Source organism: Gordonibacter faecis, from assembly GCF_030077735.1.
GTDB classification, from domain to species: Bacteria; Actinomycetota; Coriobacteriia; order Coriobacteriales; family Eggerthellaceae; genus Gordonibacter; species Gordonibacter faecis.
Window position 1 is genome coordinate 115,343 of record NZ_JASJEU010000024.1, and the last position, 113,115, is coordinate 228,457.

The 113,115-nt window shown below is 57.5% G+C and carries 117 protein-coding genes, 2 tRNA genes and 1 pseudogene (1 of these 120 running past the window's edge); 10 read left to right on the top strand and 110 right to left on the bottom strand.

Going from position 1 to position 113,115, the window contains the following annotated elements; genetic code table 11:
• Positions 1-1,019: the 3' portion of a DUF5692 family protein gene (locus tag QNJ86_RS12355; RefSeq protein WP_283832945.1), read on the top strand. The gene continues 16 nt to the left of window position 1, outside the view; the window shows 1,019 of its 1,035 coding nt (coding positions 17-1,035); the start codon falls outside the window, past its left edge; the stop codon is at positions 1,017-1,019.
• A gap of 257 nt (positions 1,020-1,276) precedes the next feature.
• Here the strand turns inward: QNJ86_RS12355 and QNJ86_RS12360 are convergent, their stop codons facing one another.
• From QNJ86_RS12360 to QNJ86_RS12435, 16 genes are all read right to left on the bottom strand, one after another.
• Entirely contained in the window at positions 1,277-2,497 is a 1,221-nt protein-coding gene (locus tag QNJ86_RS12360) for an MFS transporter (RefSeq protein WP_283832946.1), read from the bottom strand.
• A 164-nt stretch (positions 2,498-2,661) separates the two neighbouring features.
• On the bottom strand, positions 2,662-3,009 hold the full coding sequence (locus QNJ86_RS12365) for a 4Fe-4S dicluster domain-containing protein (protein ID WP_283832947.1): 348 nt from the start codon (positions 3,007-3,009) through the stop codon (positions 2,662-2,664).
• A 2-nt stretch (positions 3,010-3,011) separates the two neighbouring features.
• Positions 3,012-5,267: a molybdopterin-dependent oxidoreductase gene (locus QNJ86_RS12370; protein ID WP_283832948.1), complete on the bottom strand. Its 2,256-nt coding sequence runs from the start codon at positions 5,265-5,267 to the stop codon at positions 3,012-3,014.
• A 627-nt stretch (positions 5,268-5,894) separates the two neighbouring features.
• Positions 5,895-7,445 carry a PucR family transcriptional regulator gene (locus QNJ86_RS12375; RefSeq protein WP_283832949.1) on the bottom strand — a complete coding sequence of 517 codons (1,551 nt, stop codon included), beginning with the start codon at positions 7,443-7,445 and terminating at the stop codon, positions 5,895-5,897.
• A 782-nt stretch (positions 7,446-8,227) separates the two neighbouring features.
• Positions 8,228-10,966, bottom strand: a complete 2,739-nt coding sequence (gene ppdK, locus QNJ86_RS12380) for a pyruvate, phosphate dikinase (RefSeq protein ID WP_283832950.1) — start codon at positions 10,964-10,966, stop codon at positions 8,228-8,230.
• A gap of 62 nt (positions 10,967-11,028) precedes the next feature.
• The gene (locus QNJ86_RS12385; protein ID WP_283832951.1) at positions 11,029-11,913 is read right to left on the bottom strand and encodes a pyruvate, water dikinase regulatory protein; all 885 of its coding nucleotides are present in this window, start codon (positions 11,911-11,913) and stop codon (positions 11,029-11,031) included.
• Positions 11,914-11,917: 4 nt separating this feature from the next.
• Positions 11,918-14,005 (bottom strand): glycine--tRNA ligase subunit beta, encoded by a 2,088-nt coding sequence (glyS, locus tag QNJ86_RS12390; RefSeq protein WP_283832952.1) that lies wholly within the window; start codon positions 14,003-14,005, stop codon positions 11,918-11,920.
• Positions 13,998-14,999: a glycine--tRNA ligase subunit alpha gene (locus QNJ86_RS12395; RefSeq protein ID WP_283832953.1), complete on the bottom strand. Its 1,002-nt coding sequence runs from the start codon at positions 14,997-14,999 to the stop codon at positions 13,998-14,000. Before QNJ86_RS12395 ends, glyS begins: the two co-directional genes overlap by 8 nt.
• 101 nt (positions 15,000-15,100) lie before the next feature.
• Complete coding sequence (lepB, locus tag QNJ86_RS12400) at positions 15,101-15,673, bottom strand: signal peptidase I (RefSeq protein WP_283832954.1); 573 nt, start codon at positions 15,671-15,673, stop codon at positions 15,101-15,103.
• A 75-nt stretch (positions 15,674-15,748) separates the two neighbouring features.
• Complete coding sequence (gene trmD / locus QNJ86_RS12405) at positions 15,749-16,486, bottom strand: tRNA (guanosine(37)-N1)-methyltransferase TrmD (RefSeq protein WP_283832955.1); 738 nt, start codon at positions 16,484-16,486, stop codon at positions 15,749-15,751.
• Between the two features lie 21 nt (positions 16,487-16,507).
• Positions 16,508-17,026, bottom strand: a complete 519-nt coding sequence (locus QNJ86_RS12410) for a ribosome maturation factor RimM (protein WP_283832956.1) — start codon at positions 17,024-17,026, stop codon at positions 16,508-16,510.
• A gap of 45 nt (positions 17,027-17,071) precedes the next feature.
• Positions 17,072-17,326 (bottom strand): KH domain-containing protein, encoded by a 255-nt coding sequence (locus QNJ86_RS12415; protein ID WP_283832957.1) that lies wholly within the window; start codon positions 17,324-17,326, stop codon positions 17,072-17,074.
• Between the two features lie 5 nt (positions 17,327-17,331).
• Positions 17,332-17,577: a 30S ribosomal protein S16 gene (gene rpsP / locus QNJ86_RS12420; RefSeq protein ID WP_283832958.1), complete on the bottom strand. Its 246-nt coding sequence runs from the start codon at positions 17,575-17,577 to the stop codon at positions 17,332-17,334.
• Between the two features lie 224 nt (positions 17,578-17,801).
• The gene (locus tag QNJ86_RS12425) at positions 17,802-18,308 is read right to left on the bottom strand and encodes a GNAT family N-acetyltransferase (RefSeq protein ID WP_283832959.1); all 507 of its coding nucleotides are present in this window, start codon (positions 18,306-18,308) and stop codon (positions 17,802-17,804) included.
• An 86-nt stretch (positions 18,309-18,394) separates the two neighbouring features.
• Positions 18,395-20,824, bottom strand: a complete 2,430-nt coding sequence (locus tag QNJ86_RS12430) for an ABC transporter permease (RefSeq protein ID WP_283832960.1) — start codon at positions 20,822-20,824, stop codon at positions 18,395-18,397.
• Between the two features lie 12 nt (positions 20,825-20,836).
• Positions 20,837-21,610, bottom strand: coding sequence for an ABC transporter ATP-binding protein (locus tag QNJ86_RS12435; protein WP_283832961.1), 774 nt, complete (start codon positions 21,608-21,610; stop codon positions 20,837-20,839).
• 309 nt (positions 21,611-21,919) lie between these two features.
• Between QNJ86_RS12435 and QNJ86_RS12440 the strand changes: the two genes are divergently transcribed.
• Positions 21,920-22,156 (top strand): hypothetical protein, encoded by a 237-nt coding sequence (locus QNJ86_RS12440; protein WP_283832962.1) that lies wholly within the window; start codon positions 21,920-21,922, stop codon positions 22,154-22,156.
• 86 nt (positions 22,157-22,242) lie between these two features.
• On the opposite strand, the gene QNJ86_RS12445 is transcribed toward QNJ86_RS12440, so the two are convergent.
• The 50 genes from QNJ86_RS12445 to QNJ86_RS12680 all read right to left on the bottom strand — a co-directional run bounded on the left by QNJ86_RS12445 (position 22,243) and on the right by QNJ86_RS12680 (position 57,602).
• A complete protein-coding gene (locus QNJ86_RS12445; RefSeq protein ID WP_283832963.1) occupies positions 22,243-23,034 on the bottom strand; it encodes an endolysin-like domain-containing protein in 792 nt (263 codons plus the stop codon).
• A 2-nt stretch (positions 23,035-23,036) separates the two neighbouring features.
• Positions 23,037-23,300 (bottom strand): Gp49 family protein, encoded by a 264-nt coding sequence (locus QNJ86_RS12450; RefSeq protein ID WP_283832964.1) that lies wholly within the window; start codon positions 23,298-23,300, stop codon positions 23,037-23,039.
• 2 nt (positions 23,301-23,302) lie between these two features.
• On the bottom strand, positions 23,303-23,536 hold the full coding sequence (locus QNJ86_RS12455; protein ID WP_283832965.1) for a holin: 234 nt from the start codon (positions 23,534-23,536) through the stop codon (positions 23,303-23,305).
• 9 nt (positions 23,537-23,545) lie between these two features.
• Positions 23,546-23,860 (bottom strand): hypothetical protein, encoded by a 315-nt coding sequence (locus tag QNJ86_RS12460; protein ID WP_283832966.1) that lies wholly within the window; start codon positions 23,858-23,860, stop codon positions 23,546-23,548.
• Positions 23,861-23,939: 79 nt separating this feature from the next.
• Entirely contained in the window at positions 23,940-24,365 is a 426-nt protein-coding gene (locus tag QNJ86_RS12465) for a carbohydrate-binding protein (RefSeq protein WP_283832967.1), read from the bottom strand.
• A gap of 15 nt (positions 24,366-24,380) precedes the next feature.
• On the bottom strand, positions 24,381-24,731 hold the full coding sequence (locus QNJ86_RS12470) for a hypothetical protein (protein ID WP_283832968.1): 351 nt from the start codon (positions 24,729-24,731) through the stop codon (positions 24,381-24,383).
• 3 nt (positions 24,732-24,734) lie between these two features.
• Positions 24,735-27,128 carry a hypothetical protein gene (locus QNJ86_RS12475; RefSeq protein WP_283832969.1) on the bottom strand — a complete coding sequence of 798 codons (2,394 nt, stop codon included), beginning with the start codon at positions 27,126-27,128 and terminating at the stop codon, positions 24,735-24,737.
• A 12-nt stretch (positions 27,129-27,140) separates the two neighbouring features.
• Entirely contained in the window at positions 27,141-28,424 is a 1,284-nt protein-coding gene (locus QNJ86_RS12480) for a phage tail spike protein (protein ID WP_283832970.1), read from the bottom strand.
• Entirely contained in the window at positions 28,421-29,140 is a 720-nt protein-coding gene (locus QNJ86_RS12485; RefSeq protein WP_283832971.1) for a distal tail protein Dit, read from the bottom strand. Before QNJ86_RS12485 ends, QNJ86_RS12480 begins: the two co-directional genes overlap by 4 nt.
• The gene (locus tag QNJ86_RS12490) at positions 29,137-33,747 is read right to left on the bottom strand and encodes a tape measure protein (protein WP_283832972.1); all 4,611 of its coding nucleotides are present in this window, start codon (positions 33,745-33,747) and stop codon (positions 29,137-29,139) included. The genes QNJ86_RS12485 and QNJ86_RS12490 overlap by 4 nt, the downstream gene beginning before the upstream one ends.
• A 336-nt stretch (positions 33,748-34,083) precedes the next feature.
• Positions 34,084-34,416 (bottom strand): hypothetical protein, encoded by a 333-nt coding sequence (locus tag QNJ86_RS12495; protein WP_283832973.1) that lies wholly within the window; start codon positions 34,414-34,416, stop codon positions 34,084-34,086.
• Between the two features lie 3 nt (positions 34,417-34,419).
• Positions 34,420-34,995 carry a phage tail tube protein gene (locus QNJ86_RS12500; RefSeq protein WP_283832974.1) on the bottom strand — a complete coding sequence of 192 codons (576 nt, stop codon included), beginning with the start codon at positions 34,993-34,995 and terminating at the stop codon, positions 34,420-34,422.
• A gap of 36 nt (positions 34,996-35,031) precedes the next feature.
• Positions 35,032-35,376, bottom strand: coding sequence for a hypothetical protein (locus QNJ86_RS12505; protein ID WP_283832975.1), 345 nt, complete (start codon positions 35,374-35,376; stop codon positions 35,032-35,034).
• Between the two features lie 13 nt (positions 35,377-35,389).
• Complete coding sequence (locus tag QNJ86_RS12510; protein WP_283832976.1) at positions 35,390-35,647, bottom strand: hypothetical protein; 258 nt, start codon at positions 35,645-35,647, stop codon at positions 35,390-35,392.
• Positions 35,640-35,972, bottom strand: a complete 333-nt coding sequence (locus tag QNJ86_RS12515) for a hypothetical protein (RefSeq protein ID WP_283832977.1) — start codon at positions 35,970-35,972, stop codon at positions 35,640-35,642. The genes QNJ86_RS12510 and QNJ86_RS12515 overlap by 8 nt, the downstream gene beginning before the upstream one ends.
• Positions 35,969-36,361, bottom strand: coding sequence for a Gp19/Gp15/Gp42 family protein (locus tag QNJ86_RS12520; RefSeq protein ID WP_283832978.1), 393 nt, complete (start codon positions 36,359-36,361; stop codon positions 35,969-35,971). Before QNJ86_RS12520 ends, QNJ86_RS12515 begins: the two co-directional genes overlap by 4 nt.
• A gap of 14 nt (positions 36,362-36,375) precedes the next feature.
• Positions 36,376-36,540, bottom strand: coding sequence for a hypothetical protein (locus tag QNJ86_RS12525; protein ID WP_283832979.1), 165 nt, complete (start codon positions 36,538-36,540; stop codon positions 36,376-36,378).
• A gap of 59 nt (positions 36,541-36,599) precedes the next feature.
• Positions 36,600-37,499: a phage major capsid family protein gene (locus tag QNJ86_RS12530; RefSeq protein WP_283832980.1), complete on the bottom strand. Its 900-nt coding sequence runs from the start codon at positions 37,497-37,499 to the stop codon at positions 36,600-36,602.
• A gap of 13 nt (positions 37,500-37,512) precedes the next feature.
• Entirely contained in the window at positions 37,513-37,995 is a 483-nt protein-coding gene (locus QNJ86_RS12535) for a hypothetical protein (protein ID WP_283832981.1), read from the bottom strand.
• A gap of 115 nt (positions 37,996-38,110) precedes the next feature.
• Positions 38,111-38,184 (bottom strand) — tRNA-Gln (locus tag QNJ86_RS12540).
• 3 nt (positions 38,185-38,187) lie between these two features.
• A tRNA-Trp gene (locus QNJ86_RS12545) sits at positions 38,188-38,261 on the bottom strand.
• 66 nt (positions 38,262-38,327) lie between these two features.
• A complete protein-coding gene (locus QNJ86_RS12550) occupies positions 38,328-39,503 on the bottom strand; it encodes a VG15 protein (RefSeq protein ID WP_283832982.1) in 1,176 nt (391 codons plus the stop codon).
• A complete protein-coding gene (locus tag QNJ86_RS12555; RefSeq protein WP_283832983.1) occupies positions 39,481-40,902 on the bottom strand; it encodes a phage portal protein in 1,422 nt (473 codons plus the stop codon). Before QNJ86_RS12555 ends, QNJ86_RS12550 begins: the two co-directional genes overlap by 23 nt.
• Positions 40,899-42,353, bottom strand: a complete 1,455-nt coding sequence (locus QNJ86_RS12560) for a hypothetical protein (RefSeq protein WP_283832984.1) — start codon at positions 42,351-42,353, stop codon at positions 40,899-40,901. The genes QNJ86_RS12555 and QNJ86_RS12560 overlap by 4 nt, the downstream gene beginning before the upstream one ends.
• Complete coding sequence (locus tag QNJ86_RS12565) at positions 42,304-42,579, bottom strand: hypothetical protein (protein WP_283832985.1); 276 nt, start codon at positions 42,577-42,579, stop codon at positions 42,304-42,306. The genes QNJ86_RS12560 and QNJ86_RS12565 overlap by 50 nt, the downstream gene beginning before the upstream one ends.
• A 101-nt stretch (positions 42,580-42,680) precedes the next feature.
• Positions 42,681-42,881, bottom strand: a complete 201-nt coding sequence (locus tag QNJ86_RS12570; protein WP_283832986.1) for a hypothetical protein — start codon at positions 42,879-42,881, stop codon at positions 42,681-42,683.
• 2 nt (positions 42,882-42,883) lie between these two features.
• Positions 42,884-43,186: an HNH endonuclease gene (locus QNJ86_RS13950; protein WP_420052737.1), complete on the bottom strand. Its 303-nt coding sequence runs from the start codon at positions 43,184-43,186 to the stop codon at positions 42,884-42,886.
• 99 nt (positions 43,187-43,285) lie between these two features.
• Positions 43,286-43,771 carry a hypothetical protein gene (locus tag QNJ86_RS12575; RefSeq protein WP_283832987.1) on the bottom strand — a complete coding sequence of 162 codons (486 nt, stop codon included), beginning with the start codon at positions 43,769-43,771 and terminating at the stop codon, positions 43,286-43,288.
• Positions 43,761-44,051, bottom strand: a complete 291-nt coding sequence (locus QNJ86_RS12580; protein WP_283832988.1) for a hypothetical protein — start codon at positions 44,049-44,051, stop codon at positions 43,761-43,763. The genes QNJ86_RS12575 and QNJ86_RS12580 overlap by 11 nt, the downstream gene beginning before the upstream one ends.
• Positions 44,052-44,169: 118 nt before the next feature.
• Positions 44,170-44,631: a type II toxin-antitoxin system HicB family antitoxin gene (locus QNJ86_RS12585; RefSeq protein ID WP_283832989.1), complete on the bottom strand. Its 462-nt coding sequence runs from the start codon at positions 44,629-44,631 to the stop codon at positions 44,170-44,172.
• A 36-nt stretch (positions 44,632-44,667) separates the two neighbouring features.
• Complete coding sequence (locus tag QNJ86_RS12590) at positions 44,668-44,862, bottom strand: type II toxin-antitoxin system HicA family toxin (protein ID WP_283832990.1); 195 nt, start codon at positions 44,860-44,862, stop codon at positions 44,668-44,670.
• A gap of 1,104 nt (positions 44,863-45,966) precedes the next feature.
• On the bottom strand, positions 45,967-46,269 hold the full coding sequence (locus QNJ86_RS12595; RefSeq protein WP_283832991.1) for a hypothetical protein: 303 nt from the start codon (positions 46,267-46,269) through the stop codon (positions 45,967-45,969).
• Between the two features lie 826 nt (positions 46,270-47,095).
• Entirely contained in the window at positions 47,096-47,305 is a 210-nt protein-coding gene (locus QNJ86_RS12600; RefSeq protein ID WP_283832992.1) for a hypothetical protein, read from the bottom strand.
• 68 nt (positions 47,306-47,373) lie between these two features.
• On the bottom strand, positions 47,374-47,676 hold the full coding sequence (locus tag QNJ86_RS12605; RefSeq protein ID WP_283832993.1) for a hypothetical protein: 303 nt from the start codon (positions 47,674-47,676) through the stop codon (positions 47,374-47,376).
• Positions 47,673-48,026 (bottom strand): hypothetical protein, encoded by a 354-nt coding sequence (locus tag QNJ86_RS12610; RefSeq protein WP_283832994.1) that lies wholly within the window; start codon positions 48,024-48,026, stop codon positions 47,673-47,675. The genes QNJ86_RS12605 and QNJ86_RS12610 overlap by 4 nt, the downstream gene beginning before the upstream one ends.
• Positions 48,027-48,186: 160 nt before the next feature.
• Positions 48,187-49,596: a hypothetical protein gene (locus QNJ86_RS12615; RefSeq protein WP_283832995.1), complete on the bottom strand. Its 1,410-nt coding sequence runs from the start codon at positions 49,594-49,596 to the stop codon at positions 48,187-48,189.
• 246 nt (positions 49,597-49,842) lie between these two features.
• Positions 49,843-50,100 (bottom strand): hypothetical protein, encoded by a 258-nt coding sequence (locus QNJ86_RS12620; protein ID WP_283832996.1) that lies wholly within the window; start codon positions 50,098-50,100, stop codon positions 49,843-49,845.
• Between the two features lie 35 nt (positions 50,101-50,135).
• Positions 50,136-50,483 carry a hypothetical protein gene (locus QNJ86_RS12625; RefSeq protein WP_283832997.1) on the bottom strand — a complete coding sequence of 116 codons (348 nt, stop codon included), beginning with the start codon at positions 50,481-50,483 and terminating at the stop codon, positions 50,136-50,138.
• Between the two features lie 122 nt (positions 50,484-50,605).
• Positions 50,606-50,920, bottom strand: a complete 315-nt coding sequence (locus QNJ86_RS13955) for a DUF4406 domain-containing protein (protein ID WP_365993881.1) — start codon at positions 50,918-50,920, stop codon at positions 50,606-50,608.
• A 490-nt stretch (positions 50,921-51,410) separates the two neighbouring features.
• Positions 51,411-52,097: a Lin1244/Lin1753 domain-containing protein gene (locus tag QNJ86_RS12630; RefSeq protein ID WP_283832998.1), complete on the bottom strand. Its 687-nt coding sequence runs from the start codon at positions 52,095-52,097 to the stop codon at positions 51,411-51,413.
• Positions 52,075-52,479, bottom strand: a complete 405-nt coding sequence (locus tag QNJ86_RS12635) for a single-stranded DNA-binding protein (protein WP_283832999.1) — start codon at positions 52,477-52,479, stop codon at positions 52,075-52,077. The genes QNJ86_RS12630 and QNJ86_RS12635 overlap by 23 nt, the downstream gene beginning before the upstream one ends.
• Positions 52,480-53,409, bottom strand: coding sequence for a recombinase RecT (locus tag QNJ86_RS12640; RefSeq protein WP_283833000.1), 930 nt, complete (start codon positions 53,407-53,409; stop codon positions 52,480-52,482).
• Positions 53,410-54,372, bottom strand: a complete 963-nt coding sequence (locus QNJ86_RS12645) for a YqaJ viral recombinase family nuclease (RefSeq protein WP_283833001.1) — start codon at positions 54,370-54,372, stop codon at positions 53,410-53,412. It lies immediately after the preceding gene.
• A gap of 2 nt (positions 54,373-54,374) precedes the next feature.
• Entirely contained in the window at positions 54,375-54,683 is a 309-nt protein-coding gene (locus QNJ86_RS12650) for a hypothetical protein (protein ID WP_283833002.1), read from the bottom strand.
• A 14-nt stretch (positions 54,684-54,697) separates the two neighbouring features.
• Entirely contained in the window at positions 54,698-55,123 is a 426-nt protein-coding gene (locus QNJ86_RS12655) for a RusA family crossover junction endodeoxyribonuclease (RefSeq protein ID WP_283833003.1), read from the bottom strand.
• Complete coding sequence (locus tag QNJ86_RS12660) at positions 55,120-55,533, bottom strand: hypothetical protein (RefSeq protein WP_283833004.1); 414 nt, start codon at positions 55,531-55,533, stop codon at positions 55,120-55,122. Before QNJ86_RS12660 ends, QNJ86_RS12655 begins: the two co-directional genes overlap by 4 nt.
• A 216-nt stretch (positions 55,534-55,749) precedes the next feature.
• Positions 55,750-56,016: a MerR family transcriptional regulator gene (locus QNJ86_RS12665; protein WP_283833005.1), complete on the bottom strand. Its 267-nt coding sequence runs from the start codon at positions 56,014-56,016 to the stop codon at positions 55,750-55,752.
• A 158-nt stretch (positions 56,017-56,174) separates the two neighbouring features.
• Positions 56,175-56,987: a prohibitin family protein gene (locus QNJ86_RS12670; protein WP_283833006.1), complete on the bottom strand. Its 813-nt coding sequence runs from the start codon at positions 56,985-56,987 to the stop codon at positions 56,175-56,177.
• A gap of 189 nt (positions 56,988-57,176) precedes the next feature.
• Positions 57,177-57,359 carry a hypothetical protein gene (locus tag QNJ86_RS12675; protein WP_283833007.1) on the bottom strand — a complete coding sequence of 61 codons (183 nt, stop codon included), beginning with the start codon at positions 57,357-57,359 and terminating at the stop codon, positions 57,177-57,179.
• A 45-nt stretch (positions 57,360-57,404) separates the two neighbouring features.
• On the bottom strand, positions 57,405-57,602 hold the full coding sequence (locus QNJ86_RS12680; RefSeq protein ID WP_283833008.1) for a helix-turn-helix transcriptional regulator: 198 nt from the start codon (positions 57,600-57,602) through the stop codon (positions 57,405-57,407).
• 99 nt (positions 57,603-57,701) lie between these two features.
• On the opposite strand from QNJ86_RS12680, the gene QNJ86_RS12685 reads away from it, so the two are divergent.
• From QNJ86_RS12685 to QNJ86_RS12700, 4 genes are all read left to right on the top strand, one after another.
• Positions 57,702-58,385, top strand: a complete 684-nt coding sequence (locus tag QNJ86_RS12685; protein WP_283833009.1) for a LexA family protein — start codon at positions 57,702-57,704, stop codon at positions 58,383-58,385.
• Positions 58,382-58,897, top strand: coding sequence for a Pycsar system effector family protein (locus QNJ86_RS12690; protein WP_283833011.1), 516 nt, complete (start codon positions 58,382-58,384; stop codon positions 58,895-58,897). The genes QNJ86_RS12685 and QNJ86_RS12690 overlap by 4 nt, the downstream gene beginning before the upstream one ends.
• A 2-nt stretch (positions 58,898-58,899) precedes the next feature.
• The gene (locus QNJ86_RS12695) at positions 58,900-59,643 is read left to right on the top strand and encodes an adenylate/guanylate cyclase domain-containing protein (RefSeq protein ID WP_283833012.1); all 744 of its coding nucleotides are present in this window, start codon (positions 58,900-58,902) and stop codon (positions 59,641-59,643) included.
• A 335-nt stretch (positions 59,644-59,978) separates the two neighbouring features.
• Positions 59,979-60,887 carry a hypothetical protein gene (locus QNJ86_RS12700; protein WP_283833013.1) on the top strand — a complete coding sequence of 303 codons (909 nt, stop codon included), beginning with the start codon at positions 59,979-59,981 and terminating at the stop codon, positions 60,885-60,887.
• 61 nt (positions 60,888-60,948) lie between these two features.
• Here the strand turns inward: QNJ86_RS12700 and QNJ86_RS12705 are convergent, their stop codons facing one another.
• From QNJ86_RS12705 to QNJ86_RS12760, 12 genes are all read right to left on the bottom strand, one after another.
• Positions 60,949-62,121: a HAMP domain-containing sensor histidine kinase gene (locus tag QNJ86_RS12705; RefSeq protein WP_283833014.1), complete on the bottom strand. Its 1,173-nt coding sequence runs from the start codon at positions 62,119-62,121 to the stop codon at positions 60,949-60,951.
• Complete coding sequence (locus QNJ86_RS12710; RefSeq protein WP_283833016.1) at positions 62,118-62,816, bottom strand: response regulator transcription factor; 699 nt, start codon at positions 62,814-62,816, stop codon at positions 62,118-62,120. The genes QNJ86_RS12705 and QNJ86_RS12710 overlap by 4 nt, the downstream gene beginning before the upstream one ends.
• 33 nt (positions 62,817-62,849) lie before the next feature.
• On the bottom strand, positions 62,850-63,362 hold the full coding sequence (locus QNJ86_RS12715; protein ID WP_283833017.1) for a ClbS/DfsB family four-helix bundle protein: 513 nt from the start codon (positions 63,360-63,362) through the stop codon (positions 62,850-62,852).
• Positions 63,363-63,445: 83 nt separating this feature from the next.
• Positions 63,446-64,087: an ABC transporter ATP-binding protein gene (locus tag QNJ86_RS12720; RefSeq protein ID WP_283833019.1), complete on the bottom strand. Its 642-nt coding sequence runs from the start codon at positions 64,085-64,087 to the stop codon at positions 63,446-63,448.
• Positions 64,088-64,168: 81 nt separating this feature from the next.
• Positions 64,169-65,584: a signal recognition particle protein gene (ffh, locus tag QNJ86_RS12725; protein ID WP_283833020.1), complete on the bottom strand. Its 1,416-nt coding sequence runs from the start codon at positions 65,582-65,584 to the stop codon at positions 64,169-64,171.
• Positions 65,585-65,740: 156 nt separating this feature from the next.
• On the bottom strand, positions 65,741-67,084 hold the full coding sequence (locus tag QNJ86_RS12730; protein WP_283833021.1) for a helix-turn-helix domain-containing protein: 1,344 nt from the start codon (positions 67,082-67,084) through the stop codon (positions 65,741-65,743).
• 122 nt (positions 67,085-67,206) lie between these two features.
• Positions 67,207-68,505 carry a sensor domain-containing diguanylate cyclase gene (locus tag QNJ86_RS12735; RefSeq protein ID WP_283833022.1) on the bottom strand — a complete coding sequence of 433 codons (1,299 nt, stop codon included), beginning with the start codon at positions 68,503-68,505 and terminating at the stop codon, positions 67,207-67,209.
• A 265-nt stretch (positions 68,506-68,770) separates the two neighbouring features.
• The gene (gene ftsY / locus QNJ86_RS12740; RefSeq protein ID WP_283833023.1) at positions 68,771-69,691 is read right to left on the bottom strand and encodes a signal recognition particle-docking protein FtsY; all 921 of its coding nucleotides are present in this window, start codon (positions 69,689-69,691) and stop codon (positions 68,771-68,773) included.
• 36 nt (positions 69,692-69,727) lie between these two features.
• Positions 69,728-71,416: an AlwI family type II restriction endonuclease gene (locus QNJ86_RS12745; protein ID WP_283833024.1), complete on the bottom strand. Its 1,689-nt coding sequence runs from the start codon at positions 71,414-71,416 to the stop codon at positions 69,728-69,730.
• Positions 71,417-71,418: 2 nt separating this feature from the next.
• A complete protein-coding gene (locus QNJ86_RS12750; protein WP_283833025.1) occupies positions 71,419-72,291 on the bottom strand; it encodes a DNA adenine methylase in 873 nt (290 codons plus the stop codon).
• Positions 72,292-72,651: 360 nt separating this feature from the next.
• Positions 72,652-73,182 carry a DUF2812 domain-containing protein gene (locus QNJ86_RS12755; protein WP_283833026.1) on the bottom strand — a complete coding sequence of 177 codons (531 nt, stop codon included), beginning with the start codon at positions 73,180-73,182 and terminating at the stop codon, positions 72,652-72,654.
• Complete coding sequence (locus QNJ86_RS12760) at positions 73,169-73,543, bottom strand: PadR family transcriptional regulator (RefSeq protein WP_283833027.1); 375 nt, start codon at positions 73,541-73,543, stop codon at positions 73,169-73,171. The genes QNJ86_RS12755 and QNJ86_RS12760 overlap by 14 nt, the downstream gene beginning before the upstream one ends.
• Positions 73,544-73,672: 129 nt before the next feature.
• Here QNJ86_RS12760 and QNJ86_RS12765 point away from each other — a divergent pair, with 129 nt between their 5' ends.
• The gene (locus tag QNJ86_RS12765; protein WP_283833028.1) at positions 73,673-73,993 is read left to right on the top strand and encodes a hypothetical protein; all 321 of its coding nucleotides are present in this window, start codon (positions 73,673-73,675) and stop codon (positions 73,991-73,993) included.
• Between the two features lie 70 nt (positions 73,994-74,063).
• Here the strand turns inward: QNJ86_RS12765 and smc are convergent, their stop codons facing one another.
• The 16 genes from smc to QNJ86_RS12845 all read right to left on the bottom strand — a co-directional run bounded on the left by smc (position 74,064) and on the right by QNJ86_RS12845 (position 92,847).
• Positions 74,064-77,618 carry a chromosome segregation protein SMC gene (gene smc / locus QNJ86_RS12770; RefSeq protein ID WP_283833029.1) on the bottom strand — a complete coding sequence of 1,185 codons (3,555 nt, stop codon included), beginning with the start codon at positions 77,616-77,618 and terminating at the stop codon, positions 74,064-74,066.
• 4 nt (positions 77,619-77,622) lie between these two features.
• Entirely contained in the window at positions 77,623-78,468 is an 846-nt protein-coding gene (gene rnc / locus QNJ86_RS12775) for a ribonuclease III (RefSeq protein WP_283833030.1), read from the bottom strand.
• Positions 78,469-78,613: 145 nt separating this feature from the next.
• Positions 78,614-79,627, bottom strand: a complete 1,014-nt coding sequence (gene plsX, locus QNJ86_RS12780) for a phosphate acyltransferase PlsX (protein WP_283833031.1) — start codon at positions 79,625-79,627, stop codon at positions 78,614-78,616.
• A 134-nt stretch (positions 79,628-79,761) separates the two neighbouring features.
• The gene (gene rpmF / locus QNJ86_RS12785; protein ID WP_283833032.1) at positions 79,762-79,941 is read right to left on the bottom strand and encodes a 50S ribosomal protein L32; all 180 of its coding nucleotides are present in this window, start codon (positions 79,939-79,941) and stop codon (positions 79,762-79,764) included.
• A 337-nt stretch (positions 79,942-80,278) separates the two neighbouring features.
• Entirely contained in the window at positions 80,279-82,174 is a 1,896-nt protein-coding gene (locus tag QNJ86_RS12790; RefSeq protein WP_283833033.1) for an ABC transporter ATP-binding protein, read from the bottom strand.
• 5 nt (positions 82,175-82,179) lie between these two features.
• Positions 82,180-83,478, bottom strand: a complete 1,299-nt coding sequence (locus QNJ86_RS12795) for a chloride channel protein (RefSeq protein ID WP_283833034.1) — start codon at positions 83,476-83,478, stop codon at positions 82,180-82,182.
• An 80-nt stretch (positions 83,479-83,558) separates the two neighbouring features.
• On the bottom strand, positions 83,559-84,269 hold the full coding sequence (locus tag QNJ86_RS12800; protein ID WP_283833035.1) for a hypothetical protein: 711 nt from the start codon (positions 84,267-84,269) through the stop codon (positions 83,559-83,561).
• Positions 84,269-85,135 (bottom strand): ATP-binding cassette domain-containing protein, encoded by an 867-nt coding sequence (locus QNJ86_RS12805; protein WP_283833036.1) that lies wholly within the window; start codon positions 85,133-85,135, stop codon positions 84,269-84,271. The genes QNJ86_RS12800 and QNJ86_RS12805 overlap by 1 nt, the downstream gene beginning before the upstream one ends.
• Complete coding sequence (locus QNJ86_RS12810) at positions 85,128-85,499, bottom strand: GntR family transcriptional regulator (RefSeq protein ID WP_283833037.1); 372 nt, start codon at positions 85,497-85,499, stop codon at positions 85,128-85,130. Before QNJ86_RS12810 ends, QNJ86_RS12805 begins: the two co-directional genes overlap by 8 nt.
• Before the next feature lie 537 nt (positions 85,500-86,036).
• On the bottom strand, positions 86,037-86,588 hold the full coding sequence (locus QNJ86_RS12815; protein WP_283833038.1) for a YceD family protein: 552 nt from the start codon (positions 86,586-86,588) through the stop codon (positions 86,037-86,039).
• Positions 86,588-87,061 (bottom strand): ATP synthase subunit B family protein, encoded by a 474-nt coding sequence (locus QNJ86_RS12820; RefSeq protein WP_283833039.1) that lies wholly within the window; start codon positions 87,059-87,061, stop codon positions 86,588-86,590. Before QNJ86_RS12820 ends, QNJ86_RS12815 begins: the two co-directional genes overlap by 1 nt.
• 344 nt (positions 87,062-87,405) lie before the next feature.
• Complete coding sequence (gene coaD / locus QNJ86_RS12825) at positions 87,406-87,885, bottom strand: pantetheine-phosphate adenylyltransferase (RefSeq protein ID WP_283833040.1); 480 nt, start codon at positions 87,883-87,885, stop codon at positions 87,406-87,408.
• A 24-nt stretch (positions 87,886-87,909) separates the two neighbouring features.
• A complete protein-coding gene (gene rsmD / locus QNJ86_RS12830; RefSeq protein ID WP_283833041.1) occupies positions 87,910-88,503 on the bottom strand; it encodes a 16S rRNA (guanine(966)-N(2))-methyltransferase RsmD in 594 nt (197 codons plus the stop codon).
• A 1-nt stretch (position 88,504) separates the two neighbouring features.
• Positions 88,505-90,709, bottom strand: a complete 2,205-nt coding sequence (locus tag QNJ86_RS12835; RefSeq protein WP_283833042.1) for an ATP-dependent DNA helicase RecG — start codon at positions 90,707-90,709, stop codon at positions 88,505-88,507.
• A gap of 54 nt (positions 90,710-90,763) precedes the next feature.
• Entirely contained in the window at positions 90,764-92,398 is a 1,635-nt protein-coding gene (locus tag QNJ86_RS12840) for a DAK2 domain-containing protein (protein ID WP_283833043.1), read from the bottom strand.
• A 101-nt stretch (positions 92,399-92,499) separates the two neighbouring features.
• The gene (locus QNJ86_RS12845) at positions 92,500-92,847 is read right to left on the bottom strand and encodes an Asp23/Gls24 family envelope stress response protein (protein ID WP_283833044.1); all 348 of its coding nucleotides are present in this window, start codon (positions 92,845-92,847) and stop codon (positions 92,500-92,502) included.
• Positions 92,848-93,075: 228 nt separating this feature from the next.
• Here QNJ86_RS12845 and rpmB point away from each other — a divergent pair, with 228 nt between their 5' ends.
• On the top strand, positions 93,076-93,267 hold the full coding sequence (gene rpmB / locus QNJ86_RS12850) for a 50S ribosomal protein L28 (protein ID WP_080145143.1): 192 nt from the start codon (positions 93,076-93,078) through the stop codon (positions 93,265-93,267).
• Between the two features lie 260 nt (positions 93,268-93,527).
• Here rpmB and queD read toward each other — a convergent pair whose 3' ends face one another.
• The 6 genes from queD to rpe all read right to left on the bottom strand — a co-directional run bounded on the left by queD (position 93,528) and on the right by rpe (position 98,561).
• Positions 93,528-93,968, bottom strand: coding sequence for a 6-carboxytetrahydropterin synthase QueD (queD, locus tag QNJ86_RS12855; protein ID WP_283833045.1), 441 nt, complete (start codon positions 93,966-93,968; stop codon positions 93,528-93,530).
• Positions 93,969-94,688, bottom strand: a complete 720-nt coding sequence (locus tag QNJ86_RS12860; RefSeq protein ID WP_283833046.1) for a zinc ribbon domain-containing protein — start codon at positions 94,686-94,688, stop codon at positions 93,969-93,971. It lies immediately after the preceding gene.
• 50 nt (positions 94,689-94,738) lie between these two features.
• Complete coding sequence (locus QNJ86_RS12865; protein ID WP_283833047.1) at positions 94,739-95,629, bottom strand: Nif3-like dinuclear metal center hexameric protein; 891 nt, start codon at positions 95,627-95,629, stop codon at positions 94,739-94,741.
• Positions 95,630-95,825: 196 nt separating this feature from the next.
• Positions 95,826-96,635, bottom strand: coding sequence for a histidinol-phosphatase HisJ family protein (locus QNJ86_RS12870; protein ID WP_283833048.1), 810 nt, complete (start codon positions 96,633-96,635; stop codon positions 95,826-95,828).
• 5 nt (positions 96,636-96,640) lie between these two features.
• Positions 96,641-97,849: a cysteine desulfurase family protein gene (locus QNJ86_RS12875; RefSeq protein ID WP_283833049.1), complete on the bottom strand. Its 1,209-nt coding sequence runs from the start codon at positions 97,847-97,849 to the stop codon at positions 96,641-96,643.
• Between the two features lies 1 nt (position 97,850).
• Entirely contained in the window at positions 97,851-98,561 is a 711-nt protein-coding gene (rpe, locus tag QNJ86_RS12880) for a ribulose-phosphate 3-epimerase (protein WP_283833050.1), read from the bottom strand.
• Between the two features lie 193 nt (positions 98,562-98,754).
• Between rpe and QNJ86_RS12885 the strand changes: the two genes are divergently transcribed.
• Entirely contained in the window at positions 98,755-99,243 is a 489-nt protein-coding gene (locus QNJ86_RS12885; protein WP_283833051.1) for a methylated-DNA--[protein]-cysteine S-methyltransferase, read from the top strand.
• A gap of 137 nt (positions 99,244-99,380) precedes the next feature.
• Positions 99,381-101,444, top strand: a complete 2,064-nt coding sequence (locus QNJ86_RS12890; protein WP_283833052.1) for an NAD(P)H-hydrate epimerase — start codon at positions 99,381-99,383, stop codon at positions 101,442-101,444.
• Here the strand turns inward: QNJ86_RS12890 and QNJ86_RS12895 are convergent.
• The 10 genes and pseudogenes from QNJ86_RS12895 to QNJ86_RS13960 all read right to left on the bottom strand — a co-directional run.
• A complete protein-coding gene (locus QNJ86_RS12895) occupies positions 101,441-101,866 on the bottom strand; it encodes a hypothetical protein (RefSeq protein ID WP_283833053.1) in 426 nt (141 codons plus the stop codon). The two genes, QNJ86_RS12890 and QNJ86_RS12895, sit on opposite strands and share 4 nt — an antisense overlap.
• Before the next feature lie 422 nt (positions 101,867-102,288).
• On the bottom strand, positions 102,289-102,657 hold the full coding sequence (locus tag QNJ86_RS12900; RefSeq protein WP_283833054.1) for a demethoxyubiquinone hydroxylase family protein: 369 nt from the start codon (positions 102,655-102,657) through the stop codon (positions 102,289-102,291).
• A gap of 153 nt (positions 102,658-102,810) precedes the next feature.
• Positions 102,811-103,815, bottom strand: coding sequence for an NAD(P)H-dependent glycerol-3-phosphate dehydrogenase (locus tag QNJ86_RS12905; RefSeq protein WP_283833055.1), 1,005 nt, complete (start codon positions 103,813-103,815; stop codon positions 102,811-102,813).
• A 256-nt stretch (positions 103,816-104,071) separates the two neighbouring features.
• Positions 104,072-104,725, bottom strand: coding sequence for a glycerol-3-phosphate 1-O-acyltransferase PlsY (plsY, locus tag QNJ86_RS12910; protein WP_283833056.1), 654 nt, complete (start codon positions 104,723-104,725; stop codon positions 104,072-104,074).
• A gap of 9 nt (positions 104,726-104,734) precedes the next feature.
• Positions 104,735-106,051, bottom strand: a complete 1,317-nt coding sequence (gene der / locus QNJ86_RS12915) for a ribosome biogenesis GTPase Der (protein WP_283833057.1) — start codon at positions 106,049-106,051, stop codon at positions 104,735-104,737.
• Between the two features lie 39 nt (positions 106,052-106,090).
• The gene (locus QNJ86_RS12920; protein WP_420052739.1) at positions 106,091-107,548 is read right to left on the bottom strand and encodes a DUF512 domain-containing protein; all 1,458 of its coding nucleotides are present in this window, start codon (positions 107,546-107,548) and stop codon (positions 106,091-106,093) included.
• Positions 107,549-107,856: 308 nt separating this feature from the next.
• Positions 107,857-108,246, bottom strand: coding sequence for a CdiA C-terminal domain-containing protein (locus QNJ86_RS12925; protein ID WP_283833059.1), 390 nt, complete (start codon positions 108,244-108,246; stop codon positions 107,857-107,859).
• A 380-nt stretch (positions 108,247-108,626) separates the two neighbouring features.
• Positions 108,627-109,508 carry an InlB B-repeat-containing protein gene (locus tag QNJ86_RS12930; protein ID WP_283833060.1) on the bottom strand — a complete coding sequence of 294 codons (882 nt, stop codon included), beginning with the start codon at positions 109,506-109,508 and terminating at the stop codon, positions 108,627-108,629.
• A gap of 115 nt (positions 109,509-109,623) precedes the next feature.
• Complete coding sequence (locus QNJ86_RS12935; protein ID WP_283833085.1) at positions 109,624-112,293, bottom strand: leucine-rich repeat protein; 2,670 nt, start codon at positions 112,291-112,293, stop codon at positions 109,624-109,626.
• Between the two features lie 33 nt (positions 112,294-112,326).
• A pseudogene (locus QNJ86_RS13960) lies at positions 112,327-112,488 on the bottom strand (hypothetical protein); the annotation flags it as partial.
• Positions 112,489-113,115: the final 627 nt, after the last annotated feature.

Sequence of the window (113,115 nt, forward strand, 5' to 3'; positions counted from 1 at the left end):
ACGGGGAGAACGCCCTGTACCAGTGGATAGGCTGGATTGTGGTGTTCATCGGACTCATCCTGGTGAACGAGATTGCGCGCCGCACCAAGGTGGGCGGGGTGTGCTGCTTTATCGTGCTGCCGGCCGTGCTCACGGTGTACTTCATCGCCATTTCGGTAGGCGCGGGCATGGGGGCCGACTGGGCGCTCAACAACCCCACGCACGTGCACATGAACAGCTGGTTCCACTACGCGAAGCTCTACGCCGCCACCATCGGCTGCATCGGCTTCATGGCACTGAAGTACAAGTGGGGCAAGCTGGGGAAAGCCGAGTGGTTCAAGTGCTTCCCGTTTGTCATTGTGGCCATTAACATCCTCATTGCCGTGGTGAGCGACTTCGAAAGCGCCTTCCGCGCGTGGGGCACCACCTGGGTGTCCTCCGAGGGCGTCACACTCTACGGCGGCTGGCACAACGTGTTCAACGGCGTGGCGGGCATCATCAACATTGCGTGCATGACCGGCTGGTTCGGCATCTATGTGTCGAAGAAGAAGCAGGACATGCTCTGGCCTGACATGACCTGGGTGTTCATCATTGCCTACGACCTCTGGAACTTCTGCTACACCTACAACTGCCTGCCCACGCACTCCTGGTACTGCGGTCTGGCCCTGCTTCTGGCTCCCACCGTGGCAGCGATGCTCTGGAACAAGGGCGGCTGGATTCAGAACCGCGCGTTCACGCTGGCTATTTGGTGCATGTTTGCGCAGGTGTTCCCCATGTTCCAAGATTACAGTGTGTTCAGCACGCAGTCGGTGAACGACCCGAACGTGAACCTGGTAGTGTCGGTGCTGGCGCTCGGCGCGAACATTGCGGCCTTCGCCTACATCATGTACCGCGCACGCAAGCTTAAGGTGAACCCGTATCTGCACGAGGTGTTCGTGGGCACGCGCGACTACGACCGCGCCATGGCGCGCCGCGAGGATGCCCCCGCCCTGCCGGCTGACAAGCCCAACTTCGACGGCGAAGCTCCCCAGGGCGCCTAGCGCGCGCAACAAGCCCCCTCTCAGAAGGCCCGCCCCGCGCGGGCCTTCTGGTTGTTCGGAGCTATAGCAAAGCCCTCTCCCGCTGCGCAAAAGTGCGACGCGCTATCGCGCTAACGAATGCGCCACGAGGTTACCCGTTATCCCTTACCTTACGACGCGGGCTGACTGACCTGTAGGCGAGATTTTGCAAGAAGCATAACCTCCGTAGGGGGCTGTAACAAAAGTCCTCTTGTGTTTTTGTATCATGCGGAACATTATCAGGACTGTTCCTGCGAATTGAAGGCCTGAAAATCCGATTCGCAACTTTTTGCTTTCAATGAGCGTATGGCAAGTATTATCGAGATAACTGCGGCCACGGCGCCGGCAAGGGCAAGGATTGAAAATGTTTCACGGACAGTGTCGACACGCATGATGACAAGCAACGCCGTCACCACGAATGAGGAGAGCATGCTCCCAACGGCGATGGCGGCATTGTTGATGCCGATCACCGCGGCATTCTTCGATTCGGGGGCTATGACAGAGCATTGCATCGGGTAGTACGCGAGCGCATTGCTGTTTGCGAAGCCGAGCAGCGCAGACCCGATTAAGGCAACAGGCACGCTCGGAAACGCAAACATGATGAAAAGGGAGACTGCCGCGAAGATGAAGCTGACGGCGATTGAAGCCCGGGAAATCTTGCCGTAGACCATGCCGAAGATTATGCTGGCAACGAGCCCGCCAAACGTTGCGACAGTGGTGAGCGTACCCGTAAAGGCTGAATCACCAATGCCCGTTTGTTCAACGTACACGCCGCTCAGGTAAAGGAAAGCGTTGTACAAAATGAGAAACACTACGGAGCTAGCGCAGATAGCCATGAGCTTTAGCCAGTCGATACCTCCGTCATCGGCTTCATCTCCTTCATCCCCCTTCCATTTTATGCTTACGCTAGGCACGAAGAGTATAATCATAACGAACACTGGCACGGAGAGCCAATAGATGCCGAATACGTTTCGCCACGAGCTTAGCGCCAAAAATCCAGCAGCCATGCCGAAAACCATGCCGTAAACGGTCATAGCGCCATTGAAGACGCCCATCATCGTCGAACGCTGCTTTTCGGATTTGAATATGTCGGCAATAAGCGAGAAGCACGTCACCATCGAAGTGCCCATGGTGAATCCGATTACGATTCGGCACGCAATGATCCATGCGATATCGTAGAATGCCACTGTGGAGATGGAGGCGAGAGCGAACAGCAACATGGATCCTGCGAGAATCCATTTCTTGCTGATCAAGCGGCAGAGCGAACCAACGACAACTGACCCGATAGCCATCATGAGCAACGGGCCGGTAGTCGCGACGTTCACCATGTTCCCGTCGAAGTCCCCATACCAAACAGGAAAGATTGGAATCACCACAAAGTCGGCCATTGGTATGAGCGCCGAAAGCATTATGGTGACAACAAACAAGATCTTGCGACCTTTCGAAAGTTCAACATCCATTTTGAACACCCTCCTTCGAACAACGGTCTCCCGTAAGGAAAAGCAGCGCCCCTTCGTTCAATCCGCGCTGCCTTTCCTTGCGAACAGGATAATGGTTGAGCAGCTCTTGCGCTTTCGCGCCAACACTCACAAAACCACTCGCTTGTCTTGTAGTCCGCCCAGTGTCAGTTCACGGGAGCAAACAGCGCCTGTTTACCCTTCTCCCCCATCTGCTTGACAAGCTCCTCCACTGGGCCGTAGGTCATGATAGCGGCCTGGCAATGTTTCACGCACGTGGGCATCTTTCCTTTTTCGACGCGCTCGGCGCACAGGTCACATTGGTCGGTGAAGCCGGTGTAGTAGCCGAATTGCCACTTTTCCTCGCCGTCTCCCCCGTAGGAATAGGGACCGACCTCAAAGACCTTGATTCCACATTGACCCACGGGTAGGTTGTTCTCGGCTTGGCAGGCGATTTCGCATACATGGCAGCCCGTGCAATACTCGTAGTCAATCAGGATTCCGTTCCGGCTCATGATTACTTACCCTCCTCAACTTTGTAGATCTTGCAGAGCAGCGATTTAGCGTTGGTGCCGAAACCGGTTTTGCCGCACTTGTTCTGCATAAGCTGGTTGATGTTGACGTCCCATACGCCAAAGTTGTTAGGGGAAGCGCCATCCTGCTCGGGGAACCACCAACCGTGATCGGTCATCACCATCCACTCGGGAACCATCTCGGTGACTTTCACCTTACGCTTTGCGCGGCCGCGCGGGTTCTCTATCCACACCCAATCCCCATCGGCCAGGCCGTATCTCACAGCCGTTTCAGGATTCACTTGCACTTCGGGCCATTTCTTCAAGGCGCGCAGGCGGGGAACCTGGCGATGCTCGGAATGGAACGACATCCAATCACGGGCGCCGGTGCTAAGGATGAGAGGATACTCCTCGTAAAGGTCGGGGGTTCCCACCGGACTCATCGAAGGCTCCTCGAAGTAAGGCAGTGGATCGAGCCCGAAGTCGGCGAACATGAGCGAGTAGAGCTCCACGCGGCCCGTGCGCGTGGGGAAGCCGAACTGACCATCTGTGCGGAAGGTACCCTTCTCATACTTCTTGTATTCAACCGTCTTGTAGACGGGAGCCTGCTGCTGAAGATCCTGGAACGTCTGGCCTTTGAGGAACGAGCCCTGGACGAAGTTCGTGAACATGTCGCGCACGTCCTCCCACGGCCAAGCCTCAGGATTCCACCGGTGGCCGAGCTCCATGTTAATCTGCATGTCGGACTTGCACTCGCCCACCTGACAGCACTTGTTGATAGTGGCGCCGAATTGTGGGCCGTCATTGGTGCGCAGTCCGTAACGTTCGGGAAAACAAGCGGCCGGCAGAACGATATCGGCACAAGCGGACGCGGTGGGGGTCATGAACAGGTCAACGACGACCACGTAGTCCATATTGTCGAGGGCCTGCCTGAACTCAGCTGGGTCCATGCCGCAACACGCGAGCAGGTTGGTTGTTTGCAGCCAAGCGCCCTTGATGGGGTAAGGATCACCTGTAATCATTTGCTTAACGGTCATGTCAGGCTGGGCGAGGTTCAGGATTGAGCCGACGAGCGGGTATTCCTTGATTCCAATGCGCTTCTCGGCTTGCTCAGGGCTCAAGTGTTCGATTCCCCAGCCGTAAGCTTCGGATACCATCTGGTGAGGCGGAAGCATGCCGCCGGGCACGTCCAGGTTACCGGTGATCGACCAGAGGTCGATGATGGCCATCGCTTGGGGGAACGCCTCCTCGTTGTTCATGTCGATGGCGAGGCCCCACTGGACGGTGCCGTTTTCCGCTTTGGCGAACATGCGGGCGGCAGCAAGGATTTTGTCTTTCGGGATCCAAGTGATTTCGGAGACACGCTCCACGGAAAACTGCGCAGCACGATCGGCCAGTTCGTCAAAGCCGTAGCACCAGTTCTCAACGAACTCGTGGTCGTAGAGGTCTTCTTGGATGATGATATTGATCATGCCGAGCGCGAGGGCCGCATCAGTGCCGTTGCGCACCTGTAGGTGGATTTCCGCCTTGCTGGCCAGCCAGGTCACACGCGGATCGATTACGATGAGTTTCGTGCCGCGCCGCATAAGGTCGACCACCCAATGACCGTAGAAGCCGTCAGGACCGGATTCCAGCGGATTGTTTCCCCACACGAGCATGACTTCGGGAATCTTGTACTCGGGATTGTCGTAGCGGTCGATGAAGTTCTGGGAGCAGTCGGCCACCCAGAACGAGCCCGTGATGGCGAAGCATGCCGTAATGCGGGGGTCGTAGCACGCGGAGCCGGACAGGAAGTACACAGGGTTGGGGCTGTCGAAACTCCAAGCGAGGCGCGTGTTGTAGGCAACTATATCGCGACCCGTACCCTCAGCGAAGACCACTGCCTCGGCGCCGTAGCGTTCTTTGATCTTCGTGAACTCCCTCACGATGGCATCGTATGCCTCGTCCCAGCTGATGCGCTCCCATTTGTTCTCGCCGCGGGCACCTACGCGCTTCATGGGATACTGCAGTCGGTCGGGGTGATTGACTACTTCGGGCAAGTCCAAGCAACGCGAGCACAGTCGGCCCTGGTTGTACGGAGCTTCTTCGTCGCCTTCGACTTTGACGAGTTTACCTTCCTCGTTGGTATACAGGAGTACCATGCAGCCATTATGGCAGCCGGGACCAGACCAGGCCGTGCTGCGCGTAACCGTCAGATCTCCCTCTTTCCAGCTGATGGGACGGTTGATCCCAAGCGGAATCCACTTGTCTTTCTCTGACATCTTTCTTCTCCTTGATCTCTTGTCTCAGATTGTATGCGCAGCTTTGTTGTATTCCTTGCACCTCCTCCCGCCGTTTCTTGTCGAACACTTGTAACGAAAGGTTTGCAGGCGCCCTACGCTTTCGGGGGCCCCGGGATCCTTGGAGTGCCGGGTATGGATGGAGCTCCGGGAGGCTTGGGAGCGGCGGGCATGGAAGGAGCTCCCGAGGGAACGCCCTCAAGGGGAAGCTCGGCTCCACACTCAGAACATATGATTTCAAGCGATGGGTTTTCCGTGCCGCAGTTGGGGCATTTCTTCGTGGCGCTGGCAGTAGGTGGTCTAAAACACATGTCTCCTCCTCGTTCCCTCGATTCGTCCTGTTTGTAGGACTTCAGGTCGGGTTCATCATAGGAGCGGAGAGGTTTCGCGTATATTCGACAGGTTTCAGATTCAGAAAGCGATGTCTAACGCATGTTGACAAAGGCGCGGCTCTTGCGCCGTGCCCTATTGAAAAAAATATCGAAAAAAGTGGTGCACTTTCGCGAAAAATAGCGACGGGACCGTGCTTCGAACCGCGGAGCGACTTGTCGGGCAGAAGCGGGTGTCGACGCGCACAACTACCTGTTGCCGAAAGCGCCGGGTCGAGACCTACGAGGCGGAACTATAGAGTCCGTCAATGAGCATGAACACGCACTGCAAGAACAACCGATCATCGACGGTTTGCAGGTCGAGATCGCAGAGCATTTCCTCGAGACGTTTTATGCGGTAACGCATGGTCCCCCCGTGAACGCACATGCAGCCCGCCGTAGCCGACACGTTTAGGTTCTCCTTCAAGTATGTCTTCAATGTGTCGTAGTATTCCGTACCGTGCTGACTGTCATAGTCGATGACGGCTTGCAGGCTTGCAGGAATGATAGCCACAGAGGGCAACTCGTAAAGCCCGTTTGTGAGCACGAAAGCTAGCCGATATTTCTCGAAGGAGTACACGCCGTAGGTTTGCGCCTCGTGCTCGACAGCCATGAACGCAGTTGCGCGCGCCTGACGGAAGAAAACCGGTGCCTGGCTAAAGTCATCGAACACGGTGCTCGTCCCTGCAACAAAGCAGTGCTCTTGGGATAGTTCGTCCAGTTGATCCAGCACGGCATTCCGCCCGCTTTGTTGCCCCGAGAGGTTGACCAACAGGAATATCTCGCTCCCCTCAAGCATGGCAACGCTGGACCATATTTCTTTCTCAAGCTCAAGGCATTGGTAATACAGCGCGTTGATGGCCACGGAGGAAAAATCAGGCACGATACAGATTGCCTGATAGGGATCACAGGTTCCCCATCCCAAGCGATTGATGGCGGAAACGGCAGTCTTCTTTACTCCGTCAGACTGATCCGAGGAGAAAAAGAAACGCTGGAGGGCTTTCTTGAACGAGGACTGCAAACCGAACACAGAGACCTGGTTGATGAGAAGGTACTGTTTCACGATGTCGGCAAGCACAATGAGGGGATATAGATCGCCCTCGTCGCAGTCACGATCTATGAAGGGAATCACCAGTCGGGCGACGAACTTTCCCCGCTTTCGGATATTAAAAAACGCTGATTCTAAAGATAAGTCTACATGTGGACCCTCTAAATCATGGGAGCGTGCGAACGCTTCGTTGTGACCGAAACGGTCCATGAGATCGCGCGCCATAAAGCCCGTCTCCTTGTCATAGTTGCAATCAGGTATAAAATGAGCCTCCGTTTGGCCACGGCCCAGCACCTGAAACTTCTCGCCGAAAAGTTCAATGGGATTGCCGAAGATGGGAACCGCTCGGGAGAGCAACCTGTCCAGGCTCGCCGACTCCGACACCAGTTCGAGGAGCATGCCCTGCTGCCAATCGTTAAACAGGGCGAACAGATCCTCGACTTGTTGAAGCACGGTCGACAGATCGCGAAGAGGTCGCACGATTACGATGTCGAAGTGTTCGTTCTCGATCAGTTCGGCCGGAGGTGGTCCGATGGACACGATACTGTACGAACCTTCGGTGGGAGACGGAGCGATCCGCGCAAGGTCCTCTCCAACAGCAACATATAGGCAGGACTCTGCGAGAAGACGGCTTTCGGTCAATGGAGCTGCAAAGGACAGCCGAGCCTCCAAGCTGTCGCTGCGAAGATACGAGTCCGTTACCCCTTGAAGCTTCGATGCAACCACGTAGGCATTGAGAAACATCCCCCGTCTCCCCCTTTTGACTATCTGCACCTTGGGAGCAAATCCTACCACAACAGCATTCCTCTGAACACCGTTCAACGGCCTCTTACGGCATAGTCGGGGTCCTTGCGAGCTTTGGTCTTTTCCCTGCGCAAGATGCAATTACAGCCTCTTGAATAGGATTTTTTCGGATTCAAGCCAACATGCAAAATCCGGCTAGATGACTAGCCTTTGCAACTCTAATTCTTTCTCTGATCGAAGGGCTGGAACAACCTCATCGGTTACTCGCCCGCTAAGGAATTATCACTATGCTCTTTTTGAGATTTCTTCTCTATACTGAAAAGTAAGTCTGTAATTCAAAACCTACAAGACTTTTCGGCAGAGCAATAGATTTAAAAAAGAGAGGATCAGGTTTTCCTGGTGTTCTCTTTTTGGTTGGGACTTTTGTTACATCCCCATTCGAGCGAAGCGCGAAAACGCAGTTCAAAAGCGATTTTATGTCTTCAATCCTATCAGGTAAGGTTACCTCTCGTAGGGGCAGATCGAGGTTGGGTTCTCCGCCTTCGGCGGAGAGGGCATCGTGAAGCGCCCCTACGATGGTTACCTTTCTAGTGAGGTTTATGGCGCATGAAAAAGCCCTCGTCATAGTGGTAGGGAGGGCAACCACGCCGTGGCGTATTAGCCAGCGCGAAGCGCGTCACACTTTTGCGAAGCGGGCAACCTGGCAGGTGAAAAGCGCTGGACAACAAAAGAACCCGCGGCTCGCGTCGCGGGTTCTTTTTGAAGGTATTATTTACCTGCGCTTACTTGTCGCGGGCGTCGCCCATCTTTTCGGCGAGGGCAGCTTGTCCGGCCGCAAGGCGCGCGAGCGGCACGCGGTAGGGCGAGCAGCTCACGTACGTGAGGCCAATCTTGTGGAACGTCTTCACGGAATCCGGATCACCGCCGTGCTCGCCGCACACGCCCAGCTGGATGTCCGGATTCGTGGAGCGGCCCTTCTCGCAGCCCATCTGCACGAGCGTGGCCACGCCGGAGTCCACCGTCTCAAACGGGTTGCACGGCAGGATGCGACGCTCCAGGTAGCGCGGGATAAACTTGGCTTCCACGTCGTCGCGGCTGAAGCCGAACGTCGTCTGCGTGAGGTCGTTCGTACCGAAGCTGAAGAAGTCGGCCTGCGTCGCAATCTCGTCAGCGGTGACGGCGGCACGCGGCAACTCAATCATCGTGCCGATGGGGATGTTCAGCTCAACACCCTCGGCCTCGCACACCTCGGCGATAACCGCTTCACACTCGCCGCGCAGCGTCTCCAGCTCGGGCAGCACGCTCACCAGCGGAATCATGATCTCGGGCTCGGGGTTCAGGCCTTCCTTCTTCAGGCGTGCCATGGCGCGAGCGATGGCGCGCACCTGCATGGCCGGCAACTCCGGATAGAGGATGGCCAGACGGCAGCCGCGCAGACCCAGCATCGGGTTCGCCTCAGCCATGGCGTCCACCTGCTCCATGAGCTTGCGCTTTGCCGCGATGTCGGCAGCTGGCGCGCCCGTGGCCTCCATGCGCGCAATTTCCACATCCAGCGTGCGCGGGCTCTCCAGGAACTCGTGCAGCGGCGGATCGAGCAGACGCACGATAACCGGCAGCCCGTCCATGGCCTTGAACATGCCATAGAAGTCACCCGTCTGCGCCTCCAGCAAATCGTCGAGCGCCTTTTCGCGCACCGCCGGGTCGTCGGTGAGGATGAAGGACTGGATGATCTGCTTGCGATCGCCCAGGAACATGTGCTCGGTACGGCAGAGGCCAATGCCCTCAGCGCCGAAGCCGCGCGACAGCTCCGCGTCCTCGGGGTTGTCAGCGTTGGCACGCACGCCCATGGTGCGGAACTCGTCGGCCCACTCAAGGATGGTGTCCAAGTCGCCCGTGAGCTCGGGAAGCACGAGGTTCACGGCACCCAGCACCACGGAGCCCGTCGTGCCGTCGATGGAGATCATGTCACCTTCGCGGATGACGATATCGGTGCCCGCCACCTCGGCCTGCTTCTTCTCGGCGTCAATCTTGAGCGCTTCCACGCCGCACACACACGGGGCGCCCATGCCACGGGCGATAACGGCCGCGTGCGAGGTCTTACCACCATGTGAGGTGAGGATACCCTCGGCGGCAATCATGCCCGCGAGGTCGTCCGGGTTCGTCTCCCAACGCACCAGCACGCACTTGCGGCCGGCCTCGGTCACCGCCACGGCATCGGCGGCGGAGAACACGGCCTCGCCCACCGCAGCGCCCGGGCTTGCGTTCAGGCCCTTGGCAATCACGTCGTAGTGAGCGTTCTTGTCGAACTGCGGGTGCAGCAGCTGGTCAAGCTGCTCCGGGTCCACGCGCATGACGGCCTCTTCCTTCGTGATGAGGCCTTCCTTCTCCATCTCGATGGCGATGTGCAGCGCGGCGGCGGCGGTACGCTTGCCCACGCGGGTCTGCAGCATCCAGAGCTTGCCCTGCTCGATGGTGAATTCGATATCGCACATATCGCGGAAGTGGTTCTCCAGCGTGACGAACACTTCCTCAAGCTCGCGGCCCGCCTCTTCGAGGCCTTCCACGTTCTTGAGGTCGGCGATGGGGCTCGTGTTGCGGATGCCCGCCACCACGTCTTCGCCCTGGGCGTTCACCAGGTAGTCGCCGTAGAATTCCTTCTCGCCGTTGGCGGGGTTGCGCGTAAACGCCACACCCGTGGCGGAGGTGTTGCCCTTGTTGCCGAACACCATGGACTGCACGTTCACGGCCGTGCCCAGGTCATCGGCAATCTTGTTCTGCTTGCGGTAGAGCACCGCGCGCGGGTTGTTCCAGCTGCCGAACACAGCCTCAATGGCCAGCTGCAGCTGCACGCTCGGGTCCTGCGGGAACTGCACGCGGCCGTCCACCACGAGCGACGGGTACGCCGCGGCGTCCACGTTCTCGGAGAAGATTTGCTTGAACTCGCTCACCAGCTCCTGCAAGTCCTCGGCCGACAGATCGGTGTCGGAAGCAGCGCCGCGGGCGTTCTTCATGGCCGTGATAGCGTTTTCGAACAAGTCACCGTCAAGCCCCATAACCACGTTGGAAAACATCTGGATGAAGCGGCGGTAAGAGTCCCAGGCGAAGCGGGGGTTCTCGGTCTGGGCGATGAGGCCCTTGATGGACTCGTCGTTCAAGCCCAGGTTCAGCACCGTGTCCATCATGCCCGGCATGGACATGGGCGCGCCGGAGCGCACGGACACAAGCAGCGGGTCGGCCGCGTCGCCGATCTTCTTGCCCATGCGGGCCTCAAGATCTTCGCGGTAGGCCTGAATGGTGTCAAGCGCGCCTTCGGGCCACGTGTTGTCGGCATTGGCGTACTCCATGCACGTCTGGCACGTGATGGTGAAACCCGGAGGCACGGGAAGCCCAATATTGGCCATCTCAGCAAGGTTCGCACCTTTGCCGCCGAGCTGCGCCTTCATGTGCGTGTTGCCCTCGGTTACGTTGTTGCCCTGCGCGTCTTTGCCGAACGCGTAGACTCGTTTGACTTCTTCGGTCACCTTATTCTCCTTAAACGCGACGTATCTAACCGTTCAGAGCCGGGCCCCCTGGGTCCGCAGGTCTAGCCCATCATATCAGCGGAGGGGGGGTGGGCGCGCTCATAGTAACGCAAAATTTCCTGAGCCGTTTCCTCAACGGCCCTATTTTCGGTGTGAACGACAATACAGCCGAGTTTGCGCATAAGCGCGCGGGCAGACTCGAGGTCTTGATAGACATACTCGGGGTCCGCATAGCTCTTTGCCACCACACCCGCGTTGCCGAGGCGCCGCTGGCGAATGCCCACCAGCACCTCAGGCGTGGTCATGAGGCCGAAGAGGCGCGTGCGGTCGACGTCGGCCAACTCGCGCGGCGGCTCGGTGTGCATATCAAGCGGAATGTTCGACACCTTATAGCCCTGTTGGGCCAGGTAGATGGACGTGGGCGTCTTCGATGAGCGCGACACGCCCAAAAGCACGATATCGGCAAGCGCAAGTTCCTGGGGGTTGCGCCCGTCGTCGTGGGCGATGCTGAATTCGATGGCCTCGATGCGCTTGAAGTAGTACTGGTCGGCCACGTGCAGCCCGCCCGGCTTGGTGGAGGGCTTGAAGCCCGTCATGTCGGCGATGGCGGCAATGGCATCGGTCATGAGGTCGACGGCCACGATGTCGTCACGCTCGGCCGCGTACGCCGCCAGTTTGTGCGAGAGGTCGCGGTCAACCAGCGTGTAGAACAACAGCATGCGCCCGTCGCCGGTGTTGCGCTTGTGGAAGGCGCTGTGCTCGTCGATGAAGGTTTTGATTTCCTCGAACGAGCGCACCTTCGGCAGCACCTCAATGGCGGGGTTCGTCACGCCGAACTGGGCGGCGGCCGCGCGGGCCACCGCCTGGGCGGTAAGCCCCACCGAGTCGCTGATCACGTGTATGGTGGGCAGGTCGGTGGAGCTTCCGTACGCGATGCATTCCGCCATGGCGCTACTTGCCCTTGGCCATCTTGCCGAAGTCGGCAACGTGGGCGAACACGCCCACAAAGCGGTTGAGCAGGCGCAAGCGGTTCTCGCGCACCGCCGTATCCTCATCCATGATAAGCACGTCGGCGAAGAACGTGTCGATGGGTGCGCGCAGGGCGGCCAGCGCGGCGAGAGCGGCGGCGTAGTCGTCCGCCGCGAGCGCTTCTTCCACGCGCGCGTTAACCTCTTTGGCAGCCGTGGCAAGCGCCGTTTCGGCCGGGCCCATGAGCACCTCGTTCACCTCGGCGCCAAGCGCGGCGTCACGCAGGTTGTTCGCGCGAGCGTAGGCCGTGGCCAGGTCGTCGAACGTTTCGGGCTCGTTCACACGAGCGGCCTCCAGGGCGCGCACGCGGGCGATGATTTCAGCCGGCTCTTCCACGCCTGCCGCCAGCACAGCATCGATGGCATCCGGCGACGCGCCGGAATCGCGCAGCATCACCTTGGTACGCGTAACGAAAAAGTCAGCCACCTCGGCGCGCACGGCCTCGCGGTCAAACGCAATGCCCGCATTCGCATACGTGGCAAGCGAGGCATCCACGGCCTTCATAAGCGACACGGGCAGGCCCGCTTCCAGCATGGCAATAATGCCAATGGCGCTGCGGCGCAGGGCGAAGGGGTCGGACGAGCCCGTGGGGCCCTGCCCCACCGCGAACAGGCCGCAGATGGTGTCCAGCTTGTCGGCCGCGGCCACAATCTTACCCACGTCGGACGCAGGCGGTTCATCGCCTGAGAACCGCGGGCGGTAGTGGTCGGCGATGGCTTGTGCCACCTGGGCATTTTCGCCCGATGCCTCGGCGTAGTAGGAGCCCATGACGCCTTGCACACTGGTGAACTCCACCACCGCGTTGGTCACGAGGTCGGCCTTGGCCAGCTGCGCGGCGCGCACGGCATCGGCCGCGTCAGCCTGGCCGAGCTGCGCGTCGGCGGCCAAGTGCTCGGCCAGCGCCACAATGCGGTCGGTCTTGTCCTTCATGGTACCAAGCGTCTCCTGGAATACCACTTCATCCAGGCGCTCCACGTACGCCTCAAGCGGACGCTTCAAGTCTTCCTCGTAGAAGAATTTCGCGTCGGCCAAGCGGGCGCGCACCACGCGCTCGTTGCCACCCGTAATAATGTCGGCGCAGGCCGGATCACCGTTCGTCACCACAATGAAGCGGTTCGTCAGCGCGCCTTCGGCGTCATACAGCGGGAAGTAACGCTGATGCATGAGCATGGCATCCACGATGATTTCCTCGGGAACGCGCAGGAATTCTTCCTCGAACGTACCCACGAGCACCGTGGGCTGCTCGGAGAGGTTCACCACTTCCAGAAGCGTCTTCTCGGGAAGCTCCGCCGTGAAGCCCGTCTCGGCCTCGACGCGCGCCACTCCTGCGCGAATGGCCTCTTCACGGCCCTGTTCGCTCGTGACCACATGGGCGGCTTCCACCACCGAAAGCAAATCGGAGGCCGTCGGCACCGTGTGCGGGCCGGGAGCCAGGAAGCGGTGGCCGCGCGTGGTGTTGCCGGCTGTGAGACCTGCGAACTCCACGGGGATCACACGCTCGTCAAGCAGCGCCACGAGCCAGCGCACCGGACGCGAGAAGTACTCGCGACGCGTGCCCCAGCGGCACGACTTCGGCCACGAGATGTCCTCGATAACGCCCTTCAGCACGCCGGGCAGAAGCTCCGCCACGTTTTGAGCAGGCACACTGCGGGTGGCAAACACATACTCAGTGCCGTTTTCCTCGCGGCGCTCAAGCGCGTCCACGTCCACGCCCTTGCCGCGCGCGAAGCCCGCCGCCGCCTTGGTCGGGTTGCCGTCGGCATCAAAGGCAATCTTCGCCGACGGACCGCGGAATACCTCTTCCAAGGCTTCCGTAGTCTCAGCCACGTCCTCCACCAGCACAATAAGGCGTCGAGGGGTGGTATGGATCGACACCGCGCCGTGCGGGATGCGTACCGCATCAAGCGACGCAGGCACCAGCTTCTCCAGCTGAAGCATGGCTTTGTGCAGGTCAAACGCCGGAATTTCCTCGGTGCCAATCTCGAAAGCGAGCGTGTGCAAACTACTCATGACGCTCCCCCTTCCCCGCCTCGGACGCGGGCGCTGCAGCATCGCTGGCCTCCGTGTCATCGGTGGCCGGCGCAATGCCCACCACGTGCTCCATATAACTTGCGCAGCACGCCTTCGCCAACGTGCGTACGCGCAGAATGTAGGCCATGCGCTCGGTGGCAGAAATCACGCCACGGGCATCTAGCAGGTTAAACGTGTGGCAGCACTTGAGCACGCTGTCGTACGCCGGCAGCGGCAACCCCGCCTCAAGCGTGCGCAGGCACTCCGCCTCGCGGTCGTTGAATTCCTGGAACAAAAACTCAGTGTCGGCCACTTCGAAGTTGAACTTCGAGTACTCGCGCTCGTTTTCCAGATACACGTCGCCGTAGGTGAACGTCACGCCGTCGTCGCCGCGCGCCCACACGATGTCGAACATGGAATCCACGCCCTGAATGTACATGGTCAAGCGCTCAAGGCCGTAAGCAATCTCCACGGGCACCGGGTCGCACTCAAAACCGCCGACCTGCTGGAAGTAGGTGAACTGCGTCACTTCCATGCCGTCAATCCACACTTCCCAGCCAAGGCCCCACGCGCCCAGCGTCGGGCTTTCCCAGTCGTCCTCGACAAAGCGCACGTCATGCGCGTCCACGTCGATGCCGATGGCGCGCAAACTGCCCAGGTAGAGGTCCTGGATGTTGTCCGGCGAGGGCTTCATAAGCACCTGGAACTGGAAGTAGTGCTGCGTGCGGTTCGGGTTCTCGCCGTAGCGACCGTCGGTAGGACGGCGGCAGCCCTGCACGTACGCGGTGCGCCACGTGTCGGGGCCGAGCGAGCGCAGCGTGGTGGCCGGGGCGTTCGTGCCGGCGCCCACCTCGTTGTCGTAGGGCTGTAAGATGACACAGCCAACGCTTGCCCAGTAGCGCTGGAGGTTCATGATGACGTCTTGGAACGTCGGGGGCAGCTGCTCTGCGGCCTGCCCCTCCGCTCGCATCGCGGAGTCAGTTTCGGTTGACATGGCTCTTTTTGTCCTTCCCTCTTGTACACGCCCGCGCACACGCACCGCGGTACACTCTGCCCGTATGCGAGTCTTCCGGCCCGCTTCCCCTGCTTATTCGCTTAACCCAAAAGGCCGATGTTGTTCAGCGGCCAGTAAATCAGCATGCCTCGCCCTGTTACGGTGCTTTCGTCAATGGCGCCGAAATAGCGCGAGTCCTGCGAGTTCGTGCGATTGTCGCCCATCATCCACAAGTGCCCCTCGGGCACGGTGTAGGGATACGTAATAGTGGTGCCCAGCGCGGGCGTCAGCGGCTCGGAAGGCAGGCCGCGCGTGTAGGGTTCATCCTGCACGACGCCGTCCACTACCACCTTGCCGTCCTGGAGATCGACCGTCTGCCCGCCCACGGCGATGCAGCGCTTGATGAGTACGCGCCCGGGAATTTCCGGGTCTTGGAACGTGACGATGTCACCCGGCTCAGGGTCGCGCATATAGTAGCTGACTTTTTCCGAAAACACCATGTCACCGGTCATGATGGTGGTTTCCATCGACCCGGAGGGTATCTCGTAGGGTTGGAAGACGAACGTGCGTAGTGCCCATGACAGCCCGAAGATGAAGGCCACCGCCACGAGCAGGTTCACGAACGTTCTGAAGATGCCCGGCTTTCGAGGCTCGGCGTGTTGCCCGGAATCCATGAAGGTAGTCTATCCTTTCCGCACGGGCGCAGGCGCCCGGATGAGGTCGTGAGCGTATATGATAGCGCTTCGCGCCTACACGCCCTCGCCGTTCGATAAACTCTTCAGAAATTCCCGATCAGCGGCCGAAAGATCCGCGTGATCTAGCAGGTCGGGGCGCATACGGGCCGTACGCGCAAGGCTCTGCTCGCGCCGCCAGCGCGCCACCTTGCCGTGATCACCCGACAGAAGCACGGCCGGAACTTCCTCGCCGCGAAATACCGCAGGGCGCGTGTACTGGGGGTACTCCAAAAGCCCGTCGGCGAAACTTTCATTCTCGGCGCCGGTTTCGGCACCCAGCACGCCGGGAAGTTTGCGCACCACCGCATCAATCACCACCATGCTGGCCAGCTCGCCGCTGGTGAGCACGTAGTCACCAAGCGAGATAATGCGATCGGCCAGCTGATACGTGCGCTCGTCAATGCCTTCGTAGTGCCCGCAGATGAACAGCAACCTCTCTTCGCGAGCCAGTTCACAGGCGAGCGCATCGTTGAAGGGCTCGCCGTGGGGGGCAAGGAAGATAGTGTACGGGGGGACGGGCAGATGGTCGGTAAGGGAATCGAACGCTTCGAAGATGGGTTCACACTTCATTACGAGGCCGTCGCCGCCGCCGTAGGGGTCGTCGTCGGTGGTGCGGTGACGGTCGTGCGTCCAGTCGCGCAGGTCGTGCGCCTTGAAGGTGATGATGCCTTTATCCTGGGCGCGGCGCATCATGGAAGAGCCCATGACGGAGGTATACATATCGGGGAAGGTCGAGAGCGTCTCGATAAGCACGAGGGTATCCTTTCGGCGGCTTTATAACTCCAGCAGGCCGGAGGGCACGTCCACATCGATGCGGCACTCGTCCTCGTCCATGGAAACGATAAACTCATCCACAAGTGGAATAAGAATCGTACGCGCGGGAGCACCTGACGCAGCGCCAGTTCCCTCGCCTGCCGCAGACTCGGCCTCAGGTGCCACCTCCAGCAGCGTTTGACCTGGTAGTTCCACCATGCCCAGCACGTTTCCCACGAACCCGGTGCTTGCGTCAAACACGCGCCAGCCTTCCCAGGCGTCAGGGCGCACGTCAAGCGCATCGGCGGGAAGTTCAGCACGGCGTACCAAGCAGTGGCACCTCACCAGCGCCTCAGCCACGTCGATGTCTTCCACCGCATCAAACGTGACTGCGAAAGAATGATCATCCAGCGGCACCGCCGACGTTACGTGCGCGCGGCGCGGCGCGTCCAGCACCGGCGGCACAAAGGCCACTTCCTGGCCCTCAGACAGCAAAAAGGGAAGGCCCGCCGCGCTCTGTGCGACGAACCCTCCCTGCAAGCTTCTCGTTTTCGCCAAGACGGCGACGTCAGCCCACGTGCGCATCTAGTCGATGAGCTCCACTTCCACATGAGTGGCCGTGCGCGAGGCAGCCGCGCGGGCCAGCGTGCGAACAGCCTTGATGACCCGACCCTGACGGCCAATCACCTTGCCGGCGTCCTCCTCGTTCACATGAACTTCCACAAGGATGGAGCCGTCTTCAGCTTCGCTTGCCTCAATGCGCAGATCATCTGGGAACTCGATGAGCGGGCGCACAACGGCATCGACGAGGCCGACGATGTCTTCCGTCTGCTCGGCCATAGGTGCTACGCGTTCTCGCGAGCCTGCTTGAGCAAGCGGGCGACGGTGTCGGTCGGCTGGGCGCCGTTCTTGACCCACTGGTCGACCTTTTCCATGTCAAACGACACCATGGAGGGGTTGACGCAGGGGTTGTAACGACCCACTTCCTCGATGAACTTACCGTCACGCGGGCAGCGCGAGTCGGCAACGACGATGCGGTAGTACGGGCGCTTCTTCGCACCATGACGGGCGAGGCGAATTTTGACTGCCATGAAGGTGAACTCCTTTTTGCTTCTTATCTTCGATTCGATGCTCAACGCCGAGCGGCTGCGCGGCGTAGCGAAAACAGCAATTGCTTATGATACGGCGTAAACGACCGTTTGACAAGCGGATTACTTGCCCAAATTGTACCGAACCACGCACATTCAGCCAATGCCAACCGCCCGCATCCTCGAAAATCCCATGTTTACTGCACCCGACCGGGCGCCTGTCAGCCTCAACAACCTCGGCGAGCATCAAGGCAACTCTTATAGTAAATATGTATGTCCTCGAAAGCACCCATGCCGTTGCAGAAGCCACCGGGAATGGTGCCTACCCGCGTAAAGCCCACATCCTCGTACAGATGGATAGCCGCCTCGTTCGAGGCCACCACTGCGTTGAACTGGAGGCCGCGAAAGCCGGCACGGGCAGCCTGTTCAAGGGAGTTTTTCACCAGTTCGCGGCCAAGACCCAAACCGCGGGAACCCGACGCCACCGCATAGCTTGCATTGGCCACATGCGCACAGCGACCCACGTTGTTCGGATGCAGGATGTACAACCCGAACAGCTTCTCGTCCACCACCGCCACCACAGTAAGCGTCTGTGCGGCAAAAAACTCGCGCGCCGTCTCTTCAGTGAGGGGCTCAACCTGCGGAAACGCATTACCCGCTTCCACCACTTCATTCCATACCCGCACCATACCCGCAAGATCTTCCTCACGATACGCCCGAATCTCAAGCGCCATAACGCCTCCTTCCACCAACGCCGAGCGCAGTATAGCACTGCGCAAAGACCCGGGCATCACCCCTCGGCAACGCCTTCTCCACCTGGCTAGTCTGCCACGAGTTCGCGTACGTCGACGTGTTTAATCTTTCGCGCGCCTGCGTAGGCGGCCACGAAGAACACCAGAGCGAAGCCGAGCGTGAGGGCGCTCACCACAAGAGGGTCTGAGGCGAGGTTGAACTTTGTGACGCCGAACAGGCCAAACAACTGACCCATGAGGTTTCCGCCGCCGAGTGTGGCCGTGATCGCTCCCAGCACACATCCCACGAGCGCCACCAGGAAGAAGCGCAGGGCGAACTGGCGGCGCAGGCGACTTGCGGTGAACCCGAGCGCGCGGTACACGCCGAGGTCCTGACGTTCAGCGGTGAACATGCGGCTGGTGATAAGGCCCACGGCAAGGAACGCGAGCGCCGCTGCAACCGCCGCCATGAGGTAGGCCATAGTCATGAACAGCGTCTGGATGAGCGAAATGAGGTCGCTTGTGTCAGCAAAGAGACCGGTCGGTCGCACGTCGACGGCATCACCGAACCGCTCTTCCAGTGCGTGGCGTACCTCGTCGGCCGCCTCAGGGTAAGCCAGGGTATACTGTCGGGCGACGCTCGCATCGTCCACGTCTGTGCCGAACACGCTACAGAAGGCATCATAGGTGAGCACGCAACCGTACCCAGCATTGAGCATACCCGACAGCAACCCACTCACCATGAGCGTGCGCGGCTCGCCTGCCACCTCAAGCTCAAGTTCGTCGCCTACCGCAAGTCCAAGCGTACGTGCAAGGTTCGGGCCGATAATCACCTCGTTGTCGTAACGCGGCTCGCGACCTTCCGCCACTTCCGAGACAAGCGTTAGGTCGGTCAACCCCACAAAAGCGCGGCTCTCGCCTCCCAGGTTCACCATCGCGAAGCGCTCTTTCCACGAGTTCTCGATGGGACTCACCTCTTCGATAGCCTGTTCCACCTCGGCGAAGGGTACGTCGTCGGACGGCACACGCACCGACACATCGCTGGTCCACATGCCGAATGCGGCATACGCCGCGCCCGGCGCGCCCAACGTGCCGCCGATGCCAAACACAAGCACGATGAATGCGCTCAGCAAAAACGAGCAGGTCAGAAGGCCGATATAGCGGCGCTTCGCCGACACCACCGCGCGCATCGCCAGCTGCGCGTTAAGCAGTCGACCCGTAACAGGACGCGCAAGCCGACTTGCAAAACGTACGTCGCGAGCGCCACCACGAAACGCCACAAGCGGCGAGATGCGCGAAAGCTTGCGCGCCTTAAGCGCCACCACACCCACAACAAGCGCCGTGAGCAGGACAACGCACGCCACCGAGAGCAGCGCCATGCCATGACTCGACGCAAGCACACCCGTAATCGGTGTGAAGAGCGGCAAGACCGCAGGAACAAGCCCGAGGGAGAGAACCAGACCCACGAGCAGCCCCAACAAACTCGCGCCGCCGTATTCAAGCACGAGCACTCGCGACAGCGTGCCGCAGGACACGCCGAGCGCCTTCAAGGTGCCAAAGTCGGCGTAGTCCTGCTCGATGGATGTCGAAACCGCATGCGTGCAGATGACAAGCGCAATGATGAACAGCAGCAACGCAAACACCGCGCACACAGCCGTCCCAACAATAACCACCATCATGGCGTAACCCGTCAGTGTTGCCGCGCTGAATAAGCCCGAGGTGGTTTTACCCCACAAGGTTTCCTCCGCAATAATGCGCGTGAGATCGTTCGAGGTCAGCCCCGCAGCCTGCGCTTCGGCGGAGAGATCCGCGTTCATTTGAACCACACGAAATGCTTGCTGCGTTGCCGTGAATATATCAAACTGCGCACCCGACTCGGCCAGAGCTTCATCGACTGCCGCGCCAACCTTCTCAAAGTCATCCGGCGCGAGCAGGCAGCGCTTCACTTCCATGAACATGGTTCCCACCTGCGGGTCTTCGAAAAACGCTGCGATGGTAAACGGATGCACCTCATCACCAACAAGCAGCTCCACCGTATCGCCCACCTCAACGCCCGGTGACAGGCTCCACGAGGCAGGCACGTACAGCTCACCTGCGCGCGGCGCCTGCGCGTCTTCCACGAACGCTGTACCATCCTGCGTGAGTACCTGGTAGCGCAAACCCTCACCCCACGCTTCAAACATGTTCGATAACGTGGGGGTTTTGTCACTCTCTTCGCCCGCATGGCTAAACCTTGCGGGAATGCTCAGCCCGGAATACGCCCGTACCTCCCCCACCTCGTCAAGGCTGCGCAGTTCCTCCACCACCTCGTCAGTGAGGTTCTGCGGCACGTCGTAGGCAAATATGTCACCCGCGCCGGCCTGCGCCAACGCCTCAGCTTGCCGCGCGTTGAGGTCGGTGTACAGACCGATGGTGAAGCAGAGCGTCGTCGACGTAAGCGCCATGAGGAAAAACAGGCCCGCGAAGGTGGCTTTCCCGCGCTTGAGGCCGGCTCGCGCGAGTGTACTTATGAGTGCCATAGGTGCCGCCCCCTACCACGAAAGCGACGAGAGCCAGGCGTTCACCTGGGCCTCGCGCGCTTTCACGAGGGCCGCATCGGCGTCGGAGGGCCACGTGGGCAGCTCCAACTCACCGACGATGGCGCCGTCCTCCAGGTAGAGGATGCGGTTTGCACGCACGGCGCAGAACACGTCGTGCGTCACCATGCAGATGGTTTGCCCGCGCTCGTTCAGTTCCACAAGCAGCGCCAGCACCTCAAGCGTATTCGCGCGGTTGAGGGCGCCCGTGGGTTCATCGGCGAACACGAGGGCGGGGTCATTCACCACGCTGCGCGCCACGGCGCAGCGCTGCTGCTGACCGCCGGAGGTCTGACTAGGGAGATGGCGCGCATCGGGAGCGAGGCCCATGCGCTCGATGAGCGCCTGCGCCACCGCACGCGTCTCGGCGGACGTGCGACCCGCTTTCAGATAGCCAGGTACGGCGACGTTTTCGAACAGCGTGAGGTTCGACACGAGATGCGCCTGTTGGAATACGAAGCCAAAATGCTGCGCGCGCACTTCAGCCATATCGCGCTCTCGCAGCCCCGCGATGGACGAGCCGCGAAACCGCACGTCACCCGCCGTGGGCGTATCCATACCCGAAAGACAATAGAGCAACGTAGACTTACCGGAGCCCGACGGCCCCATAATAACGGTGAAGTCACCGTCATAAAGCGCCAGGTCAATATTGGAAAGCACATGCGTCTGCACCCCATCAGCCGCATAGTTCTTCGAAAGCCGCTCAGTTTGAATAACAGGTTGTTTCATGATCACCTTCCGGATTGATGTATTCCTGAAAGGCATCGTAGGCGCGGCAACATTAAGAAGTCCTTAAGCAGCTTAACATTTTTTAACTCCGACAACTCTGTGACCTGCGTCTTTAGCAATGCCAAGTCTAAAAAGCTCATGAAAAACGGTAACTTAGGATATTGAAAGGATATGAAATGCACGTTTTAGCGTCATCACAAAACTCAGCAAGGGGGCCTCCGAAAACAGCAGTAAATGCAAAAGAGCCCCCGCAATCCTTGGACAGACACGCGAAGGCTCACCCCAAAACGAGGCAAGGAGCATCATACCATGAACAATATCGAAGACTGTGCACTACTCAGCTACCGCATGTACGGCGAACCCATGCAGCGTGTCGTACCCTGTATATATGACGCGAGATGCCGCATCAAGGCATCACAATCCTGCTGTATCGAGTTGGCAAGCAATTTGAGTGACGATAAGGACGCACTGCGCGGTGTAGCAGCCATCCTTGGTGAGGTCGAAGACATGTTATACGAGGTGTCCGAGGTGGTCAAAAGCCGCTAAGAAGTCTGAGGCTGCAAAACAAAACAGGGAGCACCGCGCGATGCGATGCCCCCTGTTTTTTGCCATCACTTACATGAGTATACCGGCTATAACTTTCGCAAGTACGTTTCCCCGCCGTCAGACGTGCCGATGGCGATGTATCGCACGGCCCCGCTGTAGGACGTGTAGCGGCCCCACAGGTAGCCGTCTGCCTCCTTACTCCAATCATCGAGCACAACCGTCTCACCATGCGTATAGGATGCTACCACACTGCCTGCGAGGCTTGGGGCGCCTCGCACGTTGAGGATATCGACAACGCACTCATAGCTACCACCCGAGACGTTAGGAACTGGCGTGTGGCCCCCCTGTACTGCACTATCCGCTTTGCCGTTATAGGCGAGAATGCCATCCCAGGGAAAGTCGTAGTATTCACGCACAACGCTCTCATAACCCGTCTGGTCACCTACCGCTCCGCCCGTGATAGTGCCATGCTCGTTACTCAAAAATTCGCTCAGCATATCGGGCTCTGCCGACTGACACATGGCCGTGTGGTTGGCCTCGTTTAGATAGATATCCCCGCGCTGCGCGACATAGCCGTCGCCCATAGGGTGCCACTCGAACAGCCCCGAGCCAACGAACACCGAGCGCATGTTGCCGGTGTATGTCGCCGTGTCCAGCGCGCCCTCGTAGGGCGTGCCTTCAAGCGCGACTTTCCAGCACTCAACAACCGTGCTAGAGCAGTCTCCATCACCCTGCTGGAGATGGTACGTGCGTCCGTCCACCTCCACGGGGCACGTACCCTCGCCGTCGCCCCAGCGCCCAGGCCCCTGGGTATAGCCGTGCCAGGGATGAGTACACTTGTGATGATGCAGCGTCGCCGCGACGTTCGCGCACCCCATGGCTACTCCACATCGGCGTTGCGACGCATCTTGTGGTAGCCCTCAAGTTCCCACACTTTGTTTCGCACGCGCTCCATGCAGATTTCCTCGCCGATCTTTCGGTCATAATTCGCCGAGTCAATACACGCCGACGTTTCGGTAATGATGAAACCGCACGACAGCTTCGCGTGCACGACAGTCATGCAGCCGAAACGGTCTTCTACGGTCACCTCAGCCGCGTTCATGATTGCGTCGATTTGTTCCGGCATAACTCGGTTATCGTTCATGGTTATTCTCCTTTCGCCAGCTTGGCTACGCTGGCACCGTCTTCCACCTCGGGAATACCTGCCACACTCGTTAGGACGGACAGGATGCCAGCACAGAGTGCCGTGGAACCAACCAGCGCCCAGAGAACGTCACCCATCGCCGCAGAAACCGGAATCATGGTGGCAGCTGTCTGAGCGGCAGTCTTGATGGCACGCACAGCGGCAGCCCTTGCCCACTTTTTGATCTTGGTATTCATGTTTTCTCCCTACTCTGCTTTATCTTTGATTTCATCAATGCGCATCCATTGAGTTCTCGATGTTTCTTCCAATTTGATGATGCGGCGCTCGTGGTCGCCGATTGTGTTTCGGACAGATCGCAATTCGGCCTTGATATCCGCCACGTCTGCGCGCGTTTCACGCGAGTTCTCGTCAATGCGAACGATGCGCTCGACGTCCGCAGAATCTGACCTTTTGTCATCCCTACTCGAACGCCACACGTTGATGACCAGACCAAGCGCCGCAACAACAAGCGCGCTCATGGTCACGATGTCGCCTCCGGTGAGTCTCATTTCTTCCAACATGTTTCCTCACCTCCTTTTGCAACTAAAAAGCCCCAGGGCCATGCCCCAGGGCTTCACTCACATCAGTTGTTTTGTTGGCTTAGGCTGGCTGCTCCGTCCAACCGTGCAAGCCCGGCTCCCAGACATTGCCGTCAATATCAGATACCCAGCGTTTGCCCCCGTGGAGCACTACAGCTCCTGCAGCGTAGGCATCATGCGCGCCGCTGGGCTGTGTCCACATCTCCGTGCCATCCTCGGCAATGCTGATAGGCGACCACAGCGACGCTGCTGCATCCGGTGTCCAGTCAGCCTGGGAGGTATGGGCCTGCGCACAGCGGTAGAGGTTATTGTTGTGGTTAACTACGGCACCTACCGCGTAAGCAACACCATCGCCCCATGCAGGGTATATGGTGTTGATTTTCATGGCCTCTTCGTCAGTGAGGTCAACATCCCTTACGGCGTACTGCATGGCCGTATGCATCTGGCCAAGCATGGCAATCCTGGCATCGAGTTCTGCTTTTTCCATAGTTCACGTGCCTCCTTAGTTTGCACCGGTGAGGGCGTCGAGTTGGGCCTGGATATCGGCCAGGGTTGCTTGTTCCTCTTTGGCCTGAGCCTCCGCTTCGGCGGCTTTGCGGTCGACCTCTGCCTGGGCTTCGTTAAGCAAACGGGCCGCATCATCTCCCGTCGTACCATCATCAACTGGAATTCCAAGATCAGCTTTTGCCTCGGAAAGTGTTTTGAAGCTTGTCATGCGCCCATCGCTATTCAGGACAATCACGCACTCATCTTCAAACAACGGAGCAAAGAAAGGCCGCTCTCGAAGCTCTTCAGCAGTAAGAGTTTTCCCGATCACCGTCTTTACCGTTTGGCCCTTATAGAATTCATACATTGGTTAAACTCCTTTCGGTGTCATGAATGTGAGGTAACTTCCCCTGAGGGTGTCTGTATATTGATAGGTCGGAAACACGCATACGTCGCCGTTGCTCCACGCAGCTCTATTTCTCTCACACGAGCTGATTGCGGTGCCATTCGGCTCAATAGCTGTATCGCCACTCAGCACCATCTTCATGGTGCTCATATCAAGCATGCCGACACCCTTCCTTGGTGTGCTGGCTGCGTCTGAGTATTTGAACAAGATCACATTTCCGATTTTGCCCGAGTACAAACTATCTATCGTGGCAACCTCAGGAGCATTAAATAAGACCTCAGCTTTATAAACGGGCTCTGTTATTTTTCCGAATGCTTCACCATCAGTTCTATAGCGGGAAACCGTCGTGCCCTCTATAGTGAAAGCCTCTCCCTCGGCAAACCATGCTCTTTTATCCCCATCAGCCTTAGCAAGTTCGTATAAATACTTTCCATTGTCACGGTCATACGAAACATTGCCCGTAACCCCTGTCACATTGTTAAAAAACGTATAAGCCATGCTAGATACATAACCAGTCGAAGTAGATGCCCAAGAAACATCCCCCAGCGGAAATATTGATTCTTGATCGGCTTCCGGTAGAGTTTCATTTGCGAGCGTCATCGTTTGCAGATCGAGTTTTTTGCTTGTGTAAGTAGACGAAGACGAGTTTCTGCGAGCAAACTTCATATGAGCGATGTTGATGTCCTTATCGAGGGAGTCACTCGCCTTTATACTTGCATAAGCAGGAATAAGCCAGCAGCAGTGTTGGTCCTTCAGGTTGTACAAGGACATATAAACACCAGGATTTAATGTTTTGCTTGTATAGGTGAGGGTTTCTCGGTCGATATCGTAGACAACCAGATAACAATCACCAGAAAAGTAGTCTTTTATATAACCACCAGGTACAACCGCAGCCACAAGGTAAAGGTGTCCATGACTTGGATAAACGGTTACATAGTTACATGATTGTTGTGTATTCATGTAAGTGTTACTTTTCACAAACTTGGTAATGCCTGTGTCAAGCTCGATCTGCCGCACCACGCCTTCCGGAGACGCAACAGACAAGATCACTACCAGCTTCTCAGAGGTTGTTGAAAACGCCGCTCTTGCATAGAAGACGGGCAAACCATCAGATGTTTCAAAATGACTAAAGTACCAGTTGTCAGGTACCTTAACGTACGAGTAGTTCAGCCCGGAAAACATACGTTTAAATGGCCCTGTATTGGTGAGGTCTAAATACCCCGCTCCGTCAAGAGCTTTGCCGTAGTCAAATTCTGTGAATACTCTTTCGTCGATTTTTTCCGGCGTTACCGACCTCGGGGACAGCTTTGCGGCTGTCACCGCGCCGTCGGACAGCTTTGCGGTGCTCACTGCGCCGCTTGCGATCTTGCCTGCCGTCACGGCGTTGGTTGCTAGTTTGGCCTCCGTCACGGCGGTGTCCGCCAACTTGCCGGTGGTTACGGACTTTTCGGCCAACTTACTGGCGCTAACTCCGCCGTTGGCGATAGAGAGGCTAGTGCCTGATTTGTGTAGGGTCGATTCGTCGGCTACTACCATTTCTTGCAGGTACTTGTCGTAGCCTACAAGTCCACCTTCGACGTTCTTTTGGTCGTCAATCCAGCCCTTAAAAAGCGGGTCAAGTTCTCCGGTTACCGCATCCTCCACACGCTTTGCGGCGTTGTTTGCGCGCGTCACTGCCGCCTCGCTTACCGTCTGACGGGCAGCTTCGGCAACATCATAGGCCTCTTGGCGCGCAGATTCCGATGCGGTGAATTGCTTTTCGCAATCCTCGAGCGCGGCGTTAAACGCATCCGTTCGCGCCTCTTGGGCGGCGATAAAATCAGCTGCACGCGCCCGCTGAGCAGCTGCGAATTCTTCGGCGCGGGCTGCTTGTTCCGCTTCAAACGCAGCCCTCTGTCGGGCTCGCTCGGCCTCCCAAGCGGCGATGACCGCTTCGGCCTCGGCTACAAGCTTGTCAACCTGGTCAGAATACGGCCCAAGGTGAGCCTCGGCAGTTGCACTGACGTCCAAGTCAACCATGAACCGCTGTGTTGATTCGTGATAACCCACATCATCGTTTTTGCGCACAACGAAGTAACACAGCTTGCACAAGCCGTCCGACGCCGTAGCTTCCACGGGAAGCGTGGCATCCCACACATTGCCATCGTGTTGCACGACATTCTCGCGCAAATGCACCCATGCGCCATCGGGTCGCACGAGTGCAAGTTCGAGGTACTTGCCACTTACGAAGTCATACGGTTCGCCGTCGTTTAGGATTGTTGCGCGTACGATGGTCGCCGTGTCGCCCTGGCGGCCTTCGATTTTCTCGATGCATTCCTGCGGTTTTGTCACGTCAAGCGTAATTTCGACAATTGCCAAAGTTTATCCCTCCTAACTTATTTTCGTATTATTGAAGTACAGCCCGTCCGCCTTAACCGTGAGCGTGCCGGTGGCACCACCATCTGACAGCACCACCGTTTTAGTGGTGACCGTCTGGGTGTTAACCTCGCGGCCAATCTGCTCCAATGTCTCGGCGGCTGACGCTATCGCCTTTCCTGATGTATCCATAAGCGCGTTTGCTGTTGTGATAGCACGCTGCGATTGCTGATAGGTGCGCGTCAGCACATCGGGCAATATCGATACGACGGTACCGAACGTTGCACTTGTCACCACGTCATTAAGTAGGTCGCGGGTTAGTGCGCCAATACGGGCTTGTAATCGCAACTCAGGGGTAAAATCGAGGTCAATCACCTGCACGGTGTCGCCCAGCCCTGAGTGGATTAGTCCATCAAAAATGCGCTGCACGGTATAGCTGACCGCCGGGGCCGAATGCTCTGCATGATAGGCTCGCGTTTCATCAAGAAGTTGCTGCTTGTCCTCGCATTCGCTGTTAACGTAGCAGCCGAACGAATGGATAAGCTGACCGCCTGGGCCAATAACGCCCCACCGTTGTATTGCCTCGGGGTCTTCGGCCTCAACGTAGGGCACGCCGCCGTTGATGCTCGCGAAAGTGAGGCGGTCAGTTACGCCGTCGGTGTTGCTTTCGAGGTTCTTCCCAAAGCCGTACACTGCGGTATACACGTCGTCCGCGAGTATGTTTTTGGTAACGCCCTCCATATTATGCGAGTACTCGAAACGGGCGCCGTAGAACCCGCCCATTGTTCTAACCAGGTTCACCCGGCGCGTCGTGACGCCGCGCGCATCAACAGCTATCGACGGATAAAACTCACCACCAAACACCCCGGCAATTTCGTGCAGCGCCTCCCATCCGGTCATGTCGCTAAGTACCACTTGGGCCGCCCCGAAGTCGTCAACTTCGCCAACTTCCCAGGCCGTTTGCTCCAGCATGATTGCCAGCGCCTCGCTCGCGGCAACGTCAGTCATTACGCACACGTCGATATAGGCGCGTCGAAGATCTACCTGCATACTACTTTCAAGTGTGTACTCGTGCGTTTCGCCCAGTGTGTGGGTTTGCCCCGTCTCATTTACAACGTGCTCGTGCCAGTCCTCGCCAGTACTCCACAGCACCCGATCATATTTAGCGAGGATGGTATCCGTGGTAGTTAGCGCCAGGGTGTCTTCGCCGTTAATCTCCTGGTTGTGCTCAGCCGTTTCAATATCCACCAATTCGCCGAGATACTCGCCGAAGTTGCTATACACAATTGCGCGCATCATAGCCACCTTTCCCGCCATGACACGGCGAAGGGGTGGCTGCATTCGATCGTGTGCACGCCTGGCTCCCACTCGGGCCAGTCGCTCATGATGCTCACCGGCACTACAATCTGGCCCTTGCTTGCAACGTGAGCCAAGGCGTCGATTATCAGCGGGTCGGCACTCGAAAAGTTGCCAAGGGTGCTAAATTCCACGCCGTCGAACTTAACGGTGACCTCTGCCGATTCCGCAAGCACCGCAACCGTTGGCATGGTGGTATAAGTGCCGCCTACGTTACAGCGGATGATGCCGCCGCTTTTCGCCTCCTTAAATCGCTCACTGCCGTAGGCTACCGGGTCGGCACAACGAAAAGATATCTCAGTGCCCCGGGTATACCCGAGGCGTTCCAATTCGCTTTCATCAGCCAGTACCGCCATCAAAAACACGTCCGGAGCGTCCGGCAGGACGAGGCGGCAGGGTTCTTTTCGGTACAGTCGGTAGGCGACCTTGCGGCGCATATCTTCTAACTGTCTGATCTGGTCTTTCTCGGTCTTTTCATCCGATACCAGATGGGCCAACACTCGCACCGTCATAGGGAGCAGACGCGCCCGCTTAACAGGCGCGCCATCGCTTCCCACCTCCGCCGTGGTAACTTCCATCGGCGGCACGAGCGGGCGAATAACATTTTCGACCATAAGTAAGCTGCTCAGGTCGTAGCCGTCGTACGTTAAGCCTTTCATGCCATACCACCCGCCCTCATAGTCCTCATGTTTAGCGCGTTCAGCTTCATACCCACCTTGCGGGCGAAGCTGTCCGTAATCTTGTCAATATCCGTTACGTTTCTAACCTCCGCTTTTTCCACCTTTAGCGTGATTTCGTTATGGATGGCACGCCCAACGCCCACCGGGTTGGTACGCTTTCCCTCCACATCAATTGCGCCTTGGATGTTGCGAATTTTGCGCATGGGCACATCCACCAAATCGCACAGCGCCTTGGCCACCGTTTCACGGGTGCGGTCAATACCACGCGCCGCGCCCAGGCCAAGCATCTGGCCCACGGTTTTATCCATCACCGTTGAGGGTGAGTGGATACCGGCCTCCGCCCGAGCAGCTTCAATAGCTGACCTCACCGCTGCCGCAGCCGAAGCTGCGATGGCCGAAATTTTAGACTCAACGCCCTGGGCAATTCCACCGGCCAAGTTCTGCCCGGTTTCGAACCACTGTGGAACTGTCGCGGCAGCCGCATTGGCTGCATCGACAGCCGTCTGCCCAACCACCTCAATAAGCGCGATACTGTCATCCTGCATGCCGAGCACTGCGGCTTGCAGCATTTCAGCGCCGGGGGACAACGCTTTGAACTGGTTGATGGCGTTTTGGTTCGCGGCGGCGACACTGTCGTTAAACAGCTTAATGGCCGCTGCTACCTCGTCCGATGATGCCTTGGCGAGGTCACTGACCACCATGCCCCACTTTTCAAAACCGCCCTCATAAATGGCCTTGCGGAACGCCTCGGAATCTATTGAGGGGTCAATGTTCGCGAACACCTTTTCGAGGTCATCAGCGTATTGCTGCGATTCCGCGATATTTAACTTTAGGTTGCGGCTCCACTCGGTCAGGCCGGTTAGCCCGTGCTTGGTTAGCTGATTAAAGCCATCGCTCACCTTGCTCACGTAATCGGCAACACCACTGGCGAACGCGTCCATGGACACATCAAGCCCCTGCAAGTCCGCCGCGAAGTCCACCACCTCGGTAGCGGTGGCCTTAAATGCAGCCATCAGGCCATCATTGCCGTTTAGCGCCTCTTTGACATCCAAGCAGATAGAGCGGAATTCAAGCATCCACTCTTTCGGCTTTTTCATTTTTAAGTTCTGCTGCGAGTTCACGTAGAGGCTGCGCTGGGCCAGTTCCTGCTCTTTCTCAGCCAACGCTAGAGCGTCGAACTGGTCAACAACCGCCTGAATTTCCTCGGCCGAACCGTCCGCAATCTGGTTCAGGGCCACCAGAAAATCGGCCCCGCCCTCGGCCACGCGATCAACGAAGTTCTGGCTGTAAACAACTCCGGCCTTGTTCGTGAGTTTGTCCCACGTATCAGACCAGGTGGTAGCAGCGTCCAACCCCGTGAGCAGGGAATCCTTCATTTTGTACATGGATTGCCATTTGCCCATGTCCTCATACGACGCCGTAAGGCGGCCGGTTAGGGCCATCCAGTTATCGTATTCGGATTGAAACTTCGCGAAGCTTTCTTTGGTGGCGTCGGTGACTTTTTCCGTGGACAGCTTTCTGTCCCACTCGGCCTTTTTGTTGGCGTATTCGTTGTTTTTCGCCATAAAAGAATCAAGCGTATATCCCGCCGCTTCGATCACCTTCATGCTGTCATATACGGCACCAGTCGCCGGACGCGCATACTTTTCGGCCATGATCGTTGGGTAAACCGTGCCCCACATGGCATCCGTGAGCACCTTCGAGGCTTCCTTAACCTCGGGAACGCGGCTTTCGTAGGCCGCAATCATCCGATCAATATATTGGTTAAGTTCGCGCTCAGCAGCATCGGCCGAATTACCCACCATGGAGGTAGTTGCATCGGATACCAGCTTAGTGCCGCTTGCAAGCCCCTTGGAGTAATCCACAGCTGCGTGGTATCCATACGCCCAGCCACTCGTCTTGCTCATGGCCTTTTCTGTGGCAACAGATACCTTGGTGGCCGCCTTGGTTACCAGCTTGCCAGCAGCTTCAACGCCATTCGCCAAGCCCTGAGTAATAAACTTACCCATTTTGGTCATCAACTTGGACGGAGACGCAATGCCGAAGAAGGACTTAACGGCCCCCAGGGCGTCACTGCAAATGCTTGTGATCTTAGAAATAACCCAATCAGCGCCAGCAGAAATACCATTCGCTACGCCTCTAATCAGGTTTTCACCAGCTGTTTTCATTTGGCCGATAAATTCTTCCACCTTACCTGGCAAGTTGTTAAGCAGTTCACCCACTGCTGTAAGGAGCGCATCGAGAATTTTAGGCACAGCGTCAACCAATGCCTTAAAAAGCTGCCCCGCCGCCTCTCCAAGTTGCGGTAAAAAGCCGATCAGGGTACTTGACACCTGGTCAATTAACTGCGGCAAGTTCTCAATCAGTTGGGGCAGCATCTCGATAAACGCCGTGACCAGCGCCATAAAGAGCGCAAGGCCAGCTTCGAGCAGCGCGGGCATGTTGGCAATTAACGCCGAGGAAAGTTGTTCCACCAACGTAGGCAATTGCTCAATCAGCACCGGCACAATCTCAGACAGCGAGTTAACAAGTGCGGTAAAGAGTTGGATACCGGCGGCAAGCAGTGTCGGAGCCATCTCCACCAGCGCGGGCACAAGCTGGGTGATCATGTCGGTAAGCCCAGTCACAATGACCGGTAGCACCGTGGGCAGCACCGTAACGATGGACTGTAGCGCCGTAATTAACGCGCCCGTCAGCGCAGGCATTGCGGCCACTACCTGCTGCACCAGTGCGGGCAGCATAGTCGCAACCTGCTGAGCCATGATTGGCAGCCCCGTGGTCAACTGCTGCATATTAGCCAGCAGCCCGTTTGCCATGCCCTGTAAATCAAGCCCGCCGGCAGCGGCGGCCATACTCATACCGAGCAGACCAGCTGACACCGCAGCAACGCCGCCCGCCGCAACCGTAAGACCACGGCCAAGCGTACCGGCGGCGCCCTTGACCTTTCCAAATGCCGCCGACACCTTGGACGTTTCGCCGTCGGCCACCTTGCCAAGCCCCAGCTTGGCGCGGAAGGTGTCACACGCATTTTTGGCAGATTCGCCAAAAACGCTAGTTACATTGGACAGCGCGCCCTTAATCTTTCCGGGCACACCGCCCAGCTTGGAGTTAATGGCATCGCCCAGCCCGTTGAACTTGTCAGCGATTGACTGCTTAACCCCACTAAACGCGTTAACGAGGTCAGTCTTGCAATCGCGCAAACCATAGCCCAGTTCGCTACTAAGCGACGCGATGCTGTCAAACACCCCGGGCGGGATAAAGCCATGCAGCAATGACTGGCCAAATGTCTGTATGGCAGACAGCCCTGCCCCGCTGACTTTGCCAACAAAACCGCCGAAGGACGACACGACGCCGCCAATTTTTCCGGTGGCCCCGCTGAACGCATCCACTGCGCTTCCGGCAATCTCCATACCCTTGCCCACGAGTTGCAGCCCAGGGCCGAGCACTGCGAGGGTGCCCAGCACCGAAACGACTGTTTGAATTCGCTCAGCCGTGCCAGGGCCAAACACCGCATCGAGCGCCGAACTAAGCGCGCCCAACACATCAACCGTGGTGCTTAGGATGGTGCCGTTTTCGTCGAATTCGTGGATGGGTTTAATGCCCTCCGCGAATGCCTCGATACCTCTAACAAGTCGGCCAGACACCACATTAGCGAAAGCGGAGAACTGCGCGACCGCCGGGCCAAGTGCCGCCGAAGCGCCATCAATTGCAGGGATTGCCGCGACGAATACACGCCGTAACGAATCCAACGCGGGGCTGGCAAACTTTTCACCCACGCGCGAAAGAGCCGCACGGACGTTGGCCATGGCCCCCTGAAACGTCTCGTTTGCCCCGGCAGCAGCTTCGCCGAATGTTGCATACATGGCATCCGAGAACGTTTGGAAGTCAATTTTGCCCTTGGTAATCAATTCGCGCACTTCGGCTTGCGACTTGCCGAGGTGCTTAGACAACGCCGCGAGGGCGTTAACGCCCGATTCGGCAAACTGATTAAGTTCGTCGCCCTGTAGCTTTCCGGTAGCCGCTACCTTGCCAAAAATCAGGCCAATATCTTCCATCGAGCGGCCGCTCATGGTCGCCGTACCGGCGGCAGCTTTTAGGGCGCGCGTCATCTGGTCGCCAGCTTCAACGCCAGACGCGCCAAGGCTTGCGGCGACGGTGGCGGCGGCATCAAGGCCGTACATGGTACCGTTTACGGCCTTGCTGCACGATGCCATAGTTTGCTCAACATCAAGCCCTAACGCGCGGAATTTGAACTGGGCGTTTTCAATGTTAATGGCTCGTGAAATACCACCCTTAGCGGCAAGTCCCACAATTGCACCACCAACGGAGGCAATGGCACCAACACCGATTTTCGCGACCTTGCCAAACACGCTACTCATGCCTTTTCCGACGTCAGAAATGGTGTTTGCCATGTGCTTCTCCACGCCAGATGACAGCGTTTTGCCCATGCCAGACGACAGGGACTTGCCCATGTTTGCGCCGGTTTTTTCAAGATTTACCCCGGCTAACTGGCTTTCAATGCTTTTCTGCGCCCCTTTAAGCGAGGGGACAAGCGACAAATAAGCCGCAGCGAGTTCAGTTGCCACTGCCTATGATCACCTCCTTTCTGGGAGCACTAAGCAGGGCTTCGTAGGTATCTTGGTCAGCTACGAACCCTTGTTTTTCGCCCGTGTCCCACGGGTCTATTGGTTTTTCTCTGAGGGAATTAAGGATTGCGAGCAGGAGCCATTCGGCGTCGCCCCACTCGCTTTTTGGGTCAATCTTTGCCAGGGTTTGCGCGCCGCGCGGAAGCGAATAGACAAGCGCGGCGGCGTGCTTAACGGACACACTCACGCCCACGTCATCTAGACAGATGCCGTAATAGCGCTGTAGATCAGCGCGGACTTCGTTGGGGTAAAGCTTCCGTACCCTGGCAAAGAAAATTAGTTTTTTGCATCAAGTGCGCTCAGGGCGTTCATAACACCCGTGAAAAAGTCCGTCATTTCCGTGGTGGTCGTAATGCCGTGTTCAGTGGATAGCTTTTCCTTCACGACCGCATAGTTATCGCCAAACATGCGGCGCAGAATTTTCGGGAATACGAAAATATTGCCCTCCTGCATCTCACCAATCCACTCCAACATGTCGATATCGTCCATGACGTCGGCGGACACTTCCACGGTGATGCCCTTCACGGTGACCTTTTGCTTCTTCGCGGGAGCGGGCACGTCCGCGTTTGTGATTACCTTTACCTCGGTGTTCTTTGCTCGTGTAGCCATTTTCTACGCCTCACTCCCGCTCGTCGGTTTAATCTCCGAGAAATACTTGTAGGCTTTGTTGCCGTCCTTATCCGGCAAGGCCGTAATGGTGAGTTCGGCCCCAATGGGGTCGGAACTTCCGTACTTGACTTCGCCGACCTCGGTAACCTTGCCGTTGGGGATGACCACGCGCATGACGTGAGTCGCATCCAGAAGCAGTTCGAGGACGTAGAGGCGAGCCGGAGCCTCGTTGGCGTTGTACTTCACCGCGATATTGCCGTCATTTCCAACGGTCACGTTCTCGTCGCCGTACTGCTCAGCAAGTACGTACCGGTTGGTTTCAATCGGATGAAATTTGAACGTTACATCGTGGGTTGTACGAACAACGTGCACCTTGTCGCCGCCCATGGCCGCAATGCTTTCGTTGTCCGTCTCCACAGATTCGGTGATACCGTCCTCGTGCATATAGCCCAGGCTGTTAATGCCGTCAGGCAGCGCCGTCACCGCATCGGTCGGCGGGGCAATCGTGAGCGCGCCACTCCAAACAGCGCCACCCACTTTGGGCTTGGCAGTAAAAACGTTTGCCGCGTTTTGCGTCATAAAGTCCTCCTAAAATAAAAAAGCCGCTGTTCGCGGCTATCTGATCGTTGTTATCTCGACGACGAGTTGGTATCTCGCCAGCCCACTTGTTGGGTCGGGGAAGTTGTAGAGCGACTGGCGCTTGACTGCTGTAACTCCTGGCTCTTGAGAAAAGCTGGCAAGGGCTGCATCGGCTCGCGCAGCAAGGGCGGATGCCTCATAGCGCGAAGCTGCCCAGCATTGCACCGCAACGGTTGCGCGATCTATAACGACGTTTTCAAGCGGCCCGCCGGTGCGCTCCACAGTGATAAATCTATCCGGCCTCTTTCGCGGCACATCAGGCTGTGCCAATACGCCGACGCTGGTAGTGAGGTAGTCGGCTAGCCTTTTTTCAATGTCCATTCGGCTCCTTCCCTCACCTCCCAGCGTCAAGCGATTTAAGCAGCGTGTTGTGCTTAGCATTAGAGGCCATCGACACCACATCTGTGGTTTTTACCATCGCGTGAGCACGGTTTTTACCTGGCTGTACGTCAGCTTCATAGCATCCACTTCCCATGCTGTCGGCGTGCGCCTTAATTGCCCTCGCGCGGCGCAGTAGTTCGTCTTGGATTGCCCGCGAGTTCATAATTTCGCGCGCCCCAGCGCTATTCATTTTTACCTGTGCTTTAGCCATCGGTTCGTTCCACCTCGGCTTTCAGATTCCACTGCGTCGGGGTGATGACCTCGGGGTATCTCCGTGGCGCGCCAATCACGGAAAACGTCTCACCGCGCACCACCACTTGCGCCCCATCAAGACACCCAGTAAAAGCCTTGGGAAAATACAGGGTATAAGCAACGGTGACCCCATCGGGGCGGTTCGATTCGCTAAAATCATCCGTCACCCCTGGGGCCACCAGCACATTATCCACCTGTTCGGGGCACAACTCAACGATTGGCTGGTGGTACGGGTCTTCACCGACCTGCTCCGGCACTAGTGCGGTTACCACCTCGCCAATCATGGAACACCCCCGATGTTGGGCATGATGGAGCCAGCGCGCTGCCGGTTAATCCCAAGGCGTGCGCGCTCTTTGCTCGTCAAGTAAAGGTCGCCCGATGGGTTGACGAAGGTTTGCTGCTCCGAAAACGGCCCTGCGGTGATGTTGTACGACGACATGGGCACCTGGTCAGTGCCCGCAAGCATGGCGCGCTTGACCATTTCGCAGGTCGTCAAGCACAGATTCGCGGCGGTCAATTCGTCGGGGTCGGCCACGTCCACTCCTGCGCGCTGGCACTCGGTAGCGATGATAACGGAAGCATCCGCTAGCTTGGCTGTGGCTCGTGCCTGTTCGTCTGCAGTCAGCGTGCGCCACCTGGCTTGCAAGTCCTCAATGGTTGCAAAAGCCTCCATGTGGCACCACCTCCCTAGTTTTTACCCTCCACGACAGCCTCAATGGCGGCCAGCTTGTCCTTTTTGGCAAGCTTCGTCGTGTCAACTCCCATTGCGGAGGCGTACGCGTCAATCTCGCCGACTTTCCACGTCATATCCGGTCGGCCGTCGTCGGGTGTATCTGCATCAACCCAACCCATAGGCATTTCTTTATCATCGCGGACGTCAACGACGCACCCCGTGGTAACGTTTCGCCACCTCATTGGGCCACCGGCTTTTTGATCAGGGCGAACGCATTCATATCCATAAACGCCCAGCCGTATACGGCCTCCGCGCGCAGTGCAATCTGGTTCATTCGCTGCAAATCACCTTGGCCATCAGGGTCGCCGAATTCGATCATCTTTACGCCGATCTTGCGCTGCACACCCCAGTTCATCGTGCCCCAATCGCCAACAATGCCAAGAAGATTCGTCGGGGCTGCAACCTCGGGGTTGCCAGACACGGTGTCACTCGTCGCAGCTTTGAGACCTTCGAAATTGGTCACGTCGGTAGTGAGACCGATTTCGGGGAATTTCTTGCGACCATCCGGGTAGCGGAGCGTCGCAAGCTGCCATGCATAGGCAAGATCGAGCGCAACGCCTGTCGGCTTAAAACCATCGGCAATAATCAGCCCAGCAGCGGCCTCAATGTCAAGGTCGGGGTCGTTACCCGCCTCAACAATGTTGGTAGCCTTACCGATGTGCTCCGTAATGCTATCGGCCTTATCGCCAGTAAGCGGGTTGATTGCGTGGATGGCCGTGAGGTCAAGGGCGCGAGCGAGCGCGCCAGACAGCGAACCGCCAAGGGTGCTCAGCACGTCAAGCTGATAATCCTCGTCGGCCCACTTGACTTCCTCAGAAAAGCGTACGGTAACCTGCACCTTGTGCGGCTTCACCGTTCGCAGGCCAAACTTTGCGGCGGAAGAAGACTTTTTGCCGCCCTCAGCCACAAGTTCTGCGCGCGGGCGCTCTTCAAAGGTCATGATATCTTTCTCGCCGAACTTCTGCGGCTCAGCACCAGAAAGGGCTGCAATGACGGAACCCTTCTGCGCCTTTTGCCAGATGCCACCGGCAAGTTCGCGCGGCATCGTAATATCGCCAGTTTGTAAAATGTTGGGCATGTTTTCTTACTCCTTAATCTCGTCCAAATACACTTGCTGCCAAATCAGCCCACGGGTCTGGTTTGCCACCCGTTGATGGCTGTTCGCCGTCGCCGGTCACCACGGGGGTAGCTGGGGCTACGAACTTCGCCAGTTCCTCGGCGTGGGCTTCGAGTTCCTCTTTCGTCTCACCTCGCAGCAGTTCTGCGGGCACGCCGTTTTTCTTGGCGGCTTCGGCCTTCCACGTTGCGAGGTCTTTTTCTGCGTCCTTTTCGGCTAGCAGTGCGTCCTTCTCAGCCACTAGCCCCTCCGCCGTCTCCGCGCGCTTAATTGCTGCGGCCGTTTTGGCCTTTTCGCGCTTGACGCGAGCGCTGATGATCTTGTTGAGTTCTTCTTGCGTCGTGATCGGCGTAAATTCGTCCGTCGCGGCCTCCTTGGGTTTGGCCTCAGCCGTATCCACCTCGGTTGCCTCGTCGGTTTTTTCGTCCTGCTCCACGGCAGTAATTTCGTCGCCCATGCTTGGGTGCTCCTTTCCGCTTGGTTGCGTGTTTCTGCGGTTTCCGCCCGCAGTGACGTGGGTGGTGCCCGAAAATGGGCATGAAAAAAGCGCCCGTAGGCGCTTGTTTCTAAAATGGCTTCCGGGGCGCGGCTCGAACGCGCATTTACGGGGTCAAAGCCCGTTGTTCTGGCGTTGAACTACCCGGAAATATGGCACGCCGTGAGGGAATCGAACCCCCGCTTGCAGTTTTGGAGACTGCCGCCCTTCCGCTAGACTAACGGCGTGTGTGATGGTAAAATGTAAGCAATGAAAAGCCTGGTGGCTCTGCTAATAGGGACATTGGGCTTTTCTTATGCCCTTAATCGCTTTACCGTCCCGTTCTTCCGTATTTGAAGGACTTCTTCAATTCCATGTTGTTTCATCCTCTTTACGAGTTCTTCCGCTACCTTCTCATCCGAAAGTTCCATTTTTTGACCGTTAAAAACAACGCGCGCCGTTGTGCTTTTCGGCTTGTATTGCTTTCCAAACTGCTTTTTCGCCTTTCTTAAATTCGATTCCACAGCCCGTTCATTGCCACTTTTGGGGCTTTTTATCTCCCACAATTGCTGATTTATTTCTAGATCGATGTTCGAATAGCCTTCTGGTGCGTTTTCTTCTCGCACCGTAATCGCGAAGCCGTTTCGAGAAAGCGCCGCATGCGCTAGTAGGTCTTTTTCGTCTGGCGCTCCAATAAAGGCTTCCTTCGGCTTTAGGTAGATTGGCTTCGGTTCTTTGCCCGTCCACAGCCACTCCGCATCGCGCGTTTCGCACTCTTTGATGATGCTTTTTGCGTCATCTGAACCGCACGTTTTTCGACACATCGCCCAGCGCTGCTGCATGCCTTCCGGGTCGTATCCTTCTACCCTCGTCTTCCCATCAATGCCAGGGACAACTCGGCATTTACAGTTCGAGTGGAACCGATGGCCGTCTCCTGCATCAAAGCGCGTCCGATAAACAAACCCGCGCGATGACAGCATGAAGCAGAACCCACACGGCTCAGGCGAAGCGGTCATGCGAGCATAGCGAAGATCTACCTTACGATTTCGAGCAGCTTCTACGTTGTCGGCCATGGCATCATTGGCTGCCATGCTTACTTGGCGCTCAATGAATGATTCCATACGGTTAACGAATGCGGCCTTGTTCGGCTTTGCAGCAAACAGCACTTTTGCGGCCGACCTCACGCGAGCATCCACGGCCTCTAGACTTGTGTCTTGGTGCGGCGCAAGGGCCACCGGAAAGGCTTCGGCCGCCGCTACCTGTGAAAAGAACTCGTCGGCAAGTTCGGCCGCAATGGAAGCGTTAACACTACAGCGCGCATATACTTCGTCAATAATTGCATCTCGGAATAACGCTCGCTCTGGCTCGTCTACCGCAAGAACGAAAGCGTCAACCAACGCCAGAACCTTTTCGTTAAACCCCATCTTTGCCAGTTCGCAAACCTTGTCAATGGCCCTCGAATATTCATCAATTTGGCTGTTGCTTATCATTTACATCAGCCTCTTGCGGTGCAGCTTCTACCGGCTTTGCAAGCTGGGACAAATAGCCACCCACGGCACTTGCCTTGCGCTTGTCGGACAGCAAGCGGTCTCGCTGCGCTTCGTCAAACCCAATTTCCTCCAAAAACACCTCAGTTTCAGCAATCCACGGCGCAGCGGACGCGATCTTGCACATGGCATCTGCTTGGCTGACCACGGACGGCATAGCGGGGTTGCGAAAATGAGCCTTAATAGCCCGTTCGTCGTCCTTCAACTTCGGCAGTGGCTTGTTCTGCAACATGGCGATAACAAGTAGCGCAACGTTGCGCAGCGCAATGCCGTTGGTCTTGTTGAGGTTCATCGCCTCTATAATGAGGTCTTCCTTGGCCACGTAAATCGCTTCTGCGCTTGACGGGTTGTCATGGATGACGCCGAGCGAACTCACCGGGATGTTCGTTTCACCGCTGAATCGCGCCGCTAGGCTCCGCATATATTCCGTATGCGGTTGCATACTCATTTGCGAAAGCTGGCCAAATTGAGGAATGTCCCCATCTTCGTCTTTTGACACGGCGAAGATTGCGCCCAGGTACGCATCCCATTTTGATTTGTCCTCAAAGATCGTGCTATCGGCACCCATGAGGTACTTTTGCGGGGAGGTAAAAAACTCCGCGCTTACCTCAGTGCGCAAGGCCGTTCGCACCGCCGAATCGGTGATGCTCATAACCGCACGCGAAATGCGCGACTTACCAAATGGTCGGTCAAGCGAAGGGCTGTAGATTAACGGCTCCATAAGAGGGCGACCGTGTGGGTGTCGCTTACGTGTCGCCGCCCACCTTCCACCACTGCGCGCAATCTCAATCACTGCCTTGTCGGTGTATAGGTTCATCCGGCATGGCTCTTTGTTGGCATCGTCGTCGCGTTCGATGACGGTAAGGCCGTTTTTGATGCGCTTTCGCCGGTAGTCATATTCAGCTGCTGCATTCTCGGCTGAATATGCAGAAATGATTACCTGCGGCTCGCCATCCGCGCCCGCCGAAACGGTAAAGAACGAACACGAGTGGATTAGTTCGCTCGTGGTGGCTTGGTTGTACATGTTTTCGAAATTATTTTCGAGCAAGATTCTTTCGAGGCCATTCAATGATGCATCAGACGGCGAAACAAAGCCATCAAAGATCGAGCGAGCGGCCAACTGGTCAACCGCTTTCGCGGGCCATCCCACCACGGTGAGCGTATTGGTCAGCTGCGGAGGTACCGCGATGCCCATATCGTTTAACCGGTTGTGCATGCTGTAGTAAGTAGTGCGGATTTTGTTGCGATGGCTCTTTGTATCTAAAATTTTGAGCAGCCGCTTTAGCGTGGCCGTTTCCTCTTGCGTCATGCCTCGAATGGCTGTGGGGATAAAATCAATCATAGAATCACCTGCTTTCTACTGGGGTTTCGTTTGGTCGTTTTCGCTCCCCACAGCGCGAGCGAGGCGGCTTCAAGCGGCGACACGTCCACGTCGTCATAGCCGCGAAAACCAAACCCGCCATCCTGGCCGATTGGTCTTTTCTGGGCGCTTTCAACCGCAAGATTGAGCGCCGGTTGGTTGTAGTGGGTAATTGCTTCTTCTCGCACGCCGTCTAAAAACATTGAGGCGGCGGCGATAACGTCTTTAGCCATTGGCATGCACAATGCAGGCTTGCCCACCTTGCGTTCGCGGAGATTATCGACAAGGGCTTGCGCGCCTGATTTCCCGTCAACAACGATAATGGCCGCACGCTTCCACCGGCTGGCGAGCCAGTCCACAAGCCACGCCGAGCCATTAACCATGGAGCGGTGCTCAATTACCTCAACATGAGGCTTGCCGGTTTTTGGCTTAATTGCCACAGCCAGCGAGACGTACGCGCCATCTGCGGAAAACTTGACGCCATAGGCAAGCTTCCCGCCCTCGGGCGGCGTTTTTGTGGCGAGTTTAGCCCACTGGGCAGCGGCAAACACTGGGTTTTGCACGGTGCCGCACCACCAACAAAGGCGCTCACGGGCGAAGCCATCGGGACTGGCGCTTTTCTGTTCGTCTTCCACCGTGGTTTCGCTAATGCGGATTCCAAGCGCCGGGTTGCAGGCATACCAACGGCCACGGTCGGTAACGTCGCCGACTTCCTCTACACTCCACTCATGCCAGCACATACCCGGCTCTTTATTGAGCGCGTTTTTTCTCACGCGCCCGAACACCTCGGCGGTGATGTTGTGGTTCGGCGGTGTGCCTAAGTAGATCGTTTGAGGATTGCCCAGCGGGGCTGCGGCCTTCGCATAAAGCGAAGCCTCCATTTGTTCATCGGTGAGTTCTTGCGCCTCGTCGTATACCGTTAGGTCAACGGTAAAACCGCGAGCATTGCCACGGGAGCGGGAAATAAACTCAACCGACCCGCCGTTTTTAAGCCAAATGCCCTCTTTGCCGTTGGTATTGTTAATGCGCTTCACCAACGCGTTGAGTTCAGGGTACTTGGCTCTTGGGTCGTTCTTTTTCTCGCCAAAAAATACTTTCAGGCGCTCAAACGCCTTCATCGACGTACTGACGTTGTGAGCCGAGTGAAGTATTTTTTCGCCAAGAACAACCGAGCCGAATAACTCACGGACTTCCACGCATGAGTTTTTGCCATTCTGGCGAGGAACGAGGACGCCGCACGTGGTGCTCGCCCACAACCCTCCGCGCGTCTGTGCCAACCAGGCATGAATAATGATTTCTTGCCAAGGGTCACAAACAAGCCCGTATGCCGCCGCCAAGGCTATAGCGTCTTCGCCATAATCAAGATCAAAATCAGGTTCGAGCCTAATCCTTGGCTCTTGGTTTCCGATTTTTGACGCTGATAAGGATGGCATTAAGCGGCACCTCCTTATCGCTCGCCCCAGCTTCGTTGCGTTTTACTTCTTCAATCTGTTCAAGCACTTGCGAAAGCTGCCGGGACAGCGCCGCAATGTCGCGACCCGATTCACATGTTTCAATCGAATCGGCCAGCTTGTCGCGCAGGCGCTCTAGCGTTTCGAGCGTGTTCCCGCTTTTTGCTGCTTCGAGCAGGGTTTTTGGTTCTTTTTTGCGCGCGGCCATCACGGCACCTCCTTCGGCGTCTCTGTGTTCAAATGTGGTTTTCAAAAAACGGGGGGATTGGCGCTATGCCTCCGGGGTCATCATGACCCCATGGGGGGGCATCACCCCCAGGCTCGTTCCTCTACCTCATTCGGCACTTGCTCAACAAAGCCAAATTCCACATGCTCGGCGACAGGCGGGAACAATTCGTTATGCAGTGCAACGGCGCTGCGATACACGTCGTCTAGGCTGTTGCCGTAGATCGTTCCGCCAGCGTCTACCCAGTGCCCCACGTAGGCATCAATGAATTCGTATGCGTTCATGTTCACCATTCTCTTGACGTTGGTAACGGTTCGGAAATTGTCTTGCGTGGCTCGTGTGCCATTCGGTTGCCCTTACGCTGGTTGCAGATACGGTGCACTAGCTGCACGTTGTCGCGCGCAATTGGTGACCCCCCTCGGCTTATTGGCACTATTTCGTCTACCTCTGCACTCATCGGATGAGGTGTTTTAAGCGTCTTGCCGATCGGTTGACCGCACAGCGCGCAGTTGTGCTGTGTTGCGAGTAGCCAGCGGCGAATCTCGCGGCGCTTAGCTGGGTTGCTGTAGCGAGGGTTGGACGACGGCACTGCTGCACCTCCAATACTGATAAGTTGCAGACAATAAAAAAGCCGCCCCCATCGGGACGGCTCTGCTGAAATACACTATAGCGCACATTTTACTGCAATTTACTGCACACTTTTCCGCTGACGATATTCACGCGGAATGAAACGCCACAACCTGCACATTGCCTGCTCGTGCAGCGAGTACATTTTGCGCTCACTCATCGGGTGGTCGCTAGTGGCGAGCAGCTTGTGTATGGCCGGGAAGCGCAGACCCTCGAAGTAGCGCAGGTAGACGATCTCCACCATGTCGCCGTCTGGCAGCTCGGCGAGAGCGCGCATGGCCGCCTCGCGCTCCTCAACGTAGCCCACCAGCTCGGTGTCAAGCGCGTCGCAGTAGTCATAGAGCCTCACAAACCCACGTTCCAGCGCGTCGCCCTCCATGGTGCGGCTCACCGTCTCACCGCCCTCGACACCGTTGAGCGTGAGGCGCGACTGCTGGCGCTGTATCTCGGCCTCCAAACATCTGATTCGCCGCTCGTTGGCGAGGATGCCGCGAAAGTACGCCTGGGCCTGCTTGTATTTCGGAGAGCGCGGGAGCCTATCGGCCATGCTCGGTCTCCATCGAAACGACTGCCTCGCGCACGCGCGGAGAGAGCTTCGAGAGCAGCTCGGATTGCACGCTCGGGCGAAGAGGCGTACCGTCGTCTCCGCCCGCCCAATAGGGCGAGCACTTGTATTCATCGGTCAGGTTGCCGTCAGTATCGATCACACCGCACGCCGTGAGGAAAAGTTCACTGAATCGCCGGTACTGCTCGCTGCCCTCCTCCATGCCGTCGATGACGCTGCACATGTACGCCTTGAACTCGCCCTTGCCAATGGAAACCGCCATGATCCTCCCATCCGTCGAACACCAAGCCAGACTGCGATTATACCCGTTTTATCGCTTTTATTATCAGCTGTTCAGCAGCCGATATGAAAAAGGCACCGCCGAAGCGGTGCTCTTTCTCCTACGCCATCGCCGCCTTCTTCGGCCTTCCGGCCTTGGGATCGTCGGCCTTGCGCCGCTCCACCGATTCGACCGTGACGTACGTACGCCTGCCCTCACGGTAACCTTCGAGTATGCCCGCGTCGATCATGTGAGTAACGCGCCCGGGAGACACGCCGAGCTCGCGCGATGCCTGGGCCGCCGACATGACCTCGCCGGAGACGATGTAGTTCTCGTCCGTCTCGAAGAACACGGCTATAGCCAATCCGCCGTCCTCAACATCAGCACCGAACGTCGCCTTTGGAAGGCGGCGACCATCCATCAAAAGGGACGCGACGTAGGTTTTCATCGCGTCAGCCGCCATGAAGGCCGCCTCTTCCACAGTTTCTCCCTCGGTCACGCATCCCGGAAGATCGGGAACCGTCACCCAGTACCCGCCTTCCTCGTCGGGATGCAGAACCGCTTCATAGATGTACTTTCCCATTGCTTATCCTTTCAAAGCCGGAAGCCCGGCGGGGCTTTAACGCCACCCCGCCTGCTTCGCTATTTCCAGGTAGGTTCCCAACTTGATCGGGTCTTTCGAGGTTGGAACGCTTACCGTCTTCCCGTCTTTCTCAAAGATCACATGGCTTCCCTTTCCTGGCCGCTCCGTCCATCCCTCCTTCCTGAACCGCTTGAGCACGTTCCTGACTTTTCTCTCTGTTTCGCTTGGCATCTTCGTCCTTCCCTTACCCGATGACTATATTATAAACTATTGCTAATTATTATGCAATGCTATTTGGCAACTATTTATAATATTTTCGGCAACAAAAAAGCGCCCCGAAGGGCGCTCTGCATCGGCATCCACCCAGTAATAGCAGAACTTGTCGAGAATGCAGACGGCCATTGTGTCGTTATGCCATGGGCTATGCCCGCACGTCCCGCATGTCTTATCGCCCATGGTGTTCCTCCCACACTCGCTCTGCCTGCTCCCATTCTCGTTCAGCCCGCTCCCGCGGTTCACCATGCACCCAGGCGTCGCAATCATCGTCGCTTGGGTATACATGGCCGGGTTTCACGTCGCACTTATAACTGATCGTCATGACTTCGCGGTTCGGTCGCCATCCACATATCACGCAGTTACCACAGGTGTTGCATGTCTTAGTCATCGCTCACCTTCTTTTCACCGCGCTTTATTACGTACATTCGCTTAGATGTCTCGTGGAATATGCACGCTCCAACAAGCAATAGGACTAATGGTTGCCAAACCTGGCCGCAATAGAACAAAAATGACGCCGGAATGGTTGCGGCCAGAACTGCAACAATCATTGCCAGATAGTACATAACGAATAAGATCACTCAGCATCACCGCCGCATAGGCTCAGTTCAGCTTTCAACTCATCACACCGCTGCTGCAACTTCTCGCAGTAAAACTCAACGCGGTTCTTCGGGGTCCGGCGAAGTCAGTGTTGTCTCGCTCACTGCCATCAAAGCCGTGTTCGTACCGCACGTTGATATAATCAGACAGAATGTAGAAGCCTTCGTCACTCCCACAATGCGGACAGCACGTAATGCGTTTACGTTTAGTCATACCAAGCCCCCTCTGTTAACAACTTAGCTTCGTAAATAAAGTCTAGTCGGCAAGCCAATTCGAATTCGCGCTCACATGCAGGGCATATTACATGCGTGTCGAAGCATTCTTCGCTAAGCGGCCACCCTTCGTGATCGTCGTATTCGACTTCAAGTTCAGCGCCACAGTACGGACACTCAACGTCTTTCGTACTTATGGATGCCAGATAGCCGGTTTCATCAGGGAATAGCTTATGAGCAATCTTCATAGCTACACCACCTTCGCCCTGCAATACCGGCAATAGCCTCCAACGATAGGATCGAGATTCAGGTGGCCGCACACCGAGCAGTCATAGGCGGTCGAATCATTCCACAGCTGCTCGCATTCGCGGCGTTTGATCATCAGGCACGTGCGCTCCTTGTACTCGTGAGCTTCGAGCATCGCGCGATATTCCTCTTGCCGTTGTTTCACCATCTCGTCGTTACCATCATCTTCCCATGCTTGTGTAGACAGTGAAATGTCTTGGAGCTGGCAAATCTCGTCGTGTGTCAGCAGGTACTTCTTCTCGCTCATCGTGCCACCACCTCGTAATTGTTACGTCCCATACACCCGCTCGCTCTGACCCTGAGTATCTTCTCCTTGCACACAGGGCATACGTCGATGTTTGTGTTGTCGATGTATGGTTCGCACGAATGGCATTCCGTTTGCTCGGTTATGAATACGACCGGGTAATTAACAACTTCGACATCCTCACACTGCGTGCCGCACAGGTCGCACGTTATGATTTCGATGCTCTCCCTCATGACTCCACCACCTTCTCTCCGCAGTTCGGGCAGTAATTCGGTACAAATTCGAACTCGCAATCGCTCTCAAGCCACCCATCCTCGCAATCGAGTTTGCGTACCAAAAAAGGCAACCCGCACTTCGGGCACAGCACTCCGTCAACGGGGTGCAAATTCGAAACATGTTCGCCAAGCGTGAATGTTTTCTTGCGTGGCTCTTTATATCGCTGGTGACACCTCGGGGCACCACAGCGGGGGCATGAGTCTTTGCCGTACACACCCTTCCTTCTTCCCCCCAGCACTCCACGACCTCTGAGCCACAGTTCGGGCAATAAGGAGGCAGCCCGGTATCCCAGTACATCTTGTTATCACACTCGGTATCCCAGGCGCCTTCCGTGTCGTCCCACTCCCAGTGACACGTACCCTTCCTTTGCTGGCGGGTGTTCCAGGCTTTCGCTGCACCTGCTATCGCCTCTTCTTCTGTCGCGTAATCGCCAGAAATGATCTGACAACCACATGAGCAGGTGACATCTCCGACATACACACCCTCAAACGCCCTCGTCACGCCTATGTCTTGGTCGTTGCCGCCACAGAATGGGCACCCAATAAGTTTGATATCACCCACCGTAGTAACCTCTCCCCAAGTTCTTCACATAGACGGCGCCAATGGCTTCTTCGACGTTCACGCCCTTTACCTCTAACATGCGAAGCATGGTTTCACACGCTTGTATGACGTCGATTGTCTCTATGGCAATAGCAAGCAGGTCACCATCGGCAAAGCGATAGCTGTATAGGGCCTCGTTAACTTCGACAACTTCCTCAGCCATCTTTCGCCACTGTTCGTGCATCGTTACGCTTTCGACCCACTTGGTCGCAGGGAAGGAGTACGCACACTTCACGACTCATCGCCTTCTTTCAAGTCCCCATCAGGGAGAATTGGGAACCCCCATTGGTCTTTCGGTAGCTTCTTAACCATCTTGTTCATGTCGTTTACGAGCTTGACAAACTGAAACCAAGCTTTCCGGTTCGTGAATTCAATATCCGAATACCACGGCCACGTGTCCTCTCGGTGATTTGCAAGAGTGAGCGTCATAGTGTGCCTCGGGCGAAAAAGCATGTTGCAATTACTTTTGTCTTGGTTCCAGACAGACAGTCCGCACTCTTTTGTTTCGAGGCGTGAAATAATGATGTCGCTCATTGCGCATCACCTTGAACTTGTTTTGCTTCGAGGATGTTTGGGTACATGCTCAGGAGCGGCACACGCCACCCAACAGTCTCGATGTTGTAGGTTTCTCCTTCATGTAAGGAGCCGTACATGTCTGAGCTATCCCAACGCCAGAACAGCAGGGTGTCCTTAACGCAGTACACCCCTTTGTCCGCGAACACCATGTAGGTAGAGCTTTCCGAGGTATTCTTCACGTCTTTTCCGGTGACGGTGACAGTCTCGGATGACCTACTTCCTACGTATACAATCCCGCCAATGACAAGGGCGGCGGCGAGGAGCAATCCGAAAAGGCAACCGCAGCCCGCTTTCAAGCTATCGTTCATCGTTCAACCCTCATCTCGTTTGCTATGCCCGCAAGTGATTTCGATGCGTCCTCTATCCACCAAACCGCATCGTCAATATCGCCGCCCACCGCAACGACAGATTCCAGGGCGCTGATCAAGCCACGTGCTTCAAGAATGGCCTCGTTAATTAGCTCCGTACTCATTTCGTATCACCCGCCGTACGCGCTCGAAGTTCCTGCTCGCGGCGCGCTATGTCCAGACCCTGGGCCACGATGCAATCGTATGTGCCGTAACGCTGCTTCGGCATCAGCCCGTCAATCTTCGCGGGGCATTCGCCGCAACTAAGGCCACGGCAACCCCAATAATCGAGCATCGCCGTGCGCTTGCCCCCGTTAATGCGCTCCTGAGTATCAGGCGGGGTGTGGGTGAGCTGGTCGACAAGGCAGTCGACTAATAGCATTTGATCGTTTTTGCAGATGACGTAACCCGGACGCTCTTGGTTATAGCCAACAACTTCTAAAGGGCCTCCGTGTTGCCATACAGTGATTGCTGTTGCGTCGTTGGGGCTCGTGATATCCCACACCGTCTCGCCCTCGCGTATGGGCAGGCCGTCCGCTCCCAGCACCTCGGGCTTCGGGCGCTCTATGGGCGCGCACTGACCGGTGAACAGCAGGCAATTCGTGTCGCCCGTAACAGGGATGTTGTCCAGCAGTGCAAATCCCAATCCGTTTAGCCCAAGTACAACCGAGAACACCCCATCAGGAGCATCATCTCGTGTTAGAGGAAACCCATCGTCCCACTTGGGCCATTTCAGATCGCATGGCATGAGGCGTTTATCAAGTTCGCGGCATATGCATTCGAATAACTCATGCGCTTCATCTAGGCTTATAGTCTCACCGAAGGCGGGCCGCTCGTCTCCTGATACAAGCGAATCCACGCGATTCAGCATGTCCGCGAACAGTTTCATTCGCTCGTAATTTACTTCCATCGTATAGATGGCTTTTAGGCCGCCACGTGATTCAACGAAGTCGGCCGCCGCCTCGCGTTCAGGGTCTGGCTCATGCGCCAAATCAGCCGCAGCCTCGCGCTCGCTATCTTTTACCGACGCGCCGCTTATGGCTTTCAAAATGTCCTGGGATGCCTCTAAGAACATTGCATGCACGTCATCTGTCTTCGTCTCTTTGTCAATCATCCACAAAGAGCATGCTGCTTCACTGAGGTTGCTAGCGAGCTTTTCAACACCTTCGTCCTCTTTGACGAATTTTGCGGTGCACTCAAGTCTATTAGCCAGCTCCCGCAGCGCCGCCACATCAACGTACCTGTCACTTTCAACCTCAGGAATCTGACAGGTTTTGCCTGTTTTTGGTAAATTTCCTACCAATTCAGGCGATAAATGCACGTTTTCAGTGCCGTTCTCGATGAGATCGCACAGGCGGTCGCGGATTGCCACTAGGTCATTCGAGGGAAGCCCGCTGCTTTTTATGCCGAGAGCTTTCATCAATATCATAACGAGAATGAATTGTCGATTTATCGAAGAGGGAGGGACCTCCCGCAGCCGCTCCACTGCCTCACGCGCCTCGTCGGTCAGTTCGCGTTTGTTCTCACTCATATGTATCTCCAACCATGTCACTTAACGATTGTTCGTACAGCTCGTATTCGCACTCAGGTTTATCCTGGTCACACCAGGATGCAAGCTCCATGCAGTACGCCTTGCCACAACACGGGCAAAGATTGCCGTACTCACATGTGCCACACCCTGGGTTGGCGCGTCTCAGCTCAGCCAGTTCGGCATCAATGCGCGCACAGTAGACCTCCCACGCAGCAGGACCGTCGAAGTAGTTTTCCTGCATGCCTCTTACGCCTCATCCGCATACTTGACGGTATGACCCTTGTACGATGCCGTTTGCCCGCTGAGCGTTCGGTTCAGCGCGCCTGGGATACATCCAAGAGCCTTTGCTGCTGCATTGACGCTTGGATACTCATGCTCCCCATCCACTACAACAGGTCGGGGGATGTACCTTTTATTCTTGGGTTCAGGCTTAGGCTCTTTATCAACCGGCTCTGGTTGCATTTCGCGGTGGATGATTCCCGCCACGCTTCCGTAGATGACCATCCAGCCCACCTCCCATCTTTAGTTTTAGTGATTGTTTAGGGCTTAACCCCAAGTTCGATCATGGCCTCGTAGGCCTTCTCTAAGGCTCGCTCATGCAGTCGGTAGACCGATGAGCGAGCAAAGGGCTTACCGCGCGAATCGAGTTCCCTGTGAAGCTCAGGGATGCTAAGTCCGTCGATGTAGACGAGCTGCAAGACATCACCCCACAGCGCGTTTTTGTCACACACGGCAAACACCACATTTTGCCGCATGTCTCGCTCCGTATTGAGCACGCTACTGTCCACCTTGATGTGCTCGGCGTGTCGCATCATCTCAATTGCCGCCTCAGCCATCTTGTCTTGCGAGGATGAGCGCGAACCAGGCACACCAGCAACAGATGACATAGATTCTGCTCGGCTTAGGGCCTCCTCGTAGTCTCGTGTGGCAGACTCTACCGCCATGCAAGTGCCCCGTAGCGGCGCAGGTAGGTCCTTGCAATCATAGCTTCGCGCTTCATGTCATCCTCTCAGTTCAGGTGTACCCACTCATCGACTGTCATCACTGGCAAACCAAGCGCACAAGCAACCGTCTTCTCAAGCATTGCACCACGGCTTAACCGCCAGTTAGGCAGCATGGCGAGCCCGTCTGCTTGTGCCATGATTGCCATGAGGGATAGCCGCATGGCTTGTGTCCACGGAGTCCCTGGCTTGATGTCATCATGCGGTATTCGCGCTGCATACCCAGCAGCCTTAAGGCGCCTTGCCGCTTCTTCGAACTCAGCGCGGTTGTCCCCTTGTATGCCAGATACTGGCCCTGATAGGTAAAGCGTTCGGCGCATCATTTGAACATCACCGACCTAGAACCGCGATACGTAATGATTGTCTTCTTTTTCACGTCGCTAATCTCCCAGTGCCCCATTTCGTAAAGCGCATTATCGTGGGGTGCTATACCGTGCGAGAGCCAGTATCCTTGCCACCACATTTCCCCATACTCAGGGCGCTCCCATACCCACTGCGCACTAAACCGTGCACCCCCGTGAAACCCGTTGTGGCATCCGGTGGTACCGCTCCCACACAACGCAATCAGCGCGGGTTTGAGGATAAACAGGCCCATGGGGGTTTGGAGTGCGAACTGGCGGTTACCCCCTCCTAGGCCCTTCGGCGGCTCGTGGTGAGAGTTGGTTGCCACGCGTCCACAGATCGCACACCGTGCGCCATCATCGAGCCGGTTGCTGTCGGTGTCATCGAAGCGGTAGTGGCAGTGAATGTGCGGCATGCCAAACTTGCTCGCGACCTCCACGCTCAGGCCGCTTAGTTGCCTCATGGACGGGGTCATATGCCCAACTCCCCTCGGTCAAACGTTGCTCGGCACGTACCGCACCGGAACTTGCCAAGGGATGGGTCTGGGAGCAGGTGACCATCACACCCAGGCATCCGGCAGCGCAGTGGACCGTACTGAGCGGCGGGCGGTGCGGCCTCAGCCGCAGCCGCGCCGTCCGACGCTGTGTTATTTGGATACCCTTTATGGGTATCCAATAACTTTTCCTTTTCCTTAGTTTTGGGTTGGGCAGGGCTTGGGTTAGCACTTGGTTTGCCTTTGGTAACCGGCTTGGTTTTTACTCGGTTACTCTTAGGTTTGCGTCCGCCAAGTTTACCGTTCTCACGTGCGGTTTCACGCCGTGCGTTGTAGCTTGCTATGTTCCTGGCGGCGCGCTCGCTTCCTACCGAATAACCGTCGTTTGTAGCCTGCAATAGCCCCACTTCGACCATCGAGTCAATCCAGTCAGACAATGTGTCAGCGTCTACACACAACCTATGGGCAAGGGCAACGAAACCAGCTTGGTTTTTGTCGGTTGCAAAGTCGGTTTCACAGCGATAGATTTCTTCAAGCACGCACCAGTAAGCATCCACAGCTGCGCCGCCTTTTAAGAGACGCAAAGCCACAACCTTATCGTCGTTGCCCGCAGTGGTATCGTGATCGAAATACTTCATGATCTTAGAACGGGATATCTTCGTCATAGACCGAAGAAGATGCGTCAACGATTTCAGCGGGGTCATATTCAGGCTCGCTGCTGCGGCTCGACATGAACTCAAGTTCGTCTACGATGATGTTTATCTTGCTGCGCTTCTGGCCCTCGTGCTCCCACTGGCTCCAACGCAGTTTGCCCTCGATAGATACCTTGGTGCCCTTGGCGAGGTAACGTGAAAGGCTCTCGGCGCGCGCGCCAAACATCGTGCAATCGATGAAGTTGGGATAGTCTTCCCATTCGCCCGTCTGCTGGTTCTTGTGGCGATCATTTACGGCCACGCCGAATCCAAGGACCGGCAGGCCGCTGGCCGTTGAGCGCAACTCTGGGTCACGCGTGAGGTTTCCGCTGATAATTACTCGGTTGATGCTCATTTACACCACCCACTCATAGTCAGGATTGTCGCAACACTGAAACTTGATGTCAGAAAGCTCGGCATCCTCTGTCACGTTGTCTATAACGTTCCCGCATGTCTTGCATGCTGCCTTGCGCCCAGGAGACGGCTCCTGGGCCTCGTTTTCACTCTCTGGCACCTCGTATTCGGGAACACTAGGAGAAGGTGGTATGACGCGGCTCAGATCAGCCGTGAAGCCTCCTGTTGTCTCGTCTGATACGGCTGCTGATTGAGCTTCAATCGACACCGGAAGATAGGGAAAGGCGCGGCGGACAACCGTCTTGCGAGCCATAGCCTCGTAGTCTGTGGCCCAAGGACCTTTGTCATTTGCTTTCGAGCGTTTGCGTACTGCCTCAACTTCCGCTTTTGTCATAACGTCGATGTAGTGACCGCCATCCTTGAAGTGACAGACCATATAGACGTATGTGAGTTTGTCCGGCGTGTGCTCGCCATTACCTGGGACATGGCGCAGCTTCTCGTTAAGACCAAACTCGTATTCGAATTCGTCTCCCTCATAAACAGCGCGCGCTGATATGTCCTCTATCTCGCCCGAGCGGCGTGCAAGAGCAATCATTCCCTTGTAACCAAGAATAAACGTGGCCTCCATGCGCCCGTGATTTCGGAATGGCAGGATGTACGCACGTCCAAGGCCGTCAACAGCCGACGGTTCCAACCCAAGGGCAGAACACTTCATGACACATGAGAGAAGCGTGGCAATGTCGCACTCGGCAAGCTTCGGTTCGTGGTTCACGGTGCTTAAAGCAAGTTGAAACATGCGCTCACTATTCATGTGATGAGGCATTACTGCTTCAATCTTGGGCCATTGCTTTTTGAGAACGTCCGCAATGGTTACTCGGGGTTTCTCAATATCGTTCTGCTGGCTTTTTGCCAGCTCTGCAATCTTTCCCATTTACGACCTCTCAGACATTCGCAATCCGCCGTCTGACGGATTGCATTTAACATACTTTGTGTATTCATCGGGTTTTTCTTGCTTGAACCGTTTGGTATCGAATGAAGTCTTATTCGACCGCACCCAAGTAATCTTCATGGTTGGTGTCTGGATTCCCTTAGCTGAGCCAATCATCTGCTTAAGTTCGTTTCCGAGCTGGCGTTTTTCTTTTTCAAGGCGCTTAATCTGCTCACTAACTTCACTTATCTGCCTGATCTGCGGGGCATCGTCATCGAGCATATCGAGGTATTCGTCAGACGGGTCGCAATTGATATGAGTGAGTGCATCGGTGTCAGCCTCGCTACAAGTTGTGGCAGGCATCACGTCATCTTCGACCATGCGCCAGAAACGTTTCTCGGCTTCGATAAGTGCGGAGATATCTTCATCGTCGCGCTCAACTCGAAACTCGCGGTACTTCTGCCCTCCGATCAGTACAGCCACGCAGAAAAACTCATAGCCTGTAACGGCAAGATAGTGTGTCGGCTGAGGAAGGTAATACTCAGGAATACCGTCGTCCCAGTCGTGCTCACGCATAGCCCCTGCCGTCTTAATCTCAAGTACACCGGTGCGCCCATCAGCATCTGTTACGAGACGGTCTACACTCGCAAACATGAACGGATGCTCTTTGCTCACCAAGATGGCGTTTTTTCGGCGAACCTTCATGTCGGTGTGGCGCGAAGCGAATTCTCGCGCCACAACATCCTCAAGCATGTTCCCCCAGTGGACGCTCTCCTTCTCGGAGAGGTCAGGGGGTTCTATGCGCCCAGTTTTCTCAAGCCACACAGTGAGTGGTGTCGAATAGGGAGACATGCCTAAGATAGCAGCGGAATCTGAGCCTCCTATTCCATGCTTTCGACGAGCGAGCCACTGTTGGCGCACCTCATCATCAGTTCCGCTGAACCTAACCTCGGTGAATGGTTTCATGACTAATTCCAACCGAGAATTGAACCGACAGCACCTAAAATTTCAAAGGAACTACCTGACTTTGACTTTGACTTTGCTTCATTAACATTACGAAGTGCGTTAGAGAAGTAATCACACACATTTGTACCGTGGGTTTCTGCGCCCTTAGGAACTAAGAAGAAGTTCATTCCCGCAATGAAACCATTCAAAAAGTTTTCATCAGCGATGTATAGATATTCCTCTAATACTTCGTCTGTAAGAGATTCATACAAATGGGAGTCCAAGCCGTACTCTCCGGCACCCTTTAACTCAACGTTTTTTGTGTTGCTCATTGTGATTCCTTTCATCAGGCCATCCAGTTATCACTGTCTAGCTGAGTCCAATAGGGGATGTGGTCGATGGTGCGTTCCTCGTCAGTTATCATCACGACGATGCGTGGGTCTTTTCCAAGGACGCATTTAGTGGGGAATTCGTAGGCAAGCTTGAAGGAGTCGCGTTTGATGATGCCCATTTCCTGTAAGGCATCGAGGATGACTTTCTTTGCTCCACCTTCAATGTTGTCCCGATCTTTGCGCATGTTCGGGCAAACGATGTAGATACAGCCAGAAACTGGCTTGCTAAATGGCTTCAAGTGAGCTTGCTTGATAGCCCACACGACGCGCTCCTGCTCGCGCTTCTTGAGTTGCGCACCGGCATGGTAGTTCGTCCGATTGCTTTTGGTAATCTCGTTTTGTCCTGCAAGGGTTCCATCAATCGTGAAGGTTTGCTTCATAGGGCGCTCACGTCTCCCTCTTCAACTAACCTCTTCGCTTCTTTCCACGATTTCGCGAGGAAGAACGTGTTTGGGTTGACTATTTCGTGCCAAGTAGCAATAAGATCAACATCGTCACGATCAAGTTTGGATGCCTTAAAACCAAGCGAGCGCGCAAGGCGGGGGCTCAACATCACCATGTATCGTGCGATGCCAGGCCAAAGCGTCCTGTCTCGTCTAAACTGGTTCGTTATAGTCACTTCGATGCCCGCATAGCTTGCAAGTTTCATAACGTCTCCCTGCTGCACACAGGGATTCCCGCTATCAACCTCCCTATGCACGATATGCATGAGGGACTTGAACGCAGCAGGATGATCTTTAATCCAGCAGCAAACTGCTTGCGCCATATCGGCGCCACTTATGCTGCTCATGAGTGCTCTGCTTCCATAGCCTTCTCCTATCAAAGGATGTAGAGGACTATGCCCACAGCCCACACAAGGCTAAACATGGCGCCAAAGCCCCAGCATGCACGGTTCCATGCCTCCGGGTCGTCATTAACCATGTCAAAGGCTCGCGTTTGTGGTATCATCCTCTTGTCTTTTTTGACGGATGCGCGCTTGCTTTCCAGGGCTTGGCGCGCTTTCTGTTTACTCGGCATGCCAATGCACCGTCCAATACCTATCGAAACTCTCCGGCTCGACCCTGCGGCCTCGCTCTCTCCCTGGCGGCAATCTGGCTTCAAGAAACCCAAGGCTCACGTGCTCAAACAGCGTTGATGGCGCGACACCAGAGGCTTGTGAAACCTCGGCAATTGAATATGACCCCTTGGGTTTTAGCCCCGCGATCTGAGCCATGCCTGCGAATATCGGCGCCTTCTGCGCCATGAGCTCAAAGCCTGTGCATGTTTCTTCCATCGGTTCCTCCTTCCCTATCTGATGCTTGCAGTGACTGATAGCGCAGGTGTTCTCCACTTAGCCCTTACGGGAGTGGGTATTAGGCTGCGCCCTAGGTTTTCAAGGTACTAGCCGAATAGGCACGAAAGCGGCAGCGCAATTTGCTGCCTATACTGGTGTTACTGCTGGCTTGCATCCGGCAACAACATGTCAAGCGAGCCGTCGCCACCCATGTAGAGCGGCAAGACACCGTTCCACTTTTCAATCATGAGTTTTTGGAAGTTGCGCGAATCGAGCGATTCAGCGATGACTCTGTTTGTGTCGGCTTCTGTTTTCGCCGTCTCGTTCTTTACCTTCGCAGTTTCTTGGTCCTGTTCAGCAACTTTCTTTCGTTCCACCGCTGCCTTATATTCCTCGGGAAGTTCTACGTTTTTAACTTCCATGCTTACGACTTTTATTCCATAAGCGGCAAGGCGGTCTTGTACAGCTTTCAACATGTCAGCGGAAAGTTCGCCACGCTTTTCGATAAGGCCTTCCAAGCTGTAGTTGGCAGTTGCGGCTTTGATGCCGTCTGCCAGCACCGGTGCGACAATGCCATCCATGTGATTACCGAGGAACTTCTTGTAAAGATCATCAGCATTTTCCGGGTCAACCACAATCTGCGCCGTGACCTCTTGATTCACGCTCTGGTTGTCCTTTGTTGCTGTCGAATAGGTGGCCGTCACCTGCTGTTGCGTTACGTCGATGATGTTGTAATGGTCGATGGGTGTTTTAACGTGGAAGCCCTGTCCCTCAACGCTCACGACGTTTCCGAAGCGGGTCACCACGGCGATCTTGCCGGTGTCAACGACTTTGAAGCAGGTGAAAATTGCGGCAAGCAAAACGACAAAGGCCACAACGACTGCAACAATACGCCCAATACGTAGACGCTCTTCTTTATGGGTATTACCCCACCTATCTTCTACTTCATCAGCTGCAATGAAAAACGACATGCGGTTTCCTTTCTGGTTTATGCTGCCGCTTCCGTGTCTATTCGGTTTTCAATGTGCCCTCCAAATAGGCACACAGGCGGTAGCTGACGGGGACCCCCTTGATGTCGTGACGCCCGTCCCGTGGAAGGGAGGCACGGTGCTACCGCTTATGTGCCTATTTGGCTGTAAATGTGCGTGGTGTAATTTGAATCAGGATGCATGAACCGCGAGCACGTCGGCAGGGCCGTCAATTTCTACGACCGCTTTGGCGTTCTCCGATATGTGTGAGTACTCGACTGAATCGATTCGGCATTTCAACTCATCCACCAGCTCGCAAGTCGCGAACTCATCGATGGTCTTTCTCGGAAGTCCAAACGTGCATTGATCGCTCATATCGATTTCTCCTTCCCTAGCCCGCTTCGCAGTAGGTACAGTAATTTATTTCCTGTCAGAGATGAAAAAAATATCCTGCACATCGACGCCAAGAAACTCGGCTACCTTCTTTGCGGTTTCGATTCGCATTGTACTAGGATCGTTCTCGTAGCGGCTATAACACGGCCTTGACACGCCTAAATGTCTCGCAACCGCGACTTTTGAAATACCCTTGTTTTTGCGAATCTCTTCGATCGTCTTCATCTGCCCTCCTTTCGTCATAAACAGTAATTTATTTCCTGTAGACTGTCAAGAAAATATTTACTAAAATGGAAGAAAATATTTACTGATAGGCGGTAATCCATGGGTGTCGCAGATAACATTAAAAAGATCAGGGAAATATTCGACGTTACCCAGCGTGAGCTTGCCGATATTGCTGGCGTCACCGAAAATGCTGTTTCAAAATGGGAAAATGGTTACGCAGAACCAAGAATGGGAGCCGTAGAAAAAATAGCTGCCTGCTACGGACTAAAAAAGAGACACATTATCGAAGATGGCGGCATGGATATGATTGACCCTTTGACAAAAAGACCAAAGCAGGAGATAAGTTACCCACCAGGAGCAATTATCCCTTCTCCCCCGCGCAAAGCGTACGCGCCACTTCTCGGACGCGTCCACGCTGGCGATGCAAAAATGCCCGAGATATTAGAGGACAATATCTCACTCCCCTACGAAGTATGGGACAGGCACCGCGAGGGTTATTTCTTAGAGGTCGAGGGTAACTGCATGTCAAGGGTGTACCCCGAAGGTAGCTTTATCTTCGTAGACCGCCGTATGGAGCCAAAGAACGGCTCAATAGCAGTCGTGAGTATAGATGGCGACGATTATGTAATGAGAAGACTCTACCGGGGCGCGAACACGATGATCCTATCCCCTGATAGCTGGGATGACAGCTACGAGGACATCGTGATAACAGGAGATGACGGGCGCATCGTCAAATTTGAGGGCGTGGTCGTATGGTTCCAGGCAGGCAAGGAGATGGAATGATGACCACTCATTCCGACATCGAACAATATCGCTGGATACTCGACCGCACGGTCGAATCTGTAAAAAGCGTCGATGGGAAAAACGGGGTTACTACCGCAATATTGGCTGGTTTGGCGGCAATTTTGTTCTCGAACGACAACTTCTCATCTTCTGTTTTTGCCGCACTCTCCGGTAAGTCGAATACGATGTGCTTAGTTATGCTGGCGGGCATTTTAATTTCGACCGCACTCGTTATTTTCTCTCTGTTTGCGTCTCTTATACCTAGAACGAAATGTGAAGGAGATTCGAGTTTGTACTTCGGCACGATAGCCAAGCATAAGGATTTTTTATCTTACAAAAGAGAACTGGTTAGTCAAGACTACTCCATCGAGGACGACTTAGTTAACCAGATATATATTAATTCTAAGATATGCCGAACGAAAATGCGTTGGCACTCGGTAGCTTCGTTTTCCACGTATCTACTGATCTTGTTTATCGCTGGTTTTTCCATCTGCTATGTGATTGGAGTGTGAATATGGGGTACGACTACAAGAGCGGAAAGAAACGGGTCGACGACATTCTTTCTGGGAAAATTGAGATTGTTGAATCTGGGAAACTCCCATCTGATGACAATTTCACTTTCGATAATGCCTACCATTCTTGGGTCATGGCGATCTTCGTCGACATAAGGGATTCCACCTCGCTCATGGCAAAGGACGATCAAGAGTACGTCGCTAAGGTCGTTCGCTCCTTCACGTCGGAAATTATCGAGATATTGAGGGGAGACGACCGGGAACGAGAGCTTGGCATCAGAGGTGATTGCGTTTATGCGATATACACCACGCCTTATAAAAGCGATGTATATGAAGTGTTCAATAAGACGGCTTGGATTAACACCTACCTCAACATGCTCAACGCATTGTTGCGGAAGCATGGATACGAGAAGATAAAAGCCGGCATTGGAGTCGCGCTTGGCAACGATCACGTTATAAAAGCAGGGCGAAAAGGCACCGGCATCAACTCGACGGTATGGATGGGCGAAGCAGTATCCAAAGCAGCAAAGCTATCAAGCTACGGGGATAAGATCGTTGGCAGCAGAATAGTGTTATCGAGCCTCGTCTATAACAACATAATCGAGAAGTACAAAGAGGATCACCCGGACAAAAACGTCGAGGGTTGGTTCCATTCATCGGAAAGCATCCCTTACTACGGAGCGAAGTACTGCAGCGTCATAATGACAGACATGGACAACTGGATTGAAGAAGGCATGCCAGATTAATAAATCTAGGAGGCATAGCGACAATCGTAAGGAAAGCCCCACGCATATGGGCGGCCACCCTGCGCGAGGCTTAAGCAAGAACCCATCAACCTAAGTCGAAAGGCTAGGTGAAGTATACCATGCCCAGAAAGCGTAAGCGGCGTTCATGGGGCTCTATTACCACCATAACGAAGAACAAGCATGTCCTAAGGTGGATGGAGAACACCCCCGAGGGCCGTAAGAGGCGATCACGTACAGTCTATTGTACCTACAAAGAAGCTTGCCTGGAACTGAGTAAGCTGCGAGTTAAGCACTCGAATGACCACCCTGTTCCCACCATCGAAGAAGCCTTTAACATGTGGTATCTCCCTTGGATTAACAGAAGGGTCGCCGAGGGTAAAACCAAGGACAACACTCGTAAAGCTTATCTCATATGTTGGCGCAACATTGTGGCCCCAGAATGGAGCAACGTCCCCCTCGATAGCGTAAAACCAGAGCGCGTACAACGCTGGTTCTTGACACTTTCTACCGGCAACGCGAGCCATGCGATTGTCGTGTTGCGTCGGATATTCGACTTCGCGGTACAGTACGAGTTGGTCGAGTCAAACAAATTCCGCCTCACCTATGAGATGCCTACCAGGAAAAAATCAGTAAGAACCACTGATACCTACGATCTGCAACAAGCAAACGCCGTCTTTGAGCGCGTACACGGTGCGCTTGTGGAAGCTCCCTATATCTTGGCATGTTTTGGCAGCGCCCGATCTGGCGAAGCCCTCGGAGTACGCGCCAGCGAAGTGTCGCTTGTTCAATCGCATGGCATGCAACTCGCAACTGTGCCAATAGTTCGGAGGATGGAAAAAGAAGGTGATACACCGATGCCGGATGGCGACCTCAAGAACCCACAGAGTGTACGCACCATTGTTATCCCTGAGCCATATGGCACGCGTTTGTACGAGATAGCGCAGACAAAGATTTGTGACGGTATTGAATGGCTTGCCGATAGAGGTGATGGCCTACCGTTCAATGTCATGAGCCTAAAGTACGCCTGGATAGCCGAGATAGAGGAAGATGCGATACCCTTTGCGAACCTACGCAACTCGTGGCGTACGTTTGCGCAATACGACTGGGGCATAGATTTCGACACCTTGGAATTCCTCATGGGGCACATCCCACCAGGCGTCTCCGGCAAGCACTATCTACGCCCAACAGTTGAGAATTTAGTCAATGCCGTAGCGAAAGCAATGGTGCAATCACAGGTCACTTAGGATATTTTAGGATATTTCAAAGAATATCACCTGGTCAGAGCGTTTTAATCTTAAGAAGTCCTTAAGGCTCGCACGGAAACTCGAGGGTTACGCGGAGACCGGGGGTGGTGGTTTCGAGGTGCGTGGTGCCACCCATCTGATCAATGAGGTAGTGAACGATGAAGAGGCCAAGACCGGCGCCGGGAGCATCCGTGGCATTGCGGCCGCGGTAGAAGCGATCGCAGGCGAACGGGAGATCCTCGGGAGCGATGCCGGGACCGAAGTCGCGCACGTCAACGCGGTAGGTGCCATCTGTGGTACACGCACCGGACACTTCCACCGGCGAGCCGGGCGCATACTTGCGCGCGTTCGCGATGAGGTTCTCGAGCGCTTGGGCGAGGCGTTTCGGGTCGTGACGCACAAGGGCGTGGTCGACGCGCACCAGACGCACGTCGCCCGTAGCGTCGAAGTCGGCAACGGCGACGCGCAGCGTTTCGTGAATGGGCGCGTCTGTGGGCACCACACTCATACGATCGAGATCGGCAAGCGCGTGCAGAAACAAATCGTCGGTGAGCTGGGTCACTTCGTCACACTTGCGGGCGATGGTGCGCGCATAGCTGGCACGCTCTTCCTCGTCGCGCGCGAGGCCCAACTCAAGCGCCTCGGAGTAGGCACGAATGGACGCGATAGGCGTTTTGATATCGTGCGAGAGCGCGGCAATGGAGGTCTTACCCTGCTCGAAGGCTTCCGCTTCCGCAGCACGTGCGCGCTTAATTTCCGTGCGCATGTTATCGAATGCCCAGGTGAAGCGGCCGAAGGGGTTGGTGCGTTCGTAGGCAAGCGGCATATCGAGGTTGCCCGCTGCCACCTCACCCGCAAAGTGTTCCAGCTTGGTGAAGGGACGCACGACGCTTACATACAGATACGCTACCACGCCCCACGCAACCGCTGCTCCCGCCGCGCACAGCACCCAAATCAGCACTATCGGCAGCGAACTGCGCACGTCCGCTGCACGGCGGAGTGCCTCTTGTGCCTCAATGAGCACCTGATCAGCTTCGGAAGACGCACCAGCATCGTTGAGTGAGGCGCGCGCTTCGTTGAGCGCCACCACTTCCTCCCGCAGCTGGGATGCCGTAGTATCGTGGGATAACACATACGTTGCGCTCACGGCACAGGCAACGAGAACAAGAGAGGCGATGGCTGCGCATGCAATAAGCCGGGTGCGAATCGAACGCGCTTGCCCACCTGCCTTCACGATACGCCCTCGCCTTCGGCTGCCTCGAAGCGATAGCCGCGACCACGCACGGTCACGAAGTGCACAGGGTGCGCTGGGTCATCCTCCAGCTTCGCGCGCAGCCAGCTCATATGCACCGATACCGTCTGCGGCTCGACTTCCGAGAATGCACCCCACACCTCGGCAAGCAGTCGCTCCTTCGACACCGTTTCGCCCGCATGCAGCGCGAGATAGCGGGCAAGCGCAAACTCCTTCGGCGAAAGCGCTATCGGTTCACCGCGCTTCATGATTGCACCGGCGGCCTCGTCAAACGCAAACGGACCCACCATCAGCGGTTGCCCGGTGTCGTGCCCGCGCCCTGCGCGGCGTAGAAGCGCGTTCACGTGTGCGAGTAACTCCCGCAGCGAATAGGGCTTCGGCAGGTAATCATCGCCGCCGGTGTCAAGCCCCACAATGCGATCCGTCTCACTCGTGCGCGCCGACGCGAACACGATGGGAACGTCGCTCGCGCGCCGTAGGGCCGCGCACGCTGCAAACCCGTCGTCACCCGGAAGGTTAACATCGAGCAACACCAGGTCAAACGCTCGCGCGCCCAACACCTCGTAGGCACCTTCCGCACTCGCAACTCGCTCGACCGCAAACCCCCCGCTTTCCAAAAAGCGTGCGACAATGGCAGACAAATCCGCGTCGTCGTCCACAATGAGTATGCTCGGCACACCTACCCCCGCCCCGCGTCCTAGCAGTTTTTGCTAGGCTCGCGTCTTCTTCCACTTTCTGATCTTGCCTCGAAATGACTTGTAGGGCGCAACGGTGTTCATATATATCCATTTCCACACTGGCCAGTTCGAAGGAGTTGATTGCGCCCACTTCCTGCCGCCCGGCTCGAACAATTCCTCGTCGGAAAACCCGTCCACCCACCGCACAAGCGAGTCCACGCCGTCCTCGAACGCCCGTATGAGGCCATCCATCGACTCTGTGCTGTACCGGTCGTAGAAACCCTGATACAAAGCGCCCATTTGATTCCACTTGAAACCGGGAGCGGGCGTGACAACATCCTTACCTGCCAACTCATCGGCATCCCAGCCACGCAGTAGCTCCATCCATCCCAACTGGTAGGCCAGCATCTCGCGTGGCGTGCGATCCACGCCCTCGGCCATTGCATTGGCCTCGGCCTCAGCCACGTCGTCGAACTCAGTTACGAACAGCGCTGCCGTTTTTCGAATCTCGGCAATCAGCGCTTCCTTGCTCTCATACCCCTGCATCACAGCTCCTCTCTTGCGGATGCGAGAATTCACAGCACCCGAGCCATATTCACCCGCGCGTTACGACAGGTTTACCTTGTTTTTCAGTAGATGGACGTGCCGTACTGCAACAGGACGAACTCGTCGAGCACGTGCTCAACATCGGCCACGAGGTGGGTTGAAAGCAGGATGGTGGCATCGCGATGGTAGTTGCGAATGATGGTGTCTAAAATGAAGTCGCGTGCCGCCGGGTCGACGCCGCCGATGGGTTCGTCGAGCAGATAGAGTGCCGCACGTCGCGCCATCACCATGACAAGCTGCACTTTTTCCTTCGTACCCTTCGAGAGCGCGCCAAGGTGCGCATCCTGTGGAACCGCCAAGCGTGCGAGCATGTCCTGGGCGAGCAGTCGGTCGAAGTCGGCGTAGAAGTCTTCGAAGTACCGTATCGCCTGCGACACTTTCATACCTGGCGCGAAATACGGGCGTTCGGGCAGATAGGACACAAGCGCCTTCGTGTCAGGCCCCGGCTCGCGACCACAGATGAGCACCTGACCAGCCGTAGGACGCAGAAGCCCCGCGATAAGCTTGATAAGCGTTGTTTTGCCGCTACCGTTCGGACCGAGCAACCCCACCACGCGCCCGCGCGGCAACGTAAGGAAAAGCGGAGCGAGCGCTGGCTGCGCACCATAGCACTTCTCAAGCCCCCTACACTCAAGCACCGGTATCGCCACTTCCTCGTAGGCCATAAGCCCCCCTTTGCGTCGTCCGCCTCCCCCATTCGCGCGAACTTTATGGTGGAGGGTTCGGCGGCCTTCGGCCACCGAACCCTATTTCATCATGTCTTGTAAATTCTTCAAGTCCGCCATGCTCATGCCGCCCATACCGCCGGGGAGGCCCATGCGGCGGCGACGGCCCTTCTTGCCTTTCTTACCCTTTTTGCCGCCCGCCAGTTCCTCGGCGGAAGGCATGAACTTCTTCATCATCTTTTTTGTTTCGTTGAACTTCTTGATGAGTTGGTTCACATCCGACACACTCACGCCAGCACCAGCCGCAATGCGCGCGCGGCGCGAGCCGTTCAGTAGGTCGGGCTTCTCACGTTCGGCCTTCGTCATAGAGTTGATGATAACTTCCATGTGATCGAGCGCGCCCTCGTCCACCTGGCCACTTCCGAGCGCCTTATCGCCGCCGGGCAGCGCAGCAATCAGCTTCGACACGCCACCCATCTTGCGAATTTGGCGGTTCATGTCGATGAAGTCGTTCAGGGTGAGGTTCGCACGCATCATGCGTTCGGCCTGCTCCTGCTCCACTTCTTCCTGCTGCACCTTCACGGCGCTCTCGATGAGGCTGACCACATCACCCATGCCGAGGATGCGCTTCGCCATGCGGTCGGGGTGGAATTCTTCCAGCGAGTCGGGTTTCTCGCCCGACGAGATGAACTTGATGGGCTTGCCCGTCACCTGCTTGATGGAAAGGGCACCGCCGCCGCGCGCGTCGCCGTCCATCTTCGACATGATAACGCCGTCGAAATCCACGCGCTCGGCGAATGCGCTGGCCACGTTCACCACGTCTTGGCCGGTCATGGCATCCACCACCATGAGAATCTGGTCAGGCTTCACGGCGCGCTTGATGGCTTCAGCTTCTTCCATCATCTCGTCGTCCACGTGGAGGCGGCCCGCCGTGTCCACAATCACCACGTCGCGTAGGTTGTCGATGGCGTCCTGGATGCCCTCCTGGGCAATGCGCACGGGGTCCTGCCCGTCACCGCGATACACGCGCACGCCAATCTCGCCGCCAAGCGTTTGCAGCTGGTCGGCCGCCGCGGGACGGTACACGTCGCAAGCCACGAGCAGCGGGTTGTGGTTCTCCTGCTTCAGACGATACGCCAGCTTCGCGGCGGCGGTCGTCTTGCCGGAGCCTTGCAGTCCCACCAGCATAATAACGTTGGGAATGCGGCTTCCCAGCACCAGCTTGGAGTCGGTGCGACCGAGTAGTTCCGTCAGTTCGTCAAGCACAATCTTGATGACGTTTTGCGCCGGCGTGAGCGAGTCGAGCACCTCCGCATCAAGGCAGCGCTCCTTCGTGCGCGCGACGAACGTCTTCACCACCTTGAAGTTGACGTCGGCCTCCAGAAGCGCCATGCGAATCTCGCGCATAGCGTCGTTGATATCGTCTTCGGTCAGGCGGCCCTTGCCACGCAACCCACTAAATATGCCCTGCAGTCGTTCGGAAAGGTTCTCAAGCATGGGAAAAACTCCTTGCCGCGAAGTAACGTTTTCAATCAAACTCGAATTATAACGAAGCGAAGCGAGTCGCGCCTTCCCTCCCCCAAAACTGCGTGAATGAGGTGGTGTGATGACACCTTCGTCTACTGACGGAGAACTCCGGCGAGGCACTTACTGCTAGAAGCCTGCCCACACGGGGTTTCGTTCGGCGGCGAGGTCGTTAACGGTGTCGATGTTGCGTTGGACGTGGCGTGCAGCGTGTTCAACAAAGGCTGCGGGCAAGGCGGAATTGGTTGAGAGCACCTCGCGCACCTCATCGGCAAAGTTGGCGAGCAAGATGGGATCATACCAACTGAGATCCTCCACACGAGCCAGCTGTTGGGATGGGTATTCATCAAACGGGTTCGCCGTCCACGTGAAGCGCGCCTGCTCAAGTTCAGGCAACGAGGCGCGCGAGAAAAAGCCCGCCCCGTTGTCAAAGAGCGGCGCCACGCGCCAGCCATCCAGCGACTCAACCGTGCGCACGAGGCCAAAGTTGCAGCGATGGCGGTCAAAGTTAGCCATGAGGTGGTCACACACGATCATCTTCGCAAGGCTTGTGCGAACGTCAGGTATGCCCTTACTCTCACAAAACGCCGCATAGCCGCGGTAGAAATCGCGCCCTTCGCTGATGCCAGCGCACACCGCCACATCAGCGGCGGGCACGAACTCAGTTTCAGGCGTGACGAATGTCGGGCAAGACGAGCAGGCATGACCATCGCGTTCCACCAGCCGATAGGGTACGTACTCCCCTTCGCTCAGCAGGCGCTTCATGAGCCGCGTGGCAAGCAATTCGTTGTACGGTTCGCGTTCGTCACTTCCCGAAGAGCCTTTGATCAGGAAGTCTGTACCTCGCACGCGTTCCCATCGCTTCTCGAGCGCACCCGGCGTTGAACTGTCAGGCGTGCGCAGCGGACCTTCTGTCGCACGCTCATAACCGTTTTCGAAGAAGTTGACCTCATACCAATCAAGGTTGACCCCTTCCGGTTTAAACCAATACTGATCGGAAAGGTTCAAACCCAGCGAGCCAAACATGAGCGCATCGGTGGACGAAACACACGCCGCACGCATCAGACGCGCCGCCTCCGGACGCAGCGGCGGCATATAACGACGACGCAGCCAGGTGGCAAAGTCGTCCGCATTTGGCCTGCGACCTTCCATTCCGGCACCAAGCGGCGCCCACGCCGCTCCTTCATGCACGGTACCGATGGAAACACGCTTGCGCTCATCGTCATACACGAAGTCAAACACAGCATGGTTGCGATTCATCAATGTGTACGATTTAAGGCTCATCAGGCGTTTCTGCCCCATCTTTGGCCGCCCTGAAATGCGCGGCATGCGGGCGCGCTCTTCAACCGAGCGCTCATCAATCATCCACGAGCGCCCGAAGCGTTCAGCTGTCAAGTCGCCCGCCTCGATAAGGGCAAGCACGCGCCGACTTGATACGCCAAGCCTCTCCGCCGCTTGTGCTGTGGTGAGCATACGGACTCCTTCCGAACGCATTCGCTAAAGAAGGAGTTTATTGTACCGCATTCGGAATACTTTTTCTGATGCCTCTAGATAAAAGTATTCCGAATGCGGTACACTTTTGCTCGTGGGAGGGGTTAGGTTGTATCCTGGTCGTATAAGACGTAGCGGTTGCGGCCGGATTCTTTTGCTTGGTAGAGGGCGGCGTCGGCTTCGCGGTACAGCTTTTCAAATGATGCGTTGCTTCCCACGCTCACACTCATGCCAACGCTGCAGGTGATGGGCTTACCCAGCGTAAACTCCCCCACGGAGGGAAACACACTGCAGATGCGGCGCGCGATACAGGCGGCGTCATCAATGCTCGTAATGCCGTCCAAAAACACGCAGAACTCGTCGCCGCCGATGCGCCCGACGCAGTCCTGCTCGCGCACCACGCCTCGCACCGCGTTTGCGCCTCCCACCAGCACCGCATCTCCCAGCGGATGACCGTAAGAATCGTTGATACCCTTAAAGTCATCGTAATCGAAGATAAGAAACGCATTCATGTGCTGGGGCTTGGCCTCTTGCAAGCACCGATTCACGAGCGAGCGCAGCGCGCTGGGCCCAAGCACTCCCGTCAGATCGTCGGAAGCCGCTTGGAGTTGGAGAAACTCGCGTTCGCGCTTCTGATCGTCAATGTCACTGAACCGATAGATGGTTTTGAGCAGCGTACCTTCCTCGGAGCGGATCGTGCGACCACTGATGGACATCCACACGTTTTTCCCGTCAACACGGGTAATCAGCCGCTCCAGCGAAACGATCTCGGACCCCATCAACACATGCGCGTTCGCCTTATCAAGCAGCTGCATATTCCGCTCGCCGTGGTGTTGCTCGGCGTATGCACTGAAGTGCTTGATGCGCTCCGGGCCGTCATAATAGGGCTGAAATGCGCCAAGTACCGTCAGTTCATCGAGCACGTGATCGTATTCCACGAACATTTCGCCCGTTAGATCCATGAGAACCCGCCGACGCTCCAGTTCCTCTTTTAGTTGCTCGCTCGTCTCCACCACATCGGTCACGTCGGTGTAGAACACGTAGATGATGGGAAACTGCCCTTGATAAACCTCGCCAGTAGGAACGCCGCGCGCCTTGACCCAGCGGAACCCGCCCTCTTTGCGATACAAACGATACGTGCAGGTGAAGGGCTCGTTCGCCGCCACTGCGTCCATGATGGCCTGCCGCACCATCTGACGATCATCAACATGAATATAGATATCGCTGTTGAAACCCTGCTTTTCGACGTCCACACGATCGACTTCGGACAGAGCGGCAAGGCCGTCGCTGAAATAGAGAACGGTGAATTCTTCGTTACACGCGAATTTACCCAAACCGTCGGAGATGGAGTCGAGTACCTTTTCAAGCCCGCGACGATCATGTTCAACGAGTCTGTCAGACAATACCGGTTCCTTTTCGTTGCGAGCCATCCACACCCCCCTGTTCTATCCCGAAAAGAGAGACGAGTATAGCACGGCCCCCCACCCCACACCCGAGGCGCAACCCCAGGTTGAAGCGCACATTTGGGAAGAGGTGAAGGTGACGAAAGGGCCGGCGAAGACACCTTCCCTGTTCGCATGCATCAAACAGCAGTGGTATCAGATGAACCGAAACACCTTACTGAAGCGGTCGGCGCGCGACAAGCGCGCCGACGCTCACAAGAATACCCTATTCGCGTTCGTCGAAGTCGCCGACGAGGGCGCGGGCGAAGTCGTGGGGGTCGAAGTCTTTGAGGTCGTCGAGGCCCTCGCCGACGCCGATCTTGAGTACGGGAAGGCCCAACTCGTGGCTCACGGCCAGCGCGATGCCACCCTTCGCGGTGCCGTCGAGCTTCGTCACAATGACGCCGTCCAAATCGAGGGCGCGGTCGAACTCGCGCGCCTGGGCCAGGCCGTTTTGACCGGTGGTGGCATCGGTCACCAGCACCGTGTACACGGGCATGTTTGCGCGCTTACGCACCACACCTACCACTTTCTCCAGTTCGCGCATGAGGTCGGCCGATGTGTGCAGGCGGCCAGCCGTGTCCACCAGCACCAGATCGGCGCCCTCAGCTTCGGCGCGCTCGATGGTGTCGTAGCACACACTCGCCGGGTCGCTGCCGCGCTCGCGCGTGACCACTTCCACGCCGGCACGCTGCGCCCACACTTCCAGCTGCTCAATGGCCGCCGCGCGAAACGTATCGGCACTGCCCAGAAGCACCGTGCGCCCGGCGTCGGTGGCTTCCTTGGCCAGCTTGCCCACCGTGGTGGTTTTACCGGTGCCGTTGATACCCACGAAGAGCACGATGGCCTCGCCACCGCCGAACACTTCCTCGCCGCCCGGCGTAAACGTGCTGGCTATCTGGTCGTTTAAGAGGTCAAGCACGGCATACGCATCCGGCAGAGCTTTGCGCGTGGCTTGGTCGCGCAGGTTCTCAACAATCTCACTTGCCGCCGCGCCGCCAATGTCAGCCAAGATGAGCGTTTCCTCAAGGCCGTCCCAAAAGTCCTCGTCCAAGTCGGGACCGCGGTCCAGAAGGACGTTCATCTGCTCCTTAAACTTATCACGCGAACGAGACAACCCCTCGCTAATGCGCTCAAAAAATCCCATGTCAGACTCCTTCAAAAACCGAACAAAATGAAATTATTAGTCTCTCAACCATGATGCAACTTCAATTTGTACTTTCTCATACCATTCAATCTCGTCACAAACTTGATCTTTTAGCGCTTCAATTCGATTAATTAACTTCATGATATGAAAAGGTTCTGGCTTGTATGAAGCTTTATAACTATCTTGAATCATCTTTACAAATGTAGAAAGAGAAACAGGAATAATTAAAGCCTTGCCGCCATAATGGCGAATATTTATGTTTTGCAGATAGTAAAAATGAGCTATAGTCGCGTCTGATACACGAGGGGCGACGAAGAGACAAAAAACCTCTTTATTCCATTTGCTTTTGGCTTTTCCGATATGCCGTGCAACAGGTTCACCTTCGTTATCATATTGCTTTTGACCACTTTGCAATGTTACTTCAACATTAAGAATGAAATCACCATAATCGCACTCTATATCGGCTTTATTTCCGGCCGCAGTAGACAAAGGATTTCCGTAATCGTCAAAATTCAGATTGGCATTGATCCTTCCGCCATCGATCATCGTCATCGCACGCCATGTATTCCATTCAAACATAAGAGGATTATCGTAGTATTCTTTTCGCTTTATACGATCAAATACCTCAACGATATCAAAATACTCTTTCATGTCCTTAATTACCAAGATTTTATTATTAAGCAATTGCTCCTTGCGTAGAGTGCGCAAGGAGTCGTATGCATTCTTCAAAGTACTGATATCCATTCCGGATGTACAAAAATTTTCATCGATATTTTTAATCTTTAATTGAAGAGTCTCTTCATTATCTGTACTTAGTGAGGGAGTCGTAGGATCGAATAGCCAATTTTGGTATTTTTCGAGGTCATCTACAAACACTGGATCGCGATCAACTGAATCCAAAATGAAATCAACATCTTCTATTCTATCGTGAGCTATTCCTATCGAGTGCCCCGACTGGGAAACAGCCGTAAGACCAGTCATAGCAAAATACCTAAAAAGAGCATCTGTATAGTCTCTTGCATTTTGTTTCTTGGTTGAAAGGTATTTCTTTTCACTAAACTCGCATGATTCTCTAACAGAGTAGTTTTTGTTCGAAAGTTCAGAACGATAAATACTTCTCGTTTCAGAATCAAATACCTTCCCAGAAAATTGGACGTACGTTTCTTTCGTTATAGCCTTTTCCATCCTAAATTTTTCAATCTTCTCAATTATCAGATCAAAACTTCTATAGTCTGTAAGCTGTATTCCAAAAATCTTTATTTCGTCGAAAGTAACAGAGCCGAAATAACGAATTAAACGTAATAACTCAAGATAAGGTTTACACCAAAAAATATCTCCAAGAGCCTTTGAGGCTTTTTGATATGGCGAAGGCAATTGGTACTTCAACATTTGCCTCAACAAAGCTTCTTCCGGGCGCGAGGAATATAAGAATTTTTTACCTGCTTGCGTTAAAGTAATTTCTGGCCTTAAGTTGATAAAACCAAGCATCTGGGGACCACGATTCACCCTATCCCTAGCAGAAAAGGCGGGATTACTTGATTCATTTTCTGTAGAGTGAAAAAAATCCTCTTCAATAAGTAATTTATAATAATTACTTTGAGTGGTCTCATACCATTTATGGCCCTCCAGATTATTTATCAATAATCTAATCTCAGGAATCATTTTTTCGGGAGATCGTGGTGATGTTGTAAATAGCAGCGTTCTAGTAGACCGTATTGTCCCCATACCTAACTCTTCCAATAATTTGAAATTATGATATGTTTACTCTCAGATTTAAATCGATTGCGTATATTAACTGAATATGTCTTATCATATTCATCAATTATATACTTCGAATACAGCGACACTGTCAGATCGGTTTTCCCAATTACCATCAAAGCATTACACTGAAGAGATTCAAAAGCTTCGGCTAACCGTTTATGCTCACGCTCTGTAAAACCATCTAACGTTTCTTTATTACCGTAATCTGAGAAAACACAGTCGTATGGAGGATCCAAAAAGACAAAATCGTTTCTGTCACACATTTGAAAGACATTTTGGTAATCGCCACACATCATTTTTGTTCTAGAAAGAAGTTCGATATGGTCAGGAGTTATAAGATGCGTATTAAAATGCTTATATCTACCATAGGGAACATTATACTCTCCGTTCTTGTTATAACGGATCATTCCGGAATAAGCTGTCTTATTTATGAAGTAGTATAAAGTGGCAGATGTATATGTGGGCTGCTCGAGCCCATTAAACATACGCCTCATTGTGTAGTAAAGTTCTTCGTTTGGATCAAGGACACGACTAGAAGGATTTTTTCTTTTCTCTGCATCATATACTGCCCTGTTGGATTCATATATTTCCTGCAAATGTGATAATTCCGATCGCACTCTTGGATAGTCATCCCGTAAACCAACATAAAAACCCATTAACCGTTCATTCAAATCATTTACGATTGCATTGCGCGGGGCAAGATGAAAAAAGAGAGCCCCTCCACCAAAAAATGGTTCAATATAACGGTTGAACTCAGAAGGCAGATATGGCTCAATAAAACCAATTTCCTTAGATTTTCCTCCACGATATTTTAAGATAGGTTTAATTTTATTCTCCATTATCGTTTCGCATCACAATGCAACACATAGTTAGTTTTTATAAGCATCTCTAGTTTATGTCACAGTTGCGAAAAATCGTCAATCCGTCACCAGAATCCATCATCAGCGTACTGTATTCAGTTGATCATTTTCGTGACACGCGTACGTTGTAAAACAGTATAGATTCTACCCATTCGATGCTCAAAGAATTAAAACATCGAAAGGGAACAGTCACGATTTTAAAAACTTAAACAGATTTTGGCTTGTGGATAGTTTAAGGATAGACTATAAACGCCATGATACATCACTTATAAACGATTGGTAGCTCATATCGATAAAGGCAACAAAAGCCGTTCAGCTATCAAACGAACAGTAACAGTCCTATTCTCCGCGCACTTTCCGTAGGGAAATCGTGGAGGCAACGAAGGGCAGAAACGAGCACACGAAACCGGCGAGGGCAACAAACGCAACAATAAGAATTACCCACGACCATACCTCGTGACCTTGCGAGGAAAGGCATTCTTCCAGCACAAGCAGCATAATAGCCATAGGCCCACAGATGAATGCCATCCATCCCATGCGCGCCCGACTTGACGACAGTGTATCGACTCTCGATTCGTCGTCGGTATAAAGCGGCGTGGTTCCTGCCTCGGCGCGCAAAATCTGCCAGCTGGGACCCGTGACTACCGGCTCCCAGCCTCCGGCGCGGAAGATTTCCTGCGCCTCGGCAGAAAAATCGTGCTCGTAATCAATTTCATAGTCGTATGCATGTGGTTCTCCCTGTTCAAAGCGGTAAAGTAGCGCGCTATTCAAGTCCACCACATGCCACCCCTGCGCACTCATGCGCTTGAGCAGCGCGGTGTCATGCGCAGGCATCATCGACAGGCCGCCGCACAACCTATACTTCGCCATGATTTTCCTCCGTCGTTGCGCCCAGTCGCTCTTCCGCCATCGCAATCAGTCGCTTGCGTCGCGTGAGGTCATGTTGCAACACACAGCGACCCTCGTCGGTGGCGACATACAAAATGCGCGCGACACCTTCGCCTGCTTCGTCATCCCCCGCGTCGTCGGCAACTTCCACAATCCAGCCTGCAGCTTTCAGCTTTTTGAGCGTCGTGTACATGGTGGCGGGACCAATTTCCACCTCGCCTTGTAGGGATTCCTTTACCACCTGCATAATGCGATACCCATGCACCGGCTCAAGCGTAGCCATGAGGATAAGAAAGATGCTATCGGAAAGCTCCCCCGTTTCGTACGGGCTGCGCTTCGCCATCGTGCTCCTTTCATATATCCATAATGGATATAGTATGATACACTTGCGTTGCTTGCAAGCAGAACGGCCTGATTAAACCACTATACCCCAACCAGAGGGCCCTGCTCTCGCAACGGAAGGAATGAAACCATGACCAATGTATGCAGTGATGATGTGCGCCCACCTCTATCGAAAAAGACCACGGCGGAAAAGAGAGATACCATTTTTGTACTGGTTATGGCCCTTATAGCCGCAGCATCGTTCATCTGGTACTTTGTGAAACTCGCGCTCGGAGATGCGGAAGGGGCCGAACGTCTTGTTCCGCTTGTCACCATTCTCTTCTTCACCTCTGTAGGCTTTGATCAAAAGAAAGAGACAACAAGCCCCGGAGTACATGCGTTAACTAACGTGAACTGGGTGCTCATGTGTGCGTTCGCACTCACGATAATTATCCCACTGCTGATGAAGTAGCCACGCACCCTGTCATCCTAAGCGCGGAGCGCCGCAAGCGCCACTTCGTACGCGATGACAGGGGGTGAGATTATTCCGCGTGGGCCAGGGCGTGTTCGAGTTTTTGGCTGACTACCTTGGTGACGCCGTCGGCTTGCATGGAGACGCCGAAAAGGACGTCGGCCATTTCCATGGTGCGGCGCTGGTGGGTGATCATGATGAGCTGCGTGGAGTCGCGCAGCGTTTGGAGGTAAGCCGTGAGGCGGCGCAGGTTCGAGTCGTCGAGCGCGGCTTCCACCTCGTCGAGGATGTAGAACGGTGTGGCGCGAATGCGATACACCGCGAACAGCAGCGCGAGTGCCGTGAGCGACTTCTCGCCGCCAGACATGAGCATCATCTTCGTGATGCGCTTACCGCGCGGCTGGGCCGTCACTTCCACGCCGGTGTTTTCCAAGTCCTCGGGATCCACGAGTGAGAGTTCCGCCGACCCACCGGGGAACAGCACGGCAAATATTTCGCTGAAGTTTTTGCTAACCGCCTCGAACGTACGGATGAAGTCGTCTTTCATGCGGGCGTCAATGACGCGCACGATTTTGCCGAGCGCGCGGCGAGCGCCTTCGAGGTCGGCAAGCTGAGCGGCCAGGTAGTCGTAGCGCTCACGCAGGCGCTCGTATTCTTCGGCGGCATCCGGGTTGATGGTGCCCATGTTCGCGATGCGGCGGCGCAGCTTGAACGCCTGGTCTTCCACCGCTCCCCTATCCTCCAGGGCCGGCAGATCGAGCGCATGGTCGAGCGGCGTCTTGCAGTCGTGGACGATGGCGTTCACCGCGGCCTCTACCTGCACTTCCAGGCGCCCCTTGTCGACGCGGGCCTGACCCATGCGGGCGTTGGTCTCATCGAAGGCGTCGTGCGCGGCGCGGGCGGCGGCGCGAGCCTCGTTCGCGGCGGCGTGCATGCCACCGGCGGCGTCCTGGGCAGCGTTTGCGGCGTCTTCCAACGCACGGGTGCGGCGGCGAGCGCCTTCGGCCAGGTCATCCAGCACGGCCAGCAGCGGCTCCACGCGTCGCTGCGCTACCCGCTTGCGCACCAGACCTTCGCGCGCCTCAATGTCGGCGGCATCGGCCTGGGCGATATCGCGCTCACGGGCATCCACGATGCGGGCAGCATACGTTTCGCGCTCGGCCAGCGTGGCCGCCTTAAGCTTGGCCTCGTTGAGCGCCTCGTTCAGGCGCGCGGCCTCTTTGCGCAGAGGCACCACGGCATCCTGCTTTTCAGCCAAGGTTTCGCGGGCCTCGTCCATGGCGCGCTCAAGCGCTTCGACGCGCCGCGCAAGCTCTTCCACGTTGGGGCGCGCATCAGCCACGGCGCGGTCGGCTTCGGCACGTTGACGCTCCACGTCTTCCAGTTCGCGGCGCACCGAGACAAGGCGCGCTTCGGCCTGTTCTGCGTCGGCGGTGGCCGACTGCACGGTGCCGCGCAACTCAGCCAGCTCCTGCGACAGCTTCAAGCTTTCCGTCTGGGCGGCGCGGTAGGCCTCTTCGGCCTGGCGAGCAGCTTCTTCAGCACCAGTGCGCTCACGTTCGGCCGCAGACAGCTGTCCGCGCAGCTCTTCCAGGTGACGGTGGCGCGCAAGCACGCCTTCGCCCTCCGCATCGGCGGCACCCGGCACCCACACCTTGCCGCTCGGCCACACCACGCGGCCATCGGGCGCCGCAAAACGCAGGCGCGCCGCGTCGCGCGCGTGAGCAGCAAGCGCTTCGTCGAAGCTCTCACACACCACCACATCGCCCAGAAGCGCTTCAACCGCGCGCGCAGCCTCGGCCGGATAGGTGAGTTCATCCACAAGCGCGCGACCCACCGTGGTATGGCGGGCGGGCGTGCGGACGCATGATGCCTCGTCGGTGCGCATGACCAGCGCCACATCGCCCGACTCACCGCGCTCGGTGAGCGCATCGGCAGCGGTACGCGCCGCAGCGGCGTCGTGCACAAGCAGCGCCGCCACATCAGCGCCCAGAAGCCGCTCAACAAGCGCCTCCAAGCCTTCCGGTGCCGACACGGCGTGCGACAGCGGCGCAATACCGCAGGCGAGTTCGTCCTCATGTTCCAACAGCCACGAAAGCGCAGGGCCCGCCGCCTGGCTCGCGCGCTCCAGCTCTTCCATGCCCTTGATCTGCGACGCCAGCAAACGTTCGGCATCGCGCGCCTCGTCAAGCGCCGCGCGCGCCGTCTCGCGGGCTGTAAACGCCGCGCCCACCCGCTCGCGCGCCACGCGCTCGCGCTCCGCAAGCGCGGAAAGCGCCGCAGTGCGCTCTTCGGCAACCCGCGCGCGCTCGGTAGCCTCCACCTGCGCGTGTTTGAGTTGCAACTCCAACTCCTGGCGCCGGCCGTCAACCAGCTTCACGTGCGCCAAGCCGTTTGACAGCGCCTCCTGCGTGGCCGCCTGATCGCGCTTCGCCTGGTCGCGATCGCGCTCCTGCGTGCGGCGCAGAGCCGTAAGCTCCTCCACCTCGCGCTCGAGCGCTCGACGGCGCTCAGCAGCCTGGGAGCGCTCAGCAGCTAGGCGTTCCACCTGTTCATCAGCACGCGCTCGCGCTCCGCGCACCTCTTCCACCTGAGCCGCAGCCTGCGCCCGCTCAGCCTCAGCTGTGGCGCGCTTCGCCTTGCCCGCCTCCAGCTCCACGCGCAACTCCGCCTCGCGGTCCTGCGCGGCGCGGCGCTTCTCGCGCAACAGCAGCGTGGCGCCGTCGAAGCGCTCCACCGCCGATGTAGCCCGCCGGTGACTCTTCGCCAACTCACCCGCGTCCGCGCTCTCACGACGAATGCGTTCCTGCAACTCTTCTGCACGCGCCTCGGCCTCGGCAATAGCAGCCTTACGCGTTGCCAACTCCTCGTCGAGCGCCTGCTCACGCGCCACCGCTTCATCCCACGCGCGCTGGAGCACCCGCAGATCATCCACCGCCAGCGCCAGCGTGAGTTCCGAAAGCTCGGCCGAAAGCTCCTGGTAGGCCCGCGCGCGCTTCGCCTTGCGCTCAAGCGGCCCCAGCTGACGTTCCACCTCGGCCACCACGTCTTTCACGCGCGTGAGGTGCGCGTCCATGTGCTCCAGCTTGCGCTCGCTTTTCGCTTTGCGCTGCTTGTGCTTGAGAACGCCCGCCGCTTCCTCAATGAGCGCGCGACGGTCTTCCGGCTTCGATTGCAGAATGGAATCGAGCGAGCCCTGACTAATAATAGAGTGCGTGCCCGTGCCCAATCCCGTGTCGTGCAGGATGTCGAGCACGTCCATGCGGCGCGCCGTGGTGCCGTTGATCAGGTATTCGCTTTCGCCGGAGCGATACATGCGCCGCGTGATGGCCACTTCGGAAAAATCGACTGGCAGCGTGCCGTCCGAGTTGTCCAGCACCAGGTCAACCTCGGCAATGCCCACCGGCTTGCGCGCCGACGAGCCCGCGAAAATAACGTCCTCCATGGCCTGGCCGCGCAGGTTCTTCGCGTTGCGCTCACCCAGCACCCAGAGCACCGCATCGGAAATGTTCGACTTGCCGGAGCCATTCGGCCCCACCACCGCCGTGATGCCCGGCTCAAGCGACAGCGCGCTGCGGTCGGCAAACGATTTGAATCCTTTGAGAACAAGCGACTTCAGGTACACAGGCCTACCCCTGCTTGCGCTGTTTGGCCTGGGCGCGCTCGTTTTTCTTGCGCGCCTTTTCCTCGGCCCTCGCAGCCGCCTTCTCCGCCTTCGCCAGCTTGGCCGCCTCGGCCTTCTCGGCGCGCGTCTCTTCGTCTACGCCCAAGCCGAAGAACTCGCCCAAACGAGCCAGCGTGCTCTTCGCCGCCTGACTTTCGGCTTCCTTCTTCGTGCGGCCGGTACCGCGCGCAAGGCCCTGGCTGCCGGCAAACACCTGCGCCACAAACGTGCGGTCGTGCGGCGGGCCCTGCGTCTCCACCAGCTTATACGTGGGCGTGATGCCGTCTTCTTGCAGCTTTTCCTGCAGCGCGCTTTTGGGGTTTTCCGGCTCGCGCGCCATGTCCATGGACATGCGCGGGATGAGGGTACGCTCCACAAACGTGCACGCCGCCTCAATGCCGCCGTCCAGATACAGCGCCGCTACCACGGCTTCGTATACGTTTTCCAGCGCCGAGTGCAGCCCGCGCTTGCCCGTGCCCGTCTCCGACGAGCCGAACACAATAATGTCGGCGAACCCAAGGCCCGCGGCCACATCCGACAGGCTCGCTCCCGACACGAGCGCCACCTTGATGCGCGTGAGCCCGCCTTCGTCCAGGTCATGGAAGCGATGGAAGGCGATGGAGGCCACAATGGCGCCCAGTATGCTGTCGCCAAGAAACTCTAGGCGCTCGTAGGAGTACTTGACGGACTTTCCCTCGGTCGCCGAGGGATGAGTGATGGCAGAGAGCAAAAGGTGCTCGCTATCGAAACGGTAGTCGAGTATCTCTTGCGCTCTGGCCAGCTTACGCTCTTGCTCTTCGGTCAGTGTCATGAAGAATCGGCCCTCTATAGGTTGTGCGTTGTGTTGTACAGTATTTCCCGTTGGTGCTTGTCAGCGACGCGAACTGCCCACAGCAAGGCAGCACCGTGCGCGAAGAACCCCGGCGCGGCCGGACGGCTCAAGGCTCTTCGGTCGTTCAGTCCATTGTAGCCGAGGACGCGCCCGCAGCCACCGTCTGCGCGATTATTTCAGAAACCTCCGCGCGCACAATGCCCGCCGTGGTCAGCACGCCATTTTTGATGGCGAAGGCGTTCGACGAGCCGTGCCCCACCAAAAGCGCTCCCTTCACGCCGAGAAGCGGCGCGCCGCCGTAGGTGTCGGGGCTCACCTGGGCCATGAGTTGCTTGAGGCCGCCTTTGATAGTGAGAGCACCCAGTTTCGTGAGCGGCGTTTTCAGCATGATGCCTTTGAGGGTTTTGAACAGGGTTTTTGACGTGCCTTCGATGGTTTTGAGGCACACGTTACCCGTGAAGCCGTCCGTGACGATGACGTCGTAGGTGGCGGCCAGAATGTCGCCACCCTCGGCGTTGCCAGCGAAGTTCGGCAGCTGCTCTTTCAGCAGCGCGTGCGCTTCCTGGGCGAACTGCGAGCCTTTGGTGTCTTCCTCGCCGATGTTGAGCAGCGCCGCGCGCGGACTGTGGATACCCACCACTTTCTCGGCGTAGATGGATGCCATCTGCGCGAATTGAACCAAGTAGGCGGGCTTGCAATCGGCGTTTGCCCCCACGTCGCACATGACCACCGGACGCACGGGCGACGGGATAACCGTGGCAAGCGCCGGGCGCGCCACGCCCTTGATGCGCCCCATGACGAGCGTTCCCGCGGCCAGACATGCACCTGTGGAGCCCGCAGAGAAGAAGCCCTGCGCCGCGCCCTCTTTCACCAGACGGCAGCCCGCCACGATGGACGAGTCCTTCTTCTTGCGCACCGCTTCGGCCGGGTGCTCGCCCATGCCAATGACCTCGGTGGTCACACGCGCCTCGCAGCGCTCGTGCGCCGCGGCGAAAGGTTCCACCACGCGAGCGGGACCGCACAGGATAACCGTGAGGCCAGCGTCGGCCGCCAGCGCCTGGGCAACGCCTTCCAGCACCACGTCGGGCGCATGGTCGCCGCCCATGGCATCAACGGCGATACGGATGTTCTCAGACATGTGAAACCTCACTCTCACGACGCTTCGCAGCATGGGCATGGGTGGCAACAAAGAAAGCCTCCCCGCGCATCAGCGCTGCGCTGACGTGCGAGGAGGCTGTCATAGCGGCACTCATGCGCCGGGACGGGCTGGTGCTATTCCGTCTCGATGACCTCGCGGTTCTTGTAGAAACCGCAGTTCGGGCACACGCGGTGCGGAAGCTTCACTTCGCCGCACTGCGGGCACACGGAACGAGCGGGCGCCGCGATCTTGTCGTTGCTGCTACGACGGTTGTGGGTGCGGATGCGGCCCATCTTGCGCTTAGGTACTGCCATGATCCTCTATCTCCTTCAGGTAAGTCGAGCGAACTTGGCCGCTCGTTCTCGCTTGGTAAACACGCGAAACGGTATAGTACCAAAGGAACACCCTTACCGCAAGTACCAATCCCCCACTTTCCCCAAACCGCACGCAGGATTCATAAGCTGGTTCATAAGCTTGCTCCCTTTGTCATCCTGAGCGGAGCGCGAAGCGCGTAGTCGCGACGCGAAGCTAGTCCCGTAGGGGAAGGATCCCGAGTGGCGTCAGCTGGGAATCTCACGGTTAGCACCACACGGGATCCTTCGACTCCGCTCACTGCGTTCGCTTCGCTCAGGATGACAGGGGGGGGCTGTGTCACGATGACACTCCGCCGAACTGCATCTTATAGTAGTTGGCATACGTGCCGCCCAGGGCCAGTAGTTCGTCGTGGGTGCCTTGTTCGGCTACGCGACCGTCTTCCACCACGGCAATAAGGTCGGCGTTGCGAATGGTAGACAGGCGGTGGGCAATCACAAGCGTGGTGCGACCGGCAGACAGTTCTTCGAGCGACTTCTGGATGGCGCGTTCGCTCTCATTGTCAAGCGCGCTCGTGGCCTCATCAAGAATAAGGATACGCGGGTCCTTCAAGAACACGCGCGCGATGGCGATGCGCTGCTTCTGCCCGCCCGACAGGCGTGCGCCGCGCTCCCCCACGAACGTGTCGTAGCCATCCGGCAGGCTCAGCACGAAGTCGTGGATGCTCGCGCGCCGCGCCGCTTCCACAATCTCAGGCGTCGTGGCCTCGGGGCGACCATACGCAATGTTTTCGCGAATAGTGCCGCCGAACAGGTACACGTCCTGCTGCACAATGCCGATGGCGTCGCGCAGCGATTCCACGGTAACCGTGCGAATGTCGATGCCGTCAATTTCCACGCTGCCGCTGGCAGGGTCGTAGAAACGCGGCAGCAGCGAGCATGTGGTGGTTTTGCCGCCGCCCGACGGGCCCACCAGCGCCACGTTTGTGCCCGCCGGAATAGCCAGGTCAAGCCCGCGTAGCACCTCATGTTCGCCATCGTAGCTGAAATGCACGTCGCGGTAGCGTACGGCCCCCGCCACAAACCCTTCCGCGTCAGCACTCGCGCCGCTGAACACCACCGCTGCCCCGTCGGCCGCACCGGCATGACGTTCCTCACGCCGCCGGGCACGTTCCGCCGCATTCAAGTCCACCGCATCCGGCGCATCAGCGATGTCGGGCCGCACAGCCAGCACCTCCATGAAGCGGCGAAAGCCCGCGTAGCCCTTCTGGAACTGCTCGGTGAAGTTGATCAGCTGCTCGATGGGCGACAGGAAAATGCCGATGTAGAGGGCGTATATGGCCAGGTCGGTCACCGCAAGCGTACCCTGCGCCACGAAGTAGCCGCCGCCCACGATGGTCACCGTGTACAGCACGCCCGTAAACGCCGAGTTCACCGCATGAAACGACCCCATGAACCGATACGAGCTCTCCTTGGTAGCCACAAATCGCTCATTCGTGCGCGCAAACTTCTTGATTTCCACACCCTCGTTGCCGAACGACTTCACCACGCGAATGCCGCCGAGCGAATCCTGCAGCCGCGCGTTGATGTCGGCCATCTTCTTGCGGTTCTCGGTGAAGATGACGCGCTTTTTGTAGTTGCGCCAAAACGCGTAGGCCGCCAGCAGCACCGTGGCTCCCAGCATGATAGCCGTGAGCGGCACGTTGATCAGGAACAACAGCGCGAATGAGCCCACAATTTTCAAGATACAGATAAACAGGTTCTCCGGCCCGTGATGCGCCAGCTCCGAAATGTCGAACAGGTCGGTGAGTAGTTTGCTCATCATCTCACCGGTGTTGTTGCGGTCGTAATAGCTGAACGACAGGCGCTGGTACTGGCCGAACAGGTCGCGGCGCATGTCGGCCTCCATGCGCGCGCCCATGATGTGTCCCCAGCTGGTGATGAAGTACTGACAGCCCGTGCGCAACGCATACAGCGCCACGAACAAAAGCGTTATCCACCCGAGCGAACTCACAATGACCTCGGGTGAACTCAGGAAGAAGTCCTTCGTGAAAAAGTTGAGGAACTGGGGGAACGCGAGGTCCACCGCCGCAAGCACCGTGGCGCAGACGAGGTCGAACACGAAGAGAAACGTGTAAGGCTTGTAGTAGCTCGCGAAGCGCGCAAGCACCTGACGTGCGGAAACCTGCGGCTCATCCGCCAGCGGCGATGGACTGGGATTTTGTTTGGTATTCATGAGGGCTATTGTACCTCTTTCCCGCTCAGCGCAGAGCGCTCCCTCTGCGCAGCGGCGCGAGCGCGGGTGCGGAGGCGTACGAGGTGGCTTACCAGGCCGTGGCCAAACACGCCGAAGTCGCGGCTACCCAAGTATGCTGCGGCTACGCCCACTGCTACGTAGGGCACGGCTGCGAGGCCGAAGATTTCCGCACCCATGAGAAATGCCGCAAGGGAGCAGCGGCTCGCGGCCGCGAAGAACGATACCATGCCTACCGCCGCCAGAAACGGCGCCGACACGCCCGCAAGCTGTCCGAGCGCGCACCCCAAAAGCGCACCGATGGTGAACATGGGCATGATTTCGCCGCCCTTGAAGCCAAAGCCCAACGCCAATACCGTGAGCAGCGCTTTCACGGCGAAGTCGCCGGATCCTGCATGCCCCGCGAGCGCTCCCATTAAAAGTGGAGCGCCGGTTCCTTCGAAGCGTTGCCACGAGCATGCCAGCACCAGCGCCACAATGATAAGACCGCCGACAACCACCACAACAAGGGGCTTCCCCACGCGCGTGCGCATGAGGTGCCGCGTGCCCGTGAGCCCTGCCGCGAAAAGCGCGCCCGCCCCCGCGCACGCGAGGCCCACCACCAGGCATTCAGCCATCGTTTCCCACGAAAGCGCCGGCATGGCAACCGCCGGGATGGCATCGCCTATGCCAATGGGTTTTGCGATGGCGTAGGCCACAAACGACGCAAGCAGCATCGTGGCCGCGTGACGCGCGACCGAGCCCTTGAAGCGCACGAGTTCGAGCACGAACATGGCCGCACCAAGCGGGGCGAAGAACAGCGCGCTGAATGCCGCCGCCATACCGCACGCGGCGGCGTACCCCTCAAGCAGACCTTCGCGGCGGTGTTCACGGCGAACGGCATAGAGCTTAAACGGACGGCCCACAGTCGCGCCGAGCGAGGCACCCATCTGCATGACCGCGGCCTCCTTGCCCACCGATCCGCCGCCCACCACGGTGAGGCACGTGCCTGCAAGGATGCCCGGCGTGAGCGCAGCCGGCACGCGGCGGTTGGCGCGCATGTCGTTCACCACCGTGTCTGTGGCCAGGTTCACAGGCAGTTTCAGTAGCTTGTAGAGAAAGAGCGAGAGCACGCCGAGCACCGGCAGCGCGAAAAGCAGCCAGGAAAAGCGGCTTGAGAGGCTGCTTGCGAGATCAACCGCAAGCGAGAGCAGGATGGATGCGCCCGCGCCCACCGCGCCAATGACCACGGCAAACACAATGTGGCGAGCGATTTGTCCGCCATCGAACCCGCGCTCTTCGCCCACCGTTCGCCTCCCTCGCCGCCGCTTGCATCCGCACTATGGTACGTGCGCGGCGTGCGGCGGCGAGACCACAAACAAACCCGTTACCGCCCCGCCGCAAAACGGTCAGCGTTCGCCCGCCGCAGGAGTAACCAGGTGAGAGCTAACGCTGCAAGCGAGACAACCAAGTAGAGCACAGCGGGCAACGCTGGCGCGTAAGGCGACCCCATCAATGAAGCCATAAAAGTGCCGTATGCCTCTATGCCGCCAATGAAGAGCGAGAAGAGAGCAGGAAGTCCTATGGTCACGAAAAAGAACAGGCCAATCACCACCACCGCCGTCCACCCCGTGCCGATGCGCCGCTGGAGTACCGTCGCAGCAAGCGCACAGGACGCCACCGCAAAGTTCAGCAGGAATACCTGGATAAATACGGTAAGTACGAAGGAACCCGTTGTGTATAAGAGAGAATGCCCGGGCCATAACCCTTGCATGACCAGCGCCAACACCACCGAAAGAAGTGCGAACAGAAATGCTTCCGCTACCACCGCCAGCGCGAAGATCAAAAACATCTCCCAACGCGTCAGTCCACTTTGCAGGAAGAAACCAGCGTCTTTTCCAAATGTTATCACCGTCCAAAATATAAGAAATATGATGATAAAAGAATCCACGCCACTGAAGCTGACAAACCCATATCCGAGTACGCTGAAGAGCAGCTGAAGTGCAGCCAAACCTATCGCCGTGCATACGACGAAGAGGGCGCTTTGTTTCAGAAGCTTTTTTAGCACGTAGCGCACGGCCACCTTGAATTTAGTCATCAGTTGTTCCTTTCCGTCAGCTTCACGAACAGCTTTTGCAGGTTCATCGGGGCGAACGTGAGCCGCTCATTTGCTGCCACAGCATCGAACGTGCCTCGCAGGTAGGCCACCTTGAGTCCAGCCAGTTCGTCAACGCCAAGTACCTCGCGACCTTCGCAGTACGCGTCCACGTCTTCCGCGCGGCCGGACACGCTGTAGCCACTCGCGCGCAACTCTTCTGCCGAGGCTTGCAGAAGCACGTGCCCGTGGTCGATGACCGTCACCTGTTCCACAAGGCTCGCCACTTCTTCGATGAGGTGCGTGGCTACGATGATCGTACGCTGCTTCTCCAGGTAATCCTCCAGTAGCAACTGGTAGAACAGTTCACGCGCATTCGCGTCGAGACCGAGCACTGGTTCATCGAGCAGCAGGTAGTCGTCGGTGGTAGCAAGCGCGATGGCCAGGCGATACACCGTGCGATACCCCGTTGAAAGCGCATCAACGGTTACGTCAGTTTCAAGGCCGAACTGCTCCGCGATAGACAGCGCCGTGTGCGGGTTGAAGCCTTCATAGAAGGCGGCCAACTTTTGGTAGAGCTTGTCAACCCGCCAGGTGTCGGGGTAGAGGTCGCACGGCCCGAGCGCATACACCTTGGCAAGCGCCGACGGATTCTCCGTCACGGGTTCGCCGTCCACAAGCACGCGCCCTTCCGTGGGGAACAGGCGGTTCGACGCGATGCCCAGAAGCGTGGACTTTCCCGCTCCGTTGCGGCCGAGCAGCGCGTGGATCTTTCCCGGCTCGAACGTGAGCGAAACGTTGTCGAGCGCCTTGGTGTGGCCGTAGCGCTTGGTGACGCCTTCAGCGCGGATGCCGCGTTCTTCACTCATGGTCCAACCCTTTCTCAACGAGCGCGAGTACCTGCTCCTTCGTCATGCCCAGCTTGCGCGCCTCGGTAACGAGGGTATCCACGTAGCGCTTGGCGAACGCGGCCTGGCGTTTCGCGCGGATGGCATCGAGTGCACCGTCGCTCACGTACATGCCCATGCCGCGCCGCTTGTGGATGATCCCCTCGTCCACCAGGATGTTCATACCCTTGAGCACCGTATGCGGGTTGATGCCGAAGAGCGCCGCCACCTCATTGGTGGAGGGCACGCGGTCACCTTCCGCATAGATGCCGGTAAACACCTCGTCTTCGATCGATTCCGCAATCTGAATGAACAGCGGCGTTTCCCTACTCGGATCGACATTCATTCCTTGGCCCGTTTCTAGTTCGATGGTTTGTTACTCAAGTAACTAACTAACATTCTAGAGGCTCCCTCTCCCATTCGTCAAGTGAAATAATAATCATCATGTTTCACGTGAAACACCCACGTGCGAAACACCTACGATCACTCCAGGTCACACCCCTTCTCCCCCAACTTCAAACCCACAAACCACCAAAAAATCAATCGTCAAAAAATCGATCGTCAAAAAGAGACCGCCGAAAAGTGACACTCAAAAAATGGTTGGCGAAAGAATAATCGGTGAAAAAATGGTTAATGAAAGAAAAATGGTTCTTATAAAAGTGATTTGTTGAGACTGGTTTCTGATAGCTGCAACGAAAAATTCGTTGCTGAAAATTGGTAAGGGGAATTAAAAAGCAACTCAAGGTGGCAACTATACTATGACTAAAAGAGACAACTATATAAGGTAACTCGTGGAAACAGGCCAGAGGGAGCTTTTGCTGCCTACCATGAAAAAACGGGCCTTGGAGGGCCCGTTTTGGTTTTGCTTGGTGTGTGGGAGGATTTAGTTGTTATCGAAGGGGAAATCTTTTAAGACGGAGAACGGGTTGGGGGGTTCTTCGTTGGAGTCTTCGGCAGCGGGGGCGCAGTTGCAGGGGCCCTCGTTGAGGTTGGCACCGCAGGTGGGGCACAGTCCCTTGCAGTCGTCTTCGCAGAGCGGCACCAGGGGGAACTCCAGCAGCAGCGCGGCGCGAATGAGCGGCTCCAGGTCGATGATGTTATCCGCCGGCAAAACGTCGAACTCGTCGTCGTCCATATCCTCAGGAGCGGCCTTTTCGGCATCCAGCAAAAAGTAGCCTTCGATATCACCCGTTACCGACAGCGGAAACTCATTCAGGCAGCGGGCGCACGAGGTCTTCGCCTCGCCCTCCACCGTGCCGGTGACCAGCAGCGCGTCGCCCGTGTTCGACACATCAACCTGCCAGGCAAGGGGGCCGTCGAAGTCGTACAGATCGGGGCCCGCCTTCATGACGGGTTCCGCAAAGGAGCCCTCAAAATGCTGGCATTCCGCCGGTGCAAACAGCTCGGGCGGAATATGAATACGCGTGGAATCCATCAGCGACCTGCGGCGAGAGAGTTCGCGTTCAGGCGGTCACGACAGCGGCGCACGTTGTTGAGCAGCGTGTCAAGGCTCTGCTCCACGTGACCAAACACCTCGTCGGCATAATCTTCCGCACCGGCGCGCGTCTGACGCTCCAGCTCGCGAGCGTCGGCGAGAATCTGATCGGCCTGCTGCTGGGAGATACGGACGATCTCCTGCTCGCTGGCAATGGTCATGGCCTGGCTGCGCGCGTCTTCAATCATGCGATTCGCCTCGGCCTCGGCGTCGTCGAGCAAGCTCTGGCGCTCGCGCACGATCTGACGCGCCTGAGCGAATTCGCTCGGGAACGTATCGCGAATCTCATCCATGATCTCGAACGCTGCCGCGATGTCGACTTGGCGCATGTTGCTTTTGCCGAAAACCGGCTTCGAGTCCTCGAGAAGGATCGAGAGCTCTTCAAGCAGCCCCAAGACTCCTGTTTCGTCCATGATGTTCCTTCCACCCAAGCGTGCTGCGTTTCAAGTGTGTTGGCGCGCAACGACCTGCTGCGCACATGCGTCATAGCATTCTAGCAGGTTTGACGGGCAAGCCCAACGTCACTGCACAAAGCGCGCACATTTTACCCGGTCGGAGGCCCCCTGATACGCTTTCGTCACCCGCCCGTTATCCGGGCGCGCACGCCGCGCATTCCCCTGCCCCAAGCTACGGGTCGCCCGCGCATTTCCTTCGCCAGCCATCAGCATACAACCTCGCTCCCCCTCCTGCCGCGCTGTGCCCGGTTTTGCCAGGGGGATGGCGTTTTCCCTCGTCGCAAGGGAGAAACACACGCACACTAGCAAGCGAATTTGCGCTCAAGCGCCTCTTTCACGCAGTCGGGAACGAAGCCTTCCACATCGCCGTGAAGGCTTGCAATCTCGCGCACGATGGACGACGACAGGTACATATACTGCGGCGGAGACATGATAAACACGGTCTCCAACTGCTTGTTCAATTGATAATTGAGCGCGGTCATCTGGAATTCGTATTCGAAGTCGGTGATGGCGCGCAGCCCCTTCACCACCACGTTTGCCTCCATGCGCTCAGCGAAATCCACCAGCAGCTCATCGAAGGGCTCCACGCGCACGTTAGGCAGATGACTCGTTGCCTGGCGCACCAGTTCGGCACGTTCTTCAAGCGTGAACAGCGGGTTTTTTTTCGGCGAGGCGGCCACGGCCACCACCACTTCATCCACCAGTTGCGCGGCGCGCGTGATGACGTCCATATGCCCGCTGGTGATGGGGTCGAATGTGCCGGGAGTGAGTGCTCGTTTCATGTGAGGGGTTTCCGTTTCTTCGCGTTATTCGGGGTCATTCGGTGCGACGGGGCGCAGGATATCCACGACAGTATCGCCGTACTTCTTGCGCGACGCAAGCGCAAGTCCGCACGCGGCGGCAGCCGCATCGGCATCGGCGTTACTGGCAGAAGCATGCTCGTACACCACGAGCGCGTCTTCCGCAAGCGCCCCGTGGGCGGCAAGCGCCGCGGGCACGCCCAGCGCCTCTTGCGCCGAAAGCGCGTAGGGCGGGTCGAGAAATACCAGGTCGAAGGGCGGACGAACGCCACGCGGCGGCTCCTTCACCACGTCGGCGCGCACCACGCGCGCGCGGGTGCTACCAAGACCAAGCGCCTCCACGTTTGCGCACACCACTTTGAAGGCCGCGCCATCACGTTCACAGAAGCGGGCGTTTGCCGCTCCGCGCGACAGCGCCTCAAGCCCGAGCGCCCCCGAGCCGGCAAACGCGTCCAGCACCACGGCGCCTTCGAAGCCGCCACGCGCACTGTTCACGCTGCTCATAAGCGACTCGCGCACGCGGTCGGTCGTGGGGCGCGTGCCCTCCCCCTTCGGCGCCTTGATGGTGCGCCCCCGAAATTCACCTGCGATAATGCGCATGTTAGCCCCCTTGCACCTCTCCGGCCCGCTTGAACGCAAGCCGCGCCTCCCGCGCGAGCGCCCGGTGCGCGGGTGCCTCAAGGTGCGGATCCTCTTCCAGAAGCGCACGCGCGTCGGCGTGTGCCGCCTCGATCACCTTACCGTCGCGCACCACATTTACCAGCTTGAGCGCCGAAGCGCCGTGCTGGCGGTTGCCCAAAATGTCGCCCTCGCGGCGCAGCGACAGGTCGTAGGCTGCCAGTTCGTAGCCATCGTCGGTAGTTTCCATGGCCGAAAGGCGCTGCAGCGCCGCATCGGTGCGCGAGGCGCTGACGAGGTACACCTCGCCGGGCTTCTCGCCGCGCCCCACGCGTCCACGCAGCTGATGGAGCTGCGACAAGCCGAAGCGGTCGGCATCTTCCACAATCATGACCGTGGCGTTGGGCACGTCCATACCCACCTCAATTACCGTGGTAGCCACGAGTACCTGGGACTCACCCTCGCGAAACCGCCTCATGACCTCCTGCTTTTCAGCAGAAGGCAGACGACCATGCAGCAAGTCAACCGTGTAGTCGATAAACGTCTTTTCCTGCAAGAACGCCGCTTCGCGCTCAGCGGCAGCCACGTTGCCCTCAGCCAAGTCCGCGTCGTCCTCAATACTGATGGCAGCGTACACATACTCGTCTTCGTCACCCTCGCGCGCTGCACGCTTGCCTGCCTTAGCGTCGCGCTCATCGGCTGACGCACCCACGAGCGGGCACACCACATACACCTGCTCGCCGCGCCCGAGCGCCGCAAGCGCCGCGTCGTAGGCGCGTCCGCGCTCCTGCTTCGAGAGCACCTTCGTCGTGCGCGCAGACGTATCATGCGGGCGGTACTTAATATAGGACAGCGTCAAGTTCCCGAACAGGGCCAACGCAAGCGAGCGCGGAATGGGCGTGGCCGTGAGGTAGAGCGCGTCGGGCGCATCACCCTTCGCCAAGAGCTTCGCACGCTGATCCACACCGAAGCGCTGCTGCTCGTCGATGACCACCAGCGTGCAGCGCGCCAGCTGCACGTCGTCCTCCAGCAGCGCGTGCGTGCCGATGAGCACGTCAACCGTACCGGCCGCCACGCGCGCAAGAAGAGCCTCACGATCAGGAGCAGGCGTGGAACCCGTCAGCACTTCACAGGTAATGCCGGCCACGTCAAACAGCGGCCCGAGGTTCTGGCCGTGCTGGCGCGCAAGCACCTCGGTGGGTGCCATGAGCAGCGCCTGCCCACCCGAGTCGGCCGCCGCAGCAAGCGCATGCGCCGCCACCACGGTTTTGCCGGTACCCACATCACCCAGCAGCAGATGGTTCGCCGTGTGGGGTGCCGCGAGCGCAGCCAGAATGTCGTCGCGCGCCGCCTTCTGCTCGTCGGTGAGTTCATAGGGAAGCGCCGCCGCAAACGCCCGCAGGTGTGCGCCGTCTGTCACGTGCTGTACGGGCGTACGCCCCTCGGCGCGGGCGCGACCCTCTTCCATCAGCATGAGTTCCAGAAACAGAAGTTCCTCATACACCAAGCGCCGCCGCGCCTCACGCACCTCATCCATACTGTGCGGAAAATGGATGGATGCCAGCGCCGCCCCCCTGCTCATCAGGCGATACTTCGCGCGCAACTCCAACGGCAGCGGATCGTACATGCCGGCGGCATGATCCAGCGCGTTGCCCACAAGCCGCCGAATCCACGCCGTTGACAACTTCTCGGTGGCCGGGTGCACGGGGATGATCATACCCGTGGTGGAGCCTTCGCCGCCATCCACTGCCTCAATAAAAGGGTTTGTCATGCGTTTGAAGCCGTAGTTGAATTCCAGCTTACCGGCCGCCGCCACGCGCATGCCAGGCTTGAGCGAATCCATGAGCCAGGGTTGCCGAAACGCAGTGATCATGAGGGTGCCCGTGCCGTCTACCAGGGTGATTTCCACGAGTGGCAACTTTGGCTTCGGGCGCTTGAGCTTGATCTCATGTATCGAACCCTCCACCGTGCACTGCTCGCCGATGACCGCCGAAGCCACGGTTTCACGCCGGGACAAGTCAATGTAGCGACGCGGAAAGTGCGTCAGCAAGTCGCGCACCGTGCGCACGCCGAGCACCTCCAGCGCCCGCGCGCGCATTGGGCTCACCAAACGCACGCGCCCGACTGATTCGTCGAGCGCAAGCGTAGCCACCAAGCGGTCAGGTGTTTTGTTGTCCTCAATCGACAAAGATGGTCGTCCCTACTGCCAGGGGATTGTGTCGCTCTTCGAGCGACACAATCCCTATTCAACCGACATCACGACGGGATACAACGGCTGGTCGCCGCGGTGGGCGTCTATCTCCAGTTCGTCGTAGGCTTCCTCGATGCGGGCGACCAGCGCGTCCATCGCTGCGTCGTCCAAGTCCTCGCCCGCCAACAGCGTGAGCGTGTCGGCCTCGGCGGCATCCATATGCGCGAGCAAGTCCATAACCACGTCAGCCACGTCGGTGCCCACCGCCTCAATGGAGCCATCCGCGATACCTATAACATCGCCCTCGCGAATAGGGTTGTCGTGCGCATCCTTCGCGTCCTTGATGGCGCACGTCACCTCGCCGGTGCGCACATCGGCGTAGGCCTCGGTCATAGCCTCCACGTTCTCATCAAGGCTGGCGGACTCATCGAACCCAAACAGTGCCGAGAACGCCTGCGGCACGCTGGTGGTGGGCACCACCGCGCACGGACGCTCGGACAGCCCACAGGCACTCTGAGCAGCCATGATAATGTTCTTATTGTTCGGCAAAATGATGACCGCATCCGCGTTCACCTGGTTTGCGGCATCCAGCAAATCCTTCGTGGAGGGGTTCATGGTCTGCCCGCCGGACACCACCACGTCCACGCCCAGGCTCTTGAGGATTTTCGCGTTGCCCTCGCCCGCCGCCACGGCCACAAACCCAAGCGGCTTGTGTTCCACCTGCTCTTCGCTGGCCAATGCGTCGGTGCGCGCCGCGCTCTGCAGCTGCATATTATGTATGTGCACCTCAGAAATTTGCGCGCCATTGTTCAGGAAGTAGCCCAGCACTTCATCGGGGCGATTCGTGTGCACATGCACCTTGAAGTTGGGATGCATGCCCACCATGAGGTCGCAGTCACCCTTCGTAGGCAAGAAATCCTTGGCGGCTTCCTCGTCGATGTCATCGGAGTGCACCAAGAACTCGGTGCAGTAGCGATACGCCGAGCCTTCCCAGTCGTTGATCTGCTCAATCTCCACCTTCGGCGCAGTGGCACGCGCGAACGCCAGCTCGTCGCCGAGCGGCCCTTCCTTGCCCGTGAGCGCCGCGGCGAACGCGTCAAAGAAGATCGCGAGGCCGTAGCCACCCGCGTCCACCACGCCGTTGTCCTTCAGCACCGGCAGCAGATCGGGCGTGCGCTGCACCGACGCGTACGCCTCAGTCACCACGGCCTCAAGCGCCTCGTCGGTGGAGAACTTCTTCTTGCGCGCATGCTTCGCAGCGGCCGCGCTATCCCTGAGCACGGTAAGGATAGTGCCCTCCACCGGCTTGCGCACCGCCTGAAACGCCACGTCAACGGCGTGCGAGAACGCCGCATCAATGCTTTCCGCACTCATGGCGTCATACCCCACGCTGCCTTCGCAGAGGCCGCGCAGAATCTGGGACGTGATAACGCCCGAGTTGCCGCGCGCGCCCATGAGGGCACCGGTGGTAATGGCCTTGCGAATGTCCGCGCCAGCAGCCCCAATGGGCAGTTGCGCGAGGTTGTCAACAACCGTTTCCAGCGTCAACGACATGTTCGTGCCCGTGTCGCCGTCGGGCACGGGGAACACGTTCAAGCGGTTGATCTCATCTTTGCGCGCGCTCAGCGTTTTGCTTGCAGCAGCAATGGCATTCAGCAGATCGTTCACGGTATAGGAATCTGACATGGTGGTTTTTATCTCTCTCTCGGCGTTCAGCTTCGCGCCGCTCGGCCCGCACCCGCGGGCAGCCCCCTGGAGCGGCGCTCATCTCTTAATCGCTTGATGCGCTACTTGCGCACCTTGACGCCCTGCACATGCACTTCAACGCTGTCAAGCGGCACGCGCGCGTACTCTTTCAGGGCGAAGGTCACCTGGTCAACGAGGTTCTGCGACACCGTAGTAATGTTGGTGCCGTACTCAATGACCACGTACAGTTCCACGTGAATGCCCGCCTCGGTGGACGTGACCACCACGCCGCGGCGCAGGCGGGAGGTAGGAAGAATTTTGGCGATGCCGTCGGCGGCCGACGGTGCCGCCATGCCCACGACGCCGTAACATTCAAGCGCCGCATTGCCGACCATATCGGCCAAAACGTCGTTGGCAACGTGGAGATTGCCGGGTATCGTTGTACTCATGGCTCGTCCTTTCGAAACGCGGGGCGCACGTCCGCGTGGGTACGGCTAAACTATGGACGAAGTATACCGCAAGCTCGGAAGGCTGTGCGACGCGCCTGCTCGCAACGCCGACCATACTACACGAAAAATTCTTGTAGGGCTCTCGTTTTATGTGCTATAGTATGAGGGCTTTTTTGTCATCAACGGCTTTCAGCCGTGCGGAAACAAAACGAACCTGGAGTGATAACGATGTCGAAAGTTTGCGAAGTTTGCGGAAAGCACCCGGTCGCAGGGCGCAACGTCAGCCACTCGCACCGCGTGACGAACCGCGTGTTCCGTCCCAACGTGCAGAAGATCACCATCAAGGACAAGGAAGGCCACGTGCGCAAGGCCAACGTCTGCACGAAGTGCATGAAGGCCGGCAAGGTCGAACGAGCTTAACTTGTTCCGCCGTTCTCCGAACGGCGGAACTGGTCGACGCTGCGAAGGGTCCTGGCACCGAATCTCGCTCCTTTTTCGCTTACCCTCACGTGCAAAGCACGCTCGGCCGCGAAACGGGGCGATCTTCAGTGCCAGGACCCTTCTCGCTGTTTTACTACGCCAACCGGGGAGATGTGGAGATCTACCTGTGAGGTGGAGATTGTTGATGTGATGAAAAAGCCCGCTTTCGCGGGCTTTTTTGGTGTTTAGAGGGGCGCCTCTTACGGGCGGTAGGTTACTTTCGCTATGGGGCTTTCCCAGACGGATAGCTCTACGAGGGAGATGTGGGCGGGGAGAGTTTTTTCTAGTTCGTAGAACATCACGCGGGCAAGGTGTTCGGCGGTGGGGTTGATCTCGTCGAACGGGGCCACGTCGTTCAAGCAGCGATGATCGAAGTTTTCCAGCAACTGGTGCAGGTCGCGCTTGATGTCCTTGAAATCGTAGAGCATACCCACCTCGTCGAGGTGTTGGCCGGCGATAACCACTTCCACTTCCCAGGTGTGTCCATGGAGGTACTGACACGGGCCATCGTAGCCCGGCAGGGCGTGGGCTGCGTCGAAGTGGTCTTTCACCGTGAGTTCGTAGTGGCCGCCGCCGTGCAGGTGCATGCTGCCCGACAGCTTTCCGGGGCCCTCGTACAAAGCGTTGTGCGTGATATCCATTTATGCCACCACCAACAGGCGCTTGCAGTGCGGGCAGACGCCAAGCGGCGCTTGGGACTTGAGGTCAATCAGGCGCCCGCCGTCGATGACGACGCGACACACGCCGCAGCGGCCCTCCATCAGCCGACCCACCGCCACGCCACCCGTGCGCGCGGCGGTTTGCTCGTAGGCATCGCGCAGCTCAGGTGAGAGGTCGGCCGCCAATGCCGCGCGTTCGGCGCTGGCACGCCCGATGTCGTCCTGCAGCGCGCCGCCCTCTTCGCGAAACGAGGCGATGGCCGCCGCTTCCTGCCGCTCAATGCCGGCAAGAGCGCGCTTCACCTGGGACTGCACGTCCTCAATTTTCGCCAGTTCCTCGCCGGCCTTCGCCAGCTTTTCCTCCAGCGTGTTGCGGCGCTTGGCGAAGCCGTTGAGCTCCTTGGAATGCGCCTCCACGCTGCGGTAGTCGCCGCGGGAGGCGTCGATGGTTTCCTGCACATGGCGCTGCTTCTCAGCGAGCGTGGCGTCCTCAGTCTCAAGCTGACTTACCTGCGCCTTAGCCTTCGCGCGCAGCTCAGCCACCTGCTTTTGCTTCTGTTCGATGGACGCCTTTTTCTGGCGTGCTTCCAGAATGGTCGCGCGTTGAGGCAGTTCATCCAGCTTCTTTTTCGCTTTCAAAAGTTCCAAATCTATTTGCTGCATTCGCAGCAGTGTTGCCAGTTCCTCGGTTGTTGCTCGCATGTGCTTCCTTCTCTTCGTGATGGCGCTTGCGCGCTCCCCCCGCGACGCGCCTAGACGCGCGTCGTCTCTGGATACGACCAGTTTTCCGTCTGATCGAGAATAGTAATACGCTCGCCGGGTATGCCGGCGCCTTCCACCGCGGCAGCCAGAATAGCCGTGAGCGGCAGTTCACTGGTGTCGTGGCCCAGCTCAACCACAGCAAGACCCGCCTGCGAGAGCGCGAGCGCGTCGTGGTACTTCACCTCGCCGCACACGAGGCAGTCCGCCTGCGCGCGCAGGGCCGCGCTGCCCACTTCGCCCGCCGAGCCCGTGCAGGTAACCACGCGCTCAAGTTCGCGCGAGAAGTCGCCCCACACACGCGGCTGACGTGCGAATACGGATGTGCACCGCGCTGCCAGCTGGCCCAACGTGAGCGGGTCGTCGGCCGCACGAACCGTGCACAGTTGCCCGTAGCCCTTGCGGCGCGATGAAGCCAGCGGCACCACCACGCTTTTGAACGAGAGGTTCAGCATGCCGGGCAGCATGCGCTGGGCCTGGGCGCTCACGTCGAGCGCCGTGTGATACGAAAGCAGTGCCACGCCGCGCGCCACCGCGGCCCACACAAGCGCGCCCGGGTTCGCCGCCACCGACGAGGCCGGCGAGAACGCATCGGGCGGCGTCAAAAACGCCGGGTGGTGCGTCACCAGCACGTTTGCACCCCTGTCGGCCGCTTCCTCCACGGCCGCCACCGTGGGGTCAAGCGCCACGGCAACCCCCTCCACAAGGCGCGCCGGGTCACCCACGGTTATACCCGTGCGATCCCATTCCTCGGCATCTGCCGCCGGGAAGTCACGCAGAAGCGCCTGCTCAAGCGCGCCCACGGTCACAGGATTCACCTGTTTGGAAAGCGGCCCCGACGCCCGCTGCGCCAGCCCGCCCTGCTCCTTCTTCTTCCCAACCATAGCCATCTTCCTTTCATCAAAACCAACCTCCAGGTTGGCGCTAGTAAGTCAGCGAGGTTGTCTGTAGCACCCGAGATTCGGGGGATCGCGAAGGCGAAGCGTACTTCGCTACGCGAGTCTTCGCGATCGCGCGAAGATCGGGTGCCACAGACAACCGCAGCGTCGGCAGGTTCCGCGGGCTGTAAGCCCGCGGAACCTAAAGCATAATGCTGCGCCGGTCGCCATCGGCCGTCGGGACCGTTACCGTTCGATAACCAGCTTGCGCCATGAGGCGATAGGCCTGCTCAACGTCACGCACAACGTTGGCAGGCGTATGGGCGTCGGTGCCCACCGTACACGGCACGCCCGCGCGACAGAAGGCCGCCAGCAGCTCCGGCGCGGGAAACATCTCCTTGCAGGCGTAGTACGACCCCGACGTGTTCACCTCTACCATGCGGCCCGCCGCGGCGCACACTTCGGCGGCCTGCTCGTAGAGCGGCGTGACGTCGTAGCTGGGGTAATAGGCGAACTTCTTCGCTAGGTCGGGGTGCGACATCACATCGAAGGGCACCTCGGACGACACCGCGTCACACCACAGGTCGAAGTAACGCCGCCAAATGATATCCGGCGCGCCCAACTCGTCCCAGCGGTCGCGCTGCGCAGGATCGTCGAAGGGCCAGGCGTCCACGAAGTGCACCGAGCCTAACACCAGCTCAAAGGGAGCCAGGTCAGCCGCAGTAATGACGCGATCTTCGTCGGCACCGAGCCAGTCCAGCTCACAGCCCACAATCACTTCCACGTTGGGGTGGCGACGGCGCGCTTCCTGCACGGCATCGAGGTATTCCCCCACACGCTCTGCGGGCATGGACAGGTAGGCGTTCGGGTCGAACGCGGCGGACAGCGGATAGTGCTCGGTCACCGCAATGGTGGTGACGCCGGCAGCCTCAGCCGCGCTCACGAGTTCTTCCACCGTGCCTTCGCCGTGGCCGCAAAACGAGGTGTGCGTGTGGGTGGTTACCAGTTCCATGTCACTCATCCCCAACTCAAAACGGATGGCACGGCAGCCAAGAAGACGTCAATGTCGGCCTCAGTGGTGCCGCGCCCCATTGACAGGCGCAGGGCTCCTTGGGCGCGGTCGGCATCCACACCGAGGGCGCGTAGCACGTGACTCGGCTCAAGCGAGTGCGACGCACAGGCCGACCCACCCGCCACACCGAAGCCCTTCATGTCGAAGCGCAGCACCAGCGTTTCGCTCTCAAGTCCGTCGGCCAGAACATGCACGATGTTCGGCAAAAAGTCCTCGCTGCCCGGCTCAACCTCCACCGTGGCCTCGAGCCCACGAACTGCGGAAAGGCCCGCATACAGCCTGTCGCGCAGAGCGCGCTGACGCGCCGCTTCGGCCTCCTGCGCCACGCACGCCGCGTGACACGCAGCCGCAAAACCCGCCGCACCGCACACGTTTTGCGTGCCGCTGCGCCGCCCCGACTCCTGGCCGCCGCCAAGCGCCTGCGGTTCAAAAGGCGTGCGCGCCTTCAGGTACAGCGCACCAACCCCCTTGGGGCCACCCACCTTGTGCGCAGAAAACGACGCGGCATCCACGCCAAGTTCCACCACGTTTAGCGGCACCTTCCCAAGCGCCTGCACGGCGTCGGTGTGGAAGAGCGCGCCCGCCGCGTGCGTCACGCGTGCAAGTTCGGCCACGGGCTGAATGCTGCCCACTTCGGAGTTCGCAGCCTGCACCGACACGAGCACGGTGTCGCCATCAAGCGCCTCTTCCAGTGCGCGCACTTCCACGAAGCCCTGGCGGTTGGGCCGCAAGCGCGTCACGCGAAAGCCCCAAGCCTCCAGACGCTTTGCGGGCGCCAGCACCGCGTCGTGTTCCACCGCCGAGGTGATGACGTGCGGCTGAAAAGTGCTGCCCGCGCCCGCGCGGCGACGCTCGGCGGCAGCGGCCTGCGCGATGCCCAGTACCGCCATGTCGTCGGCCTCGGTGGCACCCGAGGTGAGCACAATTTCGTCCGGGCGGGATGCACCCAGGTCATGCGCGAGCGAGCGGCGGGCATCCTCCAGCGCGGCGAACGCGGCGCGCCCAGGCCCATGCAGCGAGTTCGCATTGCCACCCAGCGCCAGGTTCGCCCGCCCGCTGCGCAGGTAGGGCTCCATGGCGGCCGCGGCTTCCTCGCAGAGCGGCGCAGTGGCGGCCCAGTCCAAATACACGTAGGTCTCAGGGTCAAACGCCATGCTAGCGCGCCTCCTTTTCCGCCGCCAAAGCGGCCAGGCGCGCCTCGTCGGCAATGCGCGCGACCTCGGCGAGCGCGGCAGCCGGGTTAGGCGTGGCGAACACGGCGTTGCCGCACACGAGCACATCAGCCCCCGCCGCAGCCACACGCGCGGCCGTCGCAGGTCCAATGCCGCCGTCCACCTGGACAAGCGGGCTCGCGCCCACCGCGCGCGCCATCTCAACCACGCGCGCCACCTTGTCCTCACTGCCTTCAATATAGCTTTGGCCCGAGAAGCCAGGTTCCACGCTCATGACCAGCACCATGTCCACATCGGCAATGACCGGCGCCAACGCGCCCACACCCGTGCGCGGCTTCAGGCTGACCACCGCCTTCGCACCCGCGGCATGAATGGAAGCAAGAGCGCGTGCGAGGCCATCGGCGTCCAGCACCTCGGCGTGAACGGTGACATAATCCGCGCCCGCATCCAGAAACCACGGCAGTTGCTCTAAGGGGTTCGCAATCATGAGGTGCACGTCAAGCGGCAGTGACGTGGCCTTCTTCAACTGCTTCACCACGGGCACACCCATGGTGAGGTTCGGCACAAAGTGGCCATCCATGACATCGACGTGCACAAACCCCGCGCCTGCCTCTTCGATCAGCGCAACGTCTCGCCCAAGGTTCATGAAATCGGCCGACAGAAGGGACGGCGCTATTCTCACCGGTTCGAACATACGGCACTCCTTATCCGTTTGCGTTGCCCTCATTCTATCGCACCCGCCCGCGCACCCTTTGCCGCGCCCCGACGACGCGAAGAAAACCACACGCACACGGCGAGTGCGAAGAGATGGTTGAGGCCGCTGCTCCAAGCTGGCGCGCGCGGCGACACACTATATAATAGGTGGAACCGACTGGAAGAAGGCTCGCATGCCCACGCGTTCCGCCACGTACTTCGTGTACCGCACCCCACACGGACCCGTTACCATCCGCACGGTGGAAGACGGCGTGACGAATGTGGCGTTCGGCGACGTTGAGCTGGAGGGACAGCGACACCCAAGCGAACTCTCCAACCGCACGGCGACTGAGCTGCTGGAATACTTCGCGGGCAAACGGCGAGCGTTCGACGTGCCGCTCGCGCCGGAAGGCAGCGCGTTTCAACAGGCCGTATGGGACGCCGTGGTGGCTCTCCCCTATGGCGAAGCGCACACCACGGCTGACGTGGCGCGCGCGCTCGGCAAGCCTGAGTCCTACCGCTCCGTGGGCACCGCCGTGCGCAAGAACCCGCTTCCCGTGTTGGTGCCCGACCACCGCATTGTGAGTGCGAACGGCCGGCCCACCGGCGCTGGCGCCGCCGCGCGTCTGCGCGGGGCGCTGCTGGAGTTGGAACGCCACACGCTTACGAGCGAAACCGGCTGACAGCTCGCCTGCCCCGCAGCCCGAAGCGCCGCATGCCCGCCGAGGGCATCGACGCGCCGCGGCCATCACGGCCAGCCCGCTGAGCCCAGCTTCCACCCCACCCTGTTCCCGACCCTGCCCGAAAGGCACTTCATCGCATGAACGTCTACGTTTCGAACATTGTTATTGCCGCCGTCACCTTTCCGCTGCTGGCACTGGTGATTACCCTTCCCTACCTTATTTATCAGTACCGCAAGTTTGGATCGGTGCCGTGGCTGCGCACGTTCATTGTGTACTCGTTTGTGTTCTACCTGCTGTGCGCGTATTTCCTTGTGCTGCTGCCGCTGCCGGAAAACCGCTCGGCCGTGGTGCCCTATGCGCAAACGCCGCAGCTGGTGCCGTTCAATTTTGTGCGGGAATTCCTGGCGGAAACCACGTTTTCCGTAAGCGACCCCACCACGTGGCTTCCCGTGCTGCGCGACCCGTATGTGTACGAGGCCCTGTTCAACGTGCTGCTGCTGGTGCCGCTGGGCATGTATCTACGCTACTACTTCAGGCGCACGTGGTGGCAGACGCTGGGCCTGGGATTTTTGGTGACGCTGTCGTTTGAGCTGACGCAGCTCACCGGGCTCTGGGGAATCTATGCACACCCCTACCGCCTGTTCGACGTCGACGATTTGCTGCTGAACACGCTCGGCGCCATGGTGGGCTTTTGGGCCGTGGGCCCAGCGATGCGCGTACTGCCCGACATTCGTCTGGTGAACGAGGAAGCGCGTGAAGCCGGTGTCCGGGCAAGTGTGACGAAGCGCGCGCTGTCGTTTTTCATCGACCTCTTTTTCGCGTTTATTGCCTCATCTGCGGTGGCGTTTATCCTGAGCCAGTTTGGGGTGCCGGGCACCGCAACGGCGGAGCGCGGCTTCGAGAACCTCACCACCTGGGCGCTTGAGCTGCTGGTGCTGGGGGTGTTCTTCGTGGTGATTCCCACCATCACGCGGGGGCAAACGCTGGGCCAAAAGATTCTGCGGCTGCGCATCGTGCGCTCGGACGCGTCACAGGCGAAGTGGTATCACTATCTTGCGCGCTACGGGCTGCTGTATCTGCTGGTGATAGCGCCGCTCGCCCTTCTGACGGGCATCACCCGGCTTGACGCGAGCACCGCCAGCGAGATGGGAAGCATTGCCAGCCTTGCAGTGCAGTATCGCACGGCGCTTGTGGTGGTATGGTGCGCAGTGATGGCGGCGTGGGTGGTTTCGCTTTTCGTGCGCGCCGTGCGTGCGTGGCGCTTGAAGCGCCCGTTCATTATGCTTAATGGCCTGTTGAGCGGCACACGCGTTATGACGTGCGCCGGTGTGGAAGAGATGCGCGAGCGCCGCAGCGCGCTTGACGTGGCCGAGGTGGTGGCCCTTGAGCGCGCCATCGAGGCCGACGGCACACCGCTTTCGGCGCTCATGGATCGCGCGGGCAAGGCGGTGGCCGAAGAGGTGCGCACGTGGGTGCCCGATCCGGCGCGCGTCGTGGTGCTGTGCGGCGCAGGCAACAACGGGGGTGACGGTTGGGTGTGTGCTCGCGAGTTGGCGCTAGCGGGCTATCCGGTCACGCTGGTGGCACCCGACCTGGCCGAACGTTTGCGCGCTGAGCCGGCACGCTCAACGGCGGCCGCGGTGTTTTCGGATGCGGCCGAGCGCGGGCTACCCTTGACGGTACTCATCGCGCCCGACACCGACGTGCTGAACGACACCATCGACAAGGCGGCGGCCGTGGTGGATGCCCTCTTGGGAACAGGCTTTTCGGGCGATGAAGTGCGCGAACCCTATGCCAGCTGGATTCGCGCTGCGAACCGGCGACGCTTCGAGGGAGCGCGCGGAAAGGGCCGCGGGCGGCACCGCAAGCGCTCGCATGAGCGGGGCGACCACGAGCGCCGGCGCGGCGTGCCGCGACGGGTGGAGGGTGCTCCCTTCGCCGTGGCGGTAGATGTGCCGAGCGGACTTTCGGCACAGACCGGCATGGCCGCGCGACCCTGCTTCGCGGCCGATGCCACGGTAACCATGCTGGCCTTCAAGCCCGGCCTCACCGTTCCCGCCGCCGCGCGCTGGACCGGTGCCGTTAAGCTGGCGAAACTCGACGTTGACGTAGCCACGTACCTTCCCCGCCTGCGAGCGCAGAACGAGGAAGGTACACCGGAACTTGCGGAGACGCACGAGCGCCCCGCAACAAAGAACTAGATATAGAAGCCGCAGCAGGTTCCGTCTTCGTAGTAGCTCACGCGCATGGGATCGGACACGTTCTCGAATTCAATGATTTGCACGACGGTCACAAATTCGCGACCGTCCCTCTCGTCCTGCAAAAACGACACGTCGCCGTAGCTTTTGAACTCGCCGCATTTGTCGAGCGCCGGATCAATGGTTTTGGCCAGGTCCTCCGCCGAGGTGCCCTCCATCTTCACCAGTTCATACAGCTTGTCGTAGTCGCGCGCCACGAGCGCGTCGGCCACCTCAAGCCCGCGTTCGGTCAATTCGGCCTCGTTGGCCCACGACGGCAAGCCCGTGGTTGCCTGCTCGCCGCCACCCGATGAGCACCCCACCACACAGAGCGCCACCACCGCAGCTGCTGCTAGTGCCACCACCAGTTTCAGTTTTCCTCGCATAGCACATCCTTCCCTTCCTTCGAAACCTTTACCCTTTGAGCCCAGGCAAGCGCCCCGCAAAGAGGACCCTTCCCCTCAACGAACACTTCAACCCAGTATAGCGAAGAATCAAGCCCCCCCCCCCCCAGCGCTTGGCGGCTCCTTCGTTCGGTGAGCGGTTTACTTGGTGGTGTTTACGGGGATTTGCAGGCGGTTGCCCGCGCTCGCGATAAAAGTGTGACGCAGGAGCAAGCACAAACGCATCGCTTTTTCCCCATAAAAAAGGCCCTCCTTCGGATGGGGGGTCCGAAGGAGGGCTAGGCAGTACGCACAGAGGAGAAGGGGAAGGTGCGCATGCTCATCGTGCCCGTCGGGAGGTTTGAGAGAGAGGGGGGTTCACACGAGAGACGAGACGACGGGACACTCGAATAGGTTTGGGGGGGTTATCCTTGGGACGCGTCGGCATCCTTGCTGACCACGCTGCCGAGAATATCCTGGGCGGCTGACGACTGAACGCCCAGCTCATCCATCATATCTTTGACTTCGCCCACACCCTCGGCGAAGTGGTCAGCCTCAGAAGGATCAAGGTACTCCAACAGCGCGAGCAACTCGCCCATGTGCTCTTTTTCCTCGTTCGCAATGTCAAGAAGCACTTTGCGCGCCACCTCGTCATCGGTGGCCGCCGCGTGAGCCTCGTACAGCAGCGCGGCCTCAAGCTCGCTTGCCAGATCCACGCGGATCGCTTGGACAAGCTCACCCTTGGTCATCGTGCGCGGCACGTTAGCGACAAACGGGTTGGCGAAACTGGGCATTTCTCGCTCCTTCTCAAGGCAACCGCACCGGTACATCGAGGGGCGGAAGAGGTCTTCGTTATCAAGCGAGACCCAGCATAGGCGAGGCCCAGAGGCGTCGCAACGCTTTGCCGGGTTTGGTAAAGGCCCGGTCAACGCGTTGTTACGCGGACGTCAAGAAAGCCCGTAGAATTCGGTGGTCAGCGGGCGGCTGGTGAGCGCGTGCGCCACGTCGCGCGGATCGGCGCCTTCCCACACAATGCTGCGCACCACATCGGTGATGGGCAGTTCCACGCCGTAGCGCTCGGCCAGCGTGCTCAGCGTTTTGCACGCAAGCGCGCCCTCGGCCACCATGTGCGTTTCGTTGGTGAAGTCGGCCAGCGTCATGCCCTCGGCCACCATTTTGCCGAAGCGGCGGTTGCGCGAATGCTCGGAGGTGCAGGTGGCAATGAGGTCACCCGTGCCAGCCAGCCCCATGCACGTGAGCGCCTCGCCGCCGGCGCGCACCACGAGGCGGCTCATCTCGGCCAGGCCACGTGTCATAAGCATAGCGGCCGTGTTGTCACCATAGCCCAGCCCATAGGACATGCCCACCGCAATGGCGATGACGTTCTTGAACGCCGCACACAGCTCCACGCCGCACACGTCGTCGCTCGTATAGGTGCGGAAGGTGTCCGTGGCAAACAACTCCTGGAAGAGTTCAGCCGTTTCAGACGAGGGGCTGGCAATAACCGTGCCGGACGGCACGCCTTTGATCACTTCTTCGGCGTGGTTCGGGCCCGACAACACCGCGAAGCGCGCTGCGTTGCCCATTTCGGCTTCGAACACTTCCACCGGCAAAAGGCCACTGCCCTCTTCGACACCTTTCGAGCAGATGATCACGGGGAATTCGGCGTCCACCACATCGGCGAGCGCGCAGGCGACACCACGTAGCAGGTTCGACGGCGTCACAACGACGGCCGCGCGCGAGCGCAGAAGGGCGTCTTGGTATGAGACGGTGGCCACAATGTTTTCGGACAGGGCGATTTCGGTTAGGTAGCGCGGGTTGTGATGCTTGGTGTTGACAGCCTTCACCACTTCGGGCTTGCGTGCCCACAGCCCCACGTTGTGCCCGTTGCCGGCCAACAATTGCGCCAACGCCGTCCCCCACGACCCCGCACCAATGACGCCAATTTTCATGTCCATCCCTTTCCACCCAGGTCGTTCGTAACGTCAGCGAGCAAGCACCGTTCGTAGGTTAACCGTAGGGCAAGGGCTCTGCCCTTGCCGTCAACCACGTTTGACCAGCAGGTTTATTCTCGTTGAGCGGCAAGGGTAGAACCCTTGCCCTACGGAGCACCTGCAAGGAAAATTGTTGTTGTAGTTCCCCCGCAAATTGCGAAAAACCGACACTGGTTTTCCGCCTTCGGCGGAACGGGCGCTCTGGAGAGCGCCCCTACGAACGACTCCCGATTTTACTCTCTTCGCCGGACATCAGGCGTTTGATGTTGCTTCGGTGGGCCCAGATGACGGTGAGGGCCGCCAGTGTGCAGCATGCCCAGGCAATCCAGTCGCCCCAGAAAAAGTACAGCGCGAAAAACGGGCACGCCACGGCCGCGGCGATGGAACCCACCGACACGTGCTTCGTCGTCACCACCAACACGGCGAACAGCAAAAGCTCCAGGCAGGCGCCCACCCAGCCAAACGTCACAAACAAGCAGCCAACGGCAACCGCAATGCCCTTGCCGCCCTTAAATCCTAGCCACGGGCTAAAGATATGCCCCCACGTGCAGCCCAGAAACGCCACAGCAAGCATGGTGTCATAGCTGACGAGCGCCCCCGGCACAAGGCCCGCACCTGGCAGGAAGTTCCATGCAAACGCCCAGGCCAGAAGCCCGGACAGAAGGCCTTTCCCGAAATCCAGCACGAACACCGCGTAGCCACCCACCTTACCCATGGTGCGAATGGCGTTCGTGGTGCCAATGTTTCCCGAGCCGTGCTCGCGCAAATCAGTGTGGTAAAACACCTTCGAAATGATAAGGCCCCAGGGGATCGACCCCAGAAGGAACGCCGCAACAAACAGCGCGGCTGCAACCAGCAAGTCCTGCATTCCTCTTCCTTAGTCCTTCTTCTTGAACTTCAGTTTAATGGGCGTGCCCACCAAGTCGAAGCTTTCGCGCAGACGGTTCTCCAGGAATCGCTCGAAGTTGTCGGTGACCACGTCGGGGCGGTTCGCGAAGAACGTAAACTGCGGCGGGCGCGTGGCGGTTTGCGTCACGTACTTCATGCGCAGGATGACTTTGCCCTTGGTGACCGTGTGGCCGCTTTCGCGGATTTCGGCCAGCCACGTGTTCAGCTTGTTGGTGGGGATGGTGCGGTTGAAGTTCTCGTAGGCCTCGTCGATGGCTTCCCAGATGCGATCCACCTTTTTGCCGGTGAGCGCCGAGATGGCGATGATGGGAGCGTAGCCCACGAACATGAGGCGGTCGGCAATGCGCTCGCGGATTTCGGCTTTGGCCTCGGGGCCTTCCACGAGGTCCCACTTGTTCAGCACAATGACCATGGCACACCCGCGCTCGGCCGCGAAGCCTGCCACGCGTTGGTCCTGGTCAGTGAGGCCCAGCGTGGAGTCAATCACCAACAGCGCCACGTCGGCGCGGTCGATGGCGCGCATGGCACGCACGAACCCGTAGTATTCCACGTCTTCATCGATCTGACTCTTGCGGCGCAGGCCCGCCGTGTCCACGATGGTGTAGCGCTGGCCGTTGTGCGTGATGTGCGTATCGATGGCATCGCGCGTGGTGCCGGCCACATCAGACACGATGGAGCGCTCGTTTTGCGTCAGGCGATTCGTGAGCGAGGATTTGCCGGCGTTCGGGCGGCCGATAATGGCCACGTTGATGCCATCATCTTCGTCATTTTCTTCTGACAGTTCCACGCGACGCAACTCTTCTACCAGGGCATCCAGCAAGTCGCCGGTGCCGTGGCCGTGCGTAGCCGACACGGGCCACGGATCCCCCAGCCCCAGCTGGTAGAACTCCCACAACTCGTCGTCGCGGTTGGGCGTGTCCATCTTGTTTACGGCAAGGAACACGGGCTTCTTCGTGCGACGCAGGATGCGCGCCACCTCTTCGTCGTCGGCGTTGATGCCGGTTTTGCCGTCCACCAAGAAGATGATGACGTCGGCTTCGTTTGCGCCGGCCAGCGCCTGGTTGCGGATGGATCCTTGGAAGGCGTCGTCGTCGCCCATCTCAATACCGCCGGTGTCGACGAGCTTGAACTCGACGCCGTTCCAGTCGGCTTCATGGTACGAGCGGTCGCGCGTGACGCCGCGCATCTCGTGGACGATGGCCTCGTCGGCCTGGGCTATGCGGTTCACGAAGGTGGACTTGCCGACATTCGGCCGTCCCACCACCGCGACGAGTGGTAAAGGCATGGTTGTCCTCACAAATAACGGTTCGGTTAGGGGCCGGCTTCAGCGTCCGGCCAGGTCGATGATCTCGCTCAGATAATCGGTTGCGTTACAGGATACCACGGCCACACGCGCGCCCGACCGCTTTCCCATATCCTCCAAAGTCATCCCATCGAGCGTCACCGCATCGTCATTAAACACGACGCGCGGAATGAGGTAGAGGGCGGAAGGGCTCGGGAGTGTATCGTGCGCGTTGAGCGCGGCGGCGGCGGTGCGCGTTGCTTCCGCGGCGCGGATGGCGGCGGCCATGTCACAACCGCACAGAAGCCCGGTCACGTCCACGTTGCCGCCGAAGAAGTGGTTGTCTACAAAGAGGGGTTCAAAGTGGCTGGTGAGAAGACCGCGGGCTACGAGCGGCGTCAGGAAGTCGCGCGTGGCCTGGCCCACCAGATAGCGCACGTCCAAGTTCGCGGTTTGCAGGGTATCGGCGGCGCGGGCTACCAGGCCGGTGCGTTCGGCTTCTTCCCAGTCGTCCACGAACGAGCGCACAATACCCACGCCGTCCTCGAACATGGCGAAATCGCCGTAAAACTCCGTGGGCGGCAGGTTGTCCAGCAGTTGCGCGCCGAAGGCGTTGCGGTAGAACTCGTCGGCGGGATAGGCCCACACTTCGCCACGCTCGGCAAGCGCGCGCTCCTGGAAGGGACGCACCAGGTCAAGCACCCCGCGCGCAGCCGCCGGGTCATTGAAGCTGGTGGTGAAGACACTCTGGTGGCGCGTGTAGCCCAGCGGCACAATACACACATCCAGAATGCCGGGGCGCACAAACGCCCACTCAAGCGTGTCGGTGAGCACCTCGCCGTCGTTTTCGCCCGGCACGAGGACTATCTGCGCGTGGAATTCCACGCCCGCAGCAAGCAGCCGATCAAGTGCCGCCAGCCCGTGAGCTGCATGTTTGCCGATAAGCCGTCGGCGCGCCTCGGCGTCAGCCGCATGCAACGACACGCGCAGCGGCGAGATACACTGTTCGATGATGCGCCCTTCATCTGCGGCAGTGAGGTTCGTAAAGGTGACAAACGTACCCGAGAGGAAGCTCAGGCGGAAGTCGTCGTCGCGCAGGCTGAGCGAGGGGCGCATGCCGTCCGGCAGCTGGCGCATGAAGCAAAAGGTACACGCGTTGCGACACTGGCGCACGCCGTCATACACCACGCCGTCGAATTCCAGGCCCCAGTCCTCCCCCAGTTCGCGTTCGAGCACCACCGTGCCCGCATCGCCATCGAGGTCGAGGTAGCCCAGTTCCACCTCATCATCTGCCGAAAGCCAGCGCCAGTCGATGAGGTCGCGCAACGGCTGCCCGTCCACGCTGGTTATAAAGCACCCCGGCTCAAACCCCGCGTCGAAAGCCGGGCTGTCCGGAGCCACCGCCACAATCCGCGCCCGCGGCTCCTCCGCACATGCACGGCACCGCGCAGCCCCTTCGGCCTGATCAACAATATCTTTCGACGGATAGGTGCTCACCAACGTCCTTTCAGAACTCGCCCTAAATTCAACAAAAGCGCACTTATAGTATTTTCACCCAGTTACGTTTTCGCATTAATACTATAAAATTTTATAGTATTAAATAACCGCACTACCCAGAACTCAAGAGTTCGATAAGCCCTCTTTAAAAGGAAATGACAATACAAGATTAAATGCAACCAATTAGTATTTTGATAAATCAATTCGATCTGAATTTGCCTTAAAAACTTTGGAATAAAACAACGAAAGCGCCGGAGGAGGTAAAATACATACCTTTCGGGCGCTTTGCTAAACTACATACTACTGCGATTTCACTTGATGTCAATGATTTCTCTCTGACGATTAATAAACCACAAATGCTTGATACTTCTCATCTCCCGAGCATGTTTTCTGAGTTCACGCTCGATCACCTCGTCTGGTAGCTTTTTCATTCTCCGAGCATCGATAATAATGTTCGGTGATTGATGCAATGCTCTACGTATGTTGCGGTCAATAGCCCGTACGTTGTCTGCCTTCGGAGCTTTCATTTCCCAAACAAGTCCATTAATAAGTACATCTGCAGAGGTTCTTCTGTTTTCTTCGCTTCGGCGAATGAATTCTACTGTTATACCAACTTTCGCAAGTGCTTGAGCGCTTTCATATTCTTGATCCCAAATATTGAGACCTGGCGAAATAATTATTTTTCCGGAATCGCATTTCATATTCCTTAGTATACAACTAACAACATACTAATTTGACTATTTTAATCATTATTTATTATAGCTAGTGCTCTTGGTTCTTTATCCCATCGAGTTAAATGAACGCGAATTATAGTATTTCCGACAATTACGTTTTAGCAGTAATACTATAAAATTTTATAGTATTACTGTAGCCGTGGGCGATTTTCCCAAACTGTGTGACGCACTTACACACTGTTTGTCCCTGAATTGGGGACGAAGCATATAACAACGACACGATTTACGGCAATCGAGACACTGGGATCACCAGAAACCACAACAGGCGCGCCTGTGATGGGGAGGCGCGCCTGTTGGGATTGTGGCAGGGCGGGTGTCCCGGCCGCTGGTTGCCGCCTCTAGGAGGCTCAGGCGGTACTTACCACGTAGGAGAGGTTAGCTACAGAAACTTCGCCATCTCCTGCGAGGTAGTTGAGTTGGGCTCCATCCGGCAAAAACAGACTGAAATCGACCAAGAGCGTGGATGGGTTATCGATGGTTCCCGCAGCAATAGTCCAACCTTCACCAGGAATGGTTGTTGTTGCCGTCGTGAGAGGAACCTGAACGGTCGATCCGGAGGCCGCAGGCGGCGTCAGCAGAATGCGCGTACCGTGCAAGGTTGCAACACCGACAAACAGTGAGTCAGCTCCGGAATCCTGTGAACTTTCAACTGCGGTTACCTTAATAGCTCCCGCGCTTGTGGAAGAAAACTCAAGGTTTTTCTGACCAGTGACCTCCCCTAAAGCATTTACCTGAATAAGTGCGGAAGTTGGAAAGCTGCACTTTATCTTTAAGGCCCAGTGAGCATACAGCGTGGCGTCCGAATTCTTATCCCAAATGTGCACCCCTACGCCTTCCTGGTCATAGTACTGCGTGCCGCCAGTTGGCTTGTCGAAGTAACCCAAGAACGTATAGCCAGTCCGCTCCGGCTTCGGCACCTTGTCCGGAACTTTACCGTAAGCAACATCAATAGTTGAGTTCGGCCCATCGCCACCGTTGCTGCTTAACGTAATGGTATAGATCGCAGAGTTCGTCACAAGAATGCTGAGTTTTGTTGCATCGTTACCAGAGCCGCCTTGACCCTTACTGGAGTCAACTACAAGAATGCCAAGCAGCGTACTTCCCGTGTCAGCAGCAAGTGCCCTTGCAACAGGCAAGGTAAACGCCAGAACTACTGAAACAAGGAGAAACAAAAGCGCGGACAGCATGCGCTGCGTGCGTGACTTCGGTATATATCTCGTGCTCAGCATAACTAGCACGTTCCTTTCTTCCAACCCGACAGCCGAAAACTGCGAGGTACCTGCTTTTGTTGCAAAGAGGTAAACCTGCCGGGGAGCACACCGCCGGCAGGTTCGAGATACTGAATTAAAGACAGAAGCAGGGGCACACATCGTAACGGCCCGAAGCGTTGCTGCCGGCAGAGGGAGAACCACTCGAATCCACGCGAAGAAAGTCCTCTGGGTTACCCATATCCACTGTACGTTGCCACCATGTATCACCTGATGAAGGAATAGAGCCAGTAGCATTTACCTGTTTTACCTTCTTGAGGTACGTATTTTCACCGGTGTTTCTTTCCACTTTCCCAGACCAGTAAGCATACTGTTTGCCCTCACAAACAAGCCAGGGCTGTGCATGCAACCATCCATTGTTGCCGGTATAGACCGAACCAGTATGTTCGTAATAGCTTGCAATAAAGAGCTTGTCGCTGGAGATAGCCACGGTAGAATCATCTTTACTGTCCCACGTTGTGTTGTAGTACTTCTTGACAACAGCGATAGAATCTTGCAAGTCTTTCGGAACCTGTCCCCAGATGGCGTCAGTGTCGCTTCCGTAAAAGGGATTATCCTTACCGGGATTCATGTTTGCGCGTAGTTCGCTTGCACCCCAACCACCTGCATTGGTGGCGCTGTCTTCAACCAAGAGGCTGTTCATAGAATAAGGCGTATTGAGCAGATTCACGAACTGGAAGGTGAGGCCAGCCGTTTTGCAGTCGTCAGCAGCCGGTTCAGAAAGTTCATCATGGTTGATGCCAATGATGCGCACGTCATAGGGAGTACCCTTCCAGACGGTCTGGCAGGTGTAGGATGCGTCATCATTGAGATAGGCTTCGTATTGATTCCAGTAGGGTGAAGCTTTCTCGTTTTTGGATATATCTTCAGCATGTGCTTTGACTTCGGCAAGTGTGTAACAACGACCCGTGCTGTCCTTCAGATAAAAACTCGACCGCTCAAAGGTGCAAACTACAGAAGCAAGGTCTAACGACGTGATGGCGCCTTTAAGAACACCTGGATTCACCTTGGCATCAGCAAGTGTTTTGTCGTTGGTGAGATTTAAGCGAAAGATAAAAGAGGACAAAGTGTTAGGCAGGATGGTGAAAGCACTTGGATCATCAGGGATCTTATTATTTACGGAAGAGTTGTAGCCAAAGTGGACAGCTTTTTCTTCGGCACCCTCGGGATAGAGGCTGAATATCTTTTGGTCCAAAACATTATTCACAGCAGCACCGGAATTCGGCAGAAGAACAGTGCTGAGGAATTGCGACGTGCATTCGACTTGCGCAAGCTGTACAGGATAATCCATGTTGTTTCTAAATGATGCAAAGGACTTCATAGATTCGGGAGCTTTGCCCTCCGCTACATCGTAGGGGGCGTCTTGGCCAAAAGTGACATTCAAAGGGCTATCAACGCTGATTTGGGTGTCAGCACCAGCAAGATAGGCAGAGGGCAAGGGCACCTCGGAGTTAAGGATGGCGATGTCGGCCTCCCCTTCGGGGCTCGGAGCAACTTCCACCGTACGGGCTGCACGAGCGAGTTCGACACCCTCCAAGGAGAGAACGGTAGTGACATCAGTAGTTCCTGCTTTCTTGGCGCTGACGTAACCAGCATCTACTGATAAAGGAGCTGCGGCGTAGGAGAAGGAGGTCTCTACGGGGTCAGGCGCTTGGAGATTGCCGCCTTCTAGCAAGTCAGCCTCTTGACCGGCTTCGATAGTGAGAGGTTCTTCTGAAAGGGAGATGCCATAAGACATAAGGTGGTTGTTATCGGAGGGAAGGCCGGGATTCCAGAAATCCTCGGAGCCTGTAGGGACGTAGATCGAGACGTTGGTGCAGCCTGCGAGAGTATCGCTGGCGACTTCGGAAGTATTGAGAGCAACCACGCGCTCAAGTGATGAACAGGACGCGAAGGCGCGGGAGCCGATTGTCTCAATGCTGGTGGGAAGCCACACGTTTTTGAGGGACGTGGCTTCGAAAGCGTGCTCGCCGATGGCGCGGAGGGTGTTGGGGAACTCGATGGTTGAGAGGTTGGCGCAACCGGCGAAGGCGGCGTTGTTGATGGTGGCGATGGTTGAGGGGAGTTTGACACTCGTAAGGGAGCCGCGGTTTGCGAAAGAGTTCTCAGCTATGGTGCTCACGCGGTAAGGGACTCCGTTGATCTCGGCGGAGGCGGGGACTTCGAGGTTGGCCTCGGGGTCGTCTTTGCCTTGCCAGGAGACGGAGAGAGTGTAGTCGTCTAGTAGGGTGTAGGCTAGGCCGCTGGTTTCATTGGAGGCATCAGAGTTTGTCGTTGCACCAGGTTGAGCTGGTTCAGCGAAGTGCTGGAAGTCAGCGCTCTCCCAGATGGACTTGCGAGTTTCGAAGTCTTCACCTGCTGGAAGCGCCACAACAGCTGAGGCTTTGACCTCATCAGCGAAAGCTGTGGGGTCGATTGATTGAACGTTGCCCAACACCGTGATTGATGCAAGGTCTTTACAGCCAGCAAGCGCGTACTCGCCGATTGCCTCAGTCTCGGATGGCAACACGACGGCTTTCCCGTAAGCCGGCGGGCAGGCAACCAACGTCTTCATATTCTTTGAAAATAACATTCTGTCGTAGCTTGCAAATGCGGTGCTGCCATCCCCGAAAGAGAGTGAGGTACCCAGATGGCACAGGGACAATGCCTGGGCGGGAATGAATTTGGTAGAACCGGGGATGGTAACAGCACCCTCCTTGCCCTCGGGAATGAGCAGGAGATGCGAGTAATCCTTAGAGAAGATCATGCCGTCCAACGACGAAAAGCCCTCACACTTGGGGCTTATCTGGACATGCTTGAGTGACGAGCAACCTTTGAGCGCCTCGTCATTGATATCTTTGATTGTTTCAGGGAGAGAAAGAGACTCTACGCAAGAATCAGTGAATGCCCCCCCCCCCCGCAAGGGTTTTAACAGCAGTGACCGTATAAGTGTCGCTACCACTAGCAACCTGGGTGGGGACGGAGATGTTTTTGAGATCGGTGGCGTGGACGCCAACCAAAGAAACTGATGCGCCGTCTTCGTTTACTTCGAAAACAAGACCTTCAGACACAAAGGTGCCAAGTGTTGCTTTAGGAGTTCCTTGGACGAGTGGGAGTGATCCTGTGGTTTGGGATTCGAGAAGGGCGACCGAAGTCGCAAGAGATTCAGTACTGGTAGTTCCTGGGGTTTCGCCTTGGGCGGCTAGAGGCTCAGAAAGCCCCCCCCCCCCGGAGATTTTCGGATTCTGCGGTACCTGCGAAGGCAGGTAGTGGACCGGCAGCCAAAGCAAGCGTAAGCGTAGCTACGCATGCAACTTTGCCGTACCGTGTCATTCGGTTTCGCATGGTTATCCCTTGTCCTTTTGTAGTGCTTCTTCCCGTTTACACCGCCACGACATCGTTTCCCGGTCCGTCGCTTACATGCGGTATATAGTCGGCATAGTAGCACGCGATTTGGGATTGTGAAGAGTGACCTTTCTTGGCTGAAGCAAGGACAACCCCGTGTTGAATCCCTCATTCCCGCAGGTAGAACATCTCCCCTACACCGCAATAAGAGCCGTCTTTTAAACCTGCGCTCCTCCATTATTTC

What these genes read in the sequence shown, in the direction of transcription:
- QNJ86_RS12895 (WP_283833053.1), bottom strand. Translation starts at nt 101,866, where the DNA reads ATGCGAGGAAAACTGAAACTGGTGGTGGCACTAGCAGCAGCTGCGGTG.
- QNJ86_RS12720 (WP_283833019.1), bottom strand. Translation starts at nt 64,087, where the DNA reads ATGGCCTACGAGGAAGTGGCGATACCGGTGCTTGAGTGTAGGGGGCTT.
- QNJ86_RS12655 (WP_283833003.1), bottom strand. Translation starts at nt 55,123, where the DNA reads ATGAAGCAAACCTTCACGATTGATGGAACCCTTGCAGGACAAAACGAG.
- QNJ86_RS12635 (WP_283832999.1), bottom strand. Translation starts at nt 52,479, where the DNA reads ATGAGCATCAACCGAGTAATTATCAGCGGAAACCTCACGCGTGACCCA.
- QNJ86_RS12805 (WP_283833036.1), bottom strand. Translation starts at nt 85,135, where the DNA reads ATGAGTGAAGAACGCGGCATCCGCGCTGAAGGCGTCACCAAGCGCTAC.
- QNJ86_RS12590 (WP_283832990.1), bottom strand. Translation starts at nt 44,862, where the DNA reads ATGCCAAGCGAAACAGAGAGAAAAGTCAGGAACGTGCTCAAGCGGTTC.
- QNJ86_RS12700 (WP_283833013.1), top strand. Translation starts at nt 59,979, where the DNA reads ATGTGGTATCTCCCTTGGATTAACAGAAGGGTCGCCGAGGGTAAAACC.
- QNJ86_RS12565 (WP_283832985.1), bottom strand. Translation starts at nt 42,579, where the DNA reads ATGGCCGCGCGCAAAAAAGAACCAAAAACCCTGCTCGAAGCAGCAAAA.
- QNJ86_RS12685 (WP_283833009.1), top strand. Translation starts at nt 57,702, where the DNA reads ATGGGTGTCGCAGATAACATTAAAAAGATCAGGGAAATATTCGACGTT.
- QNJ86_RS12430 (WP_283832960.1), bottom strand. Translation starts at nt 20,824, where the DNA reads ATGGCACTCATAAGTACACTCGCGCGAGCCGGCCTCAAGCGCGGGAAA.
- QNJ86_RS12450 (WP_283832964.1), bottom strand. Translation starts at nt 23,300, where the DNA reads ATGAACGATAACCGAGTTATGCCGGAACAAATCGACGCAATCATGAAC.
- rpsP (WP_283832958.1), bottom strand. Translation starts at nt 17,577, where the DNA reads ATGGCAGTCAAAATTCGCCTCGCCCGTCATGGTGCGAAGAAGCGCCCG.
- QNJ86_RS12755 (WP_283833026.1), bottom strand. Translation starts at nt 73,182, where the DNA reads ATGGCGAAGTATAGGTTGTGCGGCGGCCTGTCGATGATGCCTGCGCAT.
- QNJ86_RS13955 (WP_365993881.1), bottom strand. Translation starts at nt 50,920, where the DNA reads ATGATGCGCCGAACGCTTTACCTATCAGGGCCAGTATCTGGCATACAA.
- QNJ86_RS12690 (WP_283833011.1), top strand. Translation starts at nt 58,382, where the DNA reads ATGATGACCACTCATTCCGACATCGAACAATATCGCTGGATACTCGAC.
- QNJ86_RS12550 (WP_283832982.1), bottom strand. Translation starts at nt 39,503, where the DNA reads ATGATAAGCAACAGCCAAATTGATGAATATTCGAGGGCCATTGACAAG.
- QNJ86_RS12375 (WP_283832949.1), bottom strand. Translation starts at nt 7,445, where the DNA reads ATGTTTCTCAATGCCTACGTGGTTGCATCGAAGCTTCAAGGGGTAACG.
- QNJ86_RS12360 (WP_283832946.1), bottom strand. Translation starts at nt 2,497, where the DNA reads ATGGATGTTGAACTTTCGAAAGGTCGCAAGATCTTGTTTGTTGTCACC.
- QNJ86_RS12745 (WP_283833024.1), bottom strand. Translation starts at nt 71,416, where the DNA reads ATGGGGACAATACGGTCTACTAGAACGCTGCTATTTACAACATCACCA.
- QNJ86_RS12510 (WP_283832976.1), bottom strand. Translation starts at nt 35,647, where the DNA reads ATGGCTAAAGCACAGGTAAAAATGAATAGCGCTGGGGCGCGCGAAATT.
- QNJ86_RS12625 (WP_283832997.1), bottom strand. Translation starts at nt 50,483, where the DNA reads ATGTCATCTGTTGCTGGTGTGCCTGGTTCGCGCTCATCCTCGCAAGAC.
- QNJ86_RS12865 (WP_283833047.1), bottom strand. Translation starts at nt 95,629, where the DNA reads ATGGTTGGGAAGAAGAAGGAGCAGGGCGGGCTGGCGCAGCGGGCGTCG.
- QNJ86_RS12495 (WP_283832973.1), bottom strand. Translation starts at nt 34,416, where the DNA reads ATGGCTACACGAGCAAAGAACACCGAGGTAAAGGTAATCACAAACGCG.
- QNJ86_RS12425 (WP_283832959.1), bottom strand. Translation starts at nt 18,308, where the DNA reads ATGGCGCTTGAGATTCGGGCGTATCGTGAGGAAGATCTTGCGGGTATG.
- QNJ86_RS12845 (WP_283833044.1), bottom strand. Translation starts at nt 92,847, where the DNA reads ATGAGTACAACGATACCCGGCAATCTCCACGTTGCCAACGACGTTTTG.
- QNJ86_RS12515 (WP_283832977.1), bottom strand. Translation starts at nt 35,972, where the DNA reads ATGATTGGCGAGGTGGTAACCGCACTAGTGCCGGAGCAGGTCGGTGAA.
- QNJ86_RS12610 (WP_283832994.1), bottom strand. Translation starts at nt 48,026, where the DNA reads ATGAACGATAGCTTGAAAGCGGGCTGCGGTTGCCTTTTCGGATTGCTC.
- QNJ86_RS12455 (WP_283832965.1), bottom strand. Translation starts at nt 23,536, where the DNA reads ATGAATACCAAGATCAAAAAGTGGGCAAGGGCTGCCGCTGTGCGTGCC.
- QNJ86_RS12435 (WP_283832961.1), bottom strand. Translation starts at nt 21,610, where the DNA reads ATGAAACAACCTGTTATTCAAACTGAGCGGCTTTCGAAGAACTATGCG.
- QNJ86_RS12620 (WP_283832996.1), bottom strand. Translation starts at nt 50,100, where the DNA reads ATGGTCATCTACGGAAGCGTGGCGGGAATCATCCACCGCGAAATGCAA.
- QNJ86_RS12875 (WP_283833049.1), bottom strand. Translation starts at nt 97,849, where the DNA reads ATGGCGTTTGACCCTGAGACCTACGTGTATTTGGACTGGGCCGCCACT.
- ffh (WP_283833020.1), bottom strand. Translation starts at nt 65,584, where the DNA reads ATGCTTGAGAACCTTTCCGAACGACTGCAGGGCATATTTAGTGGGTTG.
- QNJ86_RS12810 (WP_283833037.1), bottom strand. Translation starts at nt 85,499, where the DNA reads ATGAATGTCGATCCGAGTAGGGAAACGCCGCTGTTCATTCAGATTGCG.
- QNJ86_RS12935 (WP_283833085.1), bottom strand. Translation starts at nt 112,293, where the DNA reads ATGATCTTCTCTAAGGATTACTCGCATCTCCTGCTCATTCCCGAGGGC.
- glyS (WP_283832952.1), bottom strand. Translation starts at nt 14,005, where the DNA reads ATGAGTAGTTTGCACACGCTCGCTTTCGAGATTGGCACCGAGGAAATT.
- QNJ86_RS12760 (WP_283833027.1), bottom strand. Translation starts at nt 73,543, where the DNA reads ATGGCGAAGCGCAGCCCGTACGAAACGGGGGAGCTTTCCGATAGCATC.
- QNJ86_RS12595 (WP_283832991.1), bottom strand. Translation starts at nt 46,269, where the DNA reads ATGAGCGAGAAGAAGTACCTGCTGACACACGACGAGATTTGCCAGCTC.
- QNJ86_RS12765 (WP_283833028.1), top strand. Translation starts at nt 73,673, where the DNA reads ATGACCAATGTATGCAGTGATGATGTGCGCCCACCTCTATCGAAAAAG.
- QNJ86_RS12555 (WP_283832983.1), bottom strand. Translation starts at nt 40,902, where the DNA reads ATGATTGATTTTATCCCCACAGCCATTCGAGGCATGACGCAAGAGGAA.
- rsmD (WP_283833041.1), bottom strand. Translation starts at nt 88,503, where the DNA reads ATGCGCATTATCGCAGGTGAATTTCGGGGGCGCACCATCAAGGCGCCG.
- rnc (WP_283833030.1), bottom strand. Translation starts at nt 78,468, where the DNA reads ATGACACTGACCGAAGAGCAAGAGCGTAAGCTGGCCAGAGCGCAAGAG.
- QNJ86_RS12900 (WP_283833054.1), bottom strand. Translation starts at nt 102,657, where the DNA reads ATGCCCAGTTTCGCCAACCCGTTTGTCGCTAACGTGCCGCGCACGATG.
- QNJ86_RS12660 (WP_283833004.1), bottom strand. Translation starts at nt 55,533, where the DNA reads ATGAGCAGCATAAGTGGCGCCGATATGGCGCAAGCAGTTTGCTGCTGG.
- QNJ86_RS12840 (WP_283833043.1), bottom strand. Translation starts at nt 92,398, where the DNA reads ATGTCAGATTCCTATACCGTGAACGATCTGCTGAATGCCATTGCTGCT.
- QNJ86_RS12415 (WP_283832957.1), bottom strand. Translation starts at nt 17,326, where the DNA reads ATGGCCGAGCAGACGGAAGACATCGTCGGCCTCGTCGATGCCGTTGTG.
- QNJ86_RS12670 (WP_283833006.1), bottom strand. Translation starts at nt 56,987, where the DNA reads ATGTCGTTTTTCATTGCAGCTGATGAAGTAGAAGATAGGTGGGGTAAT.
- QNJ86_RS12520 (WP_283832978.1), bottom strand. Translation starts at nt 36,361, where the DNA reads ATGGAGGCTTTTGCAACCATTGAGGACTTGCAAGCCAGGTGGCGCACG.
- der (WP_283833057.1), bottom strand. Translation starts at nt 106,051, where the DNA reads ATGCCTTTACCACTCGTCGCGGTGGTGGGACGGCCGAATGTCGGCAAG.
- QNJ86_RS12630 (WP_283832998.1), bottom strand. Translation starts at nt 52,097, where the DNA reads ATGACGAAGATATCCCGTTCTAAGATCATGAAGTATTTCGATCACGAT.
- QNJ86_RS12575 (WP_283832987.1), bottom strand. Translation starts at nt 43,771, where the DNA reads ATGGCCGATAGGCTCCCGCGCTCTCCGAAATACAAGCAGGCCCAGGCG.
- QNJ86_RS12730 (WP_283833021.1), bottom strand. Translation starts at nt 67,084, where the DNA reads ATGCTCACCACAGCACAAGCGGCGGAGAGGCTTGGCGTATCAAGTCGG.
- QNJ86_RS12885 (WP_283833051.1), top strand. Translation starts at nt 98,755, where the DNA reads ATGCCCACGCGTTCCGCCACGTACTTCGTGTACCGCACCCCACACGGA.
- QNJ86_RS12665 (WP_283833005.1), bottom strand. Translation starts at nt 56,016, where the DNA reads ATGGAAGAAACATGCACAGGCTTTGAGCTCATGGCGCAGAAGGCGCCG.
- QNJ86_RS12470 (WP_283832968.1), bottom strand. Translation starts at nt 24,731, where the DNA reads ATGTATGAATTCTATAAGGGCCAAACGGTAAAGACGGTGATCGGGAAA.
- QNJ86_RS12790 (WP_283833033.1), bottom strand. Translation starts at nt 82,174, where the DNA reads ATGAATACCAAACAAAATCCCAGTCCATCGCCGCTGGCGGATGAGCCG.
- QNJ86_RS12370 (WP_283832948.1), bottom strand. Translation starts at nt 5,267, where the DNA reads ATGTCAGAGAAAGACAAGTGGATTCCGCTTGGGATCAACCGTCCCATC.
- QNJ86_RS12600 (WP_283832992.1), bottom strand. Translation starts at nt 47,305, where the DNA reads ATGGCTGAGGAAGTTGTCGAAGTTAACGAGGCCCTATACAGCTATCGC.
- QNJ86_RS12500 (WP_283832974.1), bottom strand. Translation starts at nt 34,995, where the DNA reads ATGACGCAAAACGCGGCAAACGTTTTTACTGCCAAGCCCAAAGTGGGT.
- QNJ86_RS12605 (WP_283832993.1), bottom strand. Translation starts at nt 47,676, where the DNA reads ATGAGCGACATCATTATTTCACGCCTCGAAACAAAAGAGTGCGGACTG.
- QNJ86_RS12800 (WP_283833035.1), bottom strand. Translation starts at nt 84,269, where the DNA reads ATGACTAAATTCAAGGTGGCCGTGCGCTACGTGCTAAAAAAGCTTCTG.
- QNJ86_RS12485 (WP_283832971.1), bottom strand. Translation starts at nt 29,140, where the DNA reads ATGAAAGGCTTAACGTACGACGGCTACGACCTGAGCAGCTTACTTATG.
- QNJ86_RS12695 (WP_283833012.1), top strand. Translation starts at nt 58,900, where the DNA reads ATGGGGTACGACTACAAGAGCGGAAAGAAACGGGTCGACGACATTCTT.
- QNJ86_RS12615 (WP_283832995.1), bottom strand. Translation starts at nt 49,596, where the DNA reads ATGAGTGAGAACAAACGCGAACTGACCGACGAGGCGCGTGAGGCAGTG.
- queD (WP_283833045.1), bottom strand. Translation starts at nt 93,968, where the DNA reads ATGGATATCACGCACAACGCTTTGTACGAGGGCCCCGGAAAGCTGTCG.
- QNJ86_RS12650 (WP_283833002.1), bottom strand. Translation starts at nt 54,683, where the DNA reads ATGAGCAACACAAAAAACGTTGAGTTAAAGGGTGCCGGAGAGTACGGC.
- QNJ86_RS12570 (WP_283832986.1), bottom strand. Translation starts at nt 42,881, where the DNA reads ATGAACGCATACGAATTCATTGATGCCTACGTGGGGCACTGGGTAGAC.
- QNJ86_RS12860 (WP_283833046.1), bottom strand. Translation starts at nt 94,688, where the DNA reads ATGCGAGCAACAACCGAGGAACTGGCAACACTGCTGCGAATGCAGCAA.
- QNJ86_RS12580 (WP_283832988.1), bottom strand. Translation starts at nt 44,051, where the DNA reads ATGGCGGTTTCCATTGGCAAGGGCGAGTTCAAGGCGTACATGTGCAGC.
- QNJ86_RS12460 (WP_283832966.1), bottom strand. Translation starts at nt 23,860, where the DNA reads ATGTTGGAAGAAATGAGACTCACCGGAGGCGACATCGTGACCATGAGC.
- QNJ86_RS12890 (WP_283833052.1), top strand. Translation starts at nt 99,381, where the DNA reads ATGAACGTCTACGTTTCGAACATTGTTATTGCCGCCGTCACCTTTCCG.
- QNJ86_RS12525 (WP_283832979.1), bottom strand. Translation starts at nt 36,540, where the DNA reads ATGGGTTGGGTTGATGCAGATACACCCGACGACGGCCGACCGGATATG.
- QNJ86_RS12445 (WP_283832963.1), bottom strand. Translation starts at nt 23,034, where the DNA reads ATGGGGTGCGCGAACGTCGCGGCGACGCTGCATCATCACAAGTGTACT.
- QNJ86_RS12535 (WP_283832981.1), bottom strand. Translation starts at nt 37,995, where the DNA reads ATGGGCGACGAAATTACTGCCGTGGAGCAGGACGAAAAAACCGACGAG.
- plsY (WP_283833056.1), bottom strand. Translation starts at nt 104,725, where the DNA reads ATGCAGGACTTGCTGGTTGCAGCCGCGCTGTTTGTTGCGGCGTTCCTT.
- rpe (WP_283833050.1), bottom strand. Translation starts at nt 98,561, where the DNA reads ATGTTCGAACCGGTGAGAATAGCGCCGTCCCTTCTGTCGGCCGATTTC.
- QNJ86_RS12560 (WP_283832984.1), bottom strand. Translation starts at nt 42,353, where the DNA reads ATGCCATCCTTATCAGCGTCAAAAATCGGAAACCAAGAGCCAAGGATT.
- ftsY (WP_283833023.1), bottom strand. Translation starts at nt 69,691, where the DNA reads ATGGGATTTTTTGAGCGCATTAGCGAGGGGTTGTCTCGTTCGCGTGAT.
- QNJ86_RS12750 (WP_283833025.1), bottom strand. Translation starts at nt 72,291, where the DNA reads ATGGAGAATAAAATTAAACCTATCTTAAAATATCGTGGAGGAAAATCT.
- QNJ86_RS12820 (WP_283833039.1), bottom strand. Translation starts at nt 87,061, where the DNA reads ATGGACGAAACAGGAGTCTTGGGGCTGCTTGAAGAGCTCTCGATCCTT.
- QNJ86_RS12530 (WP_283832980.1), bottom strand. Translation starts at nt 37,499, where the DNA reads ATGCCCAACATTTTACAAACTGGCGATATTACGATGCCGCGCGAACTT.
- QNJ86_RS12645 (WP_283833001.1), bottom strand. Translation starts at nt 54,372, where the DNA reads ATGAAACCATTCACCGAGGTTAGGTTCAGCGGAACTGATGATGAGGTG.
- QNJ86_RS12440 (WP_283832962.1), top strand. Translation starts at nt 21,920, where the DNA reads ATGAACAATATCGAAGACTGTGCACTACTCAGCTACCGCATGTACGGC.
- QNJ86_RS12365 (WP_283832947.1), bottom strand. Translation starts at nt 3,009, where the DNA reads ATGAGCCGGAACGGAATCCTGATTGACTACGAGTATTGCACGGGCTGC.
- QNJ86_RS12480 (WP_283832970.1), bottom strand. Translation starts at nt 28,424, where the DNA reads ATGATGCGCGCAATTGTGTATAGCAACTTCGGCGAGTATCTCGGCGAA.
- QNJ86_RS12680 (WP_283833008.1), bottom strand. Translation starts at nt 57,602, where the DNA reads ATGAAGACGATCGAAGAGATTCGCAAAAACAAGGGTATTTCAAAAGTC.
- QNJ86_RS12505 (WP_283832975.1), bottom strand. Translation starts at nt 35,376, where the DNA reads ATGGACATTGAAAAAAGGCTAGCCGACTACCTCACTACCAGCGTCGGC.
- QNJ86_RS12385 (WP_283832951.1), bottom strand. Translation starts at nt 11,913, where the DNA reads ATGGCGGAATGCATCGCGTACGGAAGCTCCACCGACCTGCCCACCATA.
- lepB (WP_283832954.1), bottom strand. Translation starts at nt 15,673, where the DNA reads ATGGATTCCGGGCAACACGCCGAGCCTCGAAAGCCGGGCATCTTCAGA.
- rpmF (WP_283833032.1), bottom strand. Translation starts at nt 79,941, where the DNA reads ATGGCAGTACCTAAGCGCAAGATGGGCCGCATCCGCACCCACAACCGT.
- QNJ86_RS12925 (WP_283833059.1), bottom strand. Translation starts at nt 108,246, where the DNA reads ATGAAATGCGATTCCGGAAAAATAATTATTTCGCCAGGTCTCAATATT.
- QNJ86_RS12395 (WP_283832953.1), bottom strand. Translation starts at nt 14,999, where the DNA reads ATGTCAACCGAAACTGACTCCGCGATGCGAGCGGAGGGGCAGGCCGCA.
- QNJ86_RS12905 (WP_283833055.1), bottom strand. Translation starts at nt 103,815, where the DNA reads ATGAAAATTGGCGTCATTGGTGCGGGGTCGTGGGGGACGGCGTTGGCG.
- QNJ86_RS12815 (WP_283833038.1), bottom strand. Translation starts at nt 86,588, where the DNA reads ATGGATTCCACGCGTATTCATATTCCGCCCGAGCTGTTTGCACCGGCG.
- QNJ86_RS12640 (WP_283833000.1), bottom strand. Translation starts at nt 53,409, where the DNA reads ATGGGAAAGATTGCAGAGCTGGCAAAAAGCCAGCAGAACGATATTGAG.
- QNJ86_RS12465 (WP_283832967.1), bottom strand. Translation starts at nt 24,365, where the DNA reads ATGGAAAAAGCAGAACTCGATGCCAGGATTGCCATGCTTGGCCAGATG.
- QNJ86_RS12715 (WP_283833017.1), bottom strand. Translation starts at nt 63,362, where the DNA reads ATGCAGGGGTATGAGAGCAAGGAAGCGCTGATTGCCGAGATTCGAAAA.
- QNJ86_RS12585 (WP_283832989.1), bottom strand. Translation starts at nt 44,631, where the DNA reads ATGGGAAAGTACATCTATGAAGCGGTTCTGCATCCCGACGAGGAAGGC.
- plsX (WP_283833031.1), bottom strand. Translation starts at nt 79,627, where the DNA reads ATGTCTGAGAACATCCGTATCGCCGTTGATGCCATGGGCGGCGACCAT.
- QNJ86_RS12930 (WP_283833060.1), bottom strand. Translation starts at nt 109,508, where the DNA reads ATGCTGAGCACGAGATATATACCGAAGTCACGCACGCAGCGCATGCTG.
- QNJ86_RS12870 (WP_283833048.1), bottom strand. Translation starts at nt 96,635, where the DNA reads ATGGAACTGGTAACCACCCACACGCACACCTCGTTTTGCGGCCACGGC.
- coaD (WP_283833040.1), bottom strand. Translation starts at nt 87,885, where the DNA reads ATGAAACGAGCACTCACTCCCGGCACATTCGACCCCATCACCAGCGGG.
- QNJ86_RS12675 (WP_283833007.1), bottom strand. Translation starts at nt 57,359, where the DNA reads ATGAGCGATCAATGCACGTTTGGACTTCCGAGAAAGACCATCGATGAG.
- rpmB (WP_080145143.1), top strand. Translation starts at nt 93,076, where the DNA reads ATGTCGAAAGTTTGCGAAGTTTGCGGAAAGCACCCGGTCGCAGGGCGC.